This window comes from Fibrobacter sp. (assembly GCA_012523595.1).
GTDB lineage: Bacteria > Fibrobacterota > Chitinivibrionia > Chitinivibrionales > Chitinispirillaceae > JAAYIG01.
This window is the reverse complement of record JAAYIG010000105.1, coordinates 57,672-148,414: the sequence shown is the minus strand read 5'-3', so window position 1 is coordinate 148,414 and position 90,743 is coordinate 57,672. Positions and strand designations below refer to the sequence as shown.

The 90,743-nt window shown below is 45.0% G+C and carries 76 protein-coding genes and 1 other RNA gene (1 of these 77 only partly in view); 47 read left to right on the top strand and 30 right to left on the bottom strand.

Annotated elements, in window-relative coordinates; translation table 11 throughout:
- From GX089_07310 to GX089_07290, 5 genes are all read right to left on the bottom strand, one after another.
- On the bottom strand, positions 1 to 217 hold a 217-nt coding region (locus GX089_07310; GenBank protein ID NLP02285.1), incomplete at its 3' end, for a transposase.
- A 685-nt stretch (positions 218 to 902) separates the two neighbouring features.
- Positions 903 to 1,469: a LemA family protein gene (locus tag GX089_07305; protein NLP02284.1), complete on the bottom strand. Its 567-nt coding sequence runs from the start codon at positions 1,467 to 1,469 to the stop codon at positions 903 to 905.
- Positions 1,470 to 1,615: 146 nt separating this feature from the next.
- Complete coding sequence (locus tag GX089_07300) at positions 1,616 to 2,326, bottom strand: nucleotidyltransferase domain-containing protein (protein ID NLP02283.1); 711 nt, start codon at positions 2,324 to 2,326, stop codon at positions 1,616 to 1,618.
- 164 nt (positions 2,327 to 2,490) lie between these two features.
- On the bottom strand, positions 2,491 to 3,240 hold the full coding sequence (locus tag GX089_07295) for a TPM domain-containing protein (protein NLP02282.1): 750 nt from the start codon (positions 3,238 to 3,240) through the stop codon (positions 2,491 to 2,493).
- Positions 3,241 to 3,669: 429 nt separating this feature from the next.
- The gene (locus tag GX089_07290; protein NLP02281.1) at positions 3,670 to 4,779 is read right to left on the bottom strand and encodes an alpha/beta hydrolase; all 1,110 of its coding nucleotides are present in this window, start codon (positions 4,777 to 4,779) and stop codon (positions 3,670 to 3,672) included.
- Between the two features lie 903 nt (positions 4,780 to 5,682).
- Here GX089_07290 and ffs point away from each other — a divergent pair.
- The 5 genes from ffs to GX089_07265 all read left to right on the top strand — a co-directional run bounded on the left by ffs (position 5,683) and on the right by GX089_07265 (position 9,509).
- Positions 5,683 to 5,781: signal recognition particle sRNA small type (gene ffs, locus GX089_07285), an RNA gene on the top strand.
- 535 nt (positions 5,782 to 6,316) lie between these two features.
- Complete coding sequence (dnaX, locus tag GX089_07280; protein ID NLP02280.1) at positions 6,317 to 8,014, top strand: DNA polymerase III subunit gamma/tau; 1,698 nt, start codon at positions 6,317 to 6,319, stop codon at positions 8,012 to 8,014.
- A gap of 76 nt (positions 8,015 to 8,090) precedes the next feature.
- The gene (locus GX089_07275; protein NLP02279.1) at positions 8,091 to 8,402 is read left to right on the top strand and encodes a YbaB/EbfC family nucleoid-associated protein; all 312 of its coding nucleotides are present in this window, start codon (positions 8,091 to 8,093) and stop codon (positions 8,400 to 8,402) included.
- Entirely contained in the window at positions 8,399 to 9,004 is a 606-nt protein-coding gene (gene recR, locus GX089_07270) for a recombination protein RecR (protein ID NLP02278.1), read from the top strand. The genes GX089_07275 and recR overlap by 4 nt, the downstream gene beginning before the upstream one ends.
- On the top strand, positions 8,991 to 9,509 hold the full coding sequence (locus GX089_07265; protein ID NLP02277.1) for a phosphatidylglycerophosphatase A: 519 nt from the start codon (positions 8,991 to 8,993) through the stop codon (positions 9,507 to 9,509). The genes recR and GX089_07265 overlap by 14 nt, the downstream gene beginning before the upstream one ends.
- Positions 9,510 to 9,776: 267 nt before the next feature.
- Here the strand turns inward: GX089_07265 and GX089_07260 are convergent, their stop codons facing one another.
- The 5 genes from GX089_07260 to GX089_07240 all read right to left on the bottom strand — a co-directional run bounded on the left by GX089_07260 (position 9,777) and on the right by GX089_07240 (position 15,310).
- Positions 9,777 to 10,259: a CinA family protein gene (locus tag GX089_07260; protein ID NLP02276.1), complete on the bottom strand. Its 483-nt coding sequence runs from the start codon at positions 10,257 to 10,259 to the stop codon at positions 9,777 to 9,779.
- A 218-nt stretch (positions 10,260 to 10,477) separates the two neighbouring features.
- The gene (gene queC / locus GX089_07255) at positions 10,478 to 11,164 is read right to left on the bottom strand and encodes a 7-cyano-7-deazaguanine synthase QueC (GenBank protein ID NLP02275.1); all 687 of its coding nucleotides are present in this window, start codon (positions 11,162 to 11,164) and stop codon (positions 10,478 to 10,480) included.
- Positions 11,157 to 11,798, bottom strand: coding sequence for a radical SAM protein (locus GX089_07250; GenBank protein NLP02274.1), 642 nt, complete (start codon positions 11,796 to 11,798; stop codon positions 11,157 to 11,159). Before GX089_07250 ends, queC begins: the two co-directional genes overlap by 8 nt.
- Positions 11,791 to 12,162 carry a 6-carboxytetrahydropterin synthase QueD gene (gene queD / locus GX089_07245; GenBank protein NLP02273.1) on the bottom strand — a complete coding sequence of 124 codons (372 nt, stop codon included), beginning with the start codon at positions 12,160 to 12,162 and terminating at the stop codon, positions 11,791 to 11,793. The genes GX089_07250 and queD overlap by 8 nt, the downstream gene beginning before the upstream one ends.
- Positions 12,163 to 12,271: 109 nt before the next feature.
- Positions 12,272 to 15,310 (bottom strand): peptidase S9, encoded by a 3,039-nt coding sequence (locus GX089_07240; GenBank protein ID NLP02272.1) that lies wholly within the window; start codon positions 15,308 to 15,310, stop codon positions 12,272 to 12,274.
- 168 nt (positions 15,311 to 15,478) lie between these two features.
- On the opposite strand from GX089_07240, the gene GX089_07235 reads away from it, so the two are divergent.
- Positions 15,479 to 15,655: a hypothetical protein gene (locus GX089_07235; protein ID NLP02271.1), complete on the top strand. Its 177-nt coding sequence runs from the start codon at positions 15,479 to 15,481 to the stop codon at positions 15,653 to 15,655.
- 420 nt (positions 15,656 to 16,075) lie between these two features.
- Here the strand turns inward: GX089_07235 and rfbB are convergent, their stop codons facing one another.
- The 8 genes from rfbB to GX089_07195 form a co-directional block, all read right to left on the bottom strand.
- Complete coding sequence (gene rfbB / locus GX089_07230; GenBank protein ID NLP02270.1) at positions 16,076 to 17,065, bottom strand: dTDP-glucose 4,6-dehydratase; 990 nt, start codon at positions 17,063 to 17,065, stop codon at positions 16,076 to 16,078.
- 3 nt (positions 17,066 to 17,068) lie between these two features.
- Positions 17,069 to 17,941, bottom strand: a complete 873-nt coding sequence (rfbD, locus tag GX089_07225) for a dTDP-4-dehydrorhamnose reductase (protein ID NLP02269.1) — start codon at positions 17,939 to 17,941, stop codon at positions 17,069 to 17,071.
- Positions 17,934 to 19,499: a hypothetical protein gene (locus GX089_07220; protein ID NLP02268.1), complete on the bottom strand. Its 1,566-nt coding sequence runs from the start codon at positions 19,497 to 19,499 to the stop codon at positions 17,934 to 17,936. Before GX089_07220 ends, rfbD begins: the two co-directional genes overlap by 8 nt.
- 39 nt (positions 19,500 to 19,538) lie before the next feature.
- On the bottom strand, positions 19,539 to 22,619 hold the full coding sequence (locus GX089_07215; GenBank protein NLP02267.1) for a polysaccharide biosynthesis tyrosine autokinase: 3,081 nt from the start codon (positions 22,617 to 22,619) through the stop codon (positions 19,539 to 19,541).
- Positions 22,619 to 23,464, bottom strand: a complete 846-nt coding sequence (locus GX089_07210) for an AAA family ATPase (protein ID NLP02266.1) — start codon at positions 23,462 to 23,464, stop codon at positions 22,619 to 22,621. The genes GX089_07215 and GX089_07210 overlap by 1 nt, the downstream gene beginning before the upstream one ends.
- Positions 23,461 to 24,381, bottom strand: a complete 921-nt coding sequence (locus GX089_07205; GenBank protein NLP02265.1) for a MinD/ParA family protein — start codon at positions 24,379 to 24,381, stop codon at positions 23,461 to 23,463. Before GX089_07205 ends, GX089_07210 begins: the two co-directional genes overlap by 4 nt.
- Before the next feature lie 33 nt (positions 24,382 to 24,414).
- Positions 24,415 to 25,053, bottom strand: coding sequence for a polysaccharide export protein (locus GX089_07200; GenBank protein ID NLP02264.1), 639 nt, complete (start codon positions 25,051 to 25,053; stop codon positions 24,415 to 24,417).
- Positions 25,054 to 25,316: 263 nt separating this feature from the next.
- Positions 25,317 to 26,135, bottom strand: a complete 819-nt coding sequence (locus GX089_07195) for a hypothetical protein (GenBank protein ID NLP02263.1) — start codon at positions 26,133 to 26,135, stop codon at positions 25,317 to 25,319.
- Between the two features lie 97 nt (positions 26,136 to 26,232).
- Here GX089_07195 and ribD point away from each other — a divergent pair, with 97 nt between their 5' ends.
- The 6 genes from ribD to GX089_07165 all read left to right on the top strand — a co-directional run bounded on the left by ribD (position 26,233) and on the right by GX089_07165 (position 33,113).
- Complete coding sequence (ribD, locus tag GX089_07190; protein NLP02262.1) at positions 26,233 to 27,342, top strand: bifunctional diaminohydroxyphosphoribosylaminopyrimidine deaminase/5-amino-6-(5-phosphoribosylamino)uracil reductase RibD; 1,110 nt, start codon at positions 26,233 to 26,235, stop codon at positions 27,340 to 27,342.
- Between the two features lie 160 nt (positions 27,343 to 27,502).
- Entirely contained in the window at positions 27,503 to 28,144 is a 642-nt protein-coding gene (locus GX089_07185; GenBank protein ID NLP02261.1) for a riboflavin synthase, read from the top strand.
- Positions 28,138 to 29,358: a bifunctional 3,4-dihydroxy-2-butanone-4-phosphate synthase/GTP cyclohydrolase II gene (locus GX089_07180; protein NLP02260.1), complete on the top strand. Its 1,221-nt coding sequence runs from the start codon at positions 28,138 to 28,140 to the stop codon at positions 29,356 to 29,358. Before GX089_07185 ends, GX089_07180 begins: the two co-directional genes overlap by 7 nt.
- A complete protein-coding gene (locus GX089_07175) occupies positions 29,346 to 29,810 on the top strand; it encodes a 6,7-dimethyl-8-ribityllumazine synthase (GenBank protein NLP02259.1) in 465 nt (154 codons plus the stop codon). Before GX089_07180 ends, GX089_07175 begins: the two co-directional genes overlap by 13 nt.
- A 68-nt stretch (positions 29,811 to 29,878) precedes the next feature.
- Positions 29,879 to 30,373 (top strand): transcription antitermination factor NusB, encoded by a 495-nt coding sequence (gene nusB, locus GX089_07170; protein ID NLP02258.1) that lies wholly within the window; start codon positions 29,879 to 29,881, stop codon positions 30,371 to 30,373.
- Positions 30,348 to 33,113, top strand: coding sequence for a DUF2723 domain-containing protein (locus GX089_07165; protein NLP02257.1), 2,766 nt, complete (start codon positions 30,348 to 30,350; stop codon positions 33,111 to 33,113). The genes nusB and GX089_07165 overlap by 26 nt, the downstream gene beginning before the upstream one ends.
- 272 nt (positions 33,114 to 33,385) lie before the next feature.
- Here the strand turns inward: GX089_07165 and GX089_07160 are convergent, their stop codons facing one another.
- On the bottom strand, positions 33,386 to 34,141 hold the full coding sequence (locus GX089_07160) for a LamG domain-containing protein (GenBank protein ID NLP02256.1): 756 nt from the start codon (positions 34,139 to 34,141) through the stop codon (positions 33,386 to 33,388).
- Between the two features lie 185 nt (positions 34,142 to 34,326).
- Here GX089_07160 and GX089_07155 point away from each other — a divergent pair, with 185 nt between their 5' ends.
- The 4 genes from GX089_07155 to GX089_07140 all read left to right on the top strand — a co-directional run bounded on the left by GX089_07155 (position 34,327) and on the right by GX089_07140 (position 37,970).
- Positions 34,327 to 35,334: a flippase-like domain-containing protein gene (locus GX089_07155; GenBank protein NLP02255.1), complete on the top strand. Its 1,008-nt coding sequence runs from the start codon at positions 34,327 to 34,329 to the stop codon at positions 35,332 to 35,334.
- A complete protein-coding gene (locus GX089_07150; GenBank protein ID NLP02254.1) occupies positions 35,297 to 36,223 on the top strand; it encodes a glycosyltransferase family 2 protein in 927 nt (308 codons plus the stop codon). Before GX089_07155 ends, GX089_07150 begins: the two co-directional genes overlap by 38 nt.
- Entirely contained in the window at positions 36,223 to 37,299 is a 1,077-nt protein-coding gene (locus GX089_07145; protein NLP02253.1) for a glycosyltransferase family 9 protein, read from the top strand. The genes GX089_07150 and GX089_07145 overlap by 1 nt, the downstream gene beginning before the upstream one ends.
- A 155-nt stretch (positions 37,300 to 37,454) precedes the next feature.
- The gene (locus GX089_07140) at positions 37,455 to 37,970 is read left to right on the top strand and encodes a hypothetical protein (protein NLP02252.1); all 516 of its coding nucleotides are present in this window, start codon (positions 37,455 to 37,457) and stop codon (positions 37,968 to 37,970) included.
- Between the two features lie 253 nt (positions 37,971 to 38,223).
- On the opposite strand, the gene ptsP is transcribed toward GX089_07140, so the two are convergent.
- The 3 genes from ptsP to GX089_07125 all read right to left on the bottom strand — a co-directional run bounded on the left by ptsP (position 38,224) and on the right by GX089_07125 (position 41,478).
- Entirely contained in the window at positions 38,224 to 39,933 is a 1,710-nt protein-coding gene (ptsP, locus tag GX089_07135; GenBank protein NLP02251.1) for a phosphoenolpyruvate--protein phosphotransferase, read from the bottom strand.
- Entirely contained in the window at positions 39,934 to 40,296 is a 363-nt protein-coding gene (locus GX089_07130; protein NLP02250.1) for a response regulator, read from the bottom strand.
- A 213-nt stretch (positions 40,297 to 40,509) separates the two neighbouring features.
- Entirely contained in the window at positions 40,510 to 41,478 is a 969-nt protein-coding gene (locus GX089_07125; GenBank protein ID NLP02249.1) for a KamA family radical SAM protein, read from the bottom strand.
- Positions 41,479 to 41,850: 372 nt separating this feature from the next.
- On the opposite strand from GX089_07125, the gene efp reads away from it, so the two are divergent.
- From efp to GX089_07105, 4 genes are all read left to right on the top strand, one after another.
- Positions 41,851 to 42,417 (top strand): elongation factor P, encoded by a 567-nt coding sequence (efp, locus tag GX089_07120; GenBank protein NLP02248.1) that lies wholly within the window; start codon positions 41,851 to 41,853, stop codon positions 42,415 to 42,417.
- On the top strand, positions 42,417 to 43,397 hold the full coding sequence (gene genX / locus GX089_07115) for an EF-P lysine aminoacylase GenX (GenBank protein NLP02247.1): 981 nt from the start codon (positions 42,417 to 42,419) through the stop codon (positions 43,395 to 43,397). Before efp ends, genX begins: the two co-directional genes overlap by 1 nt.
- A 56-nt stretch (positions 43,398 to 43,453) precedes the next feature.
- The gene (locus tag GX089_07110; GenBank protein NLP02246.1) at positions 43,454 to 43,855 is read left to right on the top strand and encodes a DUF2934 domain-containing protein; all 402 of its coding nucleotides are present in this window, start codon (positions 43,454 to 43,456) and stop codon (positions 43,853 to 43,855) included.
- Positions 43,856 to 44,025: 170 nt separating this feature from the next.
- Positions 44,026 to 44,937 (top strand): magnesium transporter CorA family protein, encoded by a 912-nt coding sequence (locus tag GX089_07105; GenBank protein NLP02245.1) that lies wholly within the window; start codon positions 44,026 to 44,028, stop codon positions 44,935 to 44,937.
- Here the strand turns inward: GX089_07105 and GX089_07100 are convergent, their stop codons facing one another.
- A complete protein-coding gene (locus GX089_07100) occupies positions 44,938 to 45,588 on the bottom strand; it encodes a redox-sensing transcriptional repressor Rex (protein NLP02244.1) in 651 nt (216 codons plus the stop codon).
- Between the two features lie 566 nt (positions 45,589 to 46,154).
- On the opposite strand from GX089_07100, the gene GX089_07095 reads away from it, so the two are divergent.
- Positions 46,155 to 49,145, top strand: a complete 2,991-nt coding sequence (locus GX089_07095) for a PAS domain S-box protein (protein ID NLP02243.1) — start codon at positions 46,155 to 46,157, stop codon at positions 49,143 to 49,145.
- A gap of 59 nt (positions 49,146 to 49,204) precedes the next feature.
- Here GX089_07095 and GX089_07090 read toward each other — a convergent pair whose 3' ends face one another.
- The 3 genes from GX089_07090 to GX089_07080 form a co-directional block, all read right to left on the bottom strand.
- Entirely contained in the window at positions 49,205 to 49,624 is a 420-nt protein-coding gene (locus GX089_07090) for a DUF2267 domain-containing protein (GenBank protein NLP02242.1), read from the bottom strand.
- Positions 49,625 to 49,657: 33 nt separating this feature from the next.
- Positions 49,658 to 50,794 carry a bifunctional oligoribonuclease/PAP phosphatase NrnA gene (locus GX089_07085; protein ID NLP02241.1) on the bottom strand — a complete coding sequence of 379 codons (1,137 nt, stop codon included), beginning with the start codon at positions 50,792 to 50,794 and terminating at the stop codon, positions 49,658 to 49,660.
- A 233-nt stretch (positions 50,795 to 51,027) separates the two neighbouring features.
- The gene (locus GX089_07080) at positions 51,028 to 51,558 is read right to left on the bottom strand and encodes an OmpA family protein (GenBank protein ID NLP02240.1); all 531 of its coding nucleotides are present in this window, start codon (positions 51,556 to 51,558) and stop codon (positions 51,028 to 51,030) included.
- Positions 51,559 to 51,744: 186 nt separating this feature from the next.
- Here GX089_07080 and GX089_07075 point away from each other — a divergent pair, with 186 nt between their 5' ends.
- The 6 genes from GX089_07075 (at position 51,745) to GX089_07050 (ending at position 57,345) form a co-directional block, all read left to right on the top strand.
- Positions 51,745 to 52,395 carry a LysE family transporter gene (locus GX089_07075; protein NLP02239.1) on the top strand — a complete coding sequence of 217 codons (651 nt, stop codon included), beginning with the start codon at positions 51,745 to 51,747 and terminating at the stop codon, positions 52,393 to 52,395.
- Positions 52,396 to 52,615: 220 nt separating this feature from the next.
- The gene (locus GX089_07070) at positions 52,616 to 52,954 is read left to right on the top strand and encodes a response regulator (protein ID NLP02238.1); all 339 of its coding nucleotides are present in this window, start codon (positions 52,616 to 52,618) and stop codon (positions 52,952 to 52,954) included.
- Positions 52,947 to 54,119 (top strand): class I SAM-dependent rRNA methyltransferase, encoded by a 1,173-nt coding sequence (locus GX089_07065; GenBank protein ID NLP02237.1) that lies wholly within the window; start codon positions 52,947 to 52,949, stop codon positions 54,117 to 54,119. Before GX089_07070 ends, GX089_07065 begins: the two co-directional genes overlap by 8 nt.
- 346 nt (positions 54,120 to 54,465) lie before the next feature.
- Positions 54,466 to 55,713, top strand: coding sequence for a transcription termination factor Rho (locus tag GX089_07060; GenBank protein NLP02236.1), 1,248 nt, complete (start codon positions 54,466 to 54,468; stop codon positions 55,711 to 55,713).
- 27 nt (positions 55,714 to 55,740) lie between these two features.
- A complete protein-coding gene (gene proC, locus GX089_07055; protein ID NLP02235.1) occupies positions 55,741 to 56,544 on the top strand; it encodes a pyrroline-5-carboxylate reductase in 804 nt (267 codons plus the stop codon).
- Between the two features lie 21 nt (positions 56,545 to 56,565).
- On the top strand, positions 56,566 to 57,345 hold the full coding sequence (locus GX089_07050) for a TlpA family protein disulfide reductase (protein ID NLP02234.1): 780 nt from the start codon (positions 56,566 to 56,568) through the stop codon (positions 57,343 to 57,345).
- A gap of 2 nt (positions 57,346 to 57,347) precedes the next feature.
- On the opposite strand, the gene GX089_07045 is transcribed toward GX089_07050, so the two are convergent.
- Complete coding sequence (locus tag GX089_07045) at positions 57,348 to 57,653, bottom strand: integration host factor subunit beta (GenBank protein ID NLP02233.1); 306 nt, start codon at positions 57,651 to 57,653, stop codon at positions 57,348 to 57,350.
- Positions 57,654 to 57,893: 240 nt separating this feature from the next.
- The gene (locus GX089_07040) at positions 57,894 to 59,003 is read right to left on the bottom strand and encodes a tetratricopeptide repeat protein (GenBank protein ID NLP02232.1); all 1,110 of its coding nucleotides are present in this window, start codon (positions 59,001 to 59,003) and stop codon (positions 57,894 to 57,896) included.
- 267 nt (positions 59,004 to 59,270) lie between these two features.
- On the opposite strand from GX089_07040, the gene GX089_07035 reads away from it, so the two are divergent.
- The 5 genes from GX089_07035 (at position 59,271) to dnaJ (ending at position 64,201) form a co-directional block, all read left to right on the top strand.
- On the top strand, positions 59,271 to 59,555 hold the full coding sequence (locus GX089_07035; GenBank protein NLP02231.1) for a co-chaperone GroES: 285 nt from the start codon (positions 59,271 to 59,273) through the stop codon (positions 59,553 to 59,555).
- 25 nt (positions 59,556 to 59,580) lie between these two features.
- Positions 59,581 to 61,242: a chaperonin GroEL gene (gene groL, locus GX089_07030; GenBank protein NLP02230.1), complete on the top strand. Its 1,662-nt coding sequence runs from the start codon at positions 59,581 to 59,583 to the stop codon at positions 61,240 to 61,242.
- A gap of 105 nt (positions 61,243 to 61,347) precedes the next feature.
- On the top strand, positions 61,348 to 62,379 hold the full coding sequence (hrcA, locus tag GX089_07025; protein ID NLP02229.1) for a heat-inducible transcription repressor HrcA: 1,032 nt from the start codon (positions 61,348 to 61,350) through the stop codon (positions 62,377 to 62,379).
- Positions 62,380 to 62,438: 59 nt separating this feature from the next.
- Entirely contained in the window at positions 62,439 to 63,035 is a 597-nt protein-coding gene (locus GX089_07020) for a nucleotide exchange factor GrpE (GenBank protein ID NLP02228.1), read from the top strand.
- 41 nt (positions 63,036 to 63,076) lie between these two features.
- A complete protein-coding gene (gene dnaJ, locus GX089_07015) occupies positions 63,077 to 64,201 on the top strand; it encodes a molecular chaperone DnaJ (protein ID NLP02227.1) in 1,125 nt (374 codons plus the stop codon).
- A gap of 5 nt (positions 64,202 to 64,206) precedes the next feature.
- Here the strand turns inward: dnaJ and GX089_07010 are convergent, their stop codons facing one another.
- Positions 64,207 to 64,767 (bottom strand): methyl-accepting chemotaxis protein, encoded by a 561-nt coding sequence (locus GX089_07010; protein ID NLP02226.1) that lies wholly within the window; start codon positions 64,765 to 64,767, stop codon positions 64,207 to 64,209.
- Positions 64,768 to 64,863: 96 nt separating this feature from the next.
- Between GX089_07010 and guaA the strand changes: the two genes are divergently transcribed.
- The gene (guaA, locus tag GX089_07005) at positions 64,864 to 66,657 is read left to right on the top strand and encodes a glutamine-hydrolyzing GMP synthase (GenBank protein ID NLP02225.1); all 1,794 of its coding nucleotides are present in this window, start codon (positions 64,864 to 64,866) and stop codon (positions 66,655 to 66,657) included.
- A 152-nt stretch (positions 66,658 to 66,809) separates the two neighbouring features.
- Here guaA and GX089_07000 read toward each other — a convergent pair whose 3' ends face one another.
- Complete coding sequence (locus GX089_07000; protein ID NLP02224.1) at positions 66,810 to 69,971, bottom strand: BamA/TamA family outer membrane protein; 3,162 nt, start codon at positions 69,969 to 69,971, stop codon at positions 66,810 to 66,812.
- Between the two features lie 443 nt (positions 69,972 to 70,414).
- Here GX089_07000 and GX089_06995 point away from each other — a divergent pair, with 443 nt between their 5' ends.
- From GX089_06995 to GX089_06930, 14 genes are all read left to right on the top strand, one after another.
- Positions 70,415 to 71,902: an OmpA family protein gene (locus GX089_06995; GenBank protein ID NLP02223.1), complete on the top strand. Its 1,488-nt coding sequence runs from the start codon at positions 70,415 to 70,417 to the stop codon at positions 71,900 to 71,902.
- A gap of 24 nt (positions 71,903 to 71,926) precedes the next feature.
- The gene (locus GX089_06990) at positions 71,927 to 74,329 is read left to right on the top strand and encodes a tetratricopeptide repeat protein (protein ID NLP02222.1); all 2,403 of its coding nucleotides are present in this window, start codon (positions 71,927 to 71,929) and stop codon (positions 74,327 to 74,329) included.
- 32 nt (positions 74,330 to 74,361) lie between these two features.
- A complete protein-coding gene (locus tag GX089_06985; protein ID NLP02221.1) occupies positions 74,362 to 78,072 on the top strand; it encodes a tetratricopeptide repeat protein in 3,711 nt (1,236 codons plus the stop codon).
- A 96-nt stretch (positions 78,073 to 78,168) separates the two neighbouring features.
- On the top strand, positions 78,169 to 78,807 hold the full coding sequence (locus GX089_06980) for a MotA/TolQ/ExbB proton channel family protein (GenBank protein NLP02220.1): 639 nt from the start codon (positions 78,169 to 78,171) through the stop codon (positions 78,805 to 78,807).
- A gap of 23 nt (positions 78,808 to 78,830) precedes the next feature.
- Complete coding sequence (locus GX089_06975) at positions 78,831 to 79,616, top strand: hypothetical protein (GenBank protein NLP02219.1); 786 nt, start codon at positions 78,831 to 78,833, stop codon at positions 79,614 to 79,616.
- 1 nt (position 79,617) lies between these two features.
- The gene (locus tag GX089_06970) at positions 79,618 to 80,112 is read left to right on the top strand and encodes a biopolymer transporter ExbD (GenBank protein ID NLP02218.1); all 495 of its coding nucleotides are present in this window, start codon (positions 79,618 to 79,620) and stop codon (positions 80,110 to 80,112) included.
- 2 nt (positions 80,113 to 80,114) lie between these two features.
- On the top strand, positions 80,115 to 81,416 hold the full coding sequence (locus tag GX089_06965; protein ID NLP02217.1) for a TonB family protein: 1,302 nt from the start codon (positions 80,115 to 80,117) through the stop codon (positions 81,414 to 81,416).
- A 160-nt stretch (positions 81,417 to 81,576) separates the two neighbouring features.
- Positions 81,577 to 82,818 (top strand): hypothetical protein, encoded by a 1,242-nt coding sequence (locus tag GX089_06960; protein ID NLP02216.1) that lies wholly within the window; start codon positions 81,577 to 81,579, stop codon positions 82,816 to 82,818.
- 72 nt (positions 82,819 to 82,890) lie between these two features.
- A complete protein-coding gene (locus GX089_06955; GenBank protein ID NLP02215.1) occupies positions 82,891 to 86,076 on the top strand; it encodes a cyclic nucleotide-binding domain-containing protein in 3,186 nt (1,061 codons plus the stop codon).
- A 98-nt stretch (positions 86,077 to 86,174) separates the two neighbouring features.
- The gene (locus GX089_06950; GenBank protein ID NLP02214.1) at positions 86,175 to 87,662 is read left to right on the top strand and encodes a carbohydrate ABC transporter substrate-binding protein; all 1,488 of its coding nucleotides are present in this window, start codon (positions 86,175 to 86,177) and stop codon (positions 87,660 to 87,662) included.
- Positions 87,663 to 87,666: 4 nt separating this feature from the next.
- A complete protein-coding gene (locus tag GX089_06945) occupies positions 87,667 to 88,566 on the top strand; it encodes a sugar ABC transporter permease (protein NLP02213.1) in 900 nt (299 codons plus the stop codon).
- Positions 88,567 to 88,568: 2 nt separating this feature from the next.
- Entirely contained in the window at positions 88,569 to 89,423 is an 855-nt protein-coding gene (locus GX089_06940) for a carbohydrate ABC transporter permease (GenBank protein NLP02212.1), read from the top strand.
- Between the two features lie 10 nt (positions 89,424 to 89,433).
- Positions 89,434 to 90,543 carry an ABC transporter ATP-binding protein gene (locus GX089_06935; GenBank protein NLP02211.1) on the top strand — a complete coding sequence of 370 codons (1,110 nt, stop codon included), beginning with the start codon at positions 89,434 to 89,436 and terminating at the stop codon, positions 90,541 to 90,543.
- A gap of 11 nt (positions 90,544 to 90,554) precedes the next feature.
- On the top strand, positions 90,555 to 90,743 hold the 5' portion of the coding sequence (locus tag GX089_06930) for a hypothetical protein (protein ID NLP02210.1). Its footprint extends 186 nt past the window's final position; 189 of the gene's 375 nt are visible here — the first part of the coding sequence; its start codon is at positions 90,555 to 90,557; its stop codon lies beyond the right edge, outside the window.

Sequence of the window (90,743 nt, the reverse complement as noted above, 5' to 3'; positions counted from 1 at the left end):
TGTCCTGAAAGAGATACCCTCTCCTTTTGTATTTCCTGTTGTATCTGCCAGCATAACCGCTGTTCAAGGGGCGCATCAGCTTGTGCAAGGGCAGATGGCTGGTTCTGATAAGAAAGTGGTAATGGTTCTCCATCAGGACCCATGCGTAACACTGGAATTCGCATTTTTTAAGTCCTTTCGCAAAACGGGAAAAGAAAATCGCAGCGGTCATCGTCATCGACAAAGAGCTCTTTGCCCTCGATAGAGTGCGCCATTACGTGGAAGAGTGAGCCCGGTGATTCCAGACGGGCCATTCGTGGCAAATTTTCCTTTGGCGAAAGGGTGAGATGGATGTAAGGTGGAGGTAAGGAAATGCAAATCCTGGGCCGAAGAAAAATCACAAATGAAAAAGATGGTCTGTCCCTAATGAGGAAAAAAAGAAAGTCCGTCCCTTATAATATAAGATGATAAAGATAGTATGTCCCTGGCGTAAATTAAAAAAACAGTCCGTCCCCAAAAATCTTGCGTATGAGGACTGGAATCGTGAAAGTTACGGAATGGTTCACTGAAAAGACGGGATATATTAAGGCCGACCATCACTACATCATTTTGAATAGTGTTGAGCAAAGTGAAATTGACCTGCGGATCACAAATGTTGGATTTAGGTGTGTTACCGGCTGGTGCCCAAATAGCCCAACTGGCATAGCTGTCGTGGCGCTCACGAATATAATTAAAATGACTGCGTTCGATCATTGGTGATTTGATTCAAACATGTGTATTTCCCTTGGGGAATCTTTCCCCTGCCACCTCCCAAACTCAATCCCACACTAAAAGAATCTGATAGAAGAAAGATTCATCAGTTAACCTAAGCCACCAGCATATTCATAGATATCGGAATAAGCTTCCTGTCTTTTCCGTCCCTCTCAAAAAGACACCTTCGGTGCCTCAGCCGCCTTCGGTGAAGCCTCAAAATAGACCGCCTCAGGGAACTGACCCGCAAAAATCATGTATGGGAACTTTCTTCTTGTGGTGTTAAACTGTCCGACAGCCTCATTATACCTTCTGCGCTCAACCGCGATACGGTTCTCGGTTCCGGAAAGCTCGTCCTGTAAACTGAGAAAGTTCTGGTTTGCCTTTAACTCGGGGTAGTTTTCGACTACTACCAGAAGACGGGAAAGTGCAGATGACAACTCGTTGTTTGCGTCTACCTTATCCTTTGTCGTTGATGCACCCGCAACCTTTGCCCTCGCTTCAGTAATCTGAGTGAGCACCTCTTTTTCATGTGAAGCATATCCTTTCACCGTCTCAACAAGGTTCGGAATAAGATCTATCCTTCTTTGCAACTGATTGTCAATATTCGACCACGATTTCTTCACCTGCTCATCAAGCACCACCAACTGGTTCCGCCATCCAATGACCTTCCCGGCAAACACTACCAACACCAGTAACACTACAACTATACCGATCAGAACCTTCTGCTTACCACTCATATATTCTCCTTGTTATTGGTTATCTTGAAATTTATCCTTTTTATTATCCCATTCGGGGTCGGTATCGGTATCGGCATCGAATTCCCCTCTTTCCCGCATTTCGGTTCCGATTCGAATTCCAATCCCGACCAGGAATAAGACAACATTTACTGATCAATCACCTCAATAATAGCTCTAATTGCCTTGACATAATCAGAAAACAGCTTTTCCAGCTCCGGCAAATCCTTTACATTGTTAGAATCAGCGACCCGCTGAAGCGGTTCCCCGGAAATGTTAAAAGCTTTTTCGATATTTTTATAAAGCTCTTTTCGATTGTGTGGAACAGTTTCTCCCTTTAATCTGAGCAGGCTCCTGAAAAAAGGTGCATAAGCCCTTAGGGAAAGTGATATCAGTTCCAGCAGGCTTTTCCTGTTTTTTCTCGCATGGGGAAACTCCTGAAGCAGGTGAAGCCACTTTCCTTTTAATTCCCGTTCTATCTGTAGTCTCAGATGATCATTCTGGGGAGAAACAGCATAAAGAACATCTTCACCATAGAGCACCTTATAACAACCTTTCATGTCCAGAAACTCGACCGGATATGAGTCAAGTGACTTTTCGATATATTGCCTGTTCATGAAAAGGGGAGTGTTTATTCTCTGATTATAAAGCTTTGACTGCAGATCGGATGACTTTGCAATAAGCTCGAGGTCCATGGAGCGGAGAACAATCAGAAGATTGATATCCGATCTCTCGGGATCGAAATCCCCACCTGCAGCACTACCGTAAAGAATCACCGATATCAGATCCTCACCATACAGTGACTTGTATGATTCTGCTGCTTTCTTTGCAATCTCAACGGGATTGGTAATGCTTTTCATTCTCTCTCCCTCTTTAGCTTATTAATCATCACAGTTGCTCCCATTCGGGGTCGGTATCGGAATCGGTACCGGCATCGAAAAATCTCGCAATAAATCTGATATAGAAAATCCTTCTCTTTTTGTTAACATTTCAATTTCCGATCCCGATACTGATTAACATTTGTTTAAAAAGATCGGGATGCCCCTCCGCCTCCACTTATTCCACCGCCAAAACCGCCACCGAATCCGCCCCCAAACCCGCCGCGGCCGCCATATCCACCTCTCCTGCCGGACCCGCCACTCAATAACATCAACAACAAAAGAGAACGGCCAAAGGGGGTACTTATCATCACTATAAGAATAATAATGAAAAGGATTACCGCAAAAGGTGATATCTCCTCAGGATTTTCATGCGCGGAAACACGTTCCCGTGCCGGAAGTGATAACCTTATCTGCTTTTCAGTCTCAACAGCTCTTGCGACCTCAATTGACAGAGAAAGAATGCCGGCACCGTAATCATTTTTCTTTAACAGTGGAACTGCATAACTGTCAAGCAACCTGCCCACTTTGGCATCATTGAGATACCCTTCTGCACCGTACCCCACCTCAACCCTGATTCTCCTCGGATCGAGTGACAGAAGCACAAGTACTCCTTCATCCTTTCCCCTGGCCCCAATTCCCCATTTTTCGTACAAAACATTGGCGTACTCCTCGATAGTGTTATCACCTATAGAAGGAACCGTCGCGACCACAAGTGCAAAACCGGCCTGCTCCCAGAGAGACTGGCTTATCTTTGTGATATGGGATTTGGTAGCGGGGTCAAGAATATTGGCATAATCACCGACTGGCCCTGATGGCCGCTGGGGGTATTGGGAGGCAAGCAGAACCGAAGTAACTAAAAGAAGAAAAGGAAGAGTCTTTTTGATGGATTTCATCGAACTTTCTAACCGGTAAGCCGGTAAATGTTTTTGTCTCTTAGAATGTAAATCTTAACTGAAATATCAAAAATAACATTTGCCGGGGTATGAATATAAGGGGGGAATGGATCAAATCTTTCAATATTGAGAGAGAAAAAGGAATAGAGTTATGAGAGGCCTGCAAAATCAGGCATCCAGAAGCCCTGAAAGGGTGCAATTTAAAAGCCCGGGCTGAAGGCCTGGGTTGTGTAACAAAGAGATTTTTCCGAAGCCCTGACGGGGCGCTATAAACTAACACGTAAGTGTAACAGGTTTTACCTGTAAAAATCCGGTAAGATAGAGAGCCATGAGAGAGACTGTGAAAATATTGGATGAGTGATACCGGTTCAGCATGGCAAATATTTCCAGAGGGATTATTTACGGGGCAAGAAGACACTTTAATAAGTTTCATTTAGTTATGACATCGGGAAATATCTCCCTCTCAAATATTTCCCTCATCCTCTGCGGCTCTTCAAACAGCGGGCTGTGCGCTGATTTCTCAAACGTAAAAAACTTTTTAACAGGAGCCTTTATCTTTTGGTAATAATTCTTTGCCAATTCATAATTCACTGTATAATCATACACGCCATGAAAAAAGTATACCGGTATTTTAAACTCGGTAAACTCTTTTGACAAATCTGTCACCAGTATTTTACTCCATAATATACTGATACCTGAACCGGCTTTTGCCTTCCACAGATTTATTTTTTCTGTAAGTGTGTAATCAGGGCATGTAAATGAGGGCAACATGATCCCCCGTAAAACTGACTTCATATCATGAGTCGTACCGATTCCAAGATCATGCATGGCAATATCGCGTATTATTTGGTAAGATCGGGGAACCCCCTCTGTCATAGTTACCGGCGATGCCTCCAACTTTTTCACCATCTTCTTATTGCCATTCTCCCGATATCTTTTCAACATATAATCATAGGCCAGCTTTTCCGATTGAAGCTGACAGGAAATCTGAGCAACACCGATATAGGCGTTATACAACTCCGGCATCCTGTCAATCATCTGTATAGCTACGAAGGTCCCCCCTGAATGTCCCATCAGATATATTTTTTCCTGACCAAAACGTTGACGCAGATAATTAGTGACTTCCTTTGCATCTGAAATCATCTGATCCAGGTTCTTTGTTTCAACCGGAATATCGATATTGTATGACATTCCAGAACCCCGCATTTCCCACCATACTACGGTAAAATAATCCTCCATACCGGTAGGATATTTTCTGGTGAGAAAGTAATCTGGCATTCCCCCGTGAAGATAAAGCAAGACCGGATTTTTTATATTCTTTCCTTTGATAAACATTCCCTGTTCAATGCCGTTAATCCTCATTTTTACTTTCTCAGAAATGCTTCCTTCCAGAAGCTTTCCGTTTTCATCTAAAAATGGCCTTGTTTTCCCTGGACTTAGGAGATATATGACAGCCATTAAAACTATCCAGCAACCCAGTATAACCGATAGTATTAGCAAGGTATACTTCCCCTTTTTAGTAATCTTTCTGACTAGCATCTCAGCAACCCTTAATAAAACCCAATTCCATAAATACGCGTAAATACAAAATAGGTGCTGTGAAATTTAATTCCGGAATAAATTAGAACAATCAGCAAAAATGTGGAGATTTGAACTACCAGCCCTGAAAAAAGGCATATATATACAGGGCTGCAGAAAAGAAAACAGGTGCTGCTCTGGTACGTCATGTCTGTGAAAACAAGCATCCGGAAGCCCTGAAAGGGCGTAATATAAAAGCCCGGGCTGAAGGCCTGGGTTGTGTAACAAAGAGATTTTTCCGAAACACTGCCCGATCCAGTATGGATTGGGTTGTGCACTTCCCACGTAGAGGTCTACTTTGATTTTACTCTGCTCAGCAAGGAATAAAAAGTTTTAAATTTTTTATCAGCTATTTTTCAAAATTATTCTTATTCCTTTCCCCTCCAGATTGAATACCACCACTATAATTACAAAAATCTTTAAAAAAGGTAATAAGTCCCTTATCAGACAATGTTCCCATAAATGAATGCTTAATAGTTTTGTTGAATTTTGAATTAATTCTATTAATATCGGTCTTATACCGTTTTATAAATGGCTTTGATAATTTACGAATAATCATATGAGCTCCTTTATAAAGGGTTAGATACTTATTATAAGTATAATTAGGCTGTTAAAGGTAGTAAATGGAAAATATCAAATGTATATATAACTAAAGAGAAGAGAAAAAATGCCCAGGAATGAAAGCTGTTTATAACAGAGAAAATGAGGTAAGAGGAAAAGAGAAATGAAAAAACCGATTTATATCACTAAAAGGTTATATGCATCGGTTTTCTTGCCAAAAAAATCCCCCACTCCCTCCTGCAATAACCTATTTTTTAAAGTTTCAATAAACTCCTTCAAAAATCCGAATAGATAAAAATACAGGGCCAGGCCCTGCGCAATCAAAGGCTGTGAACCCCGCCAGGCCCGGAAGGGAGCAACGGTAAGCAGATTCTGGATGTGCCGCAGGTAAACTTGGCCCTTTTTTTGTCCCCTAAGGTCCACAAATCTCAATACTACCACAGAAGTAAACTCACGCTCTTCATCGGGGTCGGTATCGGCATCGAAAAGCCGTGGATAAGCACATCAGTACCGTAGCACGTTCCGGCCCATGGAGGTCTTCCGGAATGGATAATAATTCGTTACCTTCAGCGGGGGTTTTAGGGGCCCGAATTACGGCCCCTACCGTTTCTTGATCAGATATCATGGCCTGGATGCCTGTTTTCACAGGCATGACACACAGGGTGGCATATATCTACAATATGAAATATTTAGCCCCTGGTGGATATTCCTTTTTCTATGTTTCCTTTTATATAGGTGAAAATATTAGAGTACCTTTCGAATACCGATACCGATTCCGATACCGATTCGGAGACAAACATTTGATGTAAAAACAAGCAAAGTACCTTTTATTTTGAATTTCCCGCTGTGCGGGTCGTATTTTTACCATATTATAAACCGTTATCGTGGAGATAACACCCGGAAACTCTGAAACGGGAAAATCCAGCAGTTAAATCTTATGAGCTATATTGTCTTCGCACGAAAATGGCGCCCCAAAACTTTCGATGATGTGGTCGGGCAGGAGCATATTACTAATACCCTCAAGAAAGCCATCGAGAAAAACCGCGTTGCCCACGCCTATATCTTCTCCGGAACTCGCGGGGTAGGGAAGACAACTACGGCCAGAATCCTGGCACGGGCTCTCAACTGCGAAAAAGGGCCGACTCCGGAACCGTGCGGAGAGTGTACCAACTGCAAAAACATCCTCAGCGGCTCAAGCTTCGATGTCCTGGAAATTGACGGCGCCTCAAACAATGGTGTCGATGATATCAGGGAGCTGCGCGACAATATCGGGTACTCCTCCATGGGCGGAAACAACCGTATCTTTGTGATCGATGAAGTACACATGCTCACAAAATCCGCCTTCAATGCCCTGCTCAAGACTCTCGAGGAGCCACCAAAGAATGTGATCTTTATCTTCGCCACCACTGAACCTCAGAAAATCCCGGCAACTATCCATTCAAGATGCCAGAGGTATGATTTCCGCAGGATAAGTGTTGAGCAGGTCCTGGGACGTCTTGTCCATATCTGTGAGTCCGAGAAGATCGCCTTCGAAAAATCCGCTCTCACACTCGTGGCGCGAAAAGCCGAAGGAAGCATGCGCGATGCCTTGAGTCTTCTGGATCAGGTCTACTCATTCTGCCAGGAAAATATCACCGAAAAAGAGGTCAGAACTGTACTGGGACTGGTGGAGACAGAAGTCTACGAACGGATCATGGACTCTATCTCCAGCAAGGATCCCGCACCGGCTCTCAAAACTGTCCAGGATATCCTCTATCAGGGCTTCGATCTCCAGGAGTTTATCCTCGGATTCCAGGAACACCTCAGAAATCTCCTCTTTTCCAGAGTGCCCGGCGCACTTGAGAGCAGAGGCATTGATCTTGAAACCGACATGGTGCAGAGATTCTCAAAGAGCGCAGAGAGGTTCTCAGACGGGGACCTGCTGAGAATGTCCGAAATTGTCAAGAAGGCTGAGCAGGATATCAAGTGGAGCTCTTTCCCCAGGTTTACAGTTGAAATAATGCTGATAAAACTGGTTTACATGGACAATACCGTTCTTATCGAGCAGTTGATAAAATCACTTAACTCCTCAGACTCAAACCCGACAGATACTGAACCGGATCTAAAAAAAAAAATAGAAACACCTGAGCCGGTGACTCAGGCCCCGCCGGAATATATCGCTCCTCCTGTAGAACCATCCATAATAGCTGTTGAAGAGAGTCTTGCTCCATATGCAGTGAATACCTCATTTGAGGAGGACAATCCGGGAACAGTCCCGGTAGACCTGAAAAAGATGTGGACTTCTTTTCTTGACTTTCTTCTGCGCGACAGGCCAAATCTGGGTTCTTTTCTTTCATTCGCCTATATCGCTTCCTCAACGGATAACTCCATAGACCTGAAATTTCCCACAAATTTCAAATTTCAGTTCTCTGAGGTGACTAAAAAGAATAATAGAAACGAAATCTCAAAGCTGCTTGATGAGTTCACCCATACTCATATCGATTTGAGGATCGCTCTTGAGACCAAAGAACAGGCACATCAGGAACAGAATTATATTAAGCAGATAGGAAATATCCCCTCAACAATCAACGACCAGATCGAAAAAGAACCCATCATCCAGGTTCTTCTGGACTGTTTTGACGGGGAGATATTATAGGAAATCAGGATTCTGTCCGGCTGGGCAGGATCTTTACTTTTGTAAGCCAGTGAATTGTCGGATAAGGAGCTTGTAAATGTCAAAAAATATCAACAAATTGCTCAAGCAGGCCCAGAAAGTACAGGCACAGGTCATGAAAGCCCAGGAGGAGATGCAGAAACAGGAGTTTGAGGGCACCGCCGGAGGCGGCATGGTCAAAGTCGTTCTCAATGGAGCAAATGAACTCGTTTCCATCAAGATAAATCCTGAAGTCGTTGACCCCGATGAGGTAGAGATGCTGGAAGATCTGATTGTCGCAGCACACTCCAATGCGCAGGAAAAAATCAGGGAGGCATCAAATTCGACGATGGGCTCTATAACAAGCGGACTCAATATTCCCGGCCTATGACAGAACCTCTTGAAGATCTCGTCGAAGCCCTCTGCAGCCTCCCTACTATCGGACGCAAGAGTGCCTGGAGACTTGCTTTACATCTGATGGAGAGGCCGGAGCAGGAGGCTGTTGCTATCGCTGAGTCGATAATTGCTGCCAGGCGGAAACTAAGGCACTGCAGGCGATGTTTCAACTTCAGCGAAAATGAACTCTGCCCGGTATGCTTGTCTCAATCACGGGATCATTCTCTTGTCTGCGTAGTGGAAAAACCCGCTGATGTCTTTGCGATTGAGAAGTCGAGCCGCTACAGGGGAACTTACCATGTTTTAGGAGGGGTACTCTCTCCGCTAAATGGTATTACCGCCGATAAACTGAGGATTGCGGAACTTAGAAACCGGATCGGTCCCGAACAGATACGGGAGGTAATTCTCGGGCTGGGGGGAAGCGCCGATGCTGAAGCGACATCCCTTTACCTGGCGAGATTATTCCGTAATGACAAAATCAGAGTCACTCGTCTGGCCAGAGGACTTCCGGCAGGGATGGAACTTGAGTTTGTGGATCAGATCACATTGAGTCAGGCTTTATGCGAACGGACGGATATGCATTATGGTAATGAATAAACCCTTCTCATTCACTTACTGGATAAGAAAAACTGGAGCAAGCCTGTTTTTTCTCGGCTACATCCCTTACATACCTGGAACGGTCGGATCAGCGGTCGCTACTGCCCTTGTATGGTATGTTCACCAGAGATGGGGCGATTTCCTGAGCCCGGAAAAACTGGCCCTGCACTGGGTAGCTCTCATTGCTATCACCGCGATAAGCATCTTTCTCTCCTCACGCGACAAGGATGTATTCGGCAGCAGCGATCCTTCACAGATAATTATCGATGAAGTAGCGGGGCAGCTTATTACTTTCTTTATGATACCGATCTCCCTGAAAACCCTGCTTCTTGGCTTTCTGCTCTTCCGTTTTTACGACATTGTCAAGCCATTCCCCGTCTACCAGATGCAGGAACTCGAAGAAGGCGTGGGCGTAACCATGGATGATGTGGTCGCAGGGGTGCTGGCCAATGTGTCATTGATGATAATATTGGCGGTGTATGGCTGGGTGAAAGGGTATTTGTAAAGGACGAGTGTACGAGAGTACGAGGGTACGAAAGAGCGACAACACGACAGAAGGGACGGGGTATCCAGTCCATCCAGTCCATACCGTCCATACTTCCTGCATCATGAATACGACAGAACGACATTACGAAAACACGACAACACGAGTGCGCGAATGTACTACAGAATAATAGGAAGAGGGGAGTGGGGAAGAAGAGCCCTGTGGTGGAAATAAAACTCCCTTTGTCATTTTGACGAGTCTTCGAAGAGAAATTTTTCTTCACACAAATCAGAAAGATTCAATCATCTCCTTAAAACAACTCAGGGCGGTTTCGACTGTCTGATATCTTATTTCCTGACGATCTCCCTTGAAAATGTATTTAAAACTCTTTACGGTATCACATACCGCTATGCCTGTGTAAACCAGACCAACAGGTTTTTCCTCTGTGCCGCCCTCAGGACCAGCTATACCTGATACGGAAATCGCACACTCAGTTTTAAGCAGTTTACAAACCCCTCTGGCCATCGCTGTTACTGTCTGGCTGCTTACTGCCCCGAATTCCGATAGTACATCCGTAGGAACACCCAGTAAAGATTCCTTCACCTGGTTGTCATAGGCTATCACTCCACCCATGAAATAACCCGATGCCCCCGGAATCTCCGTAATAGCTCCTCCCAAAAGCCCCCCGGTACACGATTCCGCAACCGCGAGTGTCCAGTTTTTCCTCTTAAGAATCTCCCCAATCTCTTTTGCCAATTCAGCGGTTGTCATTTCTTTATGTTCCTGCCTCTTTTCATACTTAATTTCGAAGATATGGACGGGTATGGACGGGTCGGATGGGTGCTATAGCTCTTTCGTCTTATTGCTTTATTGTTTTATCTCTAATCTTATTGTCGTGCTATCGTGTTGTCGTGTTGTCGTACTCTCGTGTTGTCGTGTCGTCGTACTGTCGTGTTGTCGTACTGTCGTACTCTCGTACCCTCGTACCCTCACCCTCCATACCTCGTCGGATCCTCCACCCCCGCCTCCTTAAACCCGCTCTTCCTTATCTGACAACTATCACACAGCCCGCACGCGCTCCCGTCAGGGTACGGATCATAACAACTGTGAGTTATCGAATAGTCAACTCCCAGATCAGTGCCTTTCCTGATTATCTGTGCTTTTGTCAGATTTATCAGTGGGGTGTGTATCCTTATTATCTTTCCCTCAACTCCAGCTCTGGTAGCAAGATTTGCCATGCACTGGAAAGCCTCGATAAATTCCGGACGGCAATCGGGGTATCCCGAGTAGTCAACTGAGTTTACACCTGTAAATATATTACGGCATCCGGTGACCTCAGCCCATCCCAGCGCAAATGACAGGAATATGGTGTTTCTCGCTGGCACATAGGTGTTGGGTATCTGCCCCTCTTTGATAGCACGTCCCTTCGGGACATCGATAGTATCTGTCAGAGAACTTCCTCCAAAAGCACGGAGATCTATCTCTACAATCTTATGCTCCACTGCATCAAAAAATGATGCGACTTTGCGTGCGGATTCAAGCTCGATCCAATGACGCTGCCCGTAAGAGAAACTCATGGCATGGATATCAAAACCCTCCTCTTTTGCGGCAGCACAGCAGGTTGCGGAATCGATCCCGCCGCTTAACAATACTATAGCCCTCTCCTTTTTAAACACCTCTTCTGTCCCCCCAGATTATCTTGTGTAATTGAAGACCCAGAACCACAGGAACATCGCTTTCAAGTATCCACGATGCTAACTCTGCGGGACTGAGTGACCCCGTATTGGGCGAAAAAATAATCCTTAGCCGGCCAGCAAGATTTCTGCTTGTCAGATGCACTACAGCCCAGTCGAAATCATGCTTATCGGAAATTACATACTTGAGTTCATCATTACCGGTAAGAGAGGATAAATTACTCTCAAGAAACGAACCGGCCTCCCCGCTCGAAGGGCATTTGACATCTACGATCCTCCGGCAGCCCTCCGGAAGTACTGAAATATCCTGACTTCCGTTAGTTTCAACAAGAACAGTGAAGCCTGAGTCAAGAAAACTCCTGCAGAGTTGAGGAGTTGCTTCCTGAAGCAGAGGCTCTCCTCCTGTGATTTCAACAATCCTTGTTCCGTGTTTCTTTACAGATTCAATTATCTCCTCTGAGCTCATCGGTACACCATCGGATAGCGCGTACCTTGTATCACACCAGTTGCAGGAGAGATTGCAGCTTGCCAGGCGGACAAAGGAGCAGGGATATCCAGTAATGGATGACTCTCCCTGAATACTCTTGAAAATTTCACATACCACCAGCTCACTCATAATACGCAGCGCAATTTCCCGGTGTTTCGCAGATCTCTAGGCGGGAAACCATACAGCCGGATCCCTCAAGTTTTCCCTTAAGTCTCTGAAAGATGTACCGGGCGAGGTTTTCAGATGATGGATTGAGGTTTTCCTGTTTCAGTACAACATTGAGATCCTTGTGGTCGAACTGCTTGACAATTTCCTTCAGATGGTTTCTGAGTACCTTGAAATCTATTCCTATTCCGGCAGAATCAAGTTCGGAGCATTTGACAGATGCTTTTACCTGCCAGTTATGTCCATGAAGATTCTCACAGGGCCCATCATAATTGAGCAGCCTATGAGCAGCGGAAAAATGTGCTTCGGACGTAATCTCGTACAAAATATCCTCCAGATCGATAAAACAGAAAGACGGCTCTTAATATGTCCGCCTTTTTTGCAAAAATACATTTTGTACGGGGTTATGCCGGAGGAGCATGAGAGGAAAGCTGCTTTTACCATCCCGGAGCGAAAAGAAATCCCCAGTTTCCGCCTCTGTCTGTGCGTTGAAAAGGGTAGGCGTAGTAGATCTGAAGCACCAGCAGGCCAAAAAGATTGATTCGTGTCGCTGCTCCGGCACTGAAAACCGGCACACGCTCCCTGGTATTATGAATCAATTTCGGCACAGGGATTTCTCCCCTCGACCACGCCACTCCTCCATCCAGAAAAGCGACCAGCTCCATGGGAAGATATGGAAAGTTAATAAGCCCGAACTGTTCATTTCCCAGAAGGGGAAGTCTCAGTTCCGCATTGAAAACACCCACTCTCGAGCCGATAAGACGTGAAAAATCGGGGCAGTCGGCATAATTGTCAGATGATGAGCAGTTACGGAGATTGTAGGAGTAATAACTGTACCCTCGCACCCAGGTTTCATATCCCAGGAAAAGAGGTGACAGACGATCGCTCTCGGAATCTCTCAGATATCGTCCGTAATGGAAAAAGCGGAATGCAAGTGTAAATGGGTTCATCAGGAAGTACTGACGATAATCGGCGAGGGCGGTGAGAAAGGAGAGTGACCCCGATGTAGGCTCAAGTTCATACCTGTATCTTCTTCCGGTGACAGGACCTGTAAAACCAAAATTGGAAAAGTCACCCACGTATGCTGCAGAAGCCCTGAAAAGGTTAAGTGATGTGGGCTCATCGAGTGAACTGTTATTGCGCCGGACGACTCTTCCGGACAGGGCATATATCTCCTCGCTCTGGTAATCGTATGAGATCCTGGTGTATGATCCCTGAAACTCAAAGCGCCGGTTGGAGGAAAGGGGGTATGCGGCTAATAAACCGATCTGGTTATCAAATATTCTCTCGTCGGTGAAGGTGACTTTCTGCACATCTCTTACCTCCCCGTCAACTGTCGCAGTATCTCTTTCAACTTCTGTAAATGTGGATGCATAAGGGATTCGGCTCAGAACCAACCCCCAGTTAAGGCGTCTGTCCATGTTAAGGTAAAAACCCTCAGCACCAAAATCTCTCAGGCTTCCATTTATCTGTGCACCGAGACCAAGAAGATGATCCCCTAAAATATCACTGAAAAGAAATGAAACTCCTCCACCGACTCCCACTCCAAGAGGATCGGCAGAGAGTCCGGCATAAAGCTGACCCACATAGAGTAAACCCAGTCTGGGATTATAGTTTTTTATGGAGAAACGGTTCTCCTCAACTAACCCCTCAGAACTCTTCCCCAGGTAATCATCAACTATGGAGTTTTCAGATTTCATCGGAGGCAGTTTGACAGTTTTTAAATAGTCCTGTTTGTCTGGTGTAAACGGTTCCCCTTCTGTCTGTGTGGAATCAAGACTGTGGATCTTATAACCTTTTTTGTCGTAAATACTGAATACTGTTTTTCCGCTTTTCATCGCTACAGAGATAGCAGGGGAGAGCTCTGTAAGACCACTTATACCTGTAGCAGTATTAGTTACTCTGAAGAACCGGTTTGTCTCAAGGGAGTACCGGTAAATATCACTGAATCCATCAGGGTCCGCTACAAAATAAATACTGTTCCCATCGGGCGAATACTGCGGGTTTATATGCTTTACCCACTCAGCCATTCTTATCACTCTTATGCAGCATCCTTCGATATTTATGATACCGATTTTTAAGGGGGAGAATTTGAGAGAATCTAGATTTGTGGGATAACCCCTGTCAGTCGCGAAAACAATCCATTTGCCATCTGGCGACCATGACGGCTGCAGTTCAGCGAACTTGTCGTTTGTTAAACGGTGCAGCGTGGATGTCTCAAGATCGTAGGTGTAAAGATCACTTATCGCTCCCGATGTTCCGGAAATTGCAAGCTTTTTCCCATCGGGTGACCAGGCGATATGTGCTATTTCATCCACATCTTTGAGTTTGAATGTGCGGGTTACTTTCCTGGTTTTTATATCCAGAATCGCAATCGCATTGTCCCCGTCCTTGAATACTATAAATGCAAACTGCTCCCCGTCGGGAGACCAGGTGCCCGACGATGACATAAATCGCAGAGCATCAAAATGCTGATCGGTCTCCGCACTCACAAGCCTCTTTATGATTTTTCCAGTACTTACATCTGCAAGATAAAGATCTATCGAGAAGAGATCCTTTGTGGATAGAAAAGCAATATAGCGCCCGTCAGGACTTATTACAGGCGATAGATTGGTGCTGCCTTCTTTTATAACAGGAGTCCCTGTTCTGGAGGGCAGAGTTCGACCGGCAGTATCCGATGAGAACTTTTCCCTGATTGCCCTTTGCCATCCTGCGGAAACTGAATCTATGCTTATTCCAAGAACACTTTTAAACCCCGGGTACCATCCCTGCTTAAGTGTGGAATGAAAGAGAGGGCTTATCACGTGATCACCATAAGTTCCTCCGATATAGGCCCAGATTGCATGCCCGTAACGGTAGGGGAAATACTCTGTGTTTCTGCTGATCTGAGAAAATGATGGAATATCGTTGGACAGCACAGCATCCCTCATCCACATTGCTGTCAACGGGGAGTATGATCCGATCGACAGATACTCCGACATCCCCTCGATAAACCACAAAGGGATCTGCTGCGCGCCTCCTATCCCCGCAGGACTCTCCTTTATGATATTGTAATGAAAGACATGGGCTAACTCATGGCCCAGAACATGGTTGTTTTCGGAGCCGATTCCGGTAAGAGGAAGAATTATGCGGTTCATTAAGCCTTCGGTCACTCCTCCGGTCCCCTCTGGGATAAGACCGCTGATAGCGTTTGTCTGCTGAAAATCGGCATGATTGGCATAGATTAATACCGGCTGCCTTTTGGGAAGGGTCCTGTCAAAGATCATCTTAAACCGGGTATGCCATCGCTCCAGCATCCGCCCCGCTTCTTTGGTAGCACTCTCCTCCGATGGATAAAAGTAGATCCTGAATTGATTGGTGTTTAATACCTTGAAATCAAAATCATCGTACTGAACCTTGTTTCGTCCGAAATATTCTCCGATAGCGGGAATAAACAGAAGGCAAAGCAGAGCGCAGATTTTCACAGTTCTCATCATTCTGCCCCTTTAGGAGAGGAGTTAATTGTTGGGAGTTCAAATGGTGTGCCAAGGGACGAGAGTACGAGGGTACGAGTGTACGACATTACGACAGTACGAAGGCACGAGCGCACGGATTGAAAAACACGACAACATGATTGTGCGAAAGTTCCAGAAATAAGGGGCGTGATGGAAGTAGGGAAGAAAAACCTTGTGGTGGAAATAAAACTCCCTTTTGTCATTTCGACGACTCTGAGAGGAGAAATCTTTTTTCACCCAGCCCTGAAAGGGCGCAATATAATAGCCCAGGCTGCAGGCCTGGGTATGTGTAAAGAGAAAGTCCTCACAAGCCCTGAAGGGGCGTAATATACTACTGATACCAAAATGACAGAAGGAACGGGGAATACAAGGAAATAATGACTGCTTAAAGTTGTCAAAAGATACAAATCCCCTTTGCAAATACCGGGCCCCTGGACTGTGCCAGTAAATACTGCCCTTCAGGGCTTATGTGGTAATCTCATTTGTTTGGATGGGAAAGGTCCTTGTTACTGCAAAGGAAATTAATTGCACATTGTTTTTTCTTTTTAAGAATCTGAAGCCGGACGAAAAGGTAAATAAATATCAATAATAAAGAAACAGAATCATTACCCGATTTAAAAAAGATTTCTCCTCGCAGACTCGTCGAAGTGACAAAGGTGAATATGTTATCATGTCAAAAGTCAATTCTCCTGCGTGCTATCGAGTCATCGTATTGTCGTATTGACGTACTCTCGTACACTCGTACCCTCACCTCTCCAAAAGCCTCTCCCACCACCCCCGGTTCTCGCAATACCAGCGGATAGTCTCCTTTATCCCCTGCTCAAAGGAAACCGACGGGGACCAGTTGAGCTCTGTTCTGATCCGTGTGGCATCGATTGCATACCGACGGTCGTGGCCGAGTCTGTCTTTGACAAATGCGATGAGACTGTGGGGCTTGCCAAGCTCAGTGCAGATCAGTTTCACAATATCGATATTCTGCCACTCGTTGCTTCCTCCGATATTGTAAACCCGGCCCGGTACTCCTTCCCTGAGAACGAGCTCTACGGCGGCGCAATGATCCTTTACAAACAGCCAGTCTCTCACGTTTCTGCCGTCACCATAAACCGGAAGCGGCAGATCACGCAGGGCGTTTGTAATTGTCAGAGGAATAAGCTTCTCTGGAAACTGCAGAGGGCCGTAATTGTTGGAGCATCGGGTAATAAGTGATGGAAAACCGTATGTTTCAAAAAAGGAACGTACCAGAAGGTCGCTGCCTGCTTTTGATGCCGAATAGGGGCTGTTGGGTGCAAGAGGCGTGTCCTCCCGGAAAAAGCCCTCAGGACCCAGTGTCCCATAGACCTCATCAGTGGAAATATGAAGAAATCTCTTCCTCTCATACTTCCCCTCCCAGCTTGTTTTCGCAGCCTGAAGAAGAACCTGTGTGCCAAATACATTTGTTTTCACAAACTGCTCAGGACCGGTTATGCTTCTGTCAACATGCGATTCAGCTGCAAAATGCACAACCGCATCGAAATCGTGTTCTTTGAAAAGATTATTTACAAGTCTGCTGTCACAGATATCGCCCTTTACAAAAAGGTAACGGGGATCATTCTCGACCGGACGAAGATTTTCGGGGTTACCCGCGTATGTCAGAGCATCGAGATTTATTACCATGCAGTCTTTGTTCTTCTCAAGAAGGTAGAGAATAAAATTGGAGCCTATAAACCCGGCTCCTCCGGTCACAAGTATCGTTTTCATCCTTTAAACCGCTTTCTTTTCGTCATTGATAAAATTTGCGAATGCTTCTCTCCAGTCCGGCATGGTATTAAGCCCCAGGCTCTTGAGTCTGGCGTTCTCCAGCACACTAAAGCGGGGGCGGGGAGCAGGTCTGGGAAACTCCTCAGTGGTGCAGGGCAGCAGCTCTACATCGATCCCGGAACTTGTAAGTATCTCCCGTGCAAAATCATACCAGGTGCATGAACCTTCGCAGGTACTATGAAAAATGCCATTTTGCCCGCTCTCAAGACAATTCAATACCTGACGGCAGACCTCGATTGCACTGGTGGGAGTTCCGGTCTGATCGTTTACCACCTTGAGAGGCTCTCCCGATGCCTTCTTCTTTATAGCAGCATTTCTTATAGCCTTGACAAAATTATTCCCGTTGAGACCGTAGAGCCAGGCTATGCGGAAAATCTGATGTCTTGAACAGTTTTCTGTCACCAGATGTTCCCCCTCAAGCTTGGATTTTCCATAAACAGTCATCGGGTTTGTAATATCCGACTCTATATAGGGTACACTCTTTTTACCGTCAAAAACATAGTCGGTACTGATATGCACCAGAAGAGCCCCGTTTTCCTCGGCACTGTTCGCCAGATTTTCAGGACCCCTGGCGTTTAAAGCAAACGCAGTATCGGGATGTGACTCGCAGTCGTCAACGGCTGTGAATGCGGCACAGTTAATTATGCATGATGGCTTGATCTGATTAATAATCCCACGCACAGATTCTCTGTCCGTGATGTCGATCTGAGGATAATCAACATCTGCCACAGAGTATGCGGCTTTCTTGAAAAACTTTACCATCTCAGAGCCAAGCTGGCCCCCTGAGCCAATTACCAGAACAGTTTTATTATTCATCTGAGTTCAATAGAATTTTACAGTCACTTAATACAGGATCGTAACAAACCTTGGAACGTCGTTCTACCATACGGATTGGCATCACCCTGTCCTTGAATTCCCAGCCTTTTCTTTCCAGAAATCTTGTGTACAGATTCATGACTTCCGATGCAGTAATATTAGTTTCGGTACCATTCAATATTTGATCCGCGAGAATAGCGGTAAGCACTGCTTTCCTTGTACGAAATTCATTGATGATGCTTTTCAGAACCTCGGTTTGTCTCTTTCCGCTCCCTGCGTCACCAGCAAGGTAAAGCCCCAGAGATGCTCCGCTGAGCCGGTTTTGTCCGGATGAAACATTCAGGGATGCGGCAGTTTTGGGATCCAATACAGCAGGAATCCCTCCCAGGATATCTGCAATTCTCAATACATCGCCTTTGTCAAGTACGGCGTGATTTGAAATACGGATATCAAAAATTCTCTCTACAAATGTGCTGACAAATGATGGACCGCCGAAAAGGAATGCCTCATTTAATGTCGAAATATTCTGTGTGAACTGTTCGATAAGAAGTGTCGGGGGTATCCTTATCACGAAGATGTTTCCGCTTTCGTACTGAAGGCTTACGAGGAAGAATACAGGAGGAACACCGCAGAAAAGAAAGTTCATCGGCACGAGACGTTTCATGTGTTTGACTTTCTCACTGGAGAGCCGGGAAAATCGCTCGTTTGCGCTGACATCCGCTGTCAATCTGGAAACCTGGAAAGGCCGTCCATCCTTGTAGATAGTGACACTCTGACCCGAAATCATGTTCATTGCCTCACCGCCGCCAGTTCTCTCCACCAGCAGCAATCCGTCACTGAGGTTTATCTGGACAATATCATTCTGCACCTCTATCAGATAATCCGCATTTCTTCCTCCAACTGTCACTGCAGCAGAGTGTGTAAATACCCTGAATATCTCATTTTTGCTGTCCGTGTACATCGTATTATACCAGCATAAACCCGATTTCTGATACAACTCAGTTACCTTTTTTTCGCCTTCCAGAGAGCCGATTTTGTCAAATACCAGTTCCGAATAATTGTCAATATCAACTCTGGAGAAAGCGCCAAAGGAGATTTCTGCCTGGGTTGATGCTTCGGTCAATACCCGGTCTCCGGATGTTATCTCCATCCTGTCATTAACCGGCCTGCTGCGCCCATCAGAACTGATCACATTAAGCTCGCCGAAATAAAACTCCAGACGCGCAGCAAGTGTTGCACCTGCAGGCTTATCGAGAGTCCCCACTTCCAATCTTGCATTTTCACCTATCTGGCTTGAAAGGTTAAAGGCTGAGAGATTTGAGGTTGGGCGTACCCCGGCCATCTTGAGTATCTCAAACTGGGTGGTTCCTTCAGGTACACTGTAGAGCCCGGGTCTCCTCACATTTCCATCAACAGTGACTTGATAAGTCTTAAGCCCCTTTGTCTTTCCTGATGAGTGGGTATACTTTGTCAAGGAAAAGCTCTGCCACAGAATTACAGAAACCAGGAAGGCATACACAAGGAAAGCAATCTTTCTTCGCCTGGATCTTCTTGACATGATAAGCCGCCTTGATGAAGGTTATTAAGTCAGTGATAATCATTCCTGATTACTGACTTTTTTCTCTCCCACAATTCTCCACCCCTCTTCCCCTGACTGCCAGAGAGAAAGGAGACCATAACGCAGAGTGTCAATTCCGGAAATCTCTGAAATCTCGGCCAGAATCTCCTTTTGATTTCCTCTGCTTGTCTGTTCGATTATTTTCTCCAGACGCACTGAAAATCCGGGCTTTCTGTTCCTGTCATTCTTCTCAAATTCCTGCATCCACTCCCGGAAACTTCCGCCTGAATACCTGAAATCAATTGTATCATAGAAAGAAAGATATCTTGTCCTGTTTTTTTCACTCAATGCCCCTATCCACTGGGTAACACTGTCCCTGAGATCAATCAAATAAGCCCCGCTGTCTGAGTGCTCACTTGCAAGGGCCACACTCATATCATCTGAATTATGACCGCTGACACCCATGTATTGAAAGTCTTCTTCGAAAGTCTGCTTCTTTGTCAGTTGATACCAGAAATGAAGACCTGTAAGGCAAAATATGATAATAAGAAGTATCCAGGTTGTCTTTTTCCTGGAAAGATACTTCAGAAAAGAACCTGTGGAGTTTATCAATCCGGGTATTGAAAAAGCGGATGAATTCAACTTACGTTTTAACCAGTTTTCAAAATTCAGGCCTATCTTTCTTATTGAAAAAACCCGGACATCCGGATCATCATTATATGAGTATTTATAAGCATTATAGCCGTAATATCCATAGTAGGGATAATAGCCGCGGGAGTGTGAAACTCCATTGAGTATGGCACCGAAAAGCTTGCACCCGATTCTTCTCAACTGATTCTTTGCCTGTTGTGCTGCTTTGACAGGTGTATACAGAGTCCTGACAACAGCTATGCAGCTGTCCATTTTCGGAGCCATAATCAACGTGTCACTGACAGGAAGCAGTGCGGGTGAATCAAAAATGATGACCTCTGCTTTGCTCCTTATCTCCTGAAGCATCATGTCAAAGCGCATCGTTCCAAGCAGTTCCGCGGGGTTGTCCGGACGATCTCCGGAGGTTATCGCCGAAAGGTTATCAAATCTGGTGGGCTTGATGATATCATCGAGTTCTGCAGTCGATAACAGGTAATCGGAAAAGCCCTTCTGCTTTGGAATGTCAAACATTGAGTGCAATTGTGAACGTCTCAGGTCTGCATCGATCAGTATCACTTTCTTTCCGTCAAGGGCAAATGTGATCGCAAGGTTCGAGGCAAGGGTGGTTTTTCCTTCACCTTTGACCGCGCTGCAGATAATAAATGTCTTAAGGTTATTGGCTGCCGCTAGATGTTTAAGATTAGCCCTGAGCGCCCGGAAGGGTTCCAACAGATTTTTCGGCAGTCCCCCTTTCTCTGACACAGTCTCGTCTGTGTCCAAAAGAGGAACAATGCCCAGAAGAGGCAGTTCAAGAATCTTCTCGACATCGGAAGGATCCTTCAAGCTCTGATCGAGATACTCAATCAGAAAAGCCAGTGCTATACCGATAATAATTCCGATCAGAAAACCTATTGCTATACTGCTTAGTTTAACACTTGAGATAGCTATTGTCGGGGTATCGGCAAGTTCCAGGATTTTAAGATCTGACTCCTGAGAGTCACGCCTGATCTTTACTTCTTCATATTTGGTCTTGAGCAGCCGCAGTGTCTGCAACTGCGACTCTGTTTCCCTCTGCAGATAGGCATATCTCTGCTCCAGAGAGGGCAGGGCAAGAAGCTCATGGTTGAGTTTCTCGATAATCTGTTCCTGTGCTGTTCTCTTTGTTTCTGTCGCCGATTTCTCGATTGTTAAATTAATAAGTTCTTGAAGAAGCGCCTGGCGGATCGGGTTTGTAACCATCGTCCTGCTTGCTGCTTCTCTGTTAAGACTGTCGGCAGCGGCTGATTTGAGCATCTCTATCTGCTGCTTGAGCATCCTGACCTTGTAATGCTCGGGGCTGTATTCAGAAGAAAGTGTGTTCAGCTCGAGCTCCAGGTCCGAAAGCCGGTTCTGAAACGGGTCATGATATGTGATTGACTGAACAACTTCCTGTTCCTGCTTGCTGATCTGAGAATTCAGCGCTGTGATCCGCTCTTTTGTCTCAACCAGTTGAAGCTGGGTTTTCTGGAGTTCAAGCTCCATGTCCGAGAGCTTGGAGATCAGAAGATTTGTCTCACTTGAAAGCTGTACCATCCGGTTGTCTTCTTTGAACTTTCTCAGATCACTCTCTTTTGCATCCAGCTCTGACTGCAGCTTACCGATTTGTGTCTCAAATTTGTAAATAAGCCGGGTGATTTCCTGAGAATTGACATCCCTGCGGTAGTCTATATAAGTCCTGCAGATCTCATTTATGACATCTCTTGCTGTCTCTGAACTGTGGTTTTTATATGACAACTCGATGATATCGTTCTTCTCTCCTCCAGTTTCCCCCTGCTTTACCGTAAGTTCCTCCAGGATGGCGGGTATCTCTATGCGGTTATCAAGATTCTCACAGACTCTTTTGAGTACAGTACCTGATTTCAGAAGCTCCAGGTGTGTATTGAAAAGCTTCTCTCTGTCTGCGTAGAAACGGATAGTTCTCTGCTCTCCTATGATTTCCTGGTTGTCAGGGCGGAAAAGAAGGCGTGCTCTTGCGAGGTAGTATTTGTCACTGTTTATATAACGGAAAATGGAAAATAGAGTCATCAGAATAGCTGAAGTTATGATGATATTTTTCCGTCTGAGCATCACTCCAATATATCTGAACAAATCAAAATCTTCCTCTTCATCACTTCCATCACCAATTCCGGTTTTATGATCTGTTAAGGGGAAGCTGAAAGGCATTGTGCCTGCTGCAGAGGCTTCATGGCCTGCTTTCCAGCTATGGGATGCTCCTGGGCTTGCGTTCTTAGGTCTTTCTCCTGAATCCTGAGAACTCTCTTTTTTTCTCACAGGCTGCTCAGGAAGGATTTTTTCTTCATCAGTCCGATGATTCTGTGGGGAAGTAGTCTGCTGCGCTTCGTTAACGGATCCTGTATCGGTGCGCTTCTCACTGGCTCCGGCAGACTCTCCACCTTCGGCTTCATTGAGCTTACGTACTATTTCGCCAAGCTTGAGTTTTTTCTTACTCATCAGCTATGTACCTGTAAATCGTCGAGTATGATCTGGATATCCTCGCGGCAGATCTTCTTTGCTCCTTGTGCGAAACCGTTGTTCAGTGCCAGTTTGCAAAGGCGGTTTATCTCTCTGGGGACTCCACCGGTGCTGCGGAAAATCTCCTCACAAGCCGGGTTGGTAAAAATTGTTCCCTTTTCCAGTCCGGATACACGCAATCTGTGCTGGATGTACTTTATTGTATCATTATAATCGAGATTGTTCAGATGAAATCTGAGGAAAATTCGCTGATCGAGCTGTTTGAGCCGGTGGATCTTTTCTCTAAGTTCCGGCTGCCCGACAAAAAAGATTGACATGTAATTCTCTGTCCGGGATGAGACATTTGTGAGATTCTTGATTTCATCAAGCACACTGTCCTCTATCTGCTGCGCCTCATCAAAAATCAGAACCAGATGACGTTTTTCACGGGAAAGGATGTCGAGTTTTTTCTTGAAAACCTGCATCAGCATGTATTTGTCACCACGCTGCGGCATCTCGTTATTACCCTTTTCTGCCTCTGAATCATGGAAAGTGATCCGGCTTACAATATCATAGAGTATATCGACGAAGCTGAAATTGGAATTCTCAAAATCGATCACTTCAAAGGAGTGTCTGGGAAGAGAACCGAAGAGAACGTTTTTGGTTATGGTCTTCCCTGAGCCGACTTCACCGGTAAGGAGTCCCATATTCATGTTTCTGTCGTTAACTACATAGAGAAGCCTGTCCAGAGCCTCCCTGTGGTCTTCGCTTTCGAAGAAAAATCTGATGTTGCAGAGATCTTCAAACGGTTTTTCCCTGAGTTTCCAGTACCTCACATAGCTCATCTTAAGGAACGTCCCCTGGTTATGGTAATTAGATTATCTGTCACGGCATCGAAACACTCTTTTGTCCGGGACTGTACCTGGTCTAAGACAGCCGGACGCATGTGCCTGATAGCGGCTCTGATTTCAGGGGAGTAGATGATATAACCGATGTAATGCAGCGTGATGGAGAGATACTTTTTAACCAGTTCGGCAAAACGGGTCCCTACCTTGATATCCTCTCCGTTTTTCACCATGTTAAGTATAAGCAGAGTCTTGCGGCTGCAAAGCCACTCTTTCATTTTTTTCCCTTCTTCGGGAAACTTTCTGGCAAAATAAGCAAGGAGATCGTTCACGGTCGAAAAACTTTTTCCGGTTTCAGGGTTGGTGAAATTTTTAATGATTTTCTGTGCCTCACTGTTACCGGGAAAAAGCCTTGCCAATCCCTGTACTATGCCGTTTTTCAGGTAGCCATAGGCGTTTTCAATAGATGTCGGCAACCCGTCGGTGACCACGATCCCGCAGGGAAAAGCGGCATAAAAGTCAGTGACATGGTAATTGCTTCCGGCCCCAAGGTCCACAAGAATATAATCGGCGGACATCTTACTGAGATTACTGATAATCCTCTGTTTCTGGGCATAATTGGGGTTTGCGAGTTCCAGGATATCACTGGCTCCACTGATAAGCCAACTGTCTGGAACAATTGTAGGGACTGCTATGTCGCTTAAATTTTTGCATTTTCTGTTTATAAAATCCTGTAATCCACCATTTGGGCGCTTAACACCCAGGCAGATATGAAGATTCGCGCCTCCCAGGTCGGCATCTATGAAACCTACTGAAAAACCCTGTTTTGAAAGAGTGGCTCCGATATTGGCGGTTATTGTGCTTTTTCCTACTCCACCTTTGCCGCCGCCAACAGAAATAACTACCGGATCTTTCATTTTAGGCAAGCCCCGCAACTGCAATACTCAGGGCTATTTGGAATTAAGGGTATTGAACAGTATAACAATTTGTAAGGTAACATTTAAAATAGACAAAATTGATCCCAGCACACCCCAGGGCATTTTAAATGATTCCGGAACAAACATCGTATCGCCAGGGTAAAGTACATACTTTTTAACATCGTACTTTTCAGTTGCACTCCATATCTCCTTCATATCCGCGGTTATAACTGAACCGTCAACTCTGATTATCTTGATGTGTTTTACTTTTGAGTTGGTGAGCCCGCCGCACATGGCGATTGCCTTTACAAGCTCTATTGGTTCATAAATCTGATATTCACCTGCTCTGGAAACTGCGCCGATTATAAAAATCTTGTTTGCGTAGTATGCTTCAATGGAGACCGAAACAACGGGGTTATTTACATAAGAGGAGAGCTTTCCCTGCATTATCTTCACTAACTGAGCACAGGTAAGCGACGCCACACTGACCTCGCCTATTACCGGGTAGTTGATTCTCCCGTCAGGCCTGATCTTGTGCCGCCCTGAAAATTCGGGGTGCTCCACAACGTTAATTGATATTACATCACCCGCTTGCAATACATATTCTTCAGCCTCACCAAATGAGGGTGAACATAATGCAAGCAGGATGATTACAGGTAATATAAGTCTCATGCTTTTTTAAATATTGTCCCAGTCTGTTAAACTCTCCTCTTGCAATATATGAAAAATCAACTAGGGAAGTAAAGTATACCTTACAGACTAAAGCAAATCAAGAAGAAAAATCCCTAATTGATTGCTTTTCTATGCTTTAGCCGTTCCCTTCCGAGGTCGCAAAGATTTTCAAATGATAACAATTACCTCCAGTTTCATTCTGCCGGATGCAAATTTTGCATTCCCTGCTTATACTTGCGCTCTCGGAAGGTGTAAATGAACACTTACTGATTCCTGCTGATCGTATCTACTGAAATATCGGAAATTTCAGGCATTGTATCGGCGCTCTGAACGGTGATTTCTGATGCCGGAGGAGTTGAAACCGGCATTGTCACTGGCTCCGGCGGGCGACTTTTTACTTTGGGCTTTCTTACTTTTCGCTCTACCGGGACAGCCGCAACAGTGTCAATTCCGGTAGAAACGGTTTTTTCCCCTGTCGCCGAAGAGTCAACTGCAGGCCCGGTTGAAATCGTATCAACAGCGGCCCTGGAATTAATTTCCCCTGCCTGAAAGGGAATTTTGAATGCCAGAAGCCGATTCTGTGAACTGTACTCGATTTTTAAACGTGAATTGGTGCTCAGTAGATAGAAATAAAAAAATCCCGGCAGAAAAACAAGTATAAAAATTACAATAGCGAATCTTAAAACCAGCTTTCCGGGAATTCTCCAATGTCCGTGCCTGTTACCAGAACTACCCTTCTCTCTGTTTTTAAGAAGATATCTCTGAATCTCCAGCAGAAACTGTGCCTGTCCGGCATCTGTTTTCGACTCAACTTCAATATCAAAGGGTATATCCTGATAACCTGAATTTTTTCTGAACCACTCCTCGAAATCCTTCGGTTCAGAGCCTTTCAGTTTTTTCAACAGCATCTTGGAGAGGCTTTTAAGCTTTTCTATAATTTCATCATGTGATGACCCCTCGAGTTGTTCATTGTAATAAATACCCTTTAGAAAGGGCGAAATCAGAGTGAAGAACGCGTTGGGGTCTCCTCTTGATGCAAGAAATAGTAGAAGCCGTTCCTGAGAGGAAATCTTTTTTTTCATTTTTCCTAAAATACTACGAACACATTAATGTGGCAATATAATGAGAATGATAGCGATTGAACAGAGAAAGGTTTTTTGGTATTTTCAGTGTTGATTTATGATGAATACTGGCTCAGAGGATAATATCCAATACATGCAGAGGGCACACAGCCTCGCACGATCAGCCAAAGGAAAGACATTTCCCAATCCTGCGGTCGGTGCCGTTGTGGTTAACAATGGAGTTATAGTCGGCGAGGGTGCCACAGAGGTCTGCGGAGGTCTCCATGCCGAAAAGAACGCGATTATTGCTGCCGGTGAAAAAGCTGCAGGTGCCACTCTCTTTGTTACTCTTGAACCATGCTGCCACTATGGACGAACCCCGCCCTGCACAGATTTCATTATCAATGCGGGAATAAAGAAAGTATTCGTTTCTCTGAAAGATCCCAATCCACTGGTAAACGGTAAAGGTATCCGGCAACTGAGAGATAACGGTATCGATGTATCGACCGGGCTTCTCTCTGAGGATGCAGAAACACTCAATGAGGACTTCTTCTGGGCTGTTACAAGAAAGAGAGCATGGATCTCCCTTAAACTGGCTCTTACTCTCGATGGGAAGATAGCCGATGAGAACGGAGGTTCCAAATGGATCACTTCGGAGGTATCACGCAAAAGAGTCCATGAACTCAGGAGCTTCCATACTGCAGTTGCAGTGGGGAGAAGAACTCTTGAACTGGACAATCCGCAACTGACTGTAAGGTATGTAAGCGGACCATCTCCGGCCAGAATAGTTTTCTCGCCTGACTGCAATATCCCGGAAAACAACTATTTCTGGGAGCATGCGAAGGATTCCAGAAGCATAGTAGTGGTAAGGGGCGGAGCTGAAAGGGAGATTGTTACCCGTTCAGGAATTGAATTCTGGTCTACAGGTGAAAAAGACCCGGAATCAAGTCTCAATGCATTTCTGGAGATGGCATTTCAGCAGGATCTTACCAGTATCATGGTTGAGGGCGGGCAGAGGCTTGCATCCCGGTTCCTGGAATTCGGACTCGTAAACAGAGTTTACCTTTTTTACGGAAATAAAATCCTGGGCAGTGGTAAAGCAGGGTTCTCCTTTTTAAACAATCTCCCGATCGATAAATGTTTTTACCTGGAAAAGATACGCTTTACCCCTGTTGATGATTCAGATTTCATGATAAGCGGAATACCTGTTCCCAAATCTTCTCGCTAACTCTTTCGGGGTTGCTAATCGCAGTGTTATGGGAGTATTTTCTCTAGTTTATATGTTACCTTAAATCAGCATTGTATCGAAGAATCAAAGCAATTAAATCAGTGTAATAAGTGTAATCAGTTTTATCATGGTTAAAAACAAATCAGGTTAAAAAGGAATCATGTTTACCGGACTTATCGAATGCCTGGGAACCGTAAGGTCAATTAACCGAAGCGGTACTTCAATAAAAATCTGTATAGCCCCCGGAGCGGAGGACTACATTGTTCCGGAAGGCGGATCGGTTTCCATTGATGGCGTTTGTTTAACTGTCGAGAAGTGTGACGGGGAGGTGCTGCATTTCTCTGCGGTGGCTGAGACCCTTAAGCGCACTACTCTGGGTGATGCTGTTCCGGGAAGAAAGGTTAACCTTGAACGGGCGATGAAGCTGGGGGACAGGCTCGATGGGCATCTGGTGCTCGGGCATATTGACGGAACAGGAGTTATTGTCAGGGACCGGGACTTAAACGGCAGTATCCAGCGCAGTATCAGAGTCCCGCTTGAGCTGATGCCGCTTATGGCTGTTAAGGGATCCGTTGCAATCGATGGTATCAGTTTGACAATTGCCTCAACAGGCACCGAAGAGATCACCATTTCTCTTATTCCACTGACAATCAACAGTACGACAATGGCGTATAAAAGAACCGGTGACTCTGTAAATATCGAAATTGATGTGCTGGCCAGATACGTCAGTAATCTGGTACAGAAAAATACAGGATTGCAGGAAGATACTTTGTTGACAAAACTGGAAGGACTCGGATATTGAAAACTTTTTCTGAAATAGAGCAGGTAATTGAGGATTTCCGTAACGGAAAATTTGTGATAATAGTCGATGATGAGGACAGGGAGAATGAGGGGGACCTTGCCTTTGCATCCCAGATGTGTACTCCTGAGAAAATCAATTTCATGGCCAGATATGCCCGTGGATTAATCTGCATAGCGATGGAAGGGAAGCGTCTTGAGGAGCTTCAGATACCAATGATGGTAACCCAGAACACATCCAGATTTGAAACTGCATTTACTGTCTCGGTTGAAGCCAGGGAAGGGACTACTACAGGGATATCCGCAGCGGACAGATCCACTACAATTCTTAAACTGGTGGATCCTTCTGCAAAACCGGAGGACTTTGTACGTCCCGGGCACATGTTTCCTATCAGAGCCCGTGAAGGCGGGGTGCTGGTGCGCAGCGGTCAGACCGAAGCGTCTGTAGATCTTGCCCGTTTAGCCGGTCTTTATCCCTCCGGAGTTATCTGTGAGATTATGAATGAGGACGGTACCATGTCGCGAATGCCGCAACTGCTTGAGTTCAGTACCAGACATGACATAAAGCTGATCAGCGTTGCGGATCTGATCCGGTACAGGACTGCCAAAGATAAATTGGTCAAGCGGAGTGCATCGGCCCGGCTTCCTGCTTCTTGTGGTTCTTTTGATGTGGTTGCATACGAGGAGATATTGTCAGGAGCTGTTCACATCGCGCTTCAGAGCGGCCCTGTGGATCCCGCAAAACCTGTGCTTGTCAGAGTGCATTCCGAGTGCTTTACCGGGGATATTCTGGGATCCTGCAGGTGTGATTGTGGTCAGCAGCTCCACAGAGCCATGGAGGAGATAAGCCAACAGGGCGGCATAGTTTTGTATCTGCGTCAGGAGGGGCGGGGAATAGGTCTGGTTAACAAAATCAAAGCCTATGCGCTTCAGGACCAGGGACTTGACACAGTCGAGGCAAATGAGCATCTTGGATTTCCCCCGGATCTTCGGGATTACGGTATCGGTGCCCAGATTCTGGCAGATCTTGGGGTGCGAAAGATCCGTCTAATGACCAATAATCCGCGTAAAATCATAGGGCTGGAGGGTTATGGACTCGAGGTAGTGGAAAGAGTGCCAATTGAGATCTCTCCGGGTAAGGATAACGCAAGATATCTCTCAACTAAAAAGGAAAAACTCGGTCATTTACTCGAAGGAGGCCTGGTATGTCAACCATAGTGGAAGGAATTCTTGACGCGTCGGGAAAGAGGTTCGGCCTGGTGGTGAGCCGTTTCAATGAACTTATCTCCCGTAAGCTTCTGGAAGGGGCGATGGACTGCCTTATACGTCATAATGCCGATAAAAACAGCATTACGGTTGTCTGGGTACCAGGTGCATTTGAGATCCCTGTTGTCGCTCAGAAAATGGCCAGATCGAAAAAGTACGATGCCATAATCTGCCTGGGAGCGGTCATAAGAGGTGGAACTCCCCATTTTGACTATGTCGCCGCAGAGGTGTCAAAAGGTGTGGCTAATGTCAGCCTCAGCGAGGGACTGCCGATCATTTTCGGAGTACTTACAACAGACACCATCGAGCAGGCTGTTGAAAGAGCCGGTACCAAAGCAGGAAACAAAGGCTGGAATGCTGCTCTGGGGGCAATAGAGATGGTTGATCTGTTTCCAAAGCTGTAAATGTACTATTTTCGATTGCTCATCGTAATACCCTTTTTCTGAACTGAACCGTATAGTGGACAGCTAATATGAGTGATTTGAAAAATGAGAGCCCCTTTAAAAGCAGGCATAAAGCCCGGGAACTTGCTTTACAGACTTTGTATGCCTGTGAGGTAGGCAAAACAGAAGAATGGATGAGCATGCTCGACCGTATTGCTGAAACCGGGGCCTTGTCTCATGAGGTCAGAAAATACGCTTCTGACCTGGTGAGGGAAGTTTACAATTCTTCAGAACATATTGATGAACTGATTCGTGAAAAAACAGCCAACTGGGAACTTAAAAGGATGGCGGCCATTGACCGCAATATTCTTCGTCTCGCTGTAGCCGAAATGAGCTGCTTTACCAGGGTACCAGTCAAAGTTGTAATCGATGAGGCGGTAGAGCTTGCAAAAGAGTTCGGAACAGAAGATTCCGGAAAATTTGTAAACGGAATAATCGATTCTATTCATAAAACTATGAAAAAACAATCCGATTCACTACGAAAGGATGGTCCGCAGAATGGAACAGACCCACTCCAGGCTTAATCGCATCTTTGCCCTCCTGGTATTTTCTATTGCTTTTGTCCTTTTCATCCTGACAGTCGCTCCTACAGTAGCATTCTGGGATTGTGGCGAGTATATTGCCGCAGGACACTCACTCGGTATCCCGCATCCTCCAGGCAACCCGCTTTTCATGATGATGCTCAGGGTGGCCAGTATGGTTTTCTCTTTCTTCAGTGATATCGGGTACAGGATGAATTTTCTGGTGGTTTTGACCAGTGCTGCTACCGCCATGTTCATCTATCTGATCACTGTCAGAGTCGCTATCGGGATGATAGGTATGCCTGACACCAGATGGAAACAGTTGATTATCTACACAGGCGGCATTGTCGGTGGACTGTTTGCTGTGACCGGAACTACTTTCTGGTTCAGTGCGGTAGAGGCCTCTGAAGCTAACCCATCGATGCTTTTTGTGGCAATCACGACCTGGCTGGCTCTGGTCTGGGCTCAGAGTAAAGATCCCGGAAGAGACAAATATCTGGTACTGCTTACTTATGTCAGTTTCCTTGGTATAGGGGTACACATGTACTCCATGATCGTACTTCCGCCAATATTCCTCTTTATTATTCTGTGGGATAAAGAAAAGCGTAAAGATTGGCGTGTGTGGGTGACTGCAATATTAATCGGAATCGTTATAAAAGATATGCCTCTTTTTATCTGGGTTGGAAGTGCAACAGCACTTGGTACTCTCATAATGTCTCTTCTTGAGGGTCCCAATCAGAAAAAATGGCGGTTCTGCTTCTGGGTCGCTCTTTTTGCCGTAGTGGGCTTCTCTTCCCATCTCTACATCCCGATCAGGTCATCACTCGACCCAATGATTAACGAGAACCATCCCGAAACATGGACCTCCTTTAAAGAGTATCTGGAAAGAAAACAGTATGGCTCTGAAGACATGTTTACCCGCATGTTCTGGCGCAGAGGCACATGGGCTCATCAGTTCGGGATCGAAGGCCACATGGGGTATGGAGGTTTTCATCTGACCCAGTTTTTCCAGCTTGGTCCTAATGATACCGAGAGAAGTTATTTCGAAGATGGATTTATGGTAGGCACCGGAAAACTGCTGGTCTATCTCCTGCCTACGTTTTTCATGTTTTTTGGGATGTACTACTTGTATAAGAGGAATCGGAATATTGGAATTTTCCTGATAACTCTCTTCCTGATTTCATCGGTGATGATGGTCCTATACATGAATTTCGCGGATGGGACACGGCCGGAACATAGAGATTACCTCTACTGGCTTAAAACCGGTAAACAGGGACCTATGCCTACTGTGCACAGGGAGGTCAGGGTCCGTGATTACTTTTTTGCCTCAGCATTTATGTATTTGGGAATGTGGATGGGAATAGCGGCAACCGCTGCAATGCATTATCTGTTTTCAAACAAAAACAGAATGCTTCGTACGACAGTTGCTCCTGCTGCCGCTGTGCTTTTCATGGTCTCTCCGGCGCTGCCTATAACTCAGAATTTTTATGACAGTTCCCGCAAAGGAGACTGGGTTCCCTATGATTATGCTTACAACCTGCTTATGTCCTGTGAAAAGGACGGGGTAATCTTTACTAACGGGGACAACGACACCTTTCCTCTCTGGGCTCTGCAGGAAGCTTACGGGGTTCGTAAAGATGTCCGTATAGTCAATTTGAGTCTGCTTAACACCAAATGGTACATCAAGCAGCTTAAAAAGCAGGAACCCAAAGTGCCTATTTCATTTTCCGACGAGCAGATCGATGGTTTGAACCACTCGCTGAATCCGATCACAGAACCTACCCGGTACACAATGCCCAGTTCAGGAATAACTGTAACTCTTCCTTCACGTAATGAACTTCAGGCTCTGCGGGTGCAGGATCAGATGGTAGTGAACATTGTTGATGCCAACAAGTGGCGTAAACCCATCTATTTTGCGGTCACAGTTTCCGATGATAACCTTATGGGACTCGGCCCATATCTCAAGATGCAGGGACTGGCGTATCGGGTTATGCCTCAGGTTGTTCCGGAAAGAGATAAGCTCGATATTCCGCGCACTGTCCACCTGCTCGATAGCGTTTACCAGTTCAGGGGACTTGGAGATGGTTCCGCCCGTCTTAACGACACTTCCGAAAAACTCCTCTCCAACTACGCTGCAGCTTACATCCAGATTGCACTGGCGCTGAGGAGACCTCTGGTGGAAATGAAGGAGCAGATCGCACTGCTTGAAAAAGCCTCTGCCGGTGGTTCACAGGATTCAGTCGATATCCTTTCTGAAAAGAAAAAACAGTATCAGGATACGCTAGATCTTGCTGTCGGTAAACTTGACCAGTGTGTCAGGATAATGCCCTGGGACTGGAGACCAAGAGTACTCAGGCATGAGATACTCATGAATCACGACCGTGTCGAGGAAGCAGAAAAGAAGATGCGTGAGGCAATCGCTCTGGATCCCAATAACGTGGAATATCAGAAACTTCTTGCCCAGGCTCTGGAACAGGGTGGAAAAAAGCTGGAAGCAAACGCGATTCTTAAGAAACTGCTTTCCGATGACTCTGATCCCTGGTATGTGCATGCATCTATAGCTCGAAATTATGAGGAGCTTGGACTGCTCGACAGTGCAAAGGCGATCATGCAGCAGTTTGCCAATACCCATCCGGGAGACCGCAGAGCAGCTTCCTATATTCAGCGCTTGGATGAGATGAAGAAGAGTGCGGATACTGCGATGAAAAAAGATACGGGTAAGGCTGAGGAATCTAAATCGTAAAGCTGATCCGATTATCAGGTAGACAGAATAAAAGGTGTGGTCCTGAGAAGGGTCACACCTTTTTTTGTTCTTGTTCTGGAATTAACAGGTGAGTTGGAGCGAAATGTTCAAAATTAACATTGCCTCACCTCCACGTCGTTCCTGCGAAATCAGGAACCCTTTTCTTGACTTTCTGGATGCCTGTTTTCACAGGCATGATGCCTCTGGGTGACAATCGTTCCTCACAAGCACACCCTTATCTCCACGGTCATTCCTGTGAAACAGGAATCCCTCTATCTCCCAGTCGCCCTTATATATTCCGAAATCCTTTCCGACTCAGACCATCCATAGTTCAGAATCTTTATCTCGTCAATCAGCCCGGAATAGTAATCAGATTCCGTTCTGCCTCTGCCGATAAAAAGGGGAGAAGTGGAGGAAACGCTGCCTGTATATTCATAAGAGTGCACAAGATGATTGTCAAGGTAAAGCGATATTATCGAGTTTACTCTTGAAAAAACGACATGATGCCATGTGCTGTCGAATATGCGCAGGGTTGTATCGGCACTGGTGATAGTTGTTTTGTTACCAGCCAGGCCAATAATTCTGTTGCGGTATAATACTATCGAAAACCCCTTTCCCTCTTCACCCTTGCGTACTATGGTCCTGCTTCCTGATCCGGAAAAATAATCCGGTTTGATCCAGATTGAGATTGTAAAATCCCCTGTTCCAAAGTCTAAGCTGCTGTCATCCGGAACCATCATAAAACTGGTGATTCCATCAAATCGCAAGGCTGCGCTGCTGTCTAATCCACCGGCACTATCCCATACACAATTGGATATCGCACCATGAATGCGGTTAGAAACCAGGTTGGCAGCCTGCCTGCCCTCACCTTCATTAAGATTCCAGTGCCCGACAAGTGCCTCATTGGCTGTAATCGGATTGTTTCCATTTTCGCCAGGCAGAACATTATAGGGATCAAAGGGACCAAGACAGGAGCAGAAAAACAGAATAAGGGTACTGAAAGATAAAAACACAGATTTTCTGATCATATTTCTCCAATTGCCGGATTCTTCTGAATGTGGGTTTGAGAGAAAAATAATGAGTGTTGAAGGTACTTTTCCATAGATTTGTATTGTAAAGAGTTTTGAATTTTCCTGCGGACTGGACGTATTTTATTTAAATTCTGTCTTTTTTTGTGGTTTTCGGACATCTCAGGTTGGTTTACGGAGAAAAAGTGCAAAGGTTCAGGAAATCTCTCTTCACACTGGCTAAACTCGCTGTTACCTTTGCCGTAATATTCCTTTTGATAGGAAAACTGGGATGGAACGACATCATAAATACCATAAAGCAGGCTAAACCGCTGTGGCTGCTTAGCAGCTTTCTTGTTTTTCTGCTCAGCGGCCTGCTGGGAGTGATTCAGTGGAGAGTGCTCCTTAAAAATCGCGGAATACCACTGACCTTTGGAAGATCTTTCAAACTGTACTTTGTAGGGATGTTTTTCAATAATTTCATGACTGGAGGAATTTTCGGGGATGCTGTGAAAGTTCTCTCTATCAAGTCACGCGACGGCAAGGGGATGGCTGGATTTGCCGCTACTTTTCTTGACAGGTTTGCCGGTCTGTGGGCTATGAGCGGACTGGCGATTATCGGAAGTATAATCCTTCTTGCACGTGGCTCGATCAGCAACGGCAAGATAGGGACAGCGGTGCTGTCTCTGGTGGCGACATTCCTGCTTTTTGCGGGTATCATGGTTTTTCTGGTCAATCAACCGCTCCAGAATCTCTTTTTCAAAATATCAGATTCCCTCAAAATCTCCCGCAGGTTTAAAATCTCTCAGATTGTTTCTGAAATGTTAATCGAGGCTCATGATATCCATGTGATCGGTAAAGTGGCCCTGCTCTCGTTGATTATTCAACTTCTCAGAGTGGGTGTTCACATCCTGGTTGCGGGATCTCTTAGTATGCTCTCGGTTTCCAATTTTCAGTACTTTTTCATATTCGTACCGATTATTGCCATGCTGATGACAATTCCACTTCCTTTTGGAATCAGGGAAGCAGCAGGGGGAGCGCTTTTCACTCTCGCAGGTTTTCCAATGGATGCAGCTTTTGTGATGGGTTTCCTGGCCTCCATTGTCGGCCTTCTCGCCAGCATGGTTGGAGGAATATTCTTTGTAACAGAAAAAATCGTTATTCGGGGAAACAGGAATGAAGAAGATCTCGATTGTAATACCGTTATGCAATGAGGAAGAAAGTCTCTCTCCTTTGATGAACCAGATTCACGAGGTGATGGGTTCTCTGGAGTGTGAGTACGAGGTACTCTTTGTTGATGATGGCAGCACGGATGGATCTTTTGGGGTGCTTCAACAACTCAGGAACCAGTTTGGTAACATTATACGCATCTATCGGCTCAGTAATAACTGCGGTAAGTCTGCTGCCTTAAGCCTGGGAATAAAGGAGGCATCCGGAGAGATTATTATCACAATGGATGCAGATCTGCAGGATGATCCTGTCGCAATTCCGGAGATGCTGAAGAAAATCGATGAGGGGTGGGATGTGGTAAATGGGTGGAAAAAGAAGCGTTATGATCCCATTACTTTTACCCTGCCTTCTAAAATATGGAATTTCGCTACATCGATTCTCTCCGGAGTCAAACTGCATGACTTCAATTGCGGTTTCAAGGCTTACAGGGCGGAGGCTGCCAAATCACTTGATATTTATGGCGACCGGCATAGATACCTGCCTGCATTGGCTTTCTGGGATGGTTTCAGGGTCACAGAGATCCCCGTACCTCATCATGCCCGTAAATATGGAAAATCAAAATATGGTTTCGGCAAGTTTTTTAATGGGCTGATGGACATGATGACTCTGCTTTTTCTGCGCCGTTACCTTAAAAGTCCGCTCCATTTTTTCGGATTGATTGGCTTTGTTCTTATCATGATTGGCGGTACAGTGCTGGGGTATTTCGGAATTGAATGGGCCATTTCCGGAGCGATGAGGGTCAGACCTTTGATGGTATTATCGCTTGGGGCAATAATTGTGGGCATTCAATTTCTCTCCTTCGGGTTTCTCGCCGAAATGCTGATCAATATGGCTCCAAAAAAACTCTATACTATACGGGAAAAAATTGAGTAATGAAGGTTTTGTGTATCTGCCCGATTGGAATAGGTAACTACCTGCTGTTCTATCCTGCATGCAAATTGATTAACACTCTTATGCCCGGAGTCGAATTGCATCTGCTGGCTTTGCGTAATTCGATTCACGATCTGGCGGCCAATGATCCGATCTGGAAAAAAATCCATTGCTTGGATCCTACAAAAGTTCGGAGCGCCGAAAAGAGAATTTCTTTCATAAGACAAATAAAATCAGAGTGTTATGATGCCAGTTTGAGCTTCTTTCCATCCAATAACTGGCAATACAACCTTCTTCCTTTTTTATGTGGAATTAAAGAGCGATTCGCGTTTCGCTATCCGCTCAAACATCTCTCCAGTCTTTCATTTCTGAATAACAGAAAAATCCTTATCGATAGCAACCTTCATGATCTGCACCAGAATGTCAATCTATCCGCCCTGTTCCTGGAACGTGACCTGCATGAACAGGAATTGTCTTTCCCGAAGCTTTTTTCTCCTGAGGATGAAGCCAGGGCCGGGGAGATGCTAAAAACTGCACTGCCCCGACGTATCGCGATTCACCCGGGGTCCAGTGCGGAACACGGAATGGACATTAAGCGATGGGATCCGAAACGATTCGGTTTACTGGCGGATAAGATCTGCGGAAAACTGGGAGCCGAGGCACTGATTTTTGGCGGGCCTGATGAAAGTAATCTGAAGATGCAGGTTGCCTCTGTTATGAAAGAAAAGCATAGAATCATTGAGCCTGTCGATATAGGACTGACGGCTGCACATATAAAACAATGCAATCTCTGTCTTTGTAATGATTCCGGTTTGATGCATATCGCGGCCTGTATGGAGATTCCTGTTGCTGCAGTTTTTGGTCCTACCGATGAAAAGCGCAATGGCCCGGTAGGAAAAAGGAACCTCATTATACGTAAGGAGATGCCTCATTTCCCGCTCTGGAATGCAAGAAATGTCGGGGTTCGTTCAGTGCCAAAAGGAATCGACCCTCAGGCCTCACTCAAGGCGCTTACAGTCGATGATGCCTGGGTAGTGGTTGAGCCCTGGTTAAATAGTATTTTTATGCGAACAGATTAAATATTTAACCGTGTTAAGCGGTATTCTTTTATATTATATTGGATTCGGAACTGATCTCTAATCCGATATTATTTGTCCATAATTTTCGGCACGGAAATTGGATTATTCAACTATGAACGCGCACTATTCGGCAGAAAACTTTCAAGGACAAAATCATGAACCAATTCAATCTGCTTGTATCCCACAGATTCAAAGAGCAACAGGAAGCACATGATGAAATAGTTGAACTTCTGAATAAACTGGGTGACACCCAGCCTCAGGTAGTTGACACTTCTGTAAAGGGCATTATCGGAGTTAAAACATCTCTCGATGCGCGAAATGTCACAGCGCAGCTAAGAAGTTTATTCAGGGAAAATCACGACAACATCAAATTCGCCATTAAATGGGTCCCGGTTGACAACTGGTGCGACTCAAACATCGATATAATGGTAGAAACCGTGCAGAAAGTGAAAGATCAGATAGGCCCGGATGAAACATGGGCAATGGATATCGAAAAAAGAAAATATCCAAATTTCAGAACCTACGACATCCTTACCCGTCTGGCTGAAAATATCAAATCCAGAGTCGATCTCAAGAAGCCACAGAAGATCCTCAGAGTAGATATTATGGGACCGGAAGCCGGAATATCGGTACTAAAGCCGGAAGATATTTTTTCTGTTTCCAGGGGATAATTTCTACCGGGATGGATCCTTCACGGTTCCATCCCCTTTTAAATCTCTGCGGTTGTATCTGTAAGAACCCGTGATCATCATCTGTCATCTCGACAGGTCTTCGATCGCACACGTAAACTCGTCATATTTCATTTTTTGACGAATCTTCGATAAGTACACGTATTTATTGTTTGTCATTTTGACGAGTTTCATCGAGGAGAAATCTTTTTTTGTGGAGCCGACAAGCAACGTAACTCTTCCGAAATCATTATTCTCAACGAGAATTGGCTTCAAGTACCGCCAGATACTTCTCAACCGAGACTTGCACCTGATCCATTGATTTACTCTCGATCTCCTTCTTTATTGATTCCAGCGCATTTACCCTTACCGAGAGTGTGCGGATTCCAGTGCCTATCAATAGTGATGCTATCGCAGGGTCAGATGCGGCTTCACCGCAGACTGAGACATCTTTGTTGTACTTATGAGCAGCTTTCACAACTTCTTTAATCATTTTAAGCAGTACCGGCCAGGAAGCGCGCCTGAACTCCTCAAGCCTTCTGTCCTCTCTGTCTGCAGCAAATGTAAATTGAACAAGATCATTTGTCCCGATACTCAGAAAATCCACTTTTCCCATAAACATGGGAATAGACCACGCCACAGATGGAATCTCAACCATGATCCCCAGGCTGATTTGTGACCTGTTGATCTTTTCCTCCCGGATAATCCGCTCTATGATTTCGCTCAGGTAATCTATCTCCTGAACAATTGAAACAAAAGGAACCAGTATCTTGACAGCACCATACCTGCTTGATTTAAGGAGACATCTGAGATGCCTGTCCAGAAGCTCCGGATTCGCAAAAAGATATCTTATTCCTCTGATTCCCAATTGAGGATTTGCCTCACCGGGAACCTTGATAAAGGGCAACGATTTATCCGCACCCAGGTCTAATAAGCGTATCGTTACAGGCCTGCCTTCAGCACTCTCGTGAATTTTCCTGTAAAACTCCAACTCCTCTTCCGGTTCCGGGTACCTGGATCGCCCAAGGTAAAAAAACTCGGTACGGATCAGACCAATTCCCTCGGCTCCCTTCTCAACAGCAGATCTGATCTCTTCAGGCGTGTTTGCATTCGCCTCCAGACGTATCCTTATGCCGTCACGGGTCAGGTAATGATGATATCTTCTTGCAGGAGTTTCCTTTTTGGCAATTCCGTTTCTCTTTAATTTGTAAGATGCGACTTCTGAAAGCGTCGGGTTGATTATCACTTTGCCGCTGTACCCGTCAATTATTACTGTGACATCTGAACGGACTAATTCTGTAATGCCGGGAATATTGATAACTGCCGGAATATTAAAAGACCGGGCTATAATCGCTACATGTGAAACTGCGCTCGATTCCTCTATTATTAGACCGGAAATATGGCGGAATTCCAGTAATGCAATATCCGAGGGAAGAAGACGCTCGGCTATAAGAATGGGATTGAGTTTCGCACGTAAAAGAGGGGTAACTCTGACATGCTCTATCTCGAGCAGATTCCTGAGCAGCCTTTGATATACATCCTGAATATCTATAAGCCGCGTCTTTACAGTCTCATTTTCAATATTACCGAAACTTTTCTCTATATCTGCAATTTTTACTGAAAGAATATTCTCAACATTAAGACGCTCTACTTTTACAGCATCTCTTATACTCTGTAAAAACGTTTCATCCTGTAATAATTGAATGTGAGCGGCAAAGATATCCTCAATTTCCTTTTTCCCGGTATCTTTTCCTGCTTTCTGAAGCGAGAAAAGCTGTTCCTTGCTCTTATCAATTGATCTCTGGAGTCTTTTCAGTTCGAGGTTTATATCCTCAACCGGGAAGGTGTTATTGCGCAGGCTTTCTAAATCTATTTGCTTGAAACGGTAGGCTCTTCCGATTGCGATTCCGGGGTTCAGCGGGATTCCAGATAACTCAATTCTGATTTTCCGGAATGCCACAGGCATTTAACTCTCTCCTAGTAACCTCTTTATGGCTCTCAGTAAGTCGTTGAAATCAAATGGTTTAGTGATATATTCGTCAGCTTTGAGAATCGATCTGCCAATCAATTTGTCCTTCTGGGTGCTCTTCGCTGTAAGCATTAAGATTTTCATTTCCAAATGTTCAAAATGATCTCTCATTAGCTTCAATACTTCCCACCCGTCCATCTCCGGCATTATTACGTCGAGAAGAACAAGATCCGGCTGCTCAACAGGCAAAGCCTCAAGGGCCTCTTTCCCGTTGGAATATGATATTACATCATATCCCCTTGCTTCAAGATTGAACTCAAGTACTTCCCGAATAACCGGATCATCATCGATTACCATCACTTTATAAGTTTTCATGCAAATTTGAGATCAAATTTTCAGGTGCTTTTCCAAACTGCTGAACCATCCCTCTGCAGCGATCCATTCATTACTGATTCCACACAGCTCCACAAAAAGACTACGGGAGAGCTTTTATCAATATTCACACCTCAACAGCATGATATTATAAGGTGCTTCTGTGAGATTCAAATGCGTCCTTCCCCCTTGATCGCCTGGTCAGAGGGGGATTTTTGAGCTCTCTCCGGGAATCTCCTGAACATATTTGGGTAAGCCGTATCCGCAAGTACATCGCAACATTTCCCCCACAAGTGACTTCCCTTTCTCAATTGCAACCTCAAAATGACTGCCACCTTTAACCCTGTCGAACTGGTGCAGGTAATAGGGTAATATTCCATGCTCAATCAATCTGAGGGAGAGTTCACGAAGTGTGCGGACAGAATCGTTTATTCCCTTAAGCAGCACAGACTGACTCAGGACCAGAATTCCTCTGCTGCGAATCTTTTTCAGAACTTCTGAACAGTCGTTCTGAAGCTCCTGCGGATGATTAGTGTGTATAACCAAAGTGAGTGTTTTCTTCTCGTTAATCACAGAAAGCATATCGAGCACCTGGTTATCAATTCGGGATGGAAGAGAAACAGGAACTCTCGTGTGAATTCTTAGTAACCGGAGGTGCTCCATCGATACCAACTCTTCAAATATTTCATGAAGCTTTTTGTTGCTGAGGCAAAGAGGATCACCTCCGCTTAAGATAACCTCATCGATATCCTTTTTTCCGCGTATATCTCTCCATGTGGCATCTTGCGGTAACTGCTTGATTTGACAGTTTTTTCTGAAGCAGAATCTGCAGTGAATAGAGCACACGGAACTTGACATAACAAGAATCCTCGATGGGTACTTTTGAAGTACTCCAGGTGCTATAAACGCGCTGCTCTCTTTGAGTGGGTCTTCAGAAAAACCTTCCATTCCTTCAGTTTCCTCTTCACGCGGGAGGATCTGAAGCAGCAAAGGATCATACCAGTTTTGCTTTACGATACGGTCGGCATAACTGAAGCTGGCTTTTAGAGGGAAAGAACCATCACATCCGATTCTGTACGGGGCATCTTTCCTTTTCAGGCCAAGATAGTTCAGTAGTTTATCGGTATCGGTAATGAATTCCCCCTGAGGGGGTTTAGGAATTGATCTCATTCTCTGAAAGATAAATCAGGGGATTCTTTATTATCGATTCCTGATCAGAGACACCGGTTTTTGTTCTTAAAATCGGGGTCGGCATCGGAATCGGTATTGTATGTTTTTCATTTTCGTTTTTCTGGATAGAAATCCTGAAATGTTTGTTCCTGATCCACAGCCTCGGTGACCCTTCTTGTACTCAGCGCAGACGATTCCTGTGCACGTTTGAGGTAATTCAGATATCTTGACATCTTGAATCACCAACTTCCTCCTTCCCAATATTTTATCCACTTCTAATTTTTCTTTTAAAATCAATGTCTCTGCTTTATTTTATCTACGTCACAAAACACTATTCAGGCATCACGCCGTAATCCTTACGGGAGGTTTTCTATGGGTATGGTGGATACAAGTCAGTTTCGCAAAAAGTTGAAAATCATAATCGATGGGCAGCCATGGATGATCGTGGAAAACGAATTCGTAAAACCAGGGAAAGGTCAGGCGTTCAATCGGGTTAAAATGAAAAACCTGATCACTGGAAGGGTGCTTGAAAGAACGTTTAAATCAGGTGAAACAGTGGAGGAAGCAGAGGTTATTACAACAAAGATGCAGTACCTCTACAACGATGGAACAAATTACGCTTTCATGAATTCTGAAAACTATGAGCAGATCGAAATTCCCAAAGATCAGATTGAAGATGAGAGCAGGTGGCTTCTGGATAACACTGAATGTGAGGTTTCATTCTGGGGAGACAGGGTGATTTCAGTCACACCGCCTACTTTTATGGATTTTGTCATTACTTATACCGAACCTGCTGTACGGGGAGATACTGCCACGAATGTATCTAAGAAAGCAACACTGGAAACCGGAGCCGTGGTCGATGTTCCACTTTTTATAGAGACCGGTATGAAAATACGGATTGATACCCGCACAGGTGAGTACTTGCAGAGAGCAACCTGATGGTACCGTTCCCAAATGAAAAAAATAACAAACCTTATACAATCCAGTCTGCCAGATTCCGTGCAGGAATCATCTGCAAGATAAGGGATTTTTTCCAGACCCGAGGTGCGCTTGAGGTAGAAACTCCGATTCTCTCTCATGCTGCATCTACAGACTGTCACATCGATATCTTTAAAACCCGCTTTGAACCATTCCCCGGATCTTCTATAAAGGAGGATGCTTTTTTACAGACCTCACCTGAGTTCCATATGAAACGGTTGTTGGCTGAAGGCTTCCCTGACATTTTCCAAATCTGCAAAGTGTTCAGAAATGGTGAAGTGGGACGGATTCATAATCCGGAATTTACTCTTCTTGAATGGTACAGAAGAGATTATGACATGTATAAAATGATAGAGGAAACGGCTGAGCTGTGTACTTATGTTCTGGGGAATTACAGGATCCAGATGAAAACTTACCGTGAACTGTTTGTTGAACGCACGGGGATTGATCCTCTTGAGACAGAATGTGCTGAGATCTCTCTCTTCTGCAAGTCAAAAGGTATAACTCATCCGGTGTTTGATACCCTCACCGATGCCTTACAGTTTACCATGTCAGAAATCATTGAGCCGCAACTTCCGAAGGACACTCTGTGTTTTATCTATAATTTCCCGGCAGACCAGGCAGTGCTTGCTCTCCTGGATAAAGATGATCCCTCTGTCGCCAGGCGTTTTGAGCTTTATATAAATGGTATGGAGATTGCAAACGGCTTTGAGGAACTGACTGACCCTGAGGAAAACCTCAGGCGTCTTCAGGAGCAGAACCAGAAGAGGAAGACAATGGGAAAACCAGTAATTCCTGAGGATAGCCGTTTCATTGAATCTCTTGAAGCCGGACTCCCTCTGTGTTCAGGTACTGCTCTGGGAGTAGACCGGCTGATTGCAATAGCATTAAAATCTGAGAGTATAGATGACACAATTAGTTTCAAATGGGAGATTAGTTGATATTTTAAATTTTTGAAAAGGACGAAAATCCTGCAAATTTTGCTAATCCTCATTGAATTAGGCTATTTTTTAATTTATACTTAATCTCTGTTAAATTGATCTGCTATTCACAAAAAATAATAGAGATAACCCCATTAAAGGAGGCAGAAGTGGACATTCGCAGTAAAATTGAGAAAAGAGCTTATGAGCTTTTTCTCGCTCGTGGTGCGCGCCATGGATATCACATGCAGGATTGGGAACAGGCTGAAAAAGAAGTAATGGCCGAAATAAATGCCCAGCAGAAAACACAGAAAAAAGCAGAGCCAGAGCCAAAGGCCGAACCGAAAGTAGAACAGAAGGTGGAACAGAAAGTAGAGCCGAAAGTGGAACCGAAAAAAGCTCCTGCTCAGAAAGAAGTGGAACCGGAGCAGAAAAAGGCTCAGCCTGCGAAAAAGAGAGCTGCTTCTAAAAAAAAGTAGCGATTTTTCCATTCAGTTAATGATTTCGGGGACTGCCTGAAAAGCGTCCTCGATTATTTTTTCGAAAATTCTGTCTGCGCTTCAAGAACTATGATGACTTCTGTGTCCCTGAACTGTAGAATATATCAGCATCAGAAGTTTGCGCATCTCATTTTCGGAGGGACACCTTGCTGAAAAGATACGATTTGCATGACGGGACAATAGTCTCCTCAGAAAATGAAGACAGCAGGATACTGGTTTTTGTAAGTCCGGAAAAAGAAGAAATAAATTTCCTCACGACAACGTTTTCTCTTGATGAACATACCTTGTACTCTGCTCTCGATCAGGATGAATTGTCAAGACTTGAATTCGAAAGCGACCATTTTTGCGTTATCTTCAAGAGACCCCGTAACTATTCTTCTGTTGAGCAGTTCCTCTTCAAAGTCTCCTCTTTCGGACTCTTTGTTTTTAAAGACAAAATGATTATCCTTATCTCGGAGGATCTTCCGCTGTTCGATGGAAAACAGAATTACAGGGTAGACTCAATGATCGAGGTAATGCTGAAGATCTTCTACAGGTCAATTGCCCATTTTCTCCAGCACCTCAAAGTGATAAACATGGTCTCTGATGAAATAGAGCAGAAAGTAAACACCTCGATGGAAAACAAGTATCTGATCCACATGTTTACACTTGAAAAAAGTCTGGTCTATTATCTCAATGCTATAAATTCAAACGCAATGGTGATAGAGAAGATCAGAAACAATGCAGCCAGGATAGAACTTACCCATGAAAATATCGAACTGCTGGATGATATTATAATCGAAAACAATCAGTGCCTGAAGCAGACAGAAATCTACTCCAATATTATCTCGAACCTTATGGATGCGCGGGCATCGATTGTCAATAATAACCTGAACAGTCTGATGAAAACTCTGAATATTTTAACAATTGCAATAATGGTTCCCACTTTCGTGGTCAGCGCCTTTTCGATGAATGTTGCCATCCCCCTGCAGAAAAACCCTTTTGCATTCTCAATTGTTATGGGGCTCTCGGCAACTGCGCTGTTTGCCTCTCTTATCTTCTTTAAATACAAACGATGGTGATTATTCCGCCTGCTCAGGGCCGGAAGTGCATGCCTTTTCACTTGCGTTTACATAGTAAATCAAATTCTCGAGTTCCAGTTCAAGGTTCACATTGTTTACTATGCATTCTCCGGATGTCTTAAGCTGGATCGGAGCGAAGTTTAAAACACCCTTGATTCCTGCCTTGACCATCAGGTCAAATGTCTGCTGAGCCGCCACTTCCGGAACGCTGATTATCCCGATTTTTATCCCGTTGCGTTGTACGTATCTTTCCAGCTCATCAAGAGGCAGAATCGGTACCGCCAGTCTGGAATCCTGTTTTGAGGGATCTATGTCGAATGCTGCGACTATCTTTATCCCCTCCTTCTCGAAACTTCTATACTTTAACAACGCACTGCCAAGGTTACCTGCACCTGCCATTATCACTCTCTGTGTCTCAGTTTTCCCAAGTATCTCATTTAGCTTGCTGATAAGGGAATCGATCTGGTAACCACCGCGTTTGTTCCCGGATATTCCAAAAAGTGAGAAATCTTTGCGGACTTGCGCACTTGTCACCCCTACAGCATCTGCCAGATAATCAGAGTAGATTTTCAAAAAACCAAGAGTTTTAAATCGGTATAGCGCGTTTTTGTACCTCGATAAGCGAAGAATACAGTTTTTGTTCGTTACCATTCTTACCCTTCCATCTAATTATCAGTCTATTCACTTAAAATATACCAGAATGATAACTGATTTAAAAATAAACATAAAATGACATCATAAACCAGGTAATAACATGCAAAAATATGTAATACAGGGTATTTATATGCGCCGTCACCAGGCCGGCAACAGAATCAGAATCCGGGTATTCGTCTGTAATATAACCTGAAATCCATTTCTACCGATAGTCTGTGTAGCTGCTTGATGGTGGCAGAGGGATTCATGCTTTGGGGACAATATTGTATCTATCCCAATACCGACTCTTCTCCAGTCAGCAGAACAAACGGTATCAGAATACGAACAAAGCAATCTTTTTCCCCGGGTAAATCAACAGATCATCTCTCAATTCGGTTAATCAGTGGTAACCACATTTGGTTAATCAAAGTCGTTTGCTTACCGTGAAGTTTAAATTATTTTACACCATACTTGTTTTTTCAGGCTGTCATTGGTTTTTCGCGGCACTGTCTTTAAGAGCCGCTCCGGTATGCAATCTCCTCAATAATTGCCTCTTGTTAAAACCGGCATACCGGTGTCATTAGTTGAACGATCCCGAAGATTTACCTTTTGTTTTAAGCGTTTCGCTTGAAAACGGAGATGGTATGAGAGTGCGAAATGTAGATGATTCATCTTCCAGCACAGGGGCAGAAGCGCAATTGTCTATGGAATGCGATGAACTGAAGCAAAACCTCACTTCTGCTCAGAACATGCTCTCAACTAAAATCAATGCAGAAGATATTTTACTTCTGGATAGCGCCTTTCCTGGAAAAATCAGATCGGGAATGGATGAGCCCACGAAAGCTTCTTCTCTGGTTCTGAAGAATAAAAGTATCACTGAACTGAATGAAATATTCAACCTGATTGCCGATCCTGTCTTTATTCTCGATAGTGACGGTAAGGTACTGGCCTGCAGCAATTCAACTATCCAGCAGTATAATTTCAGGACGGGGATAAGCGTTTTTAAACTAATGGATGAGCACGATGTTAAGATTCTCGAACCGGCACCTGCTGCAGAACTGTTAAAAGAAGCTAAAAGTAGAAAACTGGAAAATGTACAGATAAATCTCATAGCTAAATCCAGGGTACTTGATGTTGTATTCTCCTCATCTCCATTTACAATAAATAACAACGAGTCTGTCATAGTAGTTACCTTCCGCGATGTAACAAACCGCACATACCTTGAGAATGCTCTCCAGGAAAGTGAATCCCGTTACCGTATCATGGGAGAGATGATACCCTTCGGGGTTTATTTCTGTGATAAAAATGGCGGGCTGAAGTATGCAAGTTCCTCTTTCCTGAATATGATTCAGATGACAATGGAAGAGGCGCGGGATTTTGGATGGACAAGGAAAATGGTGATAGAGGATTCTGGCCCTATTATAAACCGCTGGTTGGCATGTGTAAAAACAGGAGAAGAATGGGAAGCCGAGCCAAGATTCATCAGCTTCGATAATTCTGTTGTCACTATTCTGTCCCGGGCTCGTCCTATAAGGGATAGAAATGGTGAAATATCCGGCTGGGCAGGCATTAACCTTGATATTACAGAACGAAGACGGATGGAGGAAGACCTCAGAAATATTGAATGGCTCCTTACGAAAGATCTTGAGTGTTCAAATTCTGCTGCTTTTGCCGACCCTTACAAAGAGATTGTAGATAAAAACACTGCCGGTGAAATCCTGAGTTCTACAGGCGAGGACTTTCTTCAGGAAATAACATGTGACTACCTGAGCATACTTGAAACATCTGGAATAGTCATGGAGCAAAACGGTTTGCCGGCAATTACCTTTTTCCGTTCTGAGTGGTGCAGGTTTCTTCACAGTGCTTCAAAAGCGCTCTGTGGAGAAATGCCTTTACGTGAGGCGATGAACTGCGGCAAATGGCTCTGTCATCAGAGTTGCTTTAAACAATCTGCTCAGGCGGCACTTGACTCAGGATATCCTGTTGATATCGAGTGTGCAGGTGGTATCCGTATCTATGCTGTTCCGGTGAAAGCCGGAGGCGAAAAAATAGGGGCAATCAGCTTCAGTTATGGTGATCCTCCCAAAGAAGACGCAAAGCTGAAGGAGATCGCGGCCAGGTACAATGTAGGAAGAGACAAGTTGTTTCTTATTGCCAATGCATATAAGTCCCGGCCCCGGTTCATAGTTGAAACCTCTAAAAACCGGCTCCATTCTTCAGCTCGTAAAATCGGTACAATAGTAGAAAGAAAAAGGGCTGAAATCGCTCTGCAGAAAGCATACACGGAAATTGAAAAACGTATCGAGTCAAGAACCATTGCACTTACCAGAAGTTACGAACTGCTGAAAGAAGAGATCAGGGTAAGGATGAGAGCAGAGAAGGAGTTTTCACAGAGAAATGATGCGCTCGAGGCAATCTATGCAATGGCAACAGCTTTCTCTGCCTCTCTTGAGGCCACGATAGACCAGGGGGTTTTAAGTATCTCTACTATGCTGGATGTGCCGGTTGTGGCACTGGCATGCATAGGAAAGGAGGATTTTAAATCAATCTCCCAGATTACCGGTATGGAACTGATACACATGCACTCTGTGCAGATCGACAAGCATCCCTGCGGGATTGCCTACCGTGAGCAGCGTTGCTGCCAGATTTCCAGTTCCTTCAGCCGTCTTTACCCTGTATATGCCAAAGATTTTCCCGATATGCAGAGCTATGTGGGTATCCCCATACTCAATAGTAAAGGACAGATACTGGGAACGATCTGTGCCATCGATAAAAAAGAACATGTTTTCGATGAATATGAGATTCACCTTATAGAGATATTCGCACGGTACATTGGAACTGAGATCGAGCGAAAAAACATGGAAAACCAGCTCCTTCAATCTCAGGAAATGAAAATGCTCGGTCAGCTTACCTCCGGAGTTGCCCATGAGGTAAGAAATCCTCTCAATGGTATTCTGGCGATAACCGATGCACTCAGTAAAGATCTCGGAGAAAACACCGAGTATCGTACCTATATAGAACACATCCGCAAACAGGTGATCAGGCTTTCAGACCTTATGAGAGATCTTCTTGACCTGGGCAGACCAGTGGAGCGCTCCTCTCTGATGCCTACATCTGTAAACTGGCTGGTTTCTGCTGCTGTCAATATGTGGCAGCACTCCTCCAGCCATGGCGAGCGTCAGGTCCGCCTTCAATCATCCAAGGCATCGGAGAAACTGAAAATCTACGCTGAACGGGCTAAAATGGAGCAGGTAATCATTAACCTTCTTGAGAATGCCTGCAGTCACAGCAGTCCCGACAAGGAGATAGTAGTGAATGTTCAGGATGCGGATGGGAGTGTAATTATTCAGGTTATCGATCAGGGTACAGGGATAAAGCCCGAAAATGTGGAACATCTCTTTGAACCGTTCTTTACAACCAGGAAAGGTGGGACCGGACTTGGTTTGGGAATTGTAAAGCGAATAGTTGAGAGTCATGGAGGAGTTGTGGAGATCCGCAACAATCTCTCATTTCCAGGTGTGACTGCTGAGATCAGACTTCCAGTGATAGAAACCGGCAGTGATGAGAGGAGTTAAGAGTGTTTATGGTTACGGGAGGGACTTTTTTTGTGCCCCTCCCGACAGAATTTAATATTTCAGCTCCAGAGTTCCTTTAACTCATCAGGCATCATACCCTTTACATCCTTAATCTCCCCTTCAGTCACTCTGTGCCTCAGCACTTTAAATACGGCCTTGGTCATCGCCTTTATATCTGTTTCCCCATTGTAACGTTCTTGAATACGGGCCAGGAATTCATCGAGATGTCGATCCTTGATGGGGTTTCTTGATGGAACCCATTCATCGTAGTAGATACCCCTGATAAGAAGAGGCAACTGTGACCCAAGATCGGCTGCCTCATCGACAGTAAGTCTGTCCCTCAAAGCCAGAAGAACAGAACGCAGTGCCATGTAAGCGATGCGCCTGCTGTCGGTGTTAAGCTCCATCATTATTTCCTTCAGCCATATATCAGCTTTCTGCACTGTAGTATCGAAGGTTTCTAGTCCTGTCCAGGTCATGGCAACACTCCTTTTGCTATTAAAGAAAAGAATTCAGAATGCGATCTTCTGGCTTAACGGCTCAGTATAGAGAGCATCCTGCCAGCTCAATTTAGCCCTGTCTTTGGAGCATAGCTTTTCATAATAAGTAACTGCATCGATAACTCCGGAATTTATGCCCTGCTTTTTGATTAAACTCTTCCTGTGTGTTGAAAGCAGGTCGACTGCAGCATCGAGTATTTTTCTGAGAGATTTCTTCTTGCTGGCAATGGTAAAACCTGCAGCGCTTTTGTGACCACCACCTCCAAACCTTTCTGCCAGTTTCGCCACATCGATTCCATCTTTGGACCGAAGGCTGACCCTCCAGCTCAAATCCTCTCTCTCCCGGAATAAAACAGCCAGTTTCACACCCTGAATAGAACGGATCTTTTCAGGCACCTTATCCGCATCGGCATCACAGGCTGAGGCCCTCAGGAAATCTTTACGAGTCAATGATGTCCAGGCTATCTCTCCACCCTCTATAAAACGGCAGCGTGACATGCAGATCCCTGACAGCAGTGCTGTCTGCCTGGAGGTAACCCAATAGACGGTTTCAGCAAGTTTCTGGAAATCCAGACCGGTCCTGATTAACTCAGCACAGATCTCAAATGTGCGGGAGCGGATTCCGGGGAGGCGAAAAGAATTCGTTTCTACTATAATTGAAGTAAGAACATTCTGCGCAATTTCATTGTTGATTAAAACTCCAAGCTCTGAAAGCAGCTCATAAACCAGTTCGCCCGCTGAGCAGGCATCTGAGTCCACCATAGAAAGATCTGCAAAAGAGATTCTGGACCGATGGTGGTCGATTTCGATGGTTTGCGCAGCCCGCTTAAAGTAAGCGTAAGCCGGCCCCATCATCTCCTTGCTCCCGCAGTCAACCGCTATCCCCAGATCAATCTCCCGGGACACACTGCCAACCAACTGCTTTGCACCAGGGAGCGTCCTGTAATTGTTTGGTACCGGATCGGTACAGAGCATAAATACTCTCTTCCCCAGACTTTCCAAACCAAGTCCAAGGGAAAGTATTGCCCCCATCGAATCCCCATCAGGGTTGCAATGACCACAGATCAGTACACTTTTTGCCCCCTCGATAGCCGCCTTTATCAGTTCTAAATTGCGGATGGCCCACATCTGATTTGCTATAACTGGCATGAATAGCCCTCTGTGCGACTCTGTCAAATGCCGCTTTGGTATGAGTAAATTTGTTGATGCTGCTTAATAAAGAAATAGCAATCAGAATGCCATTTGCCGTTTTGTAAAATACGCGGTTTGAGTAGATTCTTTGGTGGTTCGGATGGAGAAATATTCTCAAATTGAGAATCTTCAAAAAAAAGCACGGGTTTTTATTACCCGTGCTTTTTACTCATTACATTATGTATAAGATGTTATTTCGATAATACTTGCCAGTCAACCCGGCGATTTTGACCATGACAGTAGTCATCACTTCCGCAATTGACCGATACAGGGCGCTCCTCACCAAAAGATGTAACATCAATACGATCCAGGCTGATACCATAGGAGGTCAGATAGTTACGCACTGATTTGGAGCGGTTCTCACCCAGACCCATGTTGTACTCTGATGAACCACGCTCATCAGCGTGCCCCTGCGCCAAAAGCCTTACAGAAGGATGTTCTCTTAAAAATGAGGCTATCATTTCAAGACGGCTTATAGCATCATACTTTAGATCCGATTTGTCAAAATCAAAATATACTGGCTGTAAAAGCTCATTGAGTCGGCCCGAAATATCTTCCACTACCGGCTCCGGTGGAGGAGGAGGCGGTGGTTCCTCAACCACTACGGGGGGTGGAGGAGGGGGTGGGGGTTCTTCAACTTTGGTAACTTTTTTCTGGCAGCCGACAAATGCGAGACTGGCTGTTACCAGGGCTACCCACATTGGATTCAGAAACTTTGTCATTGTACCTCCCTGCATTTGGGGTATATATAGTGTGGAATACTCTACAGGAATTATATTCTCACCGCAAAACTAAAAATATTATGTGAATACAAATCGTGCAAGGTTTTGGCAAGTGATTTGAAAATCGGTCAATTTCCAATGCAAACCTGAAAAATGATTTTCGGGAAATATTTTAATGGAATAACTATGATTTCTACCTTTATTACATCTTTCACAATCGCCCTCTCCGGTGCACTGATGCCGGGGCCTCTGCTTACAGCAACTGTATCAGAGAGTGCACGTTTCGGCAAAAAAGCCTCTTTTATCCTTGTTTCCGGGCATGCCTTTCTGGAAATCCTTCTGGTTCTTTTCCTTTTCATGGGTGCTGCTCCGTTGCTTTCCAGTAAACCTGTCACTATTTTCACCGGGTTTTTCGGAAGTGTTGTTCTGATCTGGATGGCAGTCGGGATGATCCGTTCTCTGCCCTCTTTATCCCTCAAAGAATTATCCGCTCCTTACAAAAAGCAGCACAAACTCTTTTTAGCCGGGTTGCTCCTCAGTATTGGAAACCCCTATTGGAGTGTCTGGTGGATAAGTATTGGCATGGGGTATATTCTTCAGGCTTATTCCAGAGGTCCTTTGGATGCAATCGCTTTTTTTTTCGGGCACATTCTGGCGGATTTCCTGTGGTATGTAACAGTGGGCATAATAATAAGTAAAGGCAAACAGCTTTTCAGCGACAACTTTTACAGGATACTGATCGGTTCATGTGCCGCTTTACTTGTTCTGTTTGCGGTACTGTTTACTTATCGGGCACTGCGATTAACAAACCTGGTTTACTTTGTGTTGCTTTTGTGATATTTTTAGAGGGAAGTAATCTCTCTTGAAAAAAAGTATTCTTCCTCTGGTAGAATATTCATTCAAACCTCCTCCACCATGACCTGATTTTTTTCAGGGCGAAGGTGTTGCAGTGTATCCGGTCTGACCGGGATACAAGAAAGCTCAAATTATGCGATCTCCGGAATCTGGGAAAAACAAACGAGTGCTTTTTTTGGATGACGAGCCGAGCATTATAAAGATGGCTGAAAGCATCCTTCGGAGCATTGGATATGAGGTCAGAGGAGTTTTATCCGGTGCTGAGGCGCTGAAGGTTTACAGAGAAAGAAGAGAAGCCGGAGAGAAATTTGATTTCCTGATTCTCGATTTGACAATCAAAGGCGGCATGGGGGGGCAGGAGGTGCTTGAGATATTGAACCGGGAATTTACCGATATCAAAGCAATTGCTACAAGCGGATATTCCAGTGATCCTGTTCTGGCAGATCCATCTCGCTATGGCTTCAAAGCCGCAATAAAGAAACCTTATACCCGAAACGAGATCGGGGCTGTTCTGGGGAGTATTGGCGGTTGCGATGTTTGAAGTCTATTTGAAAGCCGGGCGGGACAAACCAGTACGGATGGGCCATCCATGGATATTCTCCGGAGCAATATCCAAAGTGGGGGGAACTGGAGAAAATGGCGGGCAGTGCAGGGTTTTCTCTCACAACGGAGAGTGTCTTGCCTTAGGATATTATAATCCGCAATCTGCTATCAATGTCCGTATCCTTTCCCATCACAATGAGAAATTTGATTCTGATACTCTTAAGTTCAGGATTGCCAGAGCTGTAAGTGCCAGGAAGGCAATTCTGGACAATGAGACGGATTCCTGCCGGCTTGTAAATTCCGAGGGCGATTTTTTACCGGGGCTGATTGTAGACAAGTATTCCTCAGGACTGGTGATCCAGATTCTTACTGCCGGCATGGAACTTTTCAGAAACAGTATTATTGATATTTTAAACCAGGAACTCTCTCCGGCTTTTATTTACGAACGGTCCGACACTGATGCGCGAAAGCGGGAGGGATTGGCGGAAAGCAGCGGGATTCTTACAGGGAAAGTGCCTGAGAATCTTCTGTTAAGTGAAAACGGTTTGAAATTCAGGGCTGATGTGGAATCTGGTCAGAAGACCGGTTTCTTTTTTGATCAGCGCCAGAACAGAAACCTCTTGAAAAGGTATGCACTCGACAGACGAATGTGTGATTGTTTCTGCTACAGTGGTGCCTTTTCGGTAAATGCGCTTTCTGCAGGTGTTAAAAGTGTTGACCTTGTGGATATATCCAGGCCTGCACTGAGGTGGGCTGAGCAGAATGTACTTGAAAACGGATTCTCAAAAGAGAAAGTGAATTTTATATCCTCAGATATTTTCAAGTACCTTCGGGAATCCGACAGAAAATATGATCTTATAGTGCTGGATCCTCCAAAGTTTGCCAGGCATCCCGGAGAACTGAGAACCGCCTGCAGAGGATATAAGGATATTAACCTCATTGCCATTAAGAAAATAGAGCCGGCGGGGATTATTTTTACCTTTTCCTGTTCAAACGCGGTTGACCCCAAACTGTTTCGTCAGATAGCTTTTTCAGCCGCTTCCGATGCAGGACGGCAGGTGCAGGTTTTGCATGTACTGTCTTCCGGGCCCGACCATCCTGTCAACATTGCTCACAAGGAAGGGGAATATCTGAAAGGGTTGGTATTGAAGGTTCTGGAGTGAGATGAAAATAATCAATTCGAGATTGCGTAATAAAATACAGGTAAAAAAAACTTGACAACGATTCCGCTTTTGATGATTTTATATCAGGAAGTGAAGACGACGCTTCCTTTCAACCCTATTTGACCTCGCGTTTTACACCAGTTCAATTGGGCAATCCATTCTAAGGTTTCAATTGAGATTTGCATTCAAGTAATTCTGTGAATATCTGATGTAAACAGTGAGTAGATAATCTTCATGAAAGCATCGTTGTAAGTTCTTCAAACTTAAGAAAAATTCCAGATACATAAGTGTTGTTTTTTTGATAGATAATTGCTGTAAACTTTTTCCATTCAATCGAGGTGTATGAATGAATGTTGCTGAACTGAAGTCAAAATCAATGACTGAGCTGAACGATCTGGCTGCTACCTACAATGTAGGGGAGCATCGCAATTTGCGACGCCAGGAACTTATCTTCAAGATCCTTCAGGCTGAAGCCGCTCAGAACGGGCAGATGTTTGCCGAGGGAGTGCTGGAAATAATGCCTGATGGTTTCGGATTTCTTCGCTCACCTCTCAATAGCTATTTAAGTGGTCCCGATGATATCTATGTGTCACCTTCACAGATAAAAAGATTCTATCTGAAAACCGGGGATACAGTTTCAGGTCAGGTCCGTCCTCCCAAAGACTCCGAGAGGTATTTTGCTCTCCTTCGTGTGGAGATGGTGAACTTTGAGGACCCGGAAGAGTGTAAAAAGAAGATTAACTTTGACGACCTCACGCCTCTTTTTCCCAACGAGAGATTCAACCTGGAGTACAATAACAAAGATGTCGCTACCAGAATCATGAATCTCCTGACTCCTATCGGGAAAGGCCAGAGAGGATTGATCGTCGCACCTCCGCGTACCGGAAAAACAGTCCTTCTTAAAAGCATCGCCAACGCTATCCTGCATAATCATCCTGAAGTTTTCCTGATCGTACTGCTTATCGATGAACGTCCTGAGGAAGTGACCGATATGCAGCGCTCTGTCAAGGCCGAGATCATAAGTTCCACTTTCGATGAGCCGGCTGAAAGACATGTCGTGGTTGCAGAAATGGCCATCGAGCGTGCCAAGCGTCTTGTTGAGCACAACCGCGATGTAGTGATCCTGCTTGACAGTATAACCAGGCTGGCCAGGGCTCATAATACAGTGGCTCCCCACTCTGGGAGAATTCTCTCCGGTGGTGTGGATTCTCAGGCTCTCTACAAACCAAAAAGATTTTTCGGAGCTGCCCGAAACATTGACAATGGCGGAAGCCTTACAATCATCGCTACCGCTCTGATAGAAACCGGAAGCAGGATGGACGAGGTGATTTTCGAGGAGTTCAAGGGAACCGGTAATATGGAACTTGTTCTCGATCGTAAGATCGCCGATCGCAGAATCTATCCCGCGATAGATCTGATGAGATCCGGAACCCGTAAAGAGGAACTGCTGCTGTCTGAAGAGGAACTTAACCGCATGTGGATACTTCGTAAATTCCTGGCTACCATGACTCCTGTGGAAATGATGGAATTTCTGATTGAAAAGATCAGCAGCACCAAGACAAACAGAGAATTCCTGGATGTTATGAAAAGCTGAGGATTTGCCTGACACTGGAGGAGAGATATGAGAGTCGGTGTTTTAGGTACCGGCAACATGGGATCTGCCCTGATCAACGCGTTTCTGTCAAAGATCAGCGGTATTGAAATATTGGCTTTCGATCAGAATCAAAAAGCTTGTGAAAAGCTCGAACATTCTGTAAAGATACTTCCTCCCTCTGACTGGTTTTCCGGAGACAGGACTACATCGGCCGTGATTGTGGCAGTCAAGCCCTCCGATGTTGCATCTGCTCTAAACCTGTTTTCCTCCGTAAAAGAATCCGATCTTCTGAAACCAATATGGATTTCAATAGCTGCAGGTGTGAGCATTTCAACGTTCCGGAAATCACTCCCATCCGGTGCGAGAATCTGCAGAGTGATGCCCAATACACCGGCGCTTGTCGGTGAGGGAATGAACGCCTATTCTCTTAGTGTCAATTGCAGTAAAGATGACTCTGGCATAGTAGAGAAGCTCCTCAGCGCCTGTGGGAAGGTCCTTTCTGTCCCGGAAAAAATGCTTAACGCGGTAACCGGGCTTTCGGGAAGCGGCCCTGCTTATGTTTTCCTTTTTATCGAAGCCCTTATTGAAGGTGGTGTCACTGCCGGGCTTCCATACGAAATCGCACGAGAATGCGCTCTGCAGACTGTTGTCGGATCTGCCGGGATGATCATCAAAACCGGTGAGAATCCTTCTACTCTTAAATCTAAAGTCATGTCTCCGGCGGGGACGACTGCAAGTGGTCTTCTTGCCCTGGAGGAGAACGCTTTTAAGCATGCTGTGATCTCAGCGGTTGTGGCTGCCACCAGGCGATCAGAACAGCTTGGATCATAAGTATTCAGAAGAGGTTTATTAGTGAAAGCCAGAATCCTTGCCCTGTTGATTTTCCTGGTTTGTTTTCAGCCTGTTACCGGCAATACCGCATTGCTTCCTCCCGGTTCGGCTGCACCAACATTCTCTCTTCCCGCGCTTAACGGTGATCGTGTCAGTTTGCGTGTTTTCTGCGGAGACACTCTGATAAAGCCACACATTAATTCTGTAAGGCAGGTCGTTGTTCTGAGCTTCTGGGCGACTTACTGCAAACCTTGTCAAAAAGAGATGCCTGAACTGATGAGGTTTTCCAAAAAACACAAAGATGACAGTGTAAAGGTATTCTGCATAAGTATCGACAAAGAGGGTGCATCGCTTGTTTCCCCTTTTATCAAAGAAAAGGGATATAGTATCCCGGTGCTTCTGGATCCTTACAGGAAAACAGCGCAGAGGTATGGTGTAGAGGCACTTCCGGCTTTGTTTGTAATCGATCCTTATGGAAAAATTGCATTCTCTGCTATTGGTTATGATGGTTCGGAACCGCTTGATGTAAAGCTGGAGAGAATTGTTTTGGAAGTAAGGCAGGGAAAAAAAGTCGAAATCGGTTATTCAGGAGAAACTGTTAAAATTGAGGGAGAGAGCATCCCCGAACAATTAAAAGTGATTACACCAAAGACACGGTGGGATGCGATTGTGAAAGTCGAATGTGGAACTCCTCTTGATAGTGTAGCGTCAGGTCTGGGTGTCTCTGCAGAACAGGTTCGTTCCTGGTATGAGGATTTGAAAAAAGCTGCTATATCTCTCTGGTCTGATTCGCCCGAATAAGTCTATTTTTGCTCTGCTGTCTCTGCCCAGAGTGAATCGTTTACTCTTTTTCTTAATTCCTTTGATGCCTCAAACACCGGTTTAAAACCTGCTTCCACTTCTATGTACTGGTTAGTACGGGGGTTGCGTGCGATGCGCGCTTTCTTCTGCTTGACTTTGAATCTGCCGAAGCCGCGTATCTCGATATTGTTACCGTTCTGGAGTGCCTTGGCAACTGATTCCAGGAAGCTCTCCACTACTATCTTTGTATCAACCTGAGTCAGGCCGGTGCGCTCGGAGATTCTTTCAACAAGATCCTTTTTTGTGATATTTCCCATGAAATCCCCCGCTGATGAGCCGCGCTGGAAAATGTAGAAAAATGGATGAGATCAGGGTTTTTTACCTCCTGTCCGGAAAGATTTCCAGGGAAGGAGCATGATTTAGAATACAATTACTGTTCGGCAAAAGCAAGAACTTTTTTTATAACTCTATGAAAAAAGCCATCTTAAGGATTCCATCCCTTCAGCTGCTCCTATACTGGAATACCTGTCAGGAGTGATAGCAAGGACTTATTCGGATTGAGCAATTAGCCGGATTTTCTGCCTTGCGATACTGTTCAGATCATCAATGCTGAGTATCCTGTGGTAGGTCTCTTTTGCTTTGTCAAGCAGTTCGAGTTTTTCGTATGCTACTGCAAGCTGCAGGAGTATTCGGGTGTTGTTCTGATCGTTCTTTACAGCCTGCTCGAAATATCTGATGGCTTCTTTGAGCATGCCGTTTCTCATGCAGATCAATCCTATTTTAAAATTTGCCTCAACATGCCCGGGGTATTGTGTTACCGCTTTCTTGTACTCCTCCAGTGAAAGGGCAGTGTCATTGATTAGTGAGTAGTAGAGTTCACCAAGATTATAGCGCGTGTTGAAATCATCAGGGTTTATCACCAGAGCGGTCTGGTAGGATGCCTTTGCCAGATCCGGTTTTGACAAGTAATAGTAGACCATGCCCAGCCGTGAATGACTTTTTGCATGGAGGGGATCAATCTCGATCGCCTGAAGGAGCAACATTCTAGCTTTCAGGTAATCATTAAGTTGCATATAATAGCGTGCCATCTGATATAAAGCCTCTACATTAGATGAGTCAATTCTCAGGGCTTGCTCCAGATAATCCAGTATCTTCGGGGATTTTGGCCTCAGGGAGGCTTCGATCTGGCCCAGAAAACAAGCAGATTTTGCAGAAGTGGGATAGCGGGAGAGGCATTCTGAGAGACTGCTTATGCTTTGCTCCACATGGCCGGAATAGTAAAGGGCAATGCCTCTTCGGGCACAAACTTCAGCTGCAAGGCTCTCAGGAAGCTGCTGCTTCTCGATTAAAAACTCATATTGCTCCAGAGATTCCTCATAGTGTCCAGATTCCAGATATGCGTTTGCCAGGTCTTTGCGTACCTGAAGATCGTACTTCCGCAGAGGCATTATTCTTAAAAGGTGAGGGATTGCTTTCTCAGGCGTTCCGCTGCGCATGTAGCTTTGGGCGGTAAAGTGATGAGCTTGCAGGTCAATGGGGAGCAGGTCAAGGTTTTTTTGACTGGAAACGGTGGCAGATGATTTCTTAATTCTAATGTAGTGGTATCCCCATGAGAGGCAAATGAGAAGAACGCTTGCGCTGAGGGATATCAGAGTCACTTTCTTAATCAGGTGTAGTTCAGAAGAAGATAGCTTTGGTTTAGGGATAAATTTAAAGCCTGGCATAAGCGGTCTGTTTTTTGCTGGCAAATAGATGCCCGTGGTACTGATCCACTTCTTTCTTATTCCTTCAGTATATCATTGAAAGGGGCTCAATTCCATAAAAAAGTATTGACAGTTTTTTTCCCGGGTAGTAGTTTAATAGCACTCGCCAAAATAGAGTGCTAATACCAATATGGAAATTTAACCGTAAAAGGGAGGAGCTTTATGAATGTGAAACCTTTGGCAGACAGAGTTGTTATTCGTCCCTTGGAGTCTGAGCAGAAGACTGCGGGCGGGATTATTATCCCTGATGCTGCAAAAGAGAAACCGATTAAGGGTGAAGTAGTGGCTGTGGGTCCGGGGAAAGTCACAGAAAGTGGACAGAAGGTAGAGATGAGCCTTAAGAAAGGTGATGTTGTTCTTTATGGGAAGTATTCCGGTACCGAGATCAGCATCGAGGGTGAAGATTACCTGATTATGAAAGAAAGTGACGTTCTGGCTATAGTATAACAATCATCAATGGAGGATTAGGCTTATGGCAGGTAAACAATTGGCGTTCGATATATCGGCTCGTGACAAGCTCCTCAAGGGGGTTGACAAGCTGGCTAATTCTGTAAGAGTCACTCTGGGTCCCCGCGGGCGCAATGTGGTGCTCGATAAAAGCTTTGGGTCTCCCACTGTCACAAAGGATGGAGTGACTGTGGCCAAGGAGATTGAACTTGAGGACAAATTTGAAAACATGGGCGCACAGATGGTTAAAGAGGTAGCCTCGAAAACATCTGATGTTGCTGGTGACGGGACTACTACCGCAACTGTGCTTGCGCAGATTATTGCCCGGCTGGGTGTAAAGAATGTCACTGCCGGAGCGGAGGCGATGGCGGTTAAAAGAGGGATAGACAAAGCGGTAAGGGCGATTATTGAGCAGCTTGGAAAAGACTCAAAGCCCATTTCCGGAAAAAAGGAGATCGCCCAGGTTGCAACAATTTCCGCCAACAATGATACTGAAATCGGTAATCTTATCAGTGATGCGATGGAGAAGGTGGGAAAAGATGGTGTGATCACTGTTGAGGAGGCAAAGGGGATTGAAACCAGTCTGGATGTAGTTGAGGGTATGCAGTTTGATAGAGGATATGTTTCTCCCTATTTTGTCACCAATTCCGAAACAATGGAATGTGTTCTGGAGAATCCCCAGGTTCTCATTTATGATAAGAAAATAAGTGCCATGAGAGATCTTCTTCCTTTGCTCGAGAAGGTTGCACAGAGTGGGAGGGCCCTTCTGATCATAGCTGAGGATGTGGAAGGTGAAGCTCTTGCTACACTGGTAGTAAACAAGCTCCGCGGCACTCTCAAGATAGTGGCTGTAAAGGCTCCCGGTTTCGGAGACCGCAGAAAAGCCATGCTTGAGGACATTGCGGTACTTACCGGTGGAATTGTGATCTCAGAGGATGCTGGTTTTAAACTGGAGAACACTACTGTTGATTCCCTTGGCTCGGCCAAGAGAGTTGTAATTGATAAAGAAAACACAACCATAGTCGAGGGTGCTGGAAAGAGTGCGGACATCAAGGGTCGTATTAATCAGATCCGTAAACAGATCGAAGAAACCACATCCGATTATGACAGGGAAAAGCTTCAGGAGCGTCTTGCGAAGCTGGCCGGTGGAGTTGCCGTCATTAATATTGGTGCGGCTACCGAGACAGAAATGAAAGAGAAGAAAGCCAGGGTTGAGGATGCTCTTCATGCAACCAGAGCTGCAGTAGAGGAAGGAATTGTGCCTGGAGGCGGTGTGGCTCTGATCAGGACATCGAAGGTGCTTGATGACCTGAAACTCGAGGGTGACGAAAAAGTCGGACTCGAAATTATCAGAAGAGCAATTGAGGAACCCCTGCGCATGATCGTTGCAAATGCAGGCCTGGAGTCTTCAGTGGTTTGCAATGAAGTCAAGAAGGGAAAAGGCGCCTATGGTTTCAATGCATACTCAAATGTCTATGAAGATCTTATGGAAGCCGGTGTAATAGATCCGACAAAAGTGACCCGTACTGCGCTGGAGAATGCAGCCAGTATTGCAGGACTTGTGCTGACAACTGAGTGTGCTATCGCCGAAAAACCCAAAGAGGAAAAAGAGATGCCTGGTCCCGGTATGGGCGGTATGGGTGGCATGGGTGGTATGGGTGGTATGGGCGGCATGGATATGATGTAATATTCATGCCGGTATCCCGTACTATCATAATTGTTTCAGGTGATGCCATAGGGGCTTTGATGCCTCTGTGGCGTTCCATATTTTTATACTTATTCCGGAAAATATATGGAACGTGAAGAATTGACTGAACGAGAGCATCAGGTATTGGATGCTGTAGTCAGGAATTTCATTCTGAGTGCTGCTCCAACAGGCTCCCGATACATTTCAAAACTGAAAGGCTTTGACCTCTCTCCGGCATCTATTCGAAATGTCATGTATGACCTTGAGGACCGGGGATTTATAACCCAGCCTCATACTTCCGCAGGTAGAATCCCTACCGACAAAGGATACCGGTACTATGTCGACCGGATAATGAAATACACTGAGATCTCCGATGATACAAAGGATCTGATCAGGAACTCAATGGTCGCCATAGACCAGTCGGACCTTCATCTGCTGCTGGAAACGGCCACCAGAGCGCTGAGTCGTGCAACTAATCAACTGGGGGTGGTACTCGCTCCCCGATTGAGCAAAGGGATACTGAAACAACTGAATCTCTTTCATGTCGATGCAAACCGTTATGTCCTCAATGTTGCACTGGAGTCTGGTTTTGTAAAGACTGTAGTGGTTGAATTTGAAACCGAAATTCCTCAGGACAGGCTTGAGCTTGCATGCAGAATTATTTCCGCAAAATTTGCGGGAAAAGCTCTGGAAGAGATAACAATTGATGATGAGAAGGTTTTCGGGGATGTGCCTGATCTGGAACTGGGAATTATCCGCCTGCTGGTCCCCTCTATACGCAAGCTTCTATGGAAAGATGAAACTGAGGAGGTCTTTGCAGATGGTGAAACCAATGTAATGCTTCAGCCTGAGTTTTTCAACAGGGAGAATGTCGGAGCTGTTATAGAGATTCTTGAAGAGAAGAAGATGTTGGTGCATCTGTTTGAGACACCTGAGGACCAGGGAAGAGTTTTTATTTCCATCGGTGAGGAAAACCGTCAGGACCAACTCCAGTCTTTCAGTATCATCAAAACCGGTTATCGGGTTGGTGGTATGGTGGGTAGTCTGGGGGTAATTGGTCCGAAGAGAATGCCGTATCCATTTCTTGTTTCAGCTGTGGAATATACGGCAAAAGTATTGGGAGAATTGCACTCATAGCAAGTTTCCCTTTATGTATTTTACTGCAACCTCAAAAATAGCAAAAGGGGATTTTTCCTATGGCTGATGAAAAAAAAGATAAAGAGCAGGAACCTCAGAACTCAGAAAAAAGCTCGGAAATGGCCAAAGAGGTTCAACCTGCTGCTGATACCGGAGCAGCCGGAGAGAGTGAACAGGAATCTGTAGATACAGTTGAGGATCTGAAGCAGCAGCTTGATCAGATGAGCGACAGATATATCCGTTTGATGGCTGAATTTGACAATTTCAAAAAGAGGGTAAGCCGTGATTATGAGCGGCTTGTCGAATCGGCAAACGAAAAACTGGTTGGTGAATTGATTGAGGTGAGGGAGACTTTCGAGCGTGCGCTTCGCAGCAGCGAGTCTGTGGAGGAGTGCAAGGGAATACTGGAAGGAATGAAGTTGATTTATACTAAATTCGATTCGGTTTTAAGCAAAAACGGACTGGAATCTTTTGCTGAAGTAGGTGAAGTTTTTGATCCTCAACTGCACGATGCTCTGATGAAGATGCCTAGCGAGAAGATCCCCGAAGGTGCCATTGCGGAGATTTATGAAAGTGGATATCGTCTTAATGGTAAAGTCATTAAGCACGCCAGGGTAATTGTGTCAAGCGGAAAAGAAACTCCGGAAAAAACCTGAAGGCAGTACTCTGAACAGATTGGAGTTTAATAAAACAGGCCATGGCTACCAAAGCTGATTATTATGAAATTCTTGGTGTACCCCGCAATGCCAGTGAGGATGAGATAAAGAAGGCTTACCGCAAGCTGGCTGTCAAGTATCATCCCGACAAGAATCCTGGGGATAAAACCGCAGAAGAAAAATTCAGAGAAGCTACAGAGGCTTATGAGGTGTTAAAAGATGCCACCAAGCGCTCCCAATATGACCAGTTTGGGCATGCTGCTTTTCAGAATGGCGGTGGTTTCGGCGGATTCGGCGGTTTTGGCGGTGGTGGTTTTGGCGGGTTTGATATTTCAGATGCACTGCGGGCTTTTATGAATGATTTCGGAGGCGACTCGGTTTTCGCCGATCTTTTTGAAATGGGTGGCGCGAGGGGGCGCAGAGGAACTTCTTCTGCTGGTTTCCGGGGCAGCGATCTTCAGATCAGGCTCCCGTTGACACTTGAGGAGATTGCTTCAGGTGTAAAGAAAACCGTGAAAGTCCGCCGTAAAGACCGCTGCTCCACATGTGGTGGAAGTGGTTCCAGGAGCGGCAAGCGCAATACCTGTCCGAAATGTAACGGAACGGGGCGTGTTCGTCATGTGGCAAGCTCCTTTTTTGGTCAGGTGATTCAGGAAAGTGTCTGTCCTACCTGTAATGGGCAAGGGTATGTTCTTGCTGATATCTGTCCGGCCTGCAGCGGTTCCGGTCTGGAAGCTTCTGAGAAGACCGTATCTGTGGATATCCCCGCCGGGGTTTCAGAAGGCAATTATTTAAGTGTGCCGAATATGGGGGATGCAGGTCGTAATGGAGGTCCTGCAGGTGACCTTATAGTGGTCATTCAGGAAAAACCACACAGTATCTTCAAACGCCATGGAACCGACCTGGTCTGCGATCTGGATATCTCTTTTTCCGAAGCTGCACTGGGTGCCAATAAAACCGTTCCGACTATCAATGGCAAGGTGAATCTGAAGATACCGGCTGGAACACAATCTGAAAAAATCTTCCGGCTCAAAGGCAAGGGGTTGCCTGCTCTTCATAGAAGAGAAAACGGCGATCAGTTGGTGCATGTCCATGTCAGAACACCGGAAAAGCTGGGGAGAGCGGCTAAAGAGCTCTTTGAAAAACTGGCTGAAATCGGAATGTGAGATGCTTATAAATCAATCCTGCTCAGCAGTTCTTTTATGCGGTTGCTGCTATCAATTACTTTTTCGGGCTGAGTGGGGAATTCGGAAATGCCTTCAGTATGAGTTTTTATCTCACTGAATATCTGCCTGTAGAAGTCTGTAGCGGCATTGCACTGCACTGCCAGTTCCTTCAGTCGGTCCTCTTCTCGAAACGCAAGAGTGGTATTGAGTTTTCCATTTTTAAGCTTTGCTGCCCACTTCTCGATCTTGTAAACAGGAACTGCGATTTTTCTGGAAGAAAACAGACCTATTCCAAAAGCAAGAAGTACAGCAACCAGTTCGGCAGCTACTACCGGTGGCAGTACTATCCCCAGAATGCTTTTAAGCTGAAGATCCTTCATTATATCATTGCTCATGTAATAAAAACTGCCCTCTCTGGACTTGGAATTGTAAATGTGCATGAACGAGACTGTGGTGGCAAGTACACAGACCAGGAAAATAAGCAGTATCTGAATAGTAAATCTGAACTGAAGAGACTTTTTGATAAAAAAGTTGCCCAATGGTTTACGGAAATTTCTGTCGCGCACGGAAGTATTCCTCCCATTTGTTCGGGTTTGTAATAATAATATAGAAAGTTATTGCCTGCTTTGCAACAGCAGACACTTTCCTTAAAAGGAATACTAATGGAAAAAATTGCAGTGCTTGATTTTGGTGGACAGTATGCTCATCTTATAGCTAACCGGATACGGAGGCTCAGGGTTTACTCCGAAATCCTGCCCAACGATATCTCTGCTTCTGAACTGGGCTCTTTCAGAGGGATAATTCTTTCAGGATCTCCCTTCAGTACACTTGACAAGCAGAGCCCTGGTTTCGATGGTGCTATCCTGGATCTGAAAATACCGGTGCTTGGACTCTGTTACGGACATCAGCTCCTTGCAAAAAAACTGGGTGGGAAAGTTTGCAGAGGACAGAGAAGAGAGTACGGAAAAGCAGTGATAAATATCCGGGAAAAATCTCCTCTTTTCAGCGGACTGCAGGAAGAAGAGCAGGTCTGGATGAGTCATGGTGATTCGGTGGAGATGCTCCCCACGGGATTTATTACTCTCGCCTCAACACCCGAATGCACCTTTGCCGCAGTAGCTGACCACAGCAGAAACTTCTACGGCCTTCAATTCCATCCGGAAGTTACCGACAGCATGAATGGTATGAAGGTACTGAGCAATTTCATCGATATCTGTGGCTGTAAACGCGACTGGAACAGTGACACCTTTTTAAATGAAATTTCCGAAAAGATTATCGCTGTGTGCGGGAATCGCAAAGTCTTTCTCCTGGTATCAGGAGGTGTCGACTCCTCTGTGTCTTTTACATTATTAAACAGAGTATTGGGAAGTTCAAAAGTCCTGGGGCTTCATATCGACAACGGTCTTATGCGCCATTGTGAATCCAATGCGGTAATAGAGTATATGCGTGAGCATGGGTTTGACAATCTGAAGGTTATCGATGCCACAGAGGATTTCCTCACGGCTCTTACAGGCGTAGTGGACCCGGAAGAGAAACGCTCTATCATCGGTAATATGTTCCTGAAAGTTAAGGAAAAAGCCTTCGGTGAATTGAACCTTAATACCGATGAGTGGATTCTTGCCCAGGGTACTATTTATCCTGACACTATTGAAAGTGCCGGAACAAAGCATGCTGATCGCATTAAAACGCATCATAACCGTGTCGATCTAATCCTTGAACTTATAGAACGTGGTCATGTAATTGAGCCACTTGCTCAGCTTTATAAAGATGAAGTTCGGGAATTGGGCGAAAAGCTTGGATTACCCGGGAATCTGATCTGGAGACACCCCTTCCCCGGTCCCGGTTTGGGAGTCAGAGTCTTGTGCTCTGATGGCAGGGGGGAGACAATACCAGAAGATGTGGCAAGGGATTTACAAGTACTGGTAGAAAGTGATAACTACTCTGCGACAGTGATTCCCATAAAAAGCGTGGGGGTTCAGGGAGATGAGAGGTCGTATGCTCATCCGGCGCTTCTTACTGGTGCCTGTGACTGGAAACTGCTTGAAGCCATTTCTACGAAAATCACCAACAATTTTCGTTCAATAAACCGGGTGGTATATGGGATAAAGACCGGGAAAACACTTAAATACAGCTTGATTCCAGCCTATATTACCCGTGACCGTCTGGAGAAACTGCGTGCAGTTGACGATCTGGTAACCAGGCAGCTTCAAAAATCAGGAGAATATGATACTGTGTGGCAGATGCCTGTTGTGTTGCTTCCTCTGGTAAACGAATCCGGTGATGAGTGTGTTGTGTTACGGCCGATTGTGTCCAGGGAGGCAATGACTGCCAGATTTATACCATTGAAAAATGAAACTCTGGAGGCGATTGTCAAAGGCGTATCGTCAATTAAGGGTATCGGGGATATTTTCTACGATATCACTCACAAACCACCGGCCACTATAGAGTGGGAATAGTACAAACCATTATTACAGAGTCCTTGCATTTCAAGGCAATATAATCCGCTTTGTCTCGTTTGTCATTCGATGAATCATCGAGGAGAAAATTTTCTTTATCCATTGTTAATTCTTAATCGGATTAATCATGGTTCAAGGCAAGCTGAATTCTGCTAAAACTCAGCCCCCATTGAAAAGTAGTCTATCGGTGTACCGACATCACTCTTCCAGTCTGTAGGCCATCCACGGTCGAAACGCAGAACGAAAATACCCAGATTTGCACGCAACCCGAACCCGAATCCTCCGTAAATCTTATCTGGAAAGGGGAGCCCGTTGACCTGATCTCCTGTATCCCAGGCATTTCCTATATCGGTGAAAACTGCACCATTAATGTAGCGGATCTGTATTGGAAGAGGCCAGACAAGAGAGATTTCACGAATAAAGGGAAATCTGAATTCGGAATTGAGAACAGCCACTTTGGTGCCGGAAAGATCTATGTAGTTCCATCCTCGGAATGGCGTGACGAAACTGGAATAAAGTGCTCCAGGGAGGTTTTTCTCATACTGATCGAGATTGACACGGTATAGGAGCCAGTTTTCGTTTCCTCCCAACATGTATCGCTTGGCCGATTGTTTCTCAGTTATGCCGAAGCTCGCTCCCAGAAATAGTCGGTTAGCCCATACAAATCTTTTTGCCAGATGCAGGTAATTTCTTATGTCGGCATCTATGGAAACAAAGGGATCATCCACAAAATTCAATGGTGGTGAAACAACTATACTTGCCGCAGCTCTGGTACCATTTAGAGGTCCGGTGAGACCCCAGAGGATATTATCAAAAACATAGGACAGTGTAGGAAGAAAAGCTGCCGTCTTTATAGTGGGGCCGGAGAAACCTACCGGTCTGCGTTTAATATGACGTGCGAAAATCTCAAGATCCACTCTTGAGGAGAATGAAAACGGGTATTGCAAAACCAGAAATCCTCCCGCTTCTGTATCGTGGTAAAGATGATCTCCGAAAATACTGGCGTTGCTGTAATCCTTACTCAGAAATGCACCTAAACCGATGTCAAGCCGATTCCGGAGGTAATAGTAAGAGGCAAAGAGGTGGATGTAATCATTGAAATTCCCCTGGATATCACCTGCCACGGTGATTCTGTGGTCTCCCAACATGTCACTGAAAGCCAGGAGCCATTGACCGGCGGGGCTGTAATAGGTACTGACTCCCACACCCAGGGTAACCAGATCAGGTGTAAACTTCAGACGGTATGGCCTGGAAGGGAGTTTCGGGGAGGAGATCGCTACAGTGGAACTGTCCCGGCCGGAGCTGTCAGCAGAGGGGGTGGAAAGTTGATTTACAGGCTCCATTGTATTTAAACTGTCTGTAGTAGAATCCAATGAGTTCAAAGATGCTGCTGAACTGTCCTGACTAATGGAATCAACAGAGAGATTGGGCAGCAGATTTGCCTGTTCCTCTGTATTTGAACTGTCTCCAGCCGTAGAATCCATCGTGTTTACAGATACTGCGAAACTGTCAATCATGTTCAGTGTGTCGGAAATGAGAGCAGATGAATCGGAATTAATGGTTTTTTCCTCACTGGATGATATCTCTGTAATTTCCTTTTTTGAACTGTCGGGTTTCAGCTCCACAGGTGTAAACAGGGGGGTAGAACTGTATGTCGCCTCTACGAACCTTGTGCAGGAGAGGGTGTCTTTGCGCAGTTTGCTCAATGGTTTATCAATAGACCAGATATCCCATCCCTGCTGCTGAAAAAGGGAGAACACAATTACATCACCCTCTCTGGACCAGTCCGGATTTGAGCAGCCGCCTATGTAATCGGTCAGCGGTTTTGCTTCGGAAAGAGAGTCCACATGAGCGATGTAGATGTTGTTTATCCCGTTTCGATCACTTATGAATGCTATTTGGTCCCCTTCAGGAGAGTAGCAGGGTTGTATTTCATTCCAGGGGGTGGAGGTCAGGATCTTCTGTTCTCCTGTGAGGAGGTCGATTTCTGCCAGCTCGCAGGGAGCTTTCTTAAATGCGGTAGTTGTGGTATGTGCTGAGCCGCATGTGTCCTGGAGGGAAAAGAGAAGCTTTTTTCCGTCTGGAGAAAAGCGTGGATCAGATTCTTGTTGAATATTGTTGGTCAGGCGGGTGATGGAATCGTTTTCGAAAACATATACAAAAAGATCACTTTTCCCATCATTAGTGATCCCTGAAAATGCGATTTTCTTCCCGCAGCGGGACCAGTCCGGATCTGAGAGGCTTGTTGCTGAAGCACTGATTTTCTTTAGCAGTTTTTTTTCATTTACTCCCACGATTCGTATTTCATCCCTGCCCCCGCTTTTGGTTACAAATGCCAGTTTTGAACCGTCCGGTGACCAGCACATTCCGCTTCTGAAGGGGTGAAACGATTCGAAATAACCGCCATATCCGTTCTGGCTTATTCGCTGAAGGATTTTTCCTTTGCGATCTGTGATCAGGATGTTGGTGAAATCTTTTCTGTCGCTGAAAAAGGCAATTTTACTGCCATCCGGAGATATTCTTGGGTGTAAATTGTAATGGTCTCTTGTTTCCAGATGTGAAGTGATTGCAATGGCGTTTCTGGAAGGAGAAATTCTTCTGCCGATTTCTGGCCAGTAAATGCGCTTTAATTCCTGTACCCACTCTTTACCCAATTCCTCCACCGGTTTGCCGTAAATCTTTCTAGTTGAGTTTTCAACGGATCTGGTCCTGCGGAATTCGTGCAGAAATTTTCCGAAAGCTTCCTGCCCCCGGCTTGAGGAGAGGAAGAATAGAAATGATTGTCCTCCCTTGTAAGCCAGATAGCCATCGAGTGCCGGGCCAGGCAGGGGTACAAAGGAGTTGATTGTCTGATCCATCATGAACATATCTGCTTCGATGTCCCATCCGCTGGAGAGAAATTCAGCACTCCCCTCCATGAACCAGAATGGGACTTGTACTCTGTTGAACAGAAAATTGCTGCCTTTTTGGTCATAAATAATTCCAAGCACGAAGGCATGGGCAAGTTCATGATGAAGAACATGTCTTAGTTCGTTATATGAGCCGTTGAATGGAATTGCGATTCTTGTTTTAAAGAGCTCCGTAAATCCCCCTACATCCTCAGGCAGAATTTCTGTTATTATATTTGTTTGAGAAAAGAGGTCCGGAGTTCCATAAAGAATCAAAGGCAAGCGCTCTTTGCGGTCGAAGATAAACTGGTTCTGGAGCTTTTTGTAAGCATTTTCAATAAATTTTTGGGAGATCTGGGCGAGATCCCCTTTTTCCTGATGGTGGTAAATTTCAAAATGGGGGGTTGATATAACTTTCCATTTCAAGTTTTCGTATTGAACCTTGTTCTTGCCAAAACCCCAGGAATTTGAACAGCAGATTAGGAGAATGGATAATAGAAAACCCTTTACTGGAATGTACATTGGTGTTAACATATTACTTTTCCAATTTTTTTGGTATATTATAGGAAATCCGGGAGTCTGTTCCCTGAAAAGAATGTTTTATGCAATTAAGATACAACATGGGATAAATTGGCGATAAAGGACTTTCACCGGATAAGGAGAGTCGATATTGTCAAAAACTTCTTGCATTTATGAAAGCGATATACTTTTTTAGAATAGATTCGGAGATGACCCAGAGTTTAGTTCAGGGGGGAGAGAAACTTGACGCCATACATGGGCAGAGATATTTTTGTTCCTACCCCTCAGTATACTGCGATGGGGTCAATGCTCTTTCTGCGCACAATTTAAGCCCTTAAAAAACGGGTCCTATGAATAAAAAGTCTCTTTTTTTAACGTATGCTCTACTGATAGCTGTAACTGTTTCCCAGGCGGGAAGGAAAATTGTGGTCCCCCACGATTTCCCGACTATTCATGCTGCATTGGGAGAGGCGGATGAAGGGGATACCGTTTATGTAAGCAAAGGTATTTACTACGAAAACATCGCCCTTCCCGACAATGTGGTTTTAATGGGTCAGGACATGGTGCGTACTGTTATCGATGGCAGAAGAATCGGGCCTTGCGTGACCGGAGCTGATGGAGCGACAATCACCGGTTTTACAATTCGCAATGGGACAACAGGAGTACTCTGTAAAAACACCCGCCCGATTATTAAACGCAACCTTATCGTTGACAACAAGGGAGCCGGAATTCATGCTCTTATATCATTGCCCGATATTAATAATAATGTGATTTACAGAAATGAATGGACCGGCATCTTTCTGGAATCCTCAAGAGGAACCAGGACATCTATTGATCACAATGTTATCCTTGAGAATGGCTATTGCGGGATTTTTTGTGCCCACCGTACTGAAGTCCTGGTCAGGAACAACATCATGTCGGGAAATAAGCAGTACGGAATTTTCATTGCTCCGGATGCTCGGAAAACCAGGATTATCAACAACAATATCTACAATAACCGCCTCCCCTTTAATGGCACAGCCGTTGTGCACCAGAGCAATATCTCCAAAGAACCGATCTTTGTCTCTCCCGGTCATCCTGAATACAATTACTTCGTCAAATCTGTATCGCCTTGTAAAGGAACCGGTGAGAATGGAACCGACATCGGTCTGATCACAGAGCAGATGGTGGCAACATTAGATACTGACAAGGATGGGGATGGGATACCCGATGATGTCGATCAGTGCCCGGAGGTGGCAGAAGATCTTGACGGATTCGAGGATATAGACGGATGTCCTGACTACGATAATGACAATGATGGTATTTACGATGCTCAGGATCAATGCCCGAATCAGCCGGAAGACCGTGATGGATTCCAGGATACTGATGGGTGCCCGGACAACGATAACGATAAAGACGGTATTCCTGACGTAGACGATGCCTGTCCCAACAATCCTGAAACCGTCAATGGTTACAAAGATGATGATGGTTGTCCTGATGAGAAACCGCAGGAGATAAAACAGACTCTCATTCTTCGTGGAGTCAATTTTAAGACTGCCAGCGCAGAGTTGCTGGAAGAATCATATTATGTTCTCGAACAGGTCTTCAACAGTCTGGAAGCATATCCCAATGTGAGAATTGAGATTGGGGGGCATACTGATGATCAGGGGTCAAATGATTACAATCTGGCTCTCTCTTATGACAGGGCGAAATCTGTGATGGAGTATCTTGTCATGAGAGGTATCAGTGCGGATAGGATAGTTGCCAGAGGATATGGTGAGGAAAGACCCGTTGCTCCCAATACAGAAGCTGAGGGAAGGGCCAAAAACAGGCGGGTTGAGGTTGTTCCGCTTAAATAAACCTTTTGGGGAGGCTGGTAAACTGTGAGGTATCATTCCATTTATGCACCATCTGTAGTCAAGTTATGCCTGGTGTTGATGCTTTTCGGCGCAGGTAATCTTGCCAGGGGCGATGCTTCCGGAGGGTATGACGCTCCCTACTTTCAGGCCGATTTTACAGAAAATCTCTCTGAATGGACTTCTGCACTGGTAAACCCCGCCCTGCTTTACAGGGTCAATCAGATGCATATCGATATATTTGGCGTTTATCGCTGGTCATGGTTCAATGAATCGATGGGGTATCAGCATTTCGGGGCTCTTTTTCCTATCCGGAAAAACCACACTCTGGGTTTAACTCTTCTCTTCTCCAGAGGTATCGTTGAAAAAACAGTTGATGGACCGGGAAATAATCCGATTGATCTGGGGGCAGTCAGTTTCCAGGATCTCTGGGCTATCGGTAACTATGGCGTAAGAGTTCTTCCATGGCTGATGTTGGGGACAAATGTCAAACTCAGAATCCAAAATCAGTATGGAAATATGTCTGTGTCTCATATTCCTGGTCTCGATCTGGGAATTTATCTCAATCCTCTGGACCATTACAGGTTCGGGGATCTGGGTATAAGCCTCAGTGTTCAGGATCTGCTGCCTACACAGGTCAAGTGGGATATGTCAAATGATCCGGAAATCACCATTAACCGTTTCAGGGCTGGAATCAGGTACGCCGCATTCAATGACAACCTGGTCGGAGATGTGGAGGTCCTTATTGATAACTTGCTGGGACAGCTTTATGAAAGCATTATTCCCAGCTACAAAAATATGTTCAAGGGGCTTAAAAATGATTCCGGTACTCTCGATGGAGCGATTCCGATTGAGTACCGTCTGGGAGTGCATCTCAAATATATGTTTATCCCTCAGCTCTGGATCAAGGCCGGATGGACAAATAATAATATTCCCTACCTCGGTTTCAACTATAATCTTATCTATCCTCTCCCGGAAATGATAAATTATTTAAACGTGGATGCTGATTTTGGTTACAGTTTTATTGAATCTTTGATGAAGAATGGAGATAAACGGGACGAGAGAGGATTTACCGTTGCTTTCAAAGTGTCAACCGACTTCGGTCCAACCCGCGAACAGCGTGAATCAAAGCGTCTCTATGATGAGCTTATTCTGGCTCCCATGGATGCTTATAATGAAGCCATGCGGCTTTACTTGGCGGGAAAATACTGGGAAGCCTCATTTGCGTTTGGAAAAGTACTCTCTCTTTTTCCCAACTTTCATCTCAACGACAAAGCAACCTGGTATCTGGGTAATTCATACCGGTTCCTGTATATGAACGACATCGCTCGCCAGGTATACAAAGAAGCTTTGGAGGAATACACAACTTCAGAAATGCGTTCAAAGTATCTTTATGGTTTACAGAGTCTTGATTACCGGGAAGAAAATTACGAGGAGGCTCTCAAGAACCATGCGTTTATTATCAACCTGTATGGGGAGAGCGATATTCGTCCTGATGCCGATTATCTTGCAGGACAAATACATTTTCAGCGTAAAAACTACAATGTCGCTGAACAGCTTCTCAGCAGCATTGCTCCGGGTGATCCCAATTATCTCTATGCGCAGTACACTCTTTCTATCATTAATATTGAGGATGACAAGGAGCAGGCGGCTGTGCAGAATCTGACAAATATTGTCCAGGATACTACTCAGGAAGTAGCTGATCAGCTTCTGCAGGATGCCGCAAACACAAAGCTGGGGCACTTGTATTTCGAAATGGGTGACAAGCTGCGTCTTGCTGTTGAGGCTTACCAGAGAGTACCTGATGGTTCTCCTTATCAGGATGAGGCACTGCTTGGGACCGCATGGGCGTGGATTAAGGTGAACCAGCCCAATGTTGCTCTGAAGACAATTGAAAAACTTATTTCGAGTTTCCCGGAGTCTCCTCTGGTACCCGAAGCTTTTCTGGTGAAAGGTTATTCTTTGATGCTTTTAAAGAGGCACCAGGAAGCGGTTTCTGCTCTGGAACAGTGTATTGCCACATGTAATCGGCCTTTTATCACCGATGAAGACTTGGCTAAGAGAAAAGCACTGTTCGAAGAGTATACAACTCATTTTGCCACTACTGCTGATTTGATCAAGAAAAACGCACTGCGTAAGCCGACAAACAAGACTCTTGAGGAAAGACCGGCACTGCAGAAAGAGTTTGAGGGGTTTGCGAAGGAAAATAAGGACTTTTTCAGATACAGTCTTCTTGCAAATTCTCATAAGAAATTCTTCAAGAGACAGGAAGAGATCCTGGCTGATGCTGATTATGCACTTGCAAAGGCCACCAAAATTATCGGGGCTAAGAAAGAGGCTCAGATTATCCAGGAGCAGGAAAAAGAAGAAGGAAAAATTGACCAGGAACTGGAGAAACTCCAGAAACAGTTAGAAAAAATAGAGGAGTAGCTTTGTGTTCAGAAAGAAGGAGAGAAGTTATAATGCGTAGAAATCATCGGTTAAGCTTGTATGTCATTGTAATCCTTTCCGCAGTGATGGTTGTCTTCACCGGCACCTCTGATGCTGCTGCCAACAAGCGGGAAGAGATCCTTGAAAAAATCAAGAAGCTGGAAGCAGAAAGGGCCAAACTTCGCAAGGAAGCTGAAGTCAAGACAACAAAATCAAAGCCGGTAGGTAAGAGTCTCGAAGAGATTGTTGCCCGTTATGAAAAACTTCTTTCCAATTGCACTGTAAAGAAGTCTGAACGCTGTGCGGACGTAATCTATACTCTCGGCGGTCTCTACTATGACCAGGGACGTGATAACTACGTTAAGGCTCGTGAAGACTATGAGCGGGCTATGAGTGAATACGAGCGCAACCCACGTGGACCGGAACCGGAAAACCCTGTCCCGGATTACTCCAAGGCGCTTTCTATGTATGAAAGACTCGCAGCAGAATATCCTGATTTTCCCAAGCTCAGTGAAGCTTATTACCAGATGGGAAATATTTACCTTCTGATGGGTGATCTTGACAGAACAAAAGATGTTTTTACAAAAATAGTAGAAAAATTTCCGGGAAGCCCCAGGGCATCAGGAGCGCATTTCCGTCTCTCTGATCTCTGCTATCTGGACAACGATCATTCCTGTGCTATAAAACATCTGGAGAAAATAAAGGAAAATGAGATCGATCTTCAGAACTGGGAAATGGTTCACTACCGTAAGGCGGAAGTCTATTATAACATGGGCGAACTCGATAAAGCGGTAAACCTTTTCCACACCTATGTCGAGAAGTGCGATGCAGGTCTGTATCCCAAGCGTGAATTCAGGAGCATGGCTCTTGAATTTATGGCCATCTCCTTCTCCGATATGGAAAACGGTGCGCAGGAAGCCATAAGCTTTTTCAAAAAAGTCGGGAAAAAGCCCTATGAAGACTATGTCCTTTATACTATCGGTTTAAAGAACAGGTCCCATGGACAGTTTGATGCTGCTATCGGAGCTTTGACAACTGCTTTGAAGAGATTCCCGAATTACAAAGAGGCTCCCACTGCACGCCAGGCTCTCATCGAATGTTATGTTGTTAAAAAAGAGCATGAAAAGGCCAACAGTGAACGTGAAAGACTGGTTGATGACTACGGTCCAAACAGCGAATGGTATAAAATCAACAGTAAAGAATTGGCTGTTATTGAACAGTCCAGAAATGAAGTTAAAAGGGCATTGGGTCATATAGCTATCTATTTCCATGCTCTTGCCCAGAAAAAAAAGGACAAGTCTGCATTTGAAAAGGCTCTCAAGCGCTACAATGAGTACTTCGAGAAATTTCCCGATGACAAATGGAAGATTTACGAATTCAAGTACAATATAGCTGAAATCTACAGTGCCATGGGCGACTGTCAGAAAGCTGCGGAAAACTACGATTTCGTGGCAATGCAGGATTTAAAGACCTATCCTGAGTACAAAGCCGAGTTTGATACACTGGGAATGGATCAGACAGAAGTCGAGAAGATGAAGCAAAAGGCAGACAAGGGCCCGGTGGTGATTTCTCAGGAAGACGCCGGCTACAACGTTATTGTTGCTCTTGACAATTGCCGTAAGAAGTCCATGGCCAAGAGTGGTGTATCCGATGAGCAGGCTTATGCTCTTCCTGAAACAAAGAAACTGCTGGAATACACCGAAAAATTTCAGGCCAGGTTCCCAAAGAGTTCCAATGCTGCTGATGTGCTCTATCTTGCCGGTAATATCCACTATACAGCCAAATCCTACGATAATGCCATAAGGGTCTTTAAACAGGTTTCCGATAGTTATCCGGATTCCAAGGTTACAGACAAATCGATGCGAATGCTGGCTAATAGCTATTCAAATGCAGGCCAGTTTGATCAGGCTATGGGAATTTATCGTCAGTTACTCTCTAAGCAGGCATCTAATACACCAGAATATACAGAGGTGATGGACCTGGCTGCTGGAGCCATGTATAAGAGGGCTGAAGGCATAAAGAAAAGTGGCGACCTGATGGGTGCTGCCGATGCTTTCAAGGCCATCTACAACGAATTTTCAACCAGTAAAGTCGCCGATGTGGGGTGGTTTGAAGCTGGTGTCTGTTATGAGGAAAGCAAGAACTATGAGGTAGCTGCTTCCTCATTTGAGGAGATGGCAGTCAAATTCCCCAAATCCAAATTAAGGGAAAAAGCTTATCTCAGAGCCGCAGAAAACTATAAAAAAGTTGAAAAGTATGAAAAGGCTGCACAGGTCTATCAGACAGCCGCAAACAACATAACCAAGGCTGAATTTGCGATCCCCAGCTTGTCATCAGCATCTGAGTGCTATCAGAAGATCAACCAGTTTGATATGGCAGGAAAAATGTTCGAAATGATCTACGAACGTTATTCTAATGATCCAAAGACTCCTCTGGCGCTCTATAATGCGGGTCTTATCTTTGAAAAAGGAAAGTTCTACTCAAATGCTATCAATGTCTACGACATTCTCTCAAAGCGTTTCCCCGAATCTGAGTATTCGGCTGAGGCATTTTTCTCTATAGGACTCTGCTATGAAAAGATGGAGCAGAGCGATGACATGGCGCGGGTGTTTACAGAATACGCTCAGAAATACGCCAATGACAGGTACAAGCAGGTGCAGGCACTTGTAAAGGCGGGGGATGCCTATTTTAAGATGAGCAAGTTCGCAGATGCACAGAAAAATTACCTGATGGCGACATCGGTTTATGAAAAGTTCAAGAAAGAGGCTGATATCGATGTTGGTGCGATCGCTCAGTCCTATTTCAAACTGGGAGAGATAAGCTATCAGGAATTTACCAAAATCAAACTGAATGCTAAGAACGAAAGATCGATGAAGGATCTGATAAAAAACAAAACCAAAGCCCTGGAAGAGCCGGCAAAGCAGTATGCAAAGGCTATTGAGCTTGGTGTCGCGGACTGGACTGTAAGGGCTACCTATATGATCGGTATGGGTTTTGTCGACATGGCTGAAGCGGTCGCTAACCAGACTCTGTTCGGGACGACTGAACAGAAGATAGCTTCGAAGATTAAGATTTTGTCAAGCCTTGATAAGTACTATGAAAAGGCACAGGAGTACTTCTTTAAGAATATCGACTGGGCTCATACTCAGAATATTAAGGGTGAGTATGTAGAAAAATCCATCGATCGCTTTACAGAGATGATGTTCAAGCGTGGTCAGATAATGGAACAGGTGGGTATTGAGTTTGCCAGTGCCCCTATTCCTAAAGGTCTGTCGGAAGAAGAAAAAGAGGCATATCGTCAACTGCTTGAAGAGAAAAAGCTGGAGGCGATGGATGCCGCTCTGCCTAAATATGAAGATGGTATTCAAGCTGCAAAAGAACTGGGTATTGCAAACAGCCAGTGGTTAGAGAAGATAAGAGAGCGTATCAGAGAAATTAATCCATCTTCAGAAGCTCTCAATGTTGTGATTACCGAATGGACACCCAAACAGGTTCCACAGTCTCAGGTCGCAGGCGGTTCTTCTGCAAAGGCTGGTTCAGGTGGTGCATTGGCCAGCAGCCAGGGTGGACCCAGGGATGAGCAGTTTGAGAGCAGCATGCGTCGTATCCAGAATATCATGAGAATGCAGATTCCTGTTGAAGAAAAGATCAAGCAGCTTAACAGAATTGAAATGGATGCAAAACGCAATATCGTTCTGGAAGAAGAGAGAATTAACGAATTGAAGGGGCAGATAGGTATGTAATATGAAAAGAAAGGAGCGGAAGACCTGTTTTTTAATAAGGAAATAATGTAACTTTTTATCTTTATTGTACGTTCATTTTTATGAAAGGAGTTCCTGATGAATGAGTTTCAAATGCTGTTCAAGTTCATTATCGATGGATTCGTTTCTCCCGGAAGTTTCGCCATGTGGGCTATTCTGTTTGTGGGATTTGGTATCCTTGGTATGGTAGCTGAAAGAGTTTGGTATCTCTATTTTAAGTGTGGTACCGGAAGCGGCACTTTCATGGCCAGTATCTCCAAATATCTGAAAGCCGGTGACTATGAAAAAGCCATCAAGTATTCCACATCTGTTGTTACTCCTCTGGCCAAGAGCGTTGCAGCGATTCTTCAGAATCGTGGGAAAGGCTCCAAGGCAGTTCAGAAATCAGTAGATGAGGTTTTCTTGACAGAAGCTCCGAAGATCACCAGAAATATTCCGTTTTTCCCCACTCTTGCCAACCTTGCTACTCTGCTTGGACTGATGGGAACAATTTATGGACTGATGATCGCTTTCGACGCTATCGCTAATGTTCCGGCAGCACAGAGAGCTCAGGCGCTGGCAACCGGAATTTCCGTTGCTATGTCAACCACTCTGTGGGGTCTGCTTGTAGCTATTCCGACACTTCTTGTACACGGTATTCTGGCTAACAAAGCTGACAAGCTGGTTGAAGAAATGGATGAAAAAACTGCAAAACTCATTAACCTTGTCGAAGAATAATCAATCGTTAGAGGTCAAGAACTATGGCTAGAAGAAAGAAAAGTGTAATGGCCAGCAGTGACATGGATCTGAAGCCATTCATGAATCTCATGGTGGTGTTGATTCCAATGCTGCTGGTGTCAGCCGAGTTCGCGAAGGTAGCAATTATTGATATCAAATTGCCGGAAGCGAGAGGATCTCAGACGAAACAAGCGGTGACACAACAGCCTACAGAGGATAAGAGCAACAAGCTCCTGCTTACAGCTATTATCACTGATTCCGTTGTGACCCTTGGTGCCAAAGGCGGTTTTATGCCCAGTCTTTTCTACCGTGAATTTCATCGGTACGTCGCCAAAGACGATCAGACCGAGTTTACGGTTGAATTCCATCCTGGAGAGACCCCCAAGCATCCAAAAACCGGCAGGGATATGCAGATTTACGAACGCTATGACATTTATCTTCACACCTGTGATGAGAACCGGAATATTCTGAATCGTCTCTACACTAAGCATGGAGAGATGGTCACTAACTCATCCGGTGAGCCAATTGAGAAGGTAAATGTTGGTGATACCGTATATGCATTGACAAATCCCAGAAGGGTTATTGTTGTCAATGATCCTGCTGAGTTTGAGTCGAGGCCCCTTTCGGCATACGATGAACTCCAGAATCGTCTTATGAAGATTAAGGAGCGTTATCGTGAGGCAGAAGATGCTGATGATATCATTATCGCTGCTGAAAACGAGGTTATGTACGATAAGATCGTACAGATCATGGATAAAGCGCGGGCTGCGGAATTTCCGAACATATCCATCGCAAAACTGAGAGGTTGATATGGCAAGACGATCAAGAAAAGTTAAAAGGAGTTCTGATTTAAATATCACCTCCATGATGGACATGTTCACCATTATTCTTGTGTTCCTTTTGAAGAGCTTTTCCGCTGAGGGAAGTCTTCTTACCAATGCGGATAACCTGGTTCTTCCAAACTCGGAATCCAAGAAGAAGCCTCAGGAGGTAAACCTGCAGTGTGCGGTTACCAATGATATGGTCCTGGTGGACAACTTGCCCATCGTTCCAACAGACGATGTCAGGAAGATTCCTTTTGATGATCCTGATCCTGTTGTTGGAAAGCTGGAGGAAAAGTTGAAGGCCTGCTATGCGCAGGAAGAAGAGATGGTCCGTCTGGGGGCACTTAATTCTGTCCAGGGAAAAATCGTTATTCAGGTAGATAAAAATATGGATTTCGATTGCCTGTTCAAGATTATGAATACCTGCGGAAAGGTCGGTTACAATAACATGAACTTCGCAGTTATGGAAAGGGATGAGTAACCGTGAAATACAAGGTACTTATTAAAAAGTGCGGTGACCCTCAGACAGCCAGTCGTATTGCTGAAGAAATTGCCCGCTGGTCCGGGAGCACGGCTGATGTGGTTTACAATGTGATCACTCAGAAGCCTGTATGCATCCGGAAAGAAGCCGAGAGGGAAGAAGCCTTGAGGTTGAAGGGGCAGTTCGAAGCTGTTGGTGCTGAGGTGGAACTGGTTGCTATTGGCGGCGGAGTTGCACCTGTACCTCAACAGGTTGCTAAACCGGTCAGAGATGATGACGATGACGAGGAAGAAGAAGGAAGGCTTCTTTCTGACGAGGAGTATGCACAGAAGATAAGGGAAAGAGCGGATATTTTCATTCTTGACCGGGACACCAGGCTCAGGAATATGGAGATGATCGCAATGATTCTGGCTATCCTTACCGGGATCTTTCTAAGTACCCGGGAAATCGTCACTGTCGCTACCGATTTCTTCGAAAAGATTCCTGAGGAGCGGGTTGCAAAGCTGGTAAAAGATGCTATACCTGCTACGTTAGATCAGAAGAAGAAGGAAGAGGAAAAGAAGAAAGAGGAAGAGATAAAGACTGATAAAAAGAAGCTCAAACCAAGCAAGAGCAAGGGAGCCGGTGGTATGCAGGGTGGTGGAGGAGATCCCCGTGCCCGTGTAACCCACAAAGGTGTGCTTGGTATTATCTCCGGACAGATCAAGGGTAAATCTGTCGCCTCTGCAGATATCTTCGGTAAAGGTGGATTCGCCACTGATATCGATGCGATTCTGCAGGGTGTTGGCGGATTGAAGTCAGGAGGGAGCGGTGGTGTCGGTCGTAAAGGTGTTGCCGGTATCGGATACGGTGCAGGTTACGGTAGCGGATTTGGAGGAAGTGGTTCCGGTGGTATCGATGACCTTATAGGAGGTCTGATGGGTGGAGATGGTGGTGGCGGTCTCGATCTCAAGAAGAGAGGGTCGCTGAAGATTTCCGCTCCTGAGTTCCTGAAGGGTGGTGCACTTACCGGAGGCAGAAGCAAGGCAAGCATAATGAGGGTGGTGATGCAGAACATTGCTGCTTTACGTTATGCATATAACAAGCGTCTGCGTGAAAAGCCCGGATTGAAGGGAAAAATCACTGTCAAGTTCGCGATTGACGAATTCGGAAAAGTAATCTTTGCCTCGGTTGTGGAGTCTACAATGGGAGATTCCGAACTGGAAACCATCGTGGTTGACAAAATCAAAAGATGGGTATTCGAGAAAATCGACAAACCGGGTGATGTAACAGAGGTTGTGTATCCGTTTGTATTTTCGCAATAAAATACTTGCATATTTTTCAAAGATATGTTAGTATTCAATTTATTCGAGATTGGGAATTCAGTAAAATGCGCCTCGCCTGAGGCGCATCTGCGTTCCCGGTAAACCTTTAACCTGCGTGCTTCGATACCGTTTTGAGGCTTTTTAAATGGGAGGATTCGATATGAGAAAGGCGCTGATGGGCATACTGGTAGCCGGGATTTTTGTCGGCAGTTATGCTACGGACGCACGGGTAGTCTCCATGGGGAGGCATGATGCATTCTTTATGGATGAAGTAAGTGTGTTTAGAAACCCTGCGAACATCAACATTTATCCCAACATGGTTTATGGTTCATTTGGCTGGTTCATGCCTGATGATTCTCTTGAAGGCTCTTTAGGGAATCTTGCTGCAATGAATAAATACAACCGTGATGCCGTAGATCCCTTTTTTGGAGCTATTATCTCCTACTCTCTTAACCAGAACACTGAGGGTGGAAGCCAGTACCCGATGCTTTCGCTTGGCGCCGTGTTCAACAGACGTGATGAGATGCTTGATTATGTATTGAAAGGGAATTCCAAATATCTGGGTGGAAACAGCGGGTATAAGATTCTTGAACCTCTGGGGAGAATTGATCTTCTTGGCGGGTACGTTCTTGAAAATGGCGGGATGCTGGGTATCGGTGCCTACATAGCTCTGCAGAAGCAGGAAATTGATGGTGATCTCCAGGAAACATCAGTTTACAAGGGAAATCTGGGGATTAACTGGCCCGTTGCAAAGTCTATGGACCTTGAAGTTTCTCTGACTGGTGGTACTATTACAGCTATTGGAGACAGCGCAGGAATCCAGAAAAAGTTTGCTGATCATGATTATTTTGGTAAAATTGAACTTCGTCTGTTTTCTGCACTCGCAGCTCTGAATGGAGATTTTGTTCCTCATATTAAGGCAGAGATGCTTGAACTTGACAGGAACAAAATTTTCAAACTTGATATCGCTGCCGGTATCGGGCTTAACCTTAACATCGATAAGGGTTTTTTCTGGAGCGGACTTGAATTTCTCTATGGACAGAAAGATTCTTCTAACCTTTCAGCCAGAGAGCATGTTGGCGGAAGGATCAGCTTTGGTATCGAACGCAACATTTTCTGGGACTGGTTGGTCATAAGGGTTGGTGGACAGAAACAGCTTCTCTATGTTACCGAGGGAGCAAACAAGGGATATCTTGAAGAGAATCCTACATTTACAAAACCGAAAAGCAGTATCATTGATTCCGATAATGATCTTGTGGGTTTGGGATTCGGTATCAATGTCGAGAACAGACTGCGCATAGATTTTGTGGCTGCAGAAGATCTCGCATATACTTTTACCAATCTCTTCAGTGCTCCTCAGCACCATCTGTTCAACCGAGTAAGTGCTACTTACAGCTTCTAAGCTGAAATCGAATCTTCCTGAGGCAGAAACCGGAAACGGTTTCTGCCTTTTTTTTATTTTATTCTTCTGCAAATGAAAATATTTCGATCAGGTAATTATGCTGTCCCGGCATTTCTGCTAGCGTTTATATTTTGTGGAGCGGTAGTTGGTGAAACCGTTTCCATCTCTCTTATAGTTTCCTCAGCAGGCTCCAGAGTCCTAAGTAAATTATACCTGATTAATGGTGTTCTGCTTCTGGGTCTCCCGCTTCTATTCTTTAATAATATTGACAGAGTAGAACGCGGAAAAATGCTTTCGGTTCAGCTCCTGTCAAGCACAGCGATCCTTTTTTCAATACTGGTCCTTCTGACAGTATCTCTGAGCACCGGGGGAGTGTGGGATAAAAATGTTCTTCTTATACTTTATCCATTTTCCTATCTCTCAAAAACCACTCTCTTTCTCACATTCTGGACTCTGTCTAACGACATATTCACAACAAGTGAATCTAAAAAGGCCTTTCCTGTAATATCTGCATGGGGTTTTGCCGGTGGATTAACGGGTGCTTGCCTGGGAAGGGTATTGATTGAAGTTGCTCCTGTTGAGCTGGTTCTTGTAGTATGGACCATATCTTATGCAGCAGCATGGCTTTTCGCGGTCAGAGCAAGAAAGCGATTCAGCCGCAGACTCATTATCCCGGAGGAGATTCATGAAAGCACTTCAGCGGGAATACTTGAGAATGTAGAAAATGTTCTGACATCGAAGCTGGTCAGATTGATAGCTGTTCTTTACTTTTTTATTTTTCTGGCGGTTTTCTCAATAGATTATCTGTTCTGGAACAAGTGCCATATCTGGTTTAATACATCTTCCTCCATAGCATCCTTTCAGTTCTCATTTTATCTGATTCATGCACTTCTCACCCTGGCGGGTTTGTTGTTTGTGCTTCCAGGTATGATATCGAGGCTGGGCTTTTCACGTATTCTCTATGCTCTACCGATGGTGCTTGCTGCGGGTGCAGTAATTCTTTTGATTGTTTATAAGGCAGACCCCGGGAGATCCTTTTTTTCAGTGTTTGTGGTTGTGCAGTTTTTCAGGCATGTGGCATTTGAAAATGCATTCTCACCGATTTACCAGATGTTCTTTGCAGCCATAGAAAAGGAGAAACGTGGACGTGCCAAAACACTGCTGGATGGATTTGTAAAGCCACTGTCGATAATTGCAAGCGGTTTGATTCTGATTTTGATTGGCGGCAATACAGATCTTGTTCTGATACTGATTTCCATTTGTGGCATAGTTCTGTTGTTCACAGTGACAAGTATCCGCCGTACCTACAGCGGATCTCTGATTCCATCAAGAGGATCTGCTCTTGATTCAGAGGAAATATTCCGTCAGTTAGACGGATATGACAGCGAGCGGCTCTGGCCTTTGATACGGGATTATTCCGGATCCGAAGAAGCAGATATGCGTATGGTATCTGTAAAACTTATCGCAGCATCAGGAACTTCTGAAGCGTTTGATGAACTGGTTAAAATATATGATTCAGAAAATGATCTTGAAATCAAGCAATTGATTTCACGTTCAATGGAGCGGTTTTTTTCTTATAAAACCAGGTTCTTCATGGAGAGGCTTTTAAAAGAGCCGGAGTTGAGAATACGCGCAAATGCCATATACTCACTCAACAGGATGAATTGCAACTGGAAACGACATCTCAAGCCTCTTATCAGACAGTTGCTTTTTGAAAACAGTATAAGGGTACAGATTGAGGCGGCTTGTTTTCTGTGGAATGGAGGGGATCCCCGTGACCGGGAAAATGTAAGATCTTTTCTGGGGGGACTGCTTGAAAGTACAAACCCAAACAGGCGTTCTGCGGGATTATATCTGATTGGACTGCTCAAGCCGCCTGATTGGGGAGAAGTGCTGGTTGATAACCTGACATCCAGTTCGCTTCAGGTATTCAGAAAAAGCATTGAAATCATACTGAGGTCCGGTGCCCCGACAATCCGTTACCGGGCGCTGCAGAAGGTGCAGGATCTGGGCCGGGAGCGCATAGCAATTACCGGAGAGATAATTGATGCTATTGGTGCTCCACTTTGGGATACCCTTATTGGCTTTCTGCCACAAGTCTCAAACAGGCGGATGTTTTTTGAGATTGTCAGGTGTTTGAGGCTTATAGCTGATTCAATCCGTTCTTCCGGCAAGGCCTGGTCAATTTCGGCAGATATTTCCAATACAATTCAGAGCTGGATTACTGCTGAGATTGAGAGCATTTACCGGGATTGTTTTGTATGGAATTATTTCAGGAAATCTGTTAAAATCGGGGGAGCAACAAGTGTTTTAGATGGAGCGATAAGGGAAAACCTGATCCGTTTTTGCGAGTGGGCTGTAAATGCAATGATTTTACTTGATAAGAAGGGGGTACTGTCCTGGAGGCATAATGATATTGATATCAGGGAGCGTGAGCAGAGATTTGATCTGATAGAGATAATTGAAAGCAGTTCCTACCAGCGTATTGGGTCATTGGTTCTTCCCCTGCTGAAATTTGAATCCTGGGAACATATAAGCAAAACTGGAAAGAATTATTTCCATTTTAAAGATGAAACAGCGAATAAGGGATTATTGTATTTTATCAATTCAGACAACAGGTGGCTGTGTTTTTGTGGACTTTACACTTACTGGCTTGTTTATGGAGGCAGACCTGTTGATCCGGCTATTGAGGAGGCGCTGAGAGTGCTTGTTGATGATTCGAGTCCTCAGGTTTCTATTGCTGCAAGGGAATTAATTGAGAGTCGTTATAAGTCCGACAGCAAGAAGATTCTGGCATTTGAGTACCTGGAAAGAGTGCTGATTTTCAAGAAGAGTTCCTTGTTTAAAAACGTAAATGCAGAAAAGCTTCTGAAGCTGGCAGAAATAACACAGGAGGAGGTATTTGAGAAAGGATCTGTGATTTCTGCTCAGGGCCAGATCTCCGATCATCTTTATCTGGTGAAAAAAGGGAGCTTGAGGGTAGTCAAGAATGATGGGGCGGTGAAAACGGTTTTGGCAACGGTCAGAGAGGGTGAGACGTACGGAGAGATAGGATTGTTTACCCAGGCTACCCGCTCTGCGAGTGCGATTGCCAATGAGAGATGTGAATTATATGTCATAAAGAGGGGACAGTTTAAAAAGCTGCTTCTGGAGATTCCTGATATTGGTTACAGTCTGCTTGAGGTGCTTAGTGAGAGGCTGAGAAAAAGCGGAGAGGAGATGGTAGAGATCAAGAAGGCTGGACTGCTTTCTGAATAGAGGTAGAAAGTTGATAGATACCTGGTATTTAACTTATACTTAATGATCAAGCAAGTTGAGATATTAGCATACTTTATATCCCGAAGGGAGGATTCCTGATGAGGTTCCGATGTGTGTTTAAATTGACAGCCGTTTTTTTCCTGATGGCTATTGTGGCTGGATGCTCACAGCAGGGAGAAAAGAAAGAAATCAGTGTTCTTTTAAGGATGATGCCGTCCCAGGAGAGATTTTTCAGGGAGCAGATAATCCCGGAGTTTGAAAAGAAGAATAACTGTAAGGTGTCGCTTGCGACCTTTGTTAATGAATGGGATATTGAGCGTTTTCTCAAACTGGAGGAATCGAAGAAAAAGCCCACTATTTCTCTGGTAAAGACTCCTTTTGAGATGACCAGGGTTCTTGTAACAAAGGGTTACATGAAAGACCTTTTTTCCATTTCCGATTCCGATCAGGTGCTTCAGGATCTTGCTGAGTACCACCAGTTAGCATCTGGCCTGGGATATTTCAACGGAAAACCTTATTACATTCCCCGGAAACTGGAGACCAGGATTCTTTTCTACAGAAAATCGAAGGTGGCTGAAGCGGTAAGCAAGTTTGAATCACACCGTAAGCGGATCGATGCAGAACTTAAAAAGCAGAATGGGTATGGACTTCCTGCAGAATATGTGCTGGAAAGTGATCCGGGTCATTGGGATTTTTATGATTTGTATGTGGCAGGGTCGATCTGGGCCAATGAGGAGTATAATGGTGTCAAGATGGGCAGGATGGCTCATCGCGGGGCCAGATACGCCGGTACAGCTCTGGATCTTGTTGACAAATCACTTCAACTGGGTGCTTCACGCGAGGATATTCTCAGATTAACTTCAGATAAGACAGTTGAGACTTTCCTGTGGGAAAGAGTTTTTATCAGGAATAATTTGTATAATCCGGGAATGTGGCAGGATCCCTGGAAGGGTGCGAATATTTATACAGCGATCAAAGATGGAAAAATATTCCTGGCTCTGATGCAGCAGATAGATGTGTTTTTGATTCACGGCTGGAAAGATGATCCATCAATGCCCAGTTATCTTCCGGAGGAGGATGATATGGGGTTGTCGATAGTTCCAAAGGCGACTGCGTTTGAACTCGATGATTCCGGGAAGCCGGTTTACGAGGGCACCAGGTCCATTTCCACCGGTGGGTGGTGGTGGGGTGTGCCTAAAACCAGTCCAAACGCGAAACTTGGTTATGCTTTGGCAAGGTTTATTACAAGCAAGGAGAACCAGGCAAAAGAGTGTTCGCGTTTCGGTATGGTACCTGTAAGAAAGGATATCATAAATAACCTTCCCGAAGTGTTTGATCAGGGCTGGGTAGGTGAGATTTTCAAGACCTCTATCCAGCAGATTGGGATAAACGAGCTTACGACAGTTCCTCTTGTCAAGGGATATGCTGAGCTCAGCCAGAATCTCATCGATGCATGGTATGGGCTATGTGTCGAGTTCAAGGAAACTGAGGATGAACAGATGAATTTCTCGACGATGAAGATGAGACTTGCAAGCGATTATCTGGAAAAGCAGAAGAAAGTCCTGGGGGAAGACTATCCGGAATGATTGGATGCTTTCTTCTCCTGTAAAGAGATTCTTTGAATTTGTCAAAAAAGCGTGGCCATTGTTACCGGCCACGCTTTATCTTACAGGGTTTCAGCTTATTGTATTTGTATATCTTCTGGGGCTGAGCCTTTCAGATCCCGCTGCTGGTGTAGAATTTCCATCGATACAACCTTTCCTGGATCTTTTTGCTGATTCCCGGTTTCAGAGTGCACTTCTGAATACACTTTTATTTACTGTGGTGGGCACACCTCTTGAACTTCTGGCGGGTTTGCTGTTTGCGTTCATGCTTTACCAGAGTTTTACGATGCGGGGAGTTGTAAGAAGCATATTTCTGATTCCTCTGGCTATTCCTGCTCTTGTTACAGCGATGCTGCTTTACATACTGTTTGATTTTCCCGGTGGTCATATCAACCATCTTCTGGCTGGGAACTACTGGTCACTTCCGGCAATAATCAGTGAACCGATTAACTGGAGGGGATCGCAGCTTTTTTCCCTGGGAATTTCCCTGATGGGGAAAATCTGGAGGGATATGCCCATTTCCATGCTTATTCTGCTTACGGGGCTTAATAGTATCGATCCGGAGTTATTTGATGCTGCAAAGACAATGGGTGCTTCGCTGTTTAAAAGGGTATTTACGATTGTCATTCCGCTTATTATTCCATCTATATCGGCTGTTGTGCTGCTGCGGTCGGTGGAGATGTGGAAAGAGTTTATCTTCCCCTTTGTGCTGGCGGGCCGGTATAATCTGCTTGGAACTCTTATCGATTTTTTCTATAATGAACTGGGGAATTCAAATAGAGCTGCGACTGTGGCTATTGTGATGGTGATCTGTATTGTAGTTACCACATTGGTTCTGTTGAAGGTAATGGAACTGCTGCAGAAGGTTCTCTTGAGGCGCGGATAGTTATGATTTCTGTGACACCAAAGCGGATGCCGATGACATCCGGGAAAAAAATGATCTGGGCTACAGGAATTATTCTTGCCGTGCTGATTGTGGCAGGACCGGTATATTTACTTGTAAAGTATTCAATCAGCGATATAAAAAGTATAAATACCGGAGGAGAGCCGATTCCCTGGTGGCCTTTTGAGCCTACGATGCAGGCATTTCTTTACCTTTTTAGAGATCATCATTTTTATCAGGTTCTGCTCAACAGTGTAATTGTAGCCTTTTCTACAGTGGTTCTCTCTTTGATTCTCGGTGTTCCAGCCGCATATATTCTCGGCAGATACAGGATTCCGGGAAGGAAATTACTTCTCCTGGGTATTATTTCAGTCCGCCTTTTTCCCGACATCGCGTCTGTTATTCCAGTTGTCGAATTTTTCATACATATTGGTGCTCATCAGACATACTGGGGAGTGATTCTTGCCCATACTCTGCTGGCGCTTCCCTATGTGATTTTTATCGGGATAGGGGCATTTGAATCCATACCTGCAGACCTGGAGCAGCAGGCCTGGGTGATGGGTGCTGGCACTGGACAGACTTTTTTCAGAATACTGCTTCCTTTGGCAATCCCGGGGCTTGCGGCAGCGGCTATTTATACGTTTCTGCTTTCCTGGGATGAGTTTATATTTGCTTATTTTCTTATGCTTGGGAATCAGGAGATCTTTACCCTGACTTTATATCTTAATGGAATTAAATACGCAGAACCCCAGAATCTACTGGCTGCGATATCTGTTTGTTTAAGTGTGCCTGTTATAATTTTCAGTTTAATGGTGCAGCGCTATATGATTGCAGGTATTTCCACAGGATCTGTGAAATAGAGGAAAAATAATGGCTGATGTTATTCTGCGCTCTCTTTCCAAGAAATTCGGTAACAGCACTATAATCGATAACCTTGATTTAAGTGTCAGGGATGGTGAGTTTGTGACTTTACTGGGGCCGTCCGGATGTGGAAAGACTACTCTTCTTAGAATGATTGCGGGACTGGAGAGTATAGACAGCGGAGAGCTTCTGGTTGATGGAAAGAGATACAATGCGATTCCTGCCCAGAAACGCAGGATAGCTATGGTATTTCAAAGTTATGCCTTATTTCCACACATGACTGTCCGCAGGAATATTCTATTTGGTTTACAGTTAAACGGAGCTTCTCAAGTGAAGATGCAGCAGAAGTTGAAATGGGTCACTGGTTTTCTGCATCTTAAAGGGCTGGAGGACAGGCTTCCAAGGGAGATTTCCGGTGGTCAGCGGCAGAGGGTGGCCCTGGCCAGAGCTCTTGTCCTTGATCCTGATGTCCTGCTGCTTGATGAGCCGCTGAGTAATCTTGATGCGGCTTTGAGGGAGACTGCGATAGAGGAACTTAAGCGCATTCACAGGCATGTGGGAAAAACAATTATTTATGTTACGCATAATCAGGTTGAGGCCATGAGTATGAGCGAGAGGATTGCTCTTATAAACAACGGCCGTACTGTGCAGTATGATTCACCAACCGCTCTGTATGATTCACCATCCAATATTTTTACTGCCGAATTCATCGGCAGCCCTCAGATTAACTTTTTTGATGGAGTGATACAAGCTGAGGAGGATGGGTTAGGAGTAATGACCGATATTGGAATATTAAAGCTTGATAAGGAGAGGTATTCAAGGTTGAAGGATCTTGCGGGGAGGAAGGTGAAGGCAGGAATAAGGCCTCAGAGTGTATATTTTTCTAAGCACAGAGACAGCAGGAGGCATACGGATACCGAGATAGAGCTTATGGTAGAATTGGTTGAAAACCTTGGAGATAAGTATCTTGTAATAGGACGGAATGTCAGTGGGGCGGTAGTCCGTTTTCTGATAGTCCGTGATGAGGAGGTGATTCCAGAGAGGAAGATGAAAGTTTTTGTTGATGGGCGGAAGGTTCATCTTTTTGATCCAACTACATCATTGAACATTTTCAGCTAGAATGTTAGGATATGAACTGGTCTAAGAGAGTTGTTTGTTTTCTGTTTATCGCGGTAATTCCGTTGACAACAGGTTGCAGCGGGGAGAGTGATGAGCTTGCCAGGAAGAAGCTAGAGGTGATCTTAAAGGATGATCTTGAAGCGATTCTGGAGGGTGTTGCAGATACCGCTCTGTTACCGGAGCCATATTATGACCTGGTT

Bases quoted from the DNA above. Each gene is read 5' to 3' on its own strand.
- GX089_07305 (NLP02284.1), bottom strand. From the start codon at position 1,469: ATGAGTGGTAAGCAGAAGGTTCTGATCGGTATAGTTGTAGTGTTACTG.
- GX089_07300 (NLP02283.1), bottom strand. From the start codon at position 2,326: ATGAAAAGCATTACCAATCCCGTTGAGATTGCAAAGAAAGCAGCAGAA.
- GX089_07295 (NLP02282.1), bottom strand. From the start codon at position 3,240: ATGAAATCCATCAAAAAGACTCTTCCTTTTCTTCTTTTAGTTACTTCG.
- GX089_07290 (NLP02281.1), bottom strand. From the start codon at position 4,779: ATGCTAGTCAGAAAGATTACTAAAAAGGGGAAGTATACCTTGCTAATA.
- dnaX (NLP02280.1), top strand. From the start codon at position 6,317: ATGAGCTATATTGTCTTCGCACGAAAATGGCGCCCCAAAACTTTCGAT.
- GX089_07275 (NLP02279.1), top strand. From the start codon at position 8,091: ATGTCAAAAAATATCAACAAATTGCTCAAGCAGGCCCAGAAAGTACAG.
- recR (NLP02278.1), top strand. From the start codon at position 8,399: ATGACAGAACCTCTTGAAGATCTCGTCGAAGCCCTCTGCAGCCTCCCT.
- GX089_07265 (NLP02277.1), top strand. From the start codon at position 8,991: ATGGTAATGAATAAACCCTTCTCATTCACTTACTGGATAAGAAAAACT.
- GX089_07260 (NLP02276.1), bottom strand. From the start codon at position 10,259: ATGACAACCGCTGAATTGGCAAAAGAGATTGGGGAGATTCTTAAGAGG.
- GX089_07250 (NLP02274.1), bottom strand. From the start codon at position 11,798: ATGAGTGAGCTGGTGGTATGTGAAATTTTCAAGAGTATTCAGGGAGAG.
- GX089_07240 (NLP02272.1), bottom strand. From the start codon at position 15,310: ATGATGAGAACTGTGAAAATCTGCGCTCTGCTTTGCCTTCTGTTTATT.
- GX089_07235 (NLP02271.1), top strand. From the start codon at position 15,479: ATGGAAGTAGGGAAGAAAAACCTTGTGGTGGAAATAAAACTCCCTTTT.
- rfbB (NLP02270.1), bottom strand. From the start codon at position 17,065: ATGAAAACGATACTTGTGACCGGAGGAGCCGGGTTTATAGGCTCCAAT.
- rfbD (NLP02269.1), bottom strand. From the start codon at position 17,941: ATGAATAATAAAACTGTTCTGGTAATTGGCTCAGGGGGCCAGCTTGGC.
- GX089_07220 (NLP02268.1), bottom strand. From the start codon at position 19,499: ATGTCAAGAAGATCCAGGCGAAGAAAGATTGCTTTCCTTGTGTATGCC.
- GX089_07215 (NLP02267.1), bottom strand. From the start codon at position 22,619: ATGAGTAAGAAAAAACTCAAGCTTGGCGAAATAGTACGTAAGCTCAAT.
- GX089_07210 (NLP02266.1), bottom strand. From the start codon at position 23,464: ATGAGCTATGTGAGGTACTGGAAACTCAGGGAAAAACCGTTTGAAGAT.
- GX089_07205 (NLP02265.1), bottom strand. From the start codon at position 24,381: ATGAAAGATCCGGTAGTTATTTCTGTTGGCGGCGGCAAAGGTGGAGTA.
- GX089_07200 (NLP02264.1), bottom strand. From the start codon at position 25,053: ATGAGACTTATATTACCTGTAATCATCCTGCTTGCATTATGTTCACCC.
- GX089_07195 (NLP02263.1), bottom strand. From the start codon at position 26,135: ATGAAAAAAAAGATTTCCTCTCAGGAACGGCTTCTACTATTTCTTGCA.
- ribD (NLP02262.1), top strand. From the start codon at position 26,233: ATGATGAATACTGGCTCAGAGGATAATATCCAATACATGCAGAGGGCA.
- GX089_07185 (NLP02261.1), top strand. From the start codon at position 27,503: ATGTTTACCGGACTTATCGAATGCCTGGGAACCGTAAGGTCAATTAAC.
- GX089_07175 (NLP02259.1), top strand. From the start codon at position 29,346: ATGTCAACCATAGTGGAAGGAATTCTTGACGCGTCGGGAAAGAGGTTC.
- nusB (NLP02258.1), top strand. From the start codon at position 29,879: ATGAGTGATTTGAAAAATGAGAGCCCCTTTAAAAGCAGGCATAAAGCC.
- GX089_07165 (NLP02257.1), top strand. From the start codon at position 30,348: ATGGAACAGACCCACTCCAGGCTTAATCGCATCTTTGCCCTCCTGGTA.
- GX089_07160 (NLP02256.1), bottom strand. From the start codon at position 34,141: ATGATCAGAAAATCTGTGTTTTTATCTTTCAGTACCCTTATTCTGTTT.
- GX089_07150 (NLP02254.1), top strand. From the start codon at position 35,297: ATGAAGAAGATCTCGATTGTAATACCGTTATGCAATGAGGAAGAAAGT.
- GX089_07145 (NLP02253.1), top strand. From the start codon at position 36,223: ATGAAGGTTTTGTGTATCTGCCCGATTGGAATAGGTAACTACCTGCTG.
- GX089_07140 (NLP02252.1), top strand. From the start codon at position 37,455: ATGAACCAATTCAATCTGCTTGTATCCCACAGATTCAAAGAGCAACAG.
- ptsP (NLP02251.1), bottom strand. From the start codon at position 39,933: ATGCCTGTGGCATTCCGGAAAATCAGAATTGAGTTATCTGGAATCCCG.
- GX089_07125 (NLP02249.1), bottom strand. From the start codon at position 41,478: ATGAGATCAATTCCTAAACCCCCTCAGGGGGAATTCATTACCGATACC.
- efp (NLP02248.1), top strand. From the start codon at position 41,851: ATGGGTATGGTGGATACAAGTCAGTTTCGCAAAAAGTTGAAAATCATA.
- genX (NLP02247.1), top strand. From the start codon at position 42,417: ATGGTACCGTTCCCAAATGAAAAAAATAACAAACCTTATACAATCCAG.
- GX089_07100 (NLP02244.1), bottom strand. From the start codon at position 45,588: ATGGTAACGAACAAAAACTGTATTCTTCGCTTATCGAGGTACAAAAAC.
- GX089_07090 (NLP02242.1), bottom strand. From the start codon at position 49,624: ATGACCTGGACAGGACTAGAAACCTTCGATACTACAGTGCAGAAAGCT.
- GX089_07085 (NLP02241.1), bottom strand. From the start codon at position 50,794: ATGCCAGTTATAGCAAATCAGATGTGGGCCATCCGCAATTTAGAACTG.
- GX089_07080 (NLP02240.1), bottom strand. From the start codon at position 51,558: ATGACAAAGTTTCTGAATCCAATGTGGGTAGCCCTGGTAACAGCCAGT.
- GX089_07075 (NLP02239.1), top strand. From the start codon at position 51,745: ATGATTTCTACCTTTATTACATCTTTCACAATCGCCCTCTCCGGTGCA.
- GX089_07070 (NLP02238.1), top strand. From the start codon at position 52,616: ATGGCTGAAAGCATCCTTCGGAGCATTGGATATGAGGTCAGAGGAGTT.
- GX089_07065 (NLP02237.1), top strand. From the start codon at position 52,947: ATGTTTGAAGTCTATTTGAAAGCCGGGCGGGACAAACCAGTACGGATG.
- GX089_07060 (NLP02236.1), top strand. From the start codon at position 54,466: ATGAATGTTGCTGAACTGAAGTCAAAATCAATGACTGAGCTGAACGAT.
- proC (NLP02235.1), top strand. From the start codon at position 55,741: ATGAGAGTCGGTGTTTTAGGTACCGGCAACATGGGATCTGCCCTGATC.
- GX089_07035 (NLP02231.1), top strand. From the start codon at position 59,271: ATGAATGTGAAACCTTTGGCAGACAGAGTTGTTATTCGTCCCTTGGAG.
- groL (NLP02230.1), top strand. From the start codon at position 59,581: ATGGCAGGTAAACAATTGGCGTTCGATATATCGGCTCGTGACAAGCTC.
- hrcA (NLP02229.1), top strand. From the start codon at position 61,348: ATGGAACGTGAAGAATTGACTGAACGAGAGCATCAGGTATTGGATGCT.
- GX089_07020 (NLP02228.1), top strand. From the start codon at position 62,439: ATGGCTGATGAAAAAAAAGATAAAGAGCAGGAACCTCAGAACTCAGAA.
- dnaJ (NLP02227.1), top strand. From the start codon at position 63,077: ATGGCTACCAAAGCTGATTATTATGAAATTCTTGGTGTACCCCGCAAT.
- guaA (NLP02225.1), top strand. From the start codon at position 64,864: ATGGAAAAAATTGCAGTGCTTGATTTTGGTGGACAGTATGCTCATCTT.
- GX089_06995 (NLP02223.1), top strand. From the start codon at position 70,415: ATGAATAAAAAGTCTCTTTTTTTAACGTATGCTCTACTGATAGCTGTA.
- GX089_06985 (NLP02221.1), top strand. From the start codon at position 74,362: ATGCGTAGAAATCATCGGTTAAGCTTGTATGTCATTGTAATCCTTTCC.
- GX089_06980 (NLP02220.1), top strand. From the start codon at position 78,169: ATGAATGAGTTTCAAATGCTGTTCAAGTTCATTATCGATGGATTCGTT.
- GX089_06975 (NLP02219.1), top strand. From the start codon at position 78,831: ATGGCTAGAAGAAAGAAAAGTGTAATGGCCAGCAGTGACATGGATCTG.
- GX089_06970 (NLP02218.1), top strand. From the start codon at position 79,618: ATGGCAAGACGATCAAGAAAAGTTAAAAGGAGTTCTGATTTAAATATC.
- GX089_06960 (NLP02216.1), top strand. From the start codon at position 81,577: ATGAGAAAGGCGCTGATGGGCATACTGGTAGCCGGGATTTTTGTCGGC.
- GX089_06955 (NLP02215.1), top strand. From the start codon at position 82,891: ATGAAAATATTTCGATCAGGTAATTATGCTGTCCCGGCATTTCTGCTA.
- GX089_06950 (NLP02214.1), top strand. From the start codon at position 86,175: ATGAGGTTCCGATGTGTGTTTAAATTGACAGCCGTTTTTTTCCTGATG.
- GX089_06945 (NLP02213.1), top strand. From the start codon at position 87,667: ATGCTTTCTTCTCCTGTAAAGAGATTCTTTGAATTTGTCAAAAAAGCG.
- GX089_06940 (NLP02212.1), top strand. From the start codon at position 88,569: ATGATTTCTGTGACACCAAAGCGGATGCCGATGACATCCGGGAAAAAA.
- GX089_06935 (NLP02211.1), top strand. From the start codon at position 89,434: ATGGCTGATGTTATTCTGCGCTCTCTTTCCAAGAAATTCGGTAACAGC.